A 115343-nucleotide genomic window follows, 5' to 3' on the forward strand; every position below is an offset into this window, starting at 1 on the left:
GGTGTTCAAGGGAACACAGGCGCTACTGGACCTCAGGGCGTTCAAGGGAACACGGGTGCTACCGGTGCCACTGGACCTCAAGGTGTTCAAGGGAACACAGGCGCTACTGGACCTCAGGGCGTTCAAGGGAACACGGGTGCTACCGGTGCCACTGGACCTCAAGGTGTTCAAGGGAACACAGGCGCTACTGGACCTCAGGGCGTTCAAGGGAACACGGGTGCTACTGGTGCCACTGGACCTCAAGGTGTTCAAGGGAACACGGGTGCTACTGGTGCCACTGGACCTCAGGGCGTTCAAGGGAACACAGGCGCTACCGGACCTCAGGGCGTTCAAGGGAACACAGGCGCTACTGGTGCCACTGGACCTCAAGGTGTTCAAGGGAACACGGGTGCTACTGGTGCCACTGGACCTCAGGGCGTTCAAGGGAACACGGGCGCTACTGGACCTCAGGGTGTTCAAGGGAACACAGGCGCTACTGGACCTCAAGGCGCTCAAGGGAACACAGGCGCTACTGGTGCCACTGGACCTCAGGGTGTTCAAGGGAACACAGGCGCTACTGGATCTCAAGGTGCTCAAGGGAACACAGGCGCTACCGGACCTCAGGGCGTTCAAGGGAACACGGGTGCTACCGGTACCACTGGACCTCAAGGTGTTCAAGGGAACACGGGCGCTACTGGTGCTACTGGACCTCAGGGTGTTCAAGGGAACACAGGCGCTACTGGTGCCACTGGACCTCAAGGTGCTCAAGGGAACACAGGCGCTACTGGTGCCACTGGACCTCAAGGTGCTCAAGGGAACACAGGCGCTACTGGACCTCAAGGTGCTCAAGGGAACACAGGCGCTACCGGTGCCACTGGCATAGGAGTTACCGGACCTACCGGACCTTCTGGTGGGCCTCCTGGACCTACCGGACCTCAAGGTGTTCAAGGTAACACAGGTGCTACTGGCGCTACTGGACCTCAGGGTGCTCAAGGGAACACAGGTGCTACTGGACCTCAAGGTGCTCAAGGGAACACAGGTGCTACTGGTGCTACTGGACCTCAAGGCGTTCAAGGGAACACAGGCGCTACTGGACCTCAAGGCGTTCAAGGGAACACAGGCGCTACTGGTGCCACTGGACCTCAAGGTGCTCAAGGGAACACAGGCGCTACTGGTGCCACTGGACCTCAAGGTGCTCAAGGGAACACAGGCGCTACCGGCGCCACTGGTATAGGAGCTACTGGACCTACCGGGCCTACTGGACCTAGCTTCCCTGTAGCAACAATTGTTGTAACAAACAACATTCAACAAACAGTACTACAATTTAATAACTTTATTTTCAGTACTGCAATTAACGTAAACAATATTATCTTTAATGGCACAGATACAGTTACAGTTATCAACGGTGGTATTTATGTAATTAGCGTATCTATTTCTACAACTGCGCCAGGATGCGCTCCTCTTGGAGTAGGCATTTCAATTAATGGAGCAGTCGCAACTGATAACTTCTCTTCAAATTTAATAGGCGACTCACTTTCATTTACTACAATCGAAACGTTAAGAGCTGGCGCAAACATTTCTGTCCAATCTACTCTTAACGAGATTACGATCCCTGCAACAGGTAACACTAACATTCGACTTACTGTATTTAGAATTGCTTAAATTTCACTATTTATTGTTTATGACAAATAAAAAAAGAGCGAGAAACTCGCTCTTTTTTTGTTATGTACAATAATTCATTACTACTCTAATTCAATTGAAACATTTTTTTGTGGTACAAATGTAGAAATTGCATGTTTATAAATAAGCTGTTGCTTACCTTCTGTTTCCAGTAGGACTGTAAAATTATCAAATCCTTTAATTAATCCACGAAGCTGGAAACCATTTAATAAGTACAGCGTAACAAACGTATTTTCTTTACGGAGTTGATTTAAAAACTGATCTTGAATATTGATTGATTGCTTCATGTCGAATCCTCCTCTTTTTCTCTACTTACTATTATTCGACTTTAGTTGTAACTTTCCTTCTATGTATCGTAAAATTTCTGACGTTTTTTCACCGCCGGTAACATCAAACCACGTGACATCCATCTTATTACGGAACCACGTTAATTGACGCTTTGCATAACGACGTGAATTCGTCTTTAATTGTGATACCGCTTCTTCTAAAGAGACACGATCCTCAAAATAATCATATATCTCTTTATACCCAATCGCTTGAATAGATTGACAATCTCGTATCCCTCTATTATACAATCCTTCTACTTCTTCTAATAACCCTTGGTCCATCATTATATCAACTCGTAAGTTAATGCGATCGTATAGCATTTCTCGATCCATTGTCAAGCCAATTAAGGAAACATCGTATAATAACTCGTTTTCTTGTTTTTCAAGTTGATCACTCATTTTTTCACCCGTCGTGTGGAAAATTTCTAACGCTCTAATGACACGACGTACATTATTTGCATGAATACGCTCAGCACTTTCTGAGTCTACTTCTTGTAATTTCTTATGTACATATTCCACACCACGTTCTAATGCTAACTTTTCCATTTGTTCTCGGTATATAGTATCGCCAGCATCATCCGTAAACTGATAATCGAATAAAACAGATTGAATATACAGACCAGTTCCACCAACGATAATTGGCAATTTACCACGCTCTGTAATCTCTCGAATATGCTTACGAACACGTTCTTGAAATTCGGCAACAGAAAATGATTCTTCCGGATTTTTTATATCGACCATATAATGCGGAATTCCATCCATCTCTTCTTTTGTCACCTTTGCAGTTCCAATATCCATCGTACGATAAATCTGCATGGAATCTCCACTTATAATTTCACCATTCAACGCTTCGGCAAGATCAATACTTAACTTCGTCTTTCCAACAGCAGTTGGTCCAATGATGACAGCAACTTTTTCACGTTGCACTTCTCCCATATCATTCAACTCTCTTTATGTAATGTACTCCATCTATTGATTATATCCAATCTTACCAATTTTAACGGCATGATTGCAAGTTCTTTCATTTCGGTACATGAAATTATAAATAAAAAAGAACATAGTTTGTCCAATTCCGCATATACATGATTAAAAATACCTTCGAGAGGATGAGTTGACTATGAAACAATCCACCATTAATTTTTCATCTTTAACAAAAGACCTTATTTTAGCTACTGCTACAAAAGAACAAAATTGTTCACAAGAAGAATTATATTTCGCCTTAAATTGTTTGCTACGTTCTTTTCATTCTACTCTCCAAGAAACAACATTACATCCAGAAAATAAAAATACAGAGTATATACAAAATCAATTTTGCAGTGCCTATAAAATTATTACAGGTAAAACTATTTATCCTTTTCAATAACCCATAAAAGGCGGTTGCTTACATACTTTCAAGCAACCGCCTTTTATATTAATACATATACACTATTTGATCACTTTCACTTTTACAGATTTGCGCCCCCAGCTATTGGCACTACCATCTGAACCGACTAATACATCAATACGATTTCCTTTAATCGCACCACCAGTATCTCCAGCAATCGCTTCTCCATATCCTTCTACCCATACTTTTGATCCAAGCGGAATTACTTTAGGATCAACAGCAATTACTTTCATATTCGGATTTGCTGTTAAATCATGCCCCATTGCAGTTAATACACGACCACCATACGTACCATTCTCACTTGGATGCGCTGTATACGCTGTCGCTTCTACTGTTATTTCACGTCCACCAGCAGGTGCACTTGTTTCAGTAGATTTCGTAACTTGTTTCGTAGTTGACTGCTGTTTTGCCACAGGTTTACTTGATTCTACATTTTTAACAGACTCTTTGCTCTTAACTACTTTATTATTTTTAACCGGCGTATTTACTCTTACTGGCGCCTCTTCTTGCGTTACAACTTCTTTCTTTTCAATTACAGGTGCCGTCCCTGTTAAAAATGGCATGTGAACATATCCCGTTTTTCCATTATAGTCAAATTGTAACCATTCATTTTGAACTTGATTTGTCGTTTCAATTACATCATCTTTATTCAGTTTACCAAGAATTTCAGATTCAGTATTCGCTCCAGCACGAACATTTAACGCGCCCGCCGTTACATAATATGTACTTTTTGTAAATTCAGCACTTACAAACGCTTCTTTACCATTTAATTTAATTTTTGCCCATCCGTTTTCTGTATTTATAACATCTAATTTATTTCCACTTAACATTTTACCTACAAGCTTTGACTCTACAGTTGGGTTTTCTCTAACATTTAATACGTCTGTTGTTACAATCGTTTCTGCTTTCGCAGAACCTGCAAAAATCCCAAGACCAAAAACTGCCGCCGTTGCTATACCTAATAATTTTTTCATGAATAGCCTCCATTTGCTTTGTTTTCGTATTTTCATTATAGCAACAGATTTTTAGGATTTTTAGAAATCACACAATTACAAACCATTCGTAATACACGATTAATGAGTTGTAACATAAATTTCCATATTAATGAATTCCATTTCTAATAGAATTCCCAGTAGTTTTCATATATTTTCCACATACTAGCCCAGAATTTTTTTCCAAAAAAAATTACAGTATTACTTTTTTGTTACAAAAAAACCATATTTCATTACATCTTTTACCAAAATTCATCATTCTCCAATTATTAATCTCCTTTTTTGCAATAAAAAAGAGCAGCTAATAAAAGCTACTCCTTTTTCATGTGTTATTTAACTTTCTTTTTCCAAATCCCCATCATAAGAGCTGAAATAACTGTACCTATGAATATCGAGAAAATATATAGCACCGGTTTATTTACTAATGCGATAACAAACAATCCACCATGCGGTGCTGGTAATGTAATTTGGAATAACATAGATAATGCACCCGCAATACTTGAACCAACAACACAACTTACTATTACTCGAATCGGATCTGCAGCTGCAAATGGAATCGCACCTTCTGTAATAAACGATGCTCCCATAATATAATTTGTTAAACCAGATTTACGCTCTGCTTCAGTAAATTTTGATTTAAAGAAAGTAGTTGCGAATGCAATCGCTAATGGTGGTACCATACCACCGGCCATAACAGCAGAGTGTACGCCAAAGTTCTGCGCTTCTATTGCAGCAATGCCAAATGTAAAAGCAGCTTTATTAATTGGACCACCCATATCAATTGCCATCATACCACCTAATATAAGACCTAGTAATATAGCATTTGTACCGTTCAAACCATTTAACCATCCTGTTAACATTTCATTCAATGCTACTACAGGCGGAATTACTACTTTTTGCATAACAACTCCTGTAATCAACAATCCAAAGACCGGATATAACAATACAGGTTTAATTCCTTCTAACTGTGCTGGTAATCCTGAAAACAATCTTTTCAATCCTAAAACAACATACCCAGCTAAGAAACCAGCAATTAATCCCCCTAAAAATCCAGCATTCGCATGTGCTGCTAAAAATCCACCGACAACACCAGGCATAAATCCTGGACGATCAGCAATAGAACTCGCAATAAATCCAGCTAAAATTGGTACGAGGAATAAAAACGCACCTGTTTTGCCTCCACCAATAGACATTAACAATTCAGCCAATGGTCCTTCTGCTTTTATGCCACCAATCCAAAATGCTAGTGCAATTAAAATTCCTCCACCAACAACGAATGGAAGCATATTACTTACGCCACTCATTAAGTGCTTATAAATTCCTAATCCTTTTTCTTTCTCTGTACTTTCTGTCTTCCCATCTTCCTTTATTCCTTTAAAGATTGGCGTATCTTGCTTTACAGCTCGATTAAGAAGCGCTTCCGTTTTTCTAATCCCATCAGCGACTGGCACTTGAATGACATGTTTCCCAGCAAAACGGTTCATTTCTACTTGTTTATCTGCCGCAACAATTATAGCCGTTGCGCGTTCAATGTCCTCTTTCGTTAAACCGTTTTTTACACCTGTTGATCCGTTCGTCTCAACTTTAATTGCTATACCTAGCTCTGCTGCTTTTGCTTTCAAGCTATCCGCTGCCATATAGGTGTGAGCGATTCCAGTTGGGCAAGCCGTAACTGCTAGTACGTATGGTTCATTTCCTTCTGGTTTTGCAACTTCAATGTCTTCTTCTTCTTTTTCATTCTCTTTTTCATCAAATAAACGAAGAAGTTCCTCTTCATCCTTTGCTTCTAACAATTGCTTACGAAATCCTTCATCCATTAATAATGTAGATAGGCGCGATAACGTTTCTAAATGAGTATTATTCGCCCCTTCGCTCGCAGCAATCATAAAGAATAAATGCGCTGGCTGTCCGTCAAGCGATTCATAGTTGATACCGCTTACACTTCTACCAAAACAAATCGCTGGTTGCTTAACAGCTTTTGTTTTCGCATGAGGTATTGCAATCCCTTCTCCTATTCCTGTCGTACTTTGTGATTCCCGCTTTAAAATAGCTTCTTTAAATTCAGCTTTACTATTTAAACGATTTGCTCCGTCTAATTTCTCAACTAATTCATCTATGACAGCTTCTTTATTTGAAGCTGTCAAGTTCATAATAACTGTATCCCTTTTTAATAGTTCTGTAATTTTCATATGTTACTTCCCCCTATCGCTTAGTTACAATTACTTGCGACAATAATTCTTCTACTTTTTCTTTTTCACATAAATCAGCTGAAAATGCTGTTGCACTCCCTGTTGCAACGCCATATTGAAATGCCTTTTCAATATCTTTTGTCTGTTCATATTTACCTACAAATCCTGCAACGAGAGAATCTCCGGCCCCAACCGAATTAATTACAACACCTTTTGGAACAGTTGCTTCATATATACCTTCTGCCGTAAATAATAACGCCCCATCTCCAGCCATTGATACGATAACATGCTCTACACCTTGTTCAACTAATTTTCTTCCAAACGGTAAAACATCTTCTACTGTTGAAATCTCTACTCCGAATAACTCACCAAGTTCATGATGATTAGGCTTTATTAAAAATGGTTTATTTTTAATTACATGCTGCAGCGCACTTCCACTTGCATCGACTACTACGCGAATACCTTTCTCAGCTCCGAGCGTTGCGATTGATTCATAAAAAGTAGTTGAGATAGACGCCGGTACACTTCCAGCTAGTACAACACAATCTCCCTGCCTCATACTTTCGATTTGTTTCATTAATTGTTCAAATTGTTCATTTGTCACATTAGGACCTTGCCCATTTAATTCTGTCTCTTCTTGCCCTTTTATTTTCACATTAATTCGGGAATCACCGTCTACTTGGACGAAGTTTGTTGTTACACCTTCCGCCTGTAATACATCTTTAATAAATCGACCGGTAAATCCACCAGTAAATCCAAGCGCTACATTTTCAACACCTAAACGATGAAGAACACGAGAAACGTTAATACCTTTCCCTCCAGGAAATTTCATATCTTTCTCTGCTCGATTTACTGCGCCTAAATCGAAGGAATTAACTTGTACTACATAATCAATAGATGGGTTTAAAGTAACTGTATAGATCATTGTTTATCAGCCTCAATTACATTGGTTTGTCTTTTATATTTTTCTAAATCAATTTCTAAATGGTTTGTAATAATATTCGCTTCTTCAACATTGGCAATTTTCGCAAACGCAACTTCTGAAAACTTACTTTCATCAATTAAGAAATATCCTTCGTTCGCAAATGTTAATGCCATTTGTTTTAAAAGTGCCTCTTCTGGATCTGGAGTTGTAAAACCAAGCTGTTCATGTACACCATTCGCTCCTAAGAAACATTTATCAAAACGGTACTTCTGCATACTTTCCTGTGCCATAGCACCAATTAAAGCTTTCGTCCTACTTTTCATCATTCCGCCTAGTAAATACGCACGAATATTATTTTCAACTAAAGCTTCAATATGCATAAGTCCATTCGTAACGACAGTAACATCTTTATTTATTAAAAATGGAATCATTTCAAATGTTGTACTTCCTGCATCTAAATAAATGCAATCACCTTGTTCAACAATGCTAGCCGCATAGTTAGCAATTTGTTGTTTTATTTGAATGTTTTTGGATGATTTTTCAACCATCGTTGGCTCTTGCCCTTTTCCTGTTAAAACAGCAGCACCACCATGCACTCTTTTTAATAACCTTTGCTTTTCCAATTGCGCTAAATCACGACGAATTGTTGATTCAGAGCTTTCTGTTCTTTCCACTAATTGCTGTAATTTAACAACCTTCTGCTCTTTTACAAGTTGCAATATCATTTGATGACGTTCAGGAGTTAACATTTTATTCACCTCTTCTTTGATTACAGTATAATGAAAACGATCACAAAAATCAACCATAAACATTCACAAATAACCAAAATCAGTCACAAACAGTTATAAACAATAAAAAAGAAACCCATTTGATTGTTATATCAAATGGGTTTCTTTTTTCGATTCACTTATAAAGAAGCTTTATATATACTTAAAACATCGTCTTTATTTAATTTTTTAAAGTTACCAAATTCACCATAAGCCATCGCTTTATCAGCCATTAAATCAATTTCATTTTCCCCAATACCGTAATCCGCTAACGTTACTGGTGCCTCAATTGAAGTCCAAAATTGACGTAACGCCTCAATTCCTTCTAACGCAATTTCTCGATCAGTCTTTTCATCTGTTTCTACATCGAATACGCGAATAGCGAACTGTTTAAAACGACTTACATTTTCATCTACAACACGCTTCATCCAGTTCGGGAATAAAATCGCAAGGCCACCCCCGTGTGGTATATCATGAACCGCAGAAACTGCATGTTCAATATTATGAGTCGCCCAATCTCCTTTTACTCCCATCGCTAAAATACCGTTTAACGCCATAGTACCGCAATATAAAATAGTTTCTCTATGCTCATAATTTTCTAAATCACTTAAAAGCTTAGGAGCAGTTTCAATTACTGTTTTTAAAACAGATTCACAATAACGATCTTGTAATTCTGTATTTGTTCCATGATGGAAGTATTGCTCTAATACGTGCGACATAATATCTACCATACCGTAAATTGTTTGATCCCTCGGCACAGACACAGTATGAACTGGATCTAAAATCGAAAACTGCGGGAAAGTAACTGGGCTACCCCAGCCATATTTTTCATTCGTTTCCCAGTTTGTAATGACAGAACCAGCATTCATTTCAGATCCTGTTGCCGCAAGCGTAAGTACCGTACCAAATGGTAACGCCTCACTAGCAAATGCTTTTTTCGTTACAATATCCCATACATCTCCATCATATTTGCTACCAGCAGCAATCGCCTTCGTACAGTCGATTACACTTCCTCCGCCAACCGCCAATATGAATTCGACGCCATTATCTTTACAGATTTGAATCCCTTTCTTTACAGTTGATACACGCGGATTCGGTTCAACACCTGTCAATTCAAATATTTCTGCATTTATATCTTTTAAAATAGAAATTACATCATCATAAATACCATTTCTTTTAATACTGCCTCCCCCGTATACGAGAAGAACCTTTTTACCGAACTGTGGAATTTCAGTTTTCAACTGTTCTAATTGACCTTTACCGAAAATAAGTTTCGTTGGATTACGAAATACAAAATTTTGCATATTTCTTTACCATCCCTTCTATATGAAAAGCAACTATACTTTTGTATACCATATTTTTTTCATTTCACAAAAATATTTGCCTAATAAAAAAATCCCAGCCTACAGGCTGAGATTTTTTTATTGGTAATAAGGTGAGATCATTAAGTAAACAATAACACCAGATAAACTTACATATAACCAAATTGGCATCGTCCAACGTACAATTTTACGATGACGTGTTAATTGATTTGTAAAACCAAATACAAGTGCAAACAATGCAAGTGGTACAATAATAGCTGCCAGGATAATATGTGTAATTAAAATAATGAAGTACACATATTTAATGAATCCTTCCCCACCAAAATGTGTTGCCGGCGCCAAGTAATGATACGATAAATAAGAAACACAAAATAGCAACGTCGTTGTAAATGCTGCGAGGATGAAACCACGGTGCATTTTCACATTCTTCTTAATAATAGAGTATAAAGCTGCTAATAAGAATACGAACGTAAAGCTATTAAAAATTGCATTTAACATTGGTAAAATTGTTACATCAAAATGTACTTCTCCTTCATAGCCAACAGGTCCAAAGAACAAAAATAAAATAATCGCATTTACAATTACAGAAAGCGTTATCACAATAGGAGCATAGCTTTTCTGATTAGTTGATTGATCCACCAAAATGGTCACTCCTCTTCCTTCAAATATGTATACGTAACCTCACTATTTTAACATATTATTCACAGTGTAAATGTGACAATAGTTTGACACAGTAAGACAAAGCAAAGAAAAAAATCCTTCTTAATAAAACTTCTTAAGAAGGATTTTATCGCTTTATTATTTAAATAGCAATGTAATTAGTTTTTGTTAAAAAACGTATTGCTATATGCTTGATAAATTTCAGATACTTGATATCCCATTAAAGAAATTGCTGTTAATGAAAAGAAACCAATCATAAGAAATCGAAACCACATATAAATCTCCTCCTTGTATTTAGCTTAAAAAGCAGTCGCTATATTACAAGTTGAGTGGCACTCTTCATCGTCACTTTCCTTTTTCTTTACAATTGCTGTTATAAATCGAATCATAAAGAAAATCACAAAAGGAAATTGTTCGTAATTTACCTTGGCATAGTTTGGCAACGGCTCGCGTTGCACATCGAACGGAGATGCGAAGGAATAGAACATACCCTGCTCTTCCATATATACAATTACAATTTTCATACAAAACATTATTCCTAGAAACGAAACAATATCTTGCCATTCTGTCGTATATAACAAGTTATACAGCTCTAATACGTACTCTTCCATCGTCATCCCCCCTTCCTTTTTTACCATTTTGCTCGCCTTCGTATAAAAAGTCAAGAAAAAAGCTTATATTCACTATGACAATAGTAATTACTTGTTTCTATGATTATATATGATTCTTTTATAGCAATGATTGGGTGTAACTCTCTTCTAAAACAAGAAATTAGAATCGAACAGATTCCTCATTCTTACTTTTAGGATTCAACAATGTACTATTTTTATTTCTATTAAAAATAAAATAAGAAATTATTATAAGAACAGTAACAAGCATTGTTAAAAGCGCTTGTGAACGTAAAGATTCAATTGCGAGCATGGCAACTAAAACTGCTATAATCGCAGCAATTGTAACATATGTTACATATGGAAAAAGCCACATTTTCACTTTCAAATTTTGTTGTTCCGCTTTCCCCATTTTTTTACGTATCTTGAAATGTGAAACTGCTATAACGAGATATACGAGTAACGCAATCCCGCCAGATGCATTCACTAAAAATAAAAATACTTTATCTGGAGATATGTAACTAAAAACAACTCCAATGTAAGCAAAGAAAGTTCCAAATAAAACCGCCCGAACTGGAACACCACTACTATTCAATTTCAAAAATGCCTTTGGCGCATCTCCTCTTTCTGCCATTGAAAAAAGCATTCTTGAGTTCGTATATAAACCCGAATTTAAACAAGAAAGTACAGCTGTTAAAACGATAAAATTCATAATTTGCGCTGCCGCTGGTATCCCTATATGTTCCAGTACCGCCACAAACGGGCTTTTTAGTATGTTCGCTGAATTCCACGGAAGGAGTGTAACAACTACAGCGATCGATCCAATGAAAAATACGAGAATACGCCAAATTACACTATTTGTTGCAGTTTTGACTGCCTTTACAGGTTCGGCAGACTCTCCAGCGGCTACTGCAACAATCTCTGATCCCATAAATGAAAATATAACGACGGTAATTCCAAGTAGCACCGAACTTATACCATTTGGCATAAATCCTCCTTGCCCTACTAAATTCGAAGTGCCAGGTGCTTCCGTTCCTGGTACAAATCCTAAAATAACAGCTAGTCCAAGACAAAGGAACAAAACAATACTTATTACTTTAATAAATGAAAACCAATATTCAAATTCTCCAAATGATTTCACCGAGAAAACATTCGTCAACGTTAATAAAATCGTTAATATTAAGCTTAATAACCAGAGTGGGATTTCTGGAATCCAGTATTGAATAATACCAGCACCTGCTGTAGCTTCTATTGCAATAACAATTACCCAGAAAAACCAATATAGCCACCCAATTGTATAACCTGCCCATGGACCAATTGCCTCTCTTGCATATGTTGCAAATGAACCACTTGTCGGATTAATAGCTGCCATTTCTCCTAGCATTCTCATAACAAAAATAACTAGAAGTCCTGCTAATGCATATGAAACGATAGAACCTGGTCCGGCTGAATGCACAACCGCACCACTTCCAACAAACAAACCAGCTCCTATTACGCCACCAATGGAAATCATTGTAATGTGGCGTATTTTGAGGTCTTTCTTGAGATTTTTATCCAACTCTTGTACATCCCCTTCCAAACTTAATTTTGAAATTTATGTAAGAGTATTATGCGAAAAATCTTGTCCTATACTTTAAAATATATCAAAATATTCTGAATTAAACAATCGTAATTCGACCTCCTCAAAAAATTATTTCATTAGGTTTAATAATTTCCCATAAACAATTGTTGAGAAAATTATAGTCACCTTACAAAAGGTTGAATTTTCAGATATTATGAAATAAACAAGATTATACATCTAGACAACTTTTTGTATAGGAGTGTTGATATGTTAAACAAGTTCAAATTTATTTGTTGTACTTTAGTAATTTTCTTACTGCTACCGCTAGCTCCCTTCCAAGCACAAGCTGCAAACAATTTAGGATCAAAATTACTCGTTGGATACTGGCATAACTTCGATAACGGTACTGGCATTATTAAATTAAGAGACGTTTCACCAAAATGGGATGTAATCAATGTATCTTTCGGTGAAACTGGTGGTGATCGTTCCACTGTTGAATTTTCTCCTGTGTATGGTACAGATGCAGAGTTTAAATCAGATATTTCTTATTTAAAAAGTAAAGGTAAGAAAATAGTTCTTTCAATAGGTGGACAAAATGGGGTCGTTTTACTTCCTGATAATGCCGCTAAGCAACGTTTTATTAATTCCATACAATCTCTAATTGATAAATACGGTTTTGATGGAATAGATATTGACCTTGAATCAGGAATTTACTTAAACGGTAATGACACTAATTTCAAAAATCCAACGACTCCTCAAATCGTAAATCTTATTTCAGCTATTCGGACAATCTCAGATCATTACGGTCCAAATTTTCTATTAAGCATGGCTCCTGAAACAGCTTATGTTCAAGGCGGTTATAGCGCATATGGAAGCATATGGGGTGCATATTTACCAATTATTTACGGAGTGAAAGACAAACTAACATACATTCATGTTCAACACTACAATGCTGGCAGCGGCATTGGAATGGACGGCAATAACTACAATCAAGGTACTGCAGACTACGAAGTCGCCATGGCAGATATGCTCTTACATGGTTTTCCTGTAGGTGGTAATACAAATAACATTTTCCCAGCTCTTCGTTCGGATCAAGTCATGATTGGACTTCCTTCAGCACCAGCGGCCGCTCCAAGTGGCGGATATATTTCTCCAACTGAAATGAAAAAAGCTTTAGATTATATCATTAAAGGAATTCCTTTCGGAGGAAAGTATAAACTTTCAAATCAGAGTGGCTACCCTGCATTCCGCGGCCTAATGTCTTGGTCTATTAATTGGGATGCAAAAAACAACTTTGAATTCTCTAATAACTATAGAACATATTTTGATGCGATTCCCTTGCAAAAATAATAAAAAACAACAATAGGTTAAATAACCTATTGTTGTTTTTTATTTATGTAAATTACTTTTTCACTTCTACATGATGAAAAGATTCTTTTCCATCTCTACATAACTATTTACAATACTTAAAAGGAATTTGCCACGAAACCATTTCGTTATATAAACTTTCCAATTCTTTATGCCATGTTTCTACCATAGAAATTCCTCTTTCTTTTTTAACACTTTAAATAAAAATCACATAACATTCTGTATTTATCTAATAAAAAAAGAGAACTTTCTCTGAAAGTCCTGTTACTACTCTAAAATAGTCTAGTTACTATTTTGCTTCAATACAAATACTGAAAGTTCAGGTACACTCCAAAATCTAACAGGCATTCGTGTTGTCCCAATACCACGATTTACGTATAAATGTAACGGCTTATTCTTCCCTTCTAATTCATACATACCTTCAACATGACTCTCAGCTAACTTTGTAGTAATTAATGGACCTATAAAAGGAATTTGAACTTGTCCTCCGTGACTATGGCCTGACATTTGAAAATCAACTGGGTAACGAGCTACTCTATCTACAACATCTGGCTCATGTACTAATAGCATATTGAAATCTTGTTGCTTTATATGTTTTAAAGTCGAGTCTATTTGCGGCTTACCTAATAAAAAATCATCCAAACCTGCTATTGTAATATACTTACCGTTTTCCGCTTTTATTTTCTGCACTTCATTTACTAACACAGAGAAACCAGATTCCTCCATATACTTTTTATAAAATAAACTACCTCCCCCGCCCCTATCATGATTCCCAAACACAGCATATTTCCCTAAAGGCGCATGTATTTTCTGTAAAATACTTTTCGCTTCTTCTCTTTCGGCTTTATACGATCCAAACTTATCTATTAAATCCCCTGTAAAAACTACTACATCTGGATGTAACGCATTCATCTTCTCCACCAAATTTTCTAGTTGTTTCAGTGTAAATTCTGGCCCTAAATGTACATCCGAGAATTGTAATATTTTCTTATTATTAAACTCTTTAGGAATTGTAGAAGCTTCTATTTCATTCCACGTAACTGTTACTAGTTTCCGTTCTATTTCTGTCGCATAGAAATAGAAACTTATTGAAATCATTACTATGCTTATGAAACTAATTATAAATATCTTGACGATTGATTTTTTTTGTTCTTTTTTCACATGATGCGTATGCATGTTCTCACCTCTAGAAGTACTTTAAAGCCTTATTGTTACATTAATGTGACAACACGAACAATGTTAGTTATATCCTATTCTATCTACATTCACTTTGACAAATTTATACAGAAGTCATACCATATTTTTATAATACATAGATTCTTAAAAATGTTACATCTATTCATTTCATCATCTTATTAAGGAGAGATTATTCATGTCTGTATTTACACCAGAAGAAATTCCGGAACTTGCTGCGAATTCCGGAAGAAAAAAAGCTCATTTATCATTACTCCCTATGTTAATTCTCGGTTTTTTTGGTGGTGCTTTCATAGCATTAGGGTATTTACTCGATATTCATGTTATTGGAACAATGCCAAAGTCTTGGGGATCATTTACTAGTTTTCTAGGTGCCGCTGTATTCCCTATCGGTCTTATACTCGTTATTCTTGCAGGCGGTGAGTTAGTAACTGGCAATATGATGACCGTTTCAATGGCGTGGCTTCACAAAAAAATCGACTTATTTCACTTCATTCGAAATTTAGTTATTGTTACGTTTAGCAACTTCATAGGTGCTATATTCGTTGCTTATTTTTTCGGTCATATCGTCGGATTAACAGAGGGTGCTTTTTTAGCGAAAACTGTTTCTATTGCGCAAGCTAAACTACAAGATACACCACTACAAGCTTTCATTTCTGCAATCGGATGTAATTGGCTCGTTTGTTTAGCTGTTTGGCTCAGTATGGGAAGTAAAGAATTTATCGGAAAGATTATCGGCATTTGGTTCCCAGTTATGACTTTTGTTGCGATTGGATTTCAACACGTTGTAGCCAATATGTTTGTTATCCCAGCTGCAATTTTTGCCAGTCGGTTAACTTGGAGTGAATACTTTCCAAACTTCATTTTTGTTTTCTTCGGAAACTTAGTAGGAGGTATGTTATTTGTAGCACTACCTTATTTCATATCTTATAATAAGAAACTGCCTTCCAATAAAGAGCAAACCGAATTAAAGAAAAAATCTGTATCCGCTTAAATTGAATGTCTGTACAGTGGCTCTAAAAAATATTACAAATTTCATTTTTTTTACGAATATATGTGCGTACACTTGTTCTCGAATGTTTTATACGTTATAATAACAACTTAAATAGCATTATTTACATATGAGGTGAAAAACATGAACAAAACAGAATTAATTAAAAACGTAGCACAAAATGCTGAGATTTCTCAAAAAGAAGCTACTGTAGTTGTACAAACTGTAGTAGAATCAATCACTAACACTTTAGCTGCTGGTGAGAAAGTACAACTTATCGGATTCGGTACATTCGAAGTTCGCGAAAGAGCTGCTCGTACAGGCCGTAACCCACAAACTGGTGAAGAAATGCAAATCGCAGCTTCTAAAGTACCTGCTTTCAAAGCTGGTAAAGAACTTAAAGAAGCTGTAAAATAATGAAAAAATAGCCACCTCGTTTACGAGATGGCTATTTTTTTCATTACATAATTAATAAAAATCTGACCATTATGCTGTTTCTTTTGTTCCTTTATGCAAATAAAACCTTTACTTTCAAAGAAAGGTTTTGCTGTAATACTCGCCTCTGTATATATCTCCCCATGCCCCAAGTTTACTGCTTCTTTTTCTAACTTCTGTAGTATGTAGGAAGCTATCCTTTTTCCTTGATAATCTTTATGTGTAAATAAACGATCTATGTAATGCTCATCATTATAATCCCCAAATCCCACTATCACACCGTTATAATCCGCTACATAACTAATATTCTTCTCTAAAGACTGTAACCAGCTTTCTCTCTCTAGTCGATCTGGTGCCCATGCCTGTAGCTGTAACACGTTATAATCTTTTGCATTAATTGTATGAACTGTTTCATAGAATAACTGTAATACTTGTTCTAAATCCTCTTGATGGAATGTTCTAATGATCATATCTTTTAACATATATGAACCTCCTTACTAAACTATCATTTAACTTTTCTACCATCTAGTATTCAACATTTCTGCTTTATTATATCTTTTTTCTTTCTATATAAACAAAAAACAATACTTATTTCAAAGTATTGTTTTTTTGTTTAAAAGCATATGCAATTCTCTATAGATTTTTATTTTTTAATTTCACTCTTTGCAGTCGTAATGCATTTAATACAACGGATACAGAACTAAATGCCATCGCGGCTCCAGCAACCCAAGGTGCTAAGAAACCGAACGCCGCAATCGGGATTCCTAAGCCGTTATAAGCTAGTGCCCAGAATAAATTTTGCTTAATATTTCTTATCGTCATCTTACTCATAAAGATTGCATCAGCAATACTATTTAAATCACCACGGATTAACGTAATATCTGCCGCTTCCATCGCTACATCCGTTCCTGTTCCAATTGCCATACCGATATCCGCCGTAGCCAGTGCAGGAGCATCATTTATTCCATCTCCAACCATTGCTACCTTCTTACCTTGCGCTTGCAGTTTTTTCACTTCTTCTGCTTTTCCTTCTGGTAATACTTCTGCAATTACGTGATCAATACCAACTTGCTTAGCGATTGCCTGAGCAGTTTGTGTATTATCTCCTGTAATCATAACAACGTCTAGACCCATTTTCTTAAGTCTTGCGATAGCTGCTTTTGAAGTATCTTTTACAGTATCTGCAACAGCCACTATACCAGCATATTCTTTATTGATCGCAATAAGCATTGCTGTTTTTCCTTCTCGTTCTAGCTCTTCCATCGATTTAGAAACTTCTTCAATATCAATATCGAATTTCTTCATTAATCGACGTGTACCAATTAATAATTGTTTTCCTTCTACGACTGATTCGATACCGAATCCTGGAATCGCTTCAAACGTTTCTGAACTTGGGATATCAATTTTCTTTTCTTTAATTCCTTCTACAATCGCTTCTGCAAGTGGATGTTCAGAATTTTTTTCTGCCGCACCTACTAAACGTAGTATTTCTTCTTTATGAAATCCATCTGCTACAATTACATCTGTTAAAACAGGCTTCCCGTTTGTCACAGTACCTGTTTTATCTAGAATAACTGTATCTAATCGGTGCGTTGCTTCTAAATGCTCTCCACCTTTAAATAAAATACCATACTCAGCTGATCTTCCTGATCCCGCCATAATAGATGTAGGTGTCGCAAGACCTAATGCACATGGACAAGCGATAACAAGTACGGCTATCATTTTCTCAAGTGCTCCGCCAAAATCACCAGGTGTAACAAATAGCATCCACACTGCAAATGTGATAATAGCAATCACAACTACAACGGGTACGAAAATACCTGAAATTTGATCAGCTACCCTTTGAATAGGAGCTTTTGAACCTTGCGCCTCTTCTACTACTTTAATAATTTGAGCTAATGCAGTATCTCTTCCTACCTTAGTTGCTTTCACTTTTAAAAATCCGTTTTTATTTATTGTAGAACCGATTACTACATCCCCAATTGTTTTATCAACTGGAATACTCTCACCTGTTAACATCGATTCATCTATTGCTGACTTTCCTTCTACAATTTCCCCATCTACCGGGATTTTTTCACCAGGTTTTACATAAATGATATCACCAGCTACCACTTCTTCGATTAAAATTTTTATTTCTGTTCCATCTCGTACAACAGTAGCGGTTTTCGCCTGTAATCCCATTAATTTTTTAATTGCTTCTGACGAGCGTCCCTTTGCTTTCGCCTCAAATAATTTACCTAAAATAATTAATGTAATAAGTACTGCACTCGTTTCAAAATACAAGTCTGTCATATGTTCCGAAGAACCAATCGACCTAATACTTAAATACACACTGTAAAAATACGCTGCAGACGTTCCAAGTGCAACGAGAACATCCATATTGGCACTTTTATTTCGTAACGCTTTATAAGCTCCAACATAAAACTGCCCACCAATGATAAACTGAACCGGAGTTGCAAGAGCTAGCTGCACCCAAGGGTTCATAAGCGTATCAGGTAAATAAATAAACGATGTAAATGAGAAATGACTTACCATTGCCCACAGTAACGGGAATGATAAAATAAACGAAATAATAAATTTCTTCTTTTGTCGCTCAATTTCTTGTAAGCGATGATCAATTGATCCATTTTGCTCATCTGATTTCACTTCCAATTTATAGCCTAATTTCGTAATTGCACTCTTCATTTCATTTACATGAATTTCATCAGGATTAAAATATACTGTAGCCGATTCCAAAGCGAAATTTACTGTCGCTCCGTTCACACCTTCTAATTTATTTAAGCGCTTTTCTACTCTATTCGCACATGCCGCGCATGTCATCCCTGAAACAGTAAACTCAGCTTTATCACTTACAATTCCATACCCTAGCGATTCAACTTTTTGCTTAAATTGTTGCGGATTTGTTTTTGGGGGATCATACATTATTTTTGTTTTTTCAAGTGCAAAATTTACATTTGCATCATGAACACCTTCTACTTTTTTCAAGCCTTTTTCAATTCTATTTGCACATGCCGCACATGTCATTCCTGATATTTGAAGATTGGCCTCTTTCTGTTCATTCATGTCTCTCACCTCTATATACCCTCATAAGGTATAATTATTAACAAAATAAATCGTACTTCCTATAAAGTACGATTTATTTCCATATCTAAAAATAATTATTGAACATCGTACCCTTGATCTTCAATTACAGCAACGATTTCTTTTAACGTTACAACTGATGAGTCGATCGTAACTTCAACAGTACCTTCTGCTAATTGAACTTTCACTTGCTCAACACCGTTTAGTTCTTTCACACTACTTTCAATAGAATTTACACAATGTCCACAAGACATACCTTCAACTTGTAATGTTAACTGTTCCATTTAAAATCCTCCTCTTGTTTCTTCATTGTTTGTTAACCACAATTACATTTTACCATACCCCCCTAAGGTAATCAATGGTTTTATATCATGATTTTTCAATTATTTTCTAAAAGTTTATTTTACACACACTTTTTCACACCAATACCTCGAAATCCTATATAAAAATAAACAAAAAAACAAGCCAGTGACATACTAGCTTGTTTTTACGCTTTTGAAAAACGTTCAAATACTGTCATTAATTCTTCAATTGCTTCGTCACCATTGCCATCTTTAATAGCACCTGAAACACAATGACTTGTATGGTTTTTTAATACACCCATTCCTACTTTTTTCATCGCTGCATTAATCGCTGAAATTTGCACTAAAATATCCACGCAATAACGATCATTTTCAATCATATTTTGAATACCGCGGACCTGTCCTTCAATTCTCTTTAATCTATTTATAATTTGTTCTTTTTCTTTTTCTGATCTATGTGTTACCGCTTCATGATCTTTATGATCCATATTATCACCTTCTTAAAGTTTCTCTTCATCCAATAAAACAATTGCTTTTACGAGTATACCAATTATAGCATTAAATATCTACGTATGATACCCCATATGAGTATATTTCTGCTCTATGCTTATTCTTAACAACTTATTAGCTTCTCAGACTCAATTATTATGATACCCTTGCCTTTTTTTCAAAAAACAATAATAAGCAGGGATTATCCATCCCCGCTTATTATTCATCCAAAAATATAAAAGTCTCAATTTTCACACGTGTAAGTTGAGACTTTTTTCTTCCTATATATAATTATTGCTGATCACATACTTTTGTTTCATTCACTACTGAAGTTCCTTCAACGGTTACCGTATGAAAACAGTCATTTACACGAACTGTCACGACATTATCTTGCCGATCAATGATATGATATTCATTAAAATTTTTATTCAGAGCACTGCGAATTTGTTCTCCTTCATAAATTGGAATGCCATGTGATAAAACCCAAATAAGCCCAGCGATAGCAAGAATAGTTTTCATACAATCTACCTCCTTGAGAATATAGTGAACTTTTAATCCATGCTTTTTCAGCTCTACTAATCATGAATGGAATGAATCAAGCCTTTTTGGAAATAAGTTCATTTCGTCTATTTTATGTTTATGCTAATTGTGACCGAATTGTGACAACTTTTTGTCTCTTTAGACGAAAAGTTGAAACAAAACGTTCAAAAAGGACAATTCTACTTGCACAAACAAAAGGCTATGGAGAATTTCCCATAGCCTTTTGTTTGTATTTTATTAGATATTCATTTCAATTTATACGTGACTAATAAATCTTAATCCTTTACTTAAAGAAGTCGGCACGACAGATGCATGATTCTCCCCTTCAGCTTCATAAAACGTAAATCGTAACTGATCGTGTTTTACTAGGTGAAGGCGCTCTGATAATTCATTTGCACCTATAACCATATGCTCTCGTTCTAGTGATCCGACTGTAAGGAACACTCCTGTTTCAAACTTAGCATTGTTTAATTCACTTATAAGGTTCTCTTCTTTTTCAAGTACGGATTGGTTATTCCACCAAATAGATGGGCTACTTATAAAATAATTTTGAAAGGTATTTAAGTTGGTAAATAGTATATGTAAAGCAAATAAGCCACCTAACGAATGCCCAAATAACGTTTGCTTTCCTTTATCAATCTCATAATTATTTTCAATTTGAGGTTTCAGTTCTTCTTCGATAAAAGTAAAGAAGTTATGCGCTCCTCCTGTTTTAGGCCACGGTTTACCGTCTGGTTTTAAAGGTGCATCTTTTGAAATTACACTAGGCGTAAAATCATAGCATCTTTCCTCACCTGAAAATGCCCCTTCAATTGGATAACCAATACCTACTATAATGGCTGGTGAAACACCTGTTTTTTCCGCTCTAACTGATTGTATTTTAACCGCTTCGTGGAATGTTTGAAAAAAGGCATTGCCATCTAATACGTATATAACAGGATATCCTGACTCTGGTGCTGGCTGCCTCGGCTTTGAAATATGAATTTGATATTCTTTACCGTCTAATTTTGAATACAGTTTCCACTGTTCTGTATTAGATGTAATAATCTGCTGTTTTTCAATAGTAGTATTCATCTTACATCCCCCCTTCTTAACTCGTTACATATATTTCTACTTTCTCTTCTTGAGATACAACGCTATCGTAACCGAAACAAACCGGAGACCCATTATACGGATCAATCATGACACGCGCATCAATATGAAATACTTCTTTTAACACTTCATTTGTAATGATTTCTTCTGGGCTACCAGTTGTAACGATTTCCCCTTCCTTCATCGCAATAATTTCATCTGAAAACCTTGCTGCATGGTTAATATCATGTAATACCATAACGACCGTACAATTATGTTCTTTATTTAACTTCTCCACAATTTGTAATACATCTAATTGATGAGACATATCGAGATATGTAGTTGGTTCATCTAGTAGTAACACTTCTGTCTCTTGTGCTAAAGCCATCGCTAGCCATACCTTTTGTCTTTGACCGCCTGATAAATTTGCAATTTGTCTCGTTCGAAATTCAGAAGTTTTCGTTATATCTAATGCCCAATCAATCATCTCTTTATCTTTTGAAGTTAACTTATTTACATTATTTCGATGTGGATAGCGTCCATAGGAAATTAATTCTTCCACTTTAAGTTCTCCTGGTGCAATTGGAGTTTGCGGGAGTAAAGCTAACTGCTTCGCAATTTCTTTCGTTGGAATCGTATTTAAATCCTGTCCTTGCAAATATACTTTACCGCTCTTTTGCTTTAAAATTCTTCCCATTGTTTTTAACAGTGTTGATTTACCGCACCCGTTTGGCCCTATAATTGTCGTTACTTTTCCTTCTTGTATTTCCACATTTAAATCGCGAAACACTGTAAGCTTTTCATAACTCGTTTCTAAATTTTTTGCACTTAAAATACTCACTTTTATTCCTCCTCTTACGCTTTCGCCTTATAAAGTAAATATAAGAAATACGGTACACCGACAATAGAAATAACGATCCCAACAGGTAACTCTACAGGGGTGAAAACTGTTTTTGCAATAAAGTCTGAAGCTATTACAAGGAACATTCCGATTACTCCACACGTAGGAATGATATGCTTATGTTGAATACCGACAAGTCTTTTTGCTATATGAGGTGCCATTAAACCAATGAAACCAATACTTCCTGAAACTGCAACACATGCACTGACAAGTCCGATACTACTTAGTAGTAAAATAGATTTCTCTCTTTCTACCGAAACACCTAAACTTGTAATACTCGTTTCTTCCAATTGAAATAAATCTAATAAATAAGCTTTCTTTTGTATAAGCGGAATTAATATGATAAGCCACGGCAACATAGCAATAATATACTTCCAGTTTGCATTATATATACTTCCTGACACCCAAACTGCAGCCATCTCGAAATCAGTTGACTTCATTTTGAGTGATAAATACATAGAAAATGCTCCAAATCCTGATCCAATTGCAATCCCTGTTAATAAAAGACGCTGCGAATCTAACTTACCGTTTTTCCAAGAAAACAGATAAATGATGATAGCTGCACCTAATCCGCCGACTAAACCAAACATTGGCATCATCATAATAGAAACCCAGTCTGTGCTCTTTAATTGTCCTTGAAAGAAAAACATAAAGATGACGATTGCTGTTCCTGCTCCGGCATTTACTCCTAAAATACCTGGGTCTGCCAATCCATTTCTCGTAATCCCTTGAATAACTGCACCTGCAACGCCTAGGCCTAATCCCACTAATCCAGCAATTACAATGCGCGGAAGACGAAACTCAAAAATAACTAAATCATGATCTGGTACTGGATCTATTCTAAAGAGTGTTTTAAATACATCTGTAATCGTAATATCAAACGTACCATTCGTTAAACTAATATAAATTGCACATAGTATTAAAAATATAATAATCCCCATTGTCATTCCAAAGCGCTGACTCGAACTTTTAAGCATGTCTCTCTCCTCCTCTTGTACGGATTAAATAAAGGAAGAAAGGAATTCCAATTAAGGAGGTAACGACTCCAATTGGTGTTTCAAATGGATAGTTTACAAATCTACTTAAAACATCACATAACGCTAAGAAAACTCCACCAATAACGCCTGCACATGGCAAAATCCACTTATAATCTACCCCAATTATAAAGCGAGTAATGTGCGGAATAATTAAACCTACAAAACCAACTTTCCCCACTAAAGCAACTGCCGTTCCTGTTAAGAAAATAACCGATAAAATAGCCATCGCTTTAACTAGTTTTGTACGCTGTCCTAGATTAATAGAAACTTCTTCTCCTAAAGAAAGAATAGTAATAGATTTTGATATTAACAGCGCTAAAACTATTCCAATTATCCCAAACGGTATCGTGATTTTAATGATATTAGGGTCCACTTGGTCTAACTTTGCATTAAACCAAAAACTAACATTTTGAGAAATTTGGAAATATGAAGCCATTGCAGCAGATACACTACTTAAAAATGTTCCAATAACTGTTCCGATAATTGCTAACCTAACTGGTGATAAGCCATTTTGAAGGAGCGAACCAAAACCAAAAACGATACCGGCTCCTAGTGCAGAACCAATCATTGAACATAAAACCATACCAATTGATGACATTCCTGGAAGAAAAATCATGCAAAGTGTAATAACAAAGGCTGCCCCATCCGTCACACCCATAATAGAAGGGGATGCAAGATAGTTTCTTGTCATCCCCTGCATAAGTGCTCCTGATATGGCTAGAAATGCTCCGACTAAAAGAGCTGCAACTACCCTTGGTAAACGTGAAGTAATAATAATATTATGATTTACATCGCTTGAATCAAAATGAAATAATGCGTTCCACACTGTTTCAGCATCAATACTTTTCGCCCCATACAAAATAGAAAGTATAACTGTAAATAAGATCAGTATGGGTGCTATACATAATATGGTTACTGGTACTGCATTTGTTTTCTGCATATCATTCAACGCACCTTACTTATTGTATTATTTAGATAAATTTTTTACTGCTTCTTTTAAGAATACTGTTTTACTCCAAGCTGTACCACCTTGTGCCATTGGGTCTACAACGTTTACAAATACTTTCTTTTCCTTCGCAGCATTCATACTTTGCCAAATTGGATTGCTTTCAATTTCTTCTAGCACTTTCGGATTTTTATTTTCACTTGCCTCATATTGTAAGAAAATATAATCTGGGTTAAGTTCAGCAAGTTTTTCAAATGAAATTTTCTCTTGTGCTTTTACAGCTTTAAGTTGTTCTGGAGCAGTTAGCCCAAGATCTTTATAAATGACAGGGTTGAAGTATACTCCTTCTGGATATAGGAATAATTCGTTTGCTCTTAGTCTAATGACAAGTACTTTTTTGTCTTTTAACTTATCTCCTAGTTTTGCTTTTGCTTTTTCAGCATCTGCATTGTAATCTTTAATAATTTTTTCTGCTTTATCTTTTTTACCAGTTAATTCTCCCATTAACTTTAAGTTATCTTCCCAATCTGTTGAAACATGTGATACCGGGAATGTCGGAGCTACTTTCGTAAACTTTTCAGCTGTTTCTGCTGGGAATTTCGTACTTGATGTAATAACGTCTGGCTTTAATTGTAGTAATGTTTCAAAATTTGGTTGCATTTTCTCACCAACAGATTTCGCACCCTCTAAATCTTTCTCAAGATACTTCGGTAATTTACCACCAACAGTAATGGCACCTACCGGCTTAATACCAAGTACCGCTGCATCTTCCATTGACTCTAAACTAGCTGTCGCAATTTTATCTACTTTTGCTGGTACTGTATATTCTTTACCTAAATATGTAATTTTTCTTTTTTCGTCTTTTTTCGTTTCCGTAGCTTTTGTCTGTTGCTTTTGTTCTCCTGAAGTTTTATCCGTACTATTGCATGCTGCTAGTCCTACACTTAAAACTGTAACCATCCCTAAAGTAAATAACTTCTTGTTCATCTTTATATAACTCCTCTCGAATTTTCAATAAAATTTAACTATATGAAACTTGTCTTACATATATATTTCATTAGATTAATAATTTTATCCAGAACTCATTCTCGTTCACTTCCCCTAAACTATGATTCTTTTACACCTCATCCATTGATAACCCTTTTCACTGATAATGATTATCGTTACTAAGTATATATTTAATATGAAATAATTTCAAGAATGATTTGAAAAATTTTAACAAACTGAATCAAAAAAGAAGTACCTCCTATTATCAGGGAGATACTTCTTTTTTTAGAAATTTATATGTAATTCAACTGGGCAATGGTCTGATCCCATTACTTCACTATTAATTTCCGCCTCTGTTATTTGGTTTTTCATTCTTTCGGAAACAACAAAATAATCTAAACGCCATCCAATATTTTTGGCTCTCGCCCCCATACGATACGACCACCACGAATATGCACCTTCCTGATCAGGATACAGATAACGATACGTATCAATAAATCCTTCTTCTAAGATACGTGTGAATTTCTCTCGTTCCTCATCAGAGAATCCAGGATTTTTGCGGTTACTTTTTGGATTTTTTAAATCGATTTCTTTATGAGCAACGTTTAAGTCCCCGCAAAAAACAACGGGTTTTTTTTCATCTAATCGTTTGATATACGCCCTGAAATCATCTTCCCATTTCATTCTGTAATCTAAACGCTCTAATCCTCGTTTTGAATTTGGTGTATATAACGTAATTATGTAAAAATCTTCGAACTCTAAAGTAATAACTCGTCCTTCTTGATCATGCTCTTCAATGCCTAAACCATATGTAACAGAAAGCGGTTCTTTTTTCGAAAAAATAGCCGTACCTGAATAACCTTTTTTCACAGCATAATTCCAGTATGTATAATATCCCTCTGGATTTAAATCAATTTGTCCATCTTGTAATTTAATCTCTTGTAGACAAAATATATCTGCATTGGATTCTTCGAGATATTCTAAAAATCCACCTTTTGCGATAACAGCTCGCAAGCCATTTACATTCCATGAAATTAACTTCACTTATAGCCCTCCTCTTGATGTTTATTTCCAAATTTCATGCTATCACAAAATAGAAAAACAATCATATTTTCACCTTTGTAATCTTGCTCTTACATTTGTGAGTACATACATACGCACTTTATTCAGGTTATACTAATTTCAGAGGTGATGTTCTTTGCACAATGAAGGGGTTACGTTAACAAATGAGCATTGGCGAGCAATTATTCATAATGATTCTTCCTATGATAGCAAATTCTTTTATGCTGTGAAATCAACCGGAATCTTTTGCAGGCCGTCATGCAAATCAAGAATACCGAATAGAAACAATGTACGAATTTTTCATCACGCAGAGCAAGCATTAAGTGAAAACTTTCGCCCATGCAAACGTTGTAAACCAAATGGGATAACTTTACCTAATGAAGAGTGGATCGAACAAATTAAAGATTATATCGAAAAACACTTTGACGAATTATTAACTCTCGACATACTTGCGGAAATGTGCCATGGTAGCCCATTTCATTTACAACGCACTTTCAAAAACATGACAGGAATAAGTCCAATAGAATATATACAGCAGTTCAGGATTGTTAAAGCGGCAGAACACCTATTACAAACAAATCAATCCATTAAAGAAATTAGTACTGCTGTCGGGATAGAAAATCCAGAGTATTTCGCAACTTTATTTAAAAAGAAAACCGGATTTACTCCTACTGAATATCGAAAAAAGAACGAAACGAAAGAGGGATACAATAATGAATTCCTATAAAAATAATTTTATATATTGGACGCTACTTACACATGAAAATTGGCAGTTTCATATTGGTGCAACTGAAAATGGATTATGTTTCATTGGATCCCAAGACGAAAACTTTGAAGAACTAAATATATGGGCTAGAAAAAAATTGCCACAACATATATTGACCTGTAATCCAGATTATCTGCAAACATATGCCAAAGAAATTATCGAGTATTTAGAAAATAAGCGAGGAACTTTTACATTCCCTATCGATGCTTACGGAACCGAATTTCAATTATCTGTTTGGAATACGGTACGTGAAATTCCTTACGGGAAGACATATTCCTATTCAGAAATTGCCGGCAGAATACAAAAACCTACAGCTGTGCGTGCTGTTGCTTCTGCCATTGCTGCCAACCCTCTTCTTATTACAATTCCTTGCCATCGTGTTATTGGAAAGAATGGTAAACTAACTGGTTTTAGAGGTGGATTAGAAATGAAGAAAGAGTTGCTTACATTAGAAAAGTCGCAGGTAGAATTCATATGACAGCAGAATATACTAACGCATTAACTTTAGCAGTTCCAACAGAATTTAGTTTCCAAGAAAATTTACGCTATCTATCACGTTCTAACAATGAATGTATGTTCCAAATTGAAGATAACAAAATTTATAAAGTTATTCCTGTTCACGATGTAAATCCTTTAGTTGAAATTAGTATGAATACGAATGGTAATATTCAAATACGTTTTTTAGAAGAATTATATACATCTGAAGAATCGGTTTGCGAAGCTGTAGCTACTTATGTGAAGGATTGGTTTGATTTAACTACTGATTTAGCTCCCTTTTATACATTAGCTAAACTTGATGTACTCCTTCAAGGACCAATTGAACAATATTATGGCCTTCGTACTTTAGGTATTCCAGACTTATTTGAAGCACTTTCCTGGGGAATTATCGGTCAGCAAATTAACCTCACATATGCTTATACGCTAAAAAGAAGATTAGTCGAGCAATTTGGTAATTATGTAGAATGGAATGATAGAAAACATTGGATATTCCCTTCTCCTGAAACGATTGCACATTTACACGTAGAGGAACTTAAAAAATTAAAAATGACGACTAGAAAATGTGAATATTTAATCGGTATTGCAAAGCTTATTACAGAAGGAAAACTATCAAAAGAATCTTTACTGCAAATACAAGATGTGAAACAAGCTGAAAAACAATTAACTGCTATACACGGTATAGGACCGTGGACTGCCAACTATGTTTTAATGCGTTGTTTACGATTTCCTTCCGCTTTTCCAATTGACGATGTTGGCTTGCACAATGCAATTAAATATATAACAGGTTCTGAAAGTAAACCGACTAAACAGGAAATAAAAGATTTTGCGGCAAATTGGACCAACTGGGAGTCTTACGCAACTTTTTATTTGTGGCGAGTATTATACTAAAAAACCAAGTAGCGCATCCGCACTACTTGGTTCTTTTTTAAGCTTGTTCCTCGAATCGTCTTGCGATTTCCACAATAACTTGAACAGCTTTTTCCATCGTATCCACCGAAACATATTCAAATTTACCGTGATAGTTTTCACCACCTGTGAAAATATTCGGCGTTGGTAATCCCATATACGATAATTGTGATCCATCTGTTCCACCACGAATCGGATGAATGTTTGGTTCGATATTTAAACTTTTCATCGCTTCATATGCAATATCAACAATTTCTCTTACTGGTTCGATTTTTTCAAGCATGTTATAGTATTGATCATTCATTTCTAAAACGACTGCATTTTGTCCATACTTCTCTTGCATTTGCTTCACAATATTTTCAACGTTATGTTTACGCGCCTCAAAATTTTCACGATCAAAATCTCGAATAATATAATACGCTTTACTTTGCTCAACATCACCATTTAATGAAAGTAAATGATAGAATCCTTCATAGCCTTCTGTATATTCTGGTGCCTCTTCTACTGGTAAGTGCCCATTAAACTCCATAGCAAGTTTAGTTGCGTTACACATTTTATTTTTCGCTGTTCCAGGATGTGTATTCGTTCCGTTAAACGTTAACTTAGCACCTGCAGCATTAAAGCTTTCATACTCTAAACCACCTAATGGACCTCCATCCATCGTATAAGCACATGATGCACCAAACGCTTCTACATCAAAATGCGCTGGCCCACGACCAATTTCTTCATCCGGCGTAAATGCTACTCTTATTTTCCCATGTTTAATTTGCGGATTATGTATTAAATAGTTCATTGCAACCATAATTTCAGTCAGACCAGCTTTATCATCTGCTCCTAGAAGTGTCGTACCATCCGTTGTAATAATCGTATGTCCTTTATATGATGGTAATTCTGGAAACTGTTCTGGCGTTAACACAACATTTAGCTCTTCATTTAACGTAATCGCATTGCCATCAAAATTTTCATGAATTTGTGGTTTTACGTTTTTACCTGTAAAGTCTGTTGCCGTATCTAAATGTGCTAAAAAGCCGATTACCGGCACGTCCTTATCCGTATTAGCAGGAAGTGTTGCCATTACATACCCATTATCATCCATTGTTACTTCTGTTAAGCCAATCTCTTTTAACTCTTCCACTAATAACTTACCAAACTCAATTTGTCCAGGTGTTGTTGGTACTGTATGACTTTCTTCATTTGATTGTGTATCAATCTTTACATATCTCGTAAATCTTTCAATAAGTTCTTGTTTCAAACTCATTCACTCCCTTTTATGTTTCTCGTTCTATTATAATCCTTAAAACGAAATATTTTAACTTTTTTGACCGCGAATATATATTTCATTTGTATTTTAGCAATTTTAAATAGCAGCTAAAAAGTCGTAATATTTGTACATCAAAACTCTTACATGTAATATACATAATTATACAATATAGGAGGTTTTAAAGATGAGGCTAACTCTCTTTCGCTATTTTCTTTTTTTCTTGGGATTAATTTTTTTCGGCCTTGGAAACGCCCTTGCAGTCAAAGTTAAATTTCTCGGTTTACACCCTTGGGAAGTTTTAAATATGGCTCTCTACCAAAGATTTGGATGGACCATTGGTACGTGGAGTGTCATATGTGGATTATGTCTCGTTCTCATTTCTTTATTAGTAGATCGAAAATATATAAATGTGGGCACATTTTTAAATGCACTACTTATCGGTCCCGTTATGGACTTTTTCTTACAATCAAACATTCTTCCAAACGCTAGTGATTATTTATGGATAAACTTACTCATTTTATTTGCTGGTATTGCAATTACAGGTATTGGGGGAGGGATGTATGTTGCGGCTGGGATTGGTGCTGGCCCTCGAGATGGATTCATGCTTACTATTTCCGACAAAACAGGGCTATCTATTAGCCGTGCTAGAATCATAGTAGAATGTGTTGTACTAGTTATTGGATTTATGCTAGGAGGTCCTGTTTTCATCGTAACTTTTCTTTACACCTTTATTCAAAGTCCAATCTTTCAGCAATCATTTAAGATGTTTCAAACCCTCTTACATACTTTACATAACAAAGAGAAAGTTAGTGAACATATTTAAAATACAACTTAATACAAAGTATTCACCCTATTTACGATTCTCACCGCAAATAGGGTGTTTCTTTTTTTATCTCACAATTTAAGAATACATACTATTTATTTACAATAAATGTATATATATCATCATAAATACAACCATTTACTCTAATAACATACTTCCCTGGTTTACTAAAACTAATTGTGTATTTATTTAACTGGATTGCTTCTTTATCTCCAGAAAGAATATCAATACTTCTACCACTCAATACATAAAATTCACTTTGATTCATCGTTACATCAATTGCATTGAAATTTCCTTCTTTCACCTGCTGGGTTTCCGCAGCGCTTACACTTGGTTCTAAAAACAGTAGTCCACTTAATCCAATCGTACCTGCTAAAGCTACTCCCGCAAACTTTTTAATCTTTTTCATTACAATGTCCTCCTTATAAATTTTGTGTAAAGGTGATTTCCCCCCCTTACACCACAAAGCCTATATGTAATGAAATGAAAAGTAAACGGGGACCGTAAGACAAAATTCTACATCTTCTTCTCCAATTGAATATAAATCCAACGTTTGGAGTTTTGTCACATTTAAAATTGTTTCCTTAAACCAACTTCCAATTATATTATTCAGAAATTGAATAATTACTTATTGATTTAAGATTCTAAAAATAGTTGATAAAAATGCTTTCTATAAAAAAAGTATATTTTATAATTACGAATTAAAACACACTCCATATATTCAGTTTTATTCTCCTATCCATAATTTTTCTACATTCAATAATTGTTCATCATTAAATTCCAGCTTATATATGTCAGGCTTTGATGTATGTATTAGAAATTCAAACCCGTATTGCTTATCAAAATAATTCATCATGAGTGTCATTACAAGCCCATGTGTGCCAATTACAATTTTTTGTCCTTGAAAATCCATTAATATTTCCTTTAACACTTTCACTACCCGTCTCTGACAATCCTTATATGACTCTCCTTCCATGAGTGCAAAGTCAGGATTAGAGAACATCTTCTTTACAAGCGGATACACCTCTTTATCTGATATAACTTGATCCCCACTGGAAAATATACACTCTTTAAGGTTTTCATATATTAATATTTCTTTTTCATAGAAATTGGCTGTTTTTTCTATCGTTAACACAGCCCTCGTATATGGACTTGAAATGAAAGTATCGATTCCCTCTGTTTTTAATATGTCTGTTACTCTATGAGCGTCTAAACTTCCCTTTTCAGTTAAACCACGTGTTCTTTCACTCCCTTCTAATTTTGATGATTCACCGTGCCTAACCATATAAATATATGTATTCATACTTCCTCCTTGAAAATATTCATTCGTTTTTTATAAATTTTGTTGTTTTGTTCGTGTAATCCATTCTCCTACTAAACTCTCGAATAGTTCAGGCTGTTCAATTTGCAAATTATGTCCCGCCATATCAAGCACCGCTAATGTTGCTCTTGGATAATCTTCAATAATTTCTATAATATCTCGATAACCTACCGATATATCTTGTCTTCCTGCTAATAAAAGAACGGGTTTCTCATATTTTTTTCGGTGAAACTCCATAGTAAGAGAATAATTTTTTTGCAACCTTTCAATAAATTCATAATTAGCAACATCTAACCCGGGCTTAATTTCTTCTTTAAATCGCTTATATGTATATTCATTTGCTACCACTGCTAACTCGCTAAATTCTTTTCTTTCGGTAGAAGTTAACGTATTTAAAAACTCCTTATCTTGTACAATTATCTGTTTATCCGGTAAACGTCTTTCTTTTTGCAGCGCAACAACCACAGGACATATTAATAATAATCCATTGACTCTCTCAAACATTTTTGAAAGTATCCCTCTAGCTAAATATCCGCCGAAAGACTCTCCTACTAGTAAAAAATCTTTCTTTGGAATGATTTCTTCAATAAATATAGTTAACACTTCTAATATATGATCTGAACTATTTATCCAATCTGGAGCGTTCGACTTTCCCATTCCAGGTAAATCAATATATATTCGTTGATAACCTTCATATTTTTGAAATACTGATTCCATACATTTCATCATTAACCTATGATCCGGCGCACAGCCATGTATGATAAGGACAGGTTTCCCCTCTCCAACAATTTCATAGTATACTTCTGCACCTTTCATTCGAAATAACATAAAAAGTCCTCCCTATTTAGTGAAAATACTATCCACTCTGTAAGAATACATGTTCTTATTTTATATCCTTTTGTAACATTTTTACAAATGTTAATTTTTAGATTAAAAATAAAAACCTTACTTAAAATAGCCTATAACAATCAAAAGATCAGCTCAAAAGAGGATTCTCATCATTTTATATGCAATTGTGCATCTCCACTTACAAATTACTAAAAAACCTTTACAATTCAAAGGATGACTAAATATACAATTTCCATTTAAAATCTTGATGAAGTACATATTATCAAACTCAATATTTTTCAATTTTAATAATTATTAAACTCTTCAATACTTTCCTTATAAACAAGATTTTTACAAGGAAATCTGATACAATTCTTAAATAATATTATTATGTATAGATATTACGAATATAGTGCATAATTAAAGAAGGTGATTTTATTGAAATTAAATAAAAATTTACAACTATGTATATTAATCGGAACATTAATATGCTATTCAATTTATTTTATATTTTTTTATCTGTTCCCTACTCATTTTTCAAATTCGGATGTACGCTTCGCTTCACTTATCGTTGAAGCCATTACATTTGTATCACTAATTTATTCTATATATTCTAAAAAAGTCAGTTCAAATCCATTTTGGGTATGTATCACAATAGCAATTGGGAGTTTTTTATTAGGAAAAATAGTATATACATATCAAGATAGCTTCTTCGAAATTCCAATACATCGTTTTACTATTTCTGATGTATTTTACATGTTTTTTCTACTCTTTTGTCTTATCGCTTTCAGTTATAAAATTTTAAAAGAATGCGATAAATGGGAAAAAGCGTTCTTTATTTGTGATATATGTATAGTACTTACTTCCATATTCACATTAGAGTGGTATTTATTTAATCAACCAAATTTAAATATATTCTCTCTTTCACTAGGAGATGTTTTCCTTTCATTTCTATATCCAATTGCAGATTTATTATTTCTCCTACTAGGCGTTAGTCTCTTTTTCCGTCCGACAATTTTTAATTCTAAACGGAAGATTTATATCTTTATTTTTGTATTAATAAGTTCTGCAACTTTTAACTATATTTATTTTTACTTAAATAACCATTTATCAACCGAAACGATAACATTATTACGTCTTTTATATAGAATACCTATATTGTTTATTGCAATAGCTGGATCTATTTCAGCAGATCGTAATAGCCATAAAAACTATTTCATTGTTAACCCTATAATAGGAAAAAAGGCTTTAGTTGTATTTCCCTATCTTGCTGTTGCAATACTAATCGGGTTTACATTAAAAGAACAAACAGCATCTTCAACTCTCATTACAGGAAATTGTATTACTTTCATTTTCGTACTCATTCGTCATTCTATTGTACGTATGCAAAACAATTCCCTAACAAAACGTTTACAGGCATTTAATGCGCAACTAGAAGAAAAAGTGACTTTACGGACTTCTGATTTAGTTCATAAATCAGAGGCTCTATCTCAAAAACAACAAAAGTTTAAATCGTTATATGAATATCACCCTGATCCTATTTTTACAATTGATTTACATGGCGTATTCTTAAATGTAAATCAAGCCGGAAGTATACTACTTGGAGCACCAACAGATGAGTTACTCGGTGAAACTTGTTTTTCGATTATTTTAGATGAAGACAAACATAAACTAACATCTGCATTAGAAAAAGTGAAACAACAAGAATCGGCATACTTACAACTAAGTTCTAAATATAAAGATGGCTTTACTTATTTTTTATACGTTACCATCGTCCCTATTATAATAGACGGACAAATTTCAGGAAGCTACATTATGGTAAAAGATATTACCGCACTAAAAAAGCAACAAGAAGAAATAAAATATTTAGCATTCCATGATACTGTAACGAAAATTGGGAACCGCGCCTTTTTCCATAAGAAACTAAAAAAATTTATAAAACATGCTAAAACGACAGAAAGCGAGTTTGCATTATTATATTTAGATTTAGATCGTTTTAAAGCAATCAACGATACACTTGGACATTCAGCAGGAGATCACATATTAGAAGAAGTAGCGAAGCGATTCCAATCATGTCTTCCCTCACATACTCATCTGTCAAGAATCGGTGGCGATGAATTTACAATCTTAATTGAAAACTATACTGACGAAGATTCCTTATTCGATTTATGCAACCAGTTATTTGAATGCATGGAAAAACCGTTTGTCATACATGAGCATACATTAACTTTATCACTTAGTATCGGCATCGCTATTTATCCACATTCCGGAATCGATACCGCTACACTTTTGAAAAACGCTAATGTTGCCATGTATGATGCGAAAGCAAAAAAACTTAACTCTGTCTCTATTTATGACGATGTAATCGCTAAAAAAATTGAAAGACGATTACGATTAGAAAAAGATTTACCAAACGCAATACAAAATGAAGAATTGTTCCTTTTGTATCAACCTCAAGTTGATAGTGAATCTAATAAAATTATCGGTGCAGAAGCTCTAATCAGGTGGAATCATCCTGAATTAGGCGTTATTTCTCCATACGAGTTTATTCCGATTGCAGAAGAAACACTACAAATTATTCCAATAGGAAAATGGACGTTACAGCAAGCTTGTGAGCAAATGAAACGTTGGCATACACTCGGATATTCTCATTTAAAAATTGGTGTAAACTTATCTGCTAAAGAATTTGAACAAGAAGATTTCGTAAAGTCTATTTCTTCTACATTAGCAACTACAGGCTTACCAGCAAGTTCTCTCGACCTTGAATTAACAGAGCGCATTGCAATGATGGATGAGCGAGAAACATTGATAAAGCTCCGCACACTAAAGGGTTTAGGAGTTCACATTTCAATCGACGACTTTGGTACAGGTTATTCTTCACTAGCGTATTTACCTTTATATCCAATAGATACGTTAAAAATCCCAAGAGAATTTATTACAATGTCTGAAACGTGTGAAGATGGAATGGAAATTATTAAAACGATTATCACATTAGCACATACATTAGAAATGTCTGTCATTGCTGAAGGTGTAGAAACGAAAGAACATGTGAATTTCCTTCAAAAAAATAAATGTCAGTTTATTCAAGGTTACTATTATAGTAAACCTATCCATACTCATGCATTTACTGAGCTATTAGAAAGTGGGATCCAACCATAATACATAGCTAATATGGATAAGTAATAATGAATTTGAACAACTATAGTAAAAAGGAAAGAAGATACCTTCTTTCCTTTTGTTTTTTTATTTAAATTTCTATTACTTCACCACTTCATTTATTATATCTATTAATTGATGAATCCCCTCATCATTTGTTTTCTTATATCCATTCATGTTTTGAATATATCTCTCCTTATTTGTATGCAACTTATTTACTGCATGTATGAATACATTCGTACTTATTCTGTCTTGGAGTAAAACTTCCGCATATCCTTGCCGAGAAAAATATTCAGCATTTAAAACTTGATCTCCCCTACTGGAACTGTTAGTTAACGGGATAAGCAACATCGGTTTCTTCAAAAATAGCAATTCAGAAATAGCAGTAGAACCCGCTCTAGAAACTACAACACTCGCCATATTTAGTATATGCGGCAACTCGTCCCCTATATACTCAAATTGCATATAACCTTCCATACCAATAGATGAATCTACCTTCCCTTTACCGCACATATGAACAATATTAAAATTCAGCAGTAATGTTTCCAAACTTTTCCTTACCATATCATTTATCCACTTAGCACCTTGACTCCCACCCATAATTAACAATACTGGTTTATCTTGCTGAAATTTACAATAGCTTCTTCCCCGCAATACGTTGCCCTTCTCAATTTCCTCCCTTACAATTGGTCCTACATAAACCTTCTTCTCATTACTTACATTTTCTCCTGTCTGAGGAAATGTTGTGCATAGTTTTGTAGTAAAAGGTAATGCTATTTTATTTGCTAATCCTAACGTACTATCTGGTTCACGTATTATTACGGGTACTTTATTCATCCACGCTCCTATTACTACAGGAACGGACACAAATCCTCCTGCCGAAAAAATAACATCTGGTTTTATTCGTTTCATCAATTTATAACTTTGTATGCAACCTTTTATTATTTTAAAAGGATCTTTAAAGTTTTCCCAATCCCAATATCTCCTAAGCTTTCCCGTTGAAATACTATTGTATTTCACATTTTGAACTAATAGTTTTTCAATTCCATTTTGAGATCCAATATACTCAACTCCCCATCCTTTTTTCATAAATTTAGGAATTAATACCATATTAATCATTACGTGTCCGGCTGTACCGCCCCCAGTAAAGAGAATCTTTTTATTCATAATTTATATCCACCTTTATCATTAAAAATCTTGTTTTATACTTATCTATTATTTATATAAACATTTAACTCAAATCCTATATCTTGCAAAAAATCTTTAATAAGATCATAAAAATCATTTCCATATTCACTACATTCATACTGAGCAAAGACTTGAATTACAGGCCTAGTTCCTGTACCTATTACTGGATTTTTCCTATCATCCTTTTTACCTTCCACATAGGCTCGACATTTATTTATCGCCTCATAGATACACAAAACATGCTCTTCCTCATCTTTCCAATCCAACGTATCAACAATTAAAAGAAATAGCGTATTTTGATTATCTATTGTTTTATAGCCATTCATATATTTCTTACACCCTTTTTATTTTTCATTGAATGCAGATTTCATTACACTTCGCATACTCGAGTACATCTTTTAATGATTGATGGAATTGAATTTTTGGGACCCAACCTAACCTTTTTATATCCTCTATTACTAAACTCTCATTTGATTCGCTCCCACTATGCTCTGCTTCTTTTATGGAAAAATTCAGCTGTGTTAATTCTTTGTATTGTTCTAGTACATCTAATAAAGACCGTTTTATCCCTGATCCAATATTATATTGTTTTCCATTTATTCCATCGCGTAATAACACATGATACGCTTTAACCGCATCACGTACATCTAAAAAATCCCTACTATCTTTCAAACTGTTTACTTCAATAATTGCTTCACTTTTATTCGACTCTATAGTTATCATTTTTTTTGCAAGAATAGAACAAATACCATTCGATACTCCTGGACCAATTAAATTTGAGGGCTTTGCAATGATAATATTTGAATTCATTAATTCACTCCACGCCTCTGCAATATTGACTTGCATCGTTTTACTTAAACTATATGGATTTGAAATTTTTATGTTGTTCATACTATCTGCTTGCAAAGCAGATCCTATAACCAATGTTCTACAGTGAGGTACTTCTTCCTTAATTGCTTCTAATAAATATAATGTCCCTATTACATTAACCTCTACATATTCAAGAGCAGCTGTCCAAGACTCTATGACCGAATTCCTTCCTGCTAAATGCAATACATAATCTGGCTTTATTTGTTTCATTACCTTCATTACTTCGCTCTTATTAGTTAAATCACAAATAATACCATTCCCAATTATTTCTCTATGTGCACGATTTTGAAACATAGGAATTACATGAAAGCCCTGTTCTAAAAAATATTGGCAAGCATGGCGTCCTGTGAAACCATTTGCACCAGTTATTAAAATACTCGCATTTTTTTTCATCGTAAAAACCCTCCTTTTAATAACATTTGTTTCACCTCGTGTTTTGCAAGTAAGTCTTGTTGAGAACTAAAACTCTTCACATCCACAAGCGGATAGCTAGCATAATATTCTTGCAGTCCTTCTATAGGAATAGTCGGTAGTACCACAAAATAATTTTGATCAAAACTTATACTTGTTTTACTCTCTACCTCAGATAAAAGCATTTCACTTAATTTTTCACCCGGTCTTATCCCTACTTCTTTTACCTTCACGTTTTCCTTTTTCGAATCTTCAATTAACACTTCCGCTAAATCTGTTATTTTACATGCCGGCATTTTCATAACAAAGATTTCCCCACCTCTACCTTGATATACGGCTTTAAATAACAATCCAACAGCATCTTCAATCGTTAAGAAAAATCTAGTCATATTTGCATCGGTAATCCCTACTTGTGAAGATTTTTTAATTTGTTTTTTAAAAAGTGGTACCACACTTCCGCTCGTCCCCAAAACATTTCCACCACGAACACAAATGAATTTTGTTTTCTCCGTTTGCATATTCGCATGCACCATTAACTTCTCACCAATTGCTTTTGTCATCCCATACGTATTTGATGGATCGGCTGCTTTATCCGTTGAAACATATATAACTTTCTCAACTTGCATCTGTATAGATGCTTCAATTACATTTTGTGTACCATGTATATTTGTTTTTATAGCTTCATAAGGATAATACTCACATACTGGAACATGTTTTAAAGCTGCAAGATGGAATACATAATGGACACCTTGGCATGCATAGGCTATTTGATCTTTATCACGAATATCTCCAATAATAAATTTTAACCTATCATCATTTATAAACTGTTGCTGCATTTCAAACTGAACCGTTTCATTTCTTGAAAAAACCCTAATTTCTTTCGGTGATTTTTCTAATAGTTGTTTTATAAGTTCATGTCCCCACGAACCTGTACCACCAGTAATTAAAATTATTTTATTCAGCATCTCTTTTCCTCCTACCAAACATTTCAATTAATATAGTATTTATAAAATTTATTGAATTATTTTCAATTGATTTAAATCATAATCGTCGTTTGTTACATTTAATTGACAAAATAAAAAAACAGAAACTATTAAAAATAGTTTCTGTTTTTCATTTCACCTCACAACAGTAAGATTTTTTATACTGTTTGCATAAGAAATAAATTCCTTGTAAAAAACACCGCTCATTTATTTCTTATACTCGTAATAAAATAAATAGAATGATTCTTAGCCAATAATCATGTATAAATTTATGAAAAAGGGAGGGAATGGAATGTACCAAAGCAATTCAAATCATACAGATAACAGACTTTCCAAAGCATTGCCTCTCTCCCTATTCGATGTGAAAAATGAATTGAAACAAAAAAGCAAGCTCGTTCATTCTGGCACGATGTATAAATTAACGAAAGAAGAGCAACTCATCATCAACAACATAAAAATACAAACAGAACAGCTAAATAAAAATAATGTGACAAGAACACGCGCATACTACCAATTTTACATTCAATATCCAGAAATACATTGGGCACTACTTGGGCATATGGTATCACGTAACGGCGGTTGGAATATGACTGATTTAAAGGGCGATTTATATACGAAAATTTTATCAGAGAAAGAGCAAATCACATTTTTTTCTTTTTTAGAAAGAGGGAATTGGCTTATTTTCCAAGATGTATATCCTCAATTTCTGCTTTATGAACAAAGTGTAAAAAGAGCACAAAGGCTATTTCACCTTCTCCCTCACCTAAATGTTTCTACATTTATGGAAACGATGTGGAACGATTTTTGGAAAACAGGTAACAAAAAAACATTAGCCATTGCAACTATTATTAATGAACAAAACTACTTAGAAAAAAGAGTGATTCAAAATATACAATTTAAAAAGACTGTACTTAATAGTATTGGATTTAAACTCTTTGATTTCTTTCAGTTTAATCATATCCTTTTCCCATTCTACGAAAATGATAAGAAACACAAAGTATTACTATTTGGTGATACAATGAAACATTTTACTTCCTTACACGAACGAATCTTAATTGGAAAAAGGTTGTATTCATTATTATTTCGAGACACACATGTTTTATCTCAAATAATAAGCTGGGCCCAGCACCATCCGCATACAGGATCAAGGAAAGATTACTGGCCTCATTTATTCTCAAGTGTAAATGAATCTTTTTCCCGTGAGTTTTATAAACGTCGAATAAAGAAATGCCAGTTGCGTACTGGCGCTTATCGTATATACAGTCCTGCACTCATCTATGCATGGCGAGATATGAAGCATGAAGAAGTTGACAGTGAAGATTGGTTTACGGACTGGCAAGTTATAAATTACTTAGTAGATAAGGAGGAAAATATAAATGGACAAATTACAGAAGACTACTGTAAAACACTCGAAAAAATTGAGTTGGCAATTCTTGCAAAGAAAAACGTCCTCCTTCGAGAAGAAGAATGATTTTCTAGCATTAGCAGTTACAATCTTACTCTCTTCTATTATCGGCACTTGCTTAGATGCTTTCTTTGTTGCAAAACAAATCTATTCCTTTCCCGTTAGACCATTCTCATCCATATTTTCAGTTAACATTGGCTTTACCTTGTTTGTACTACCGCTTTTAACAACGCTTTTCATACAAATTTCAAAAACATTATCTGCAGTTTCTAGAATTTTATTTATTGTTTCAATAGGTATTTGTGCTAGTATTTTTGAACAGATTGCTGAAAGATTAAGGTTGTTTGTACATAGTGCGAATTGGCGTCATAGTTACTCTTTGTTTGGATATATGTTATTTTTATTTTTCATATGGAAGTTCTATCAGTCAATTATTAATAAAAAAGGGCGCTAAAAGGCTAACAATCCTTTTAGTACCCTTTTTTTCACATACACATTATTATGCATATGACTCTGCTAACTCCATAATTTTATTACTAATAGTTTGTTCATTAATCTTTAAACATGTGGAAGCATGATTCATTAATACTTCATGACTCCCAACACATATACTTTCCTTAGCATGTATAAACATTGATAAATCGTTTGAATCATTACCAAATACTACAAATTCTCCCTCTTTTATACCTAATCGTTTTAAACCTTCCCATTTATCAATATGTGGCGGACTTATATCAATAATCCCCTCTTTTGCGTGCTCATATATTCTTATAGGAAGTTCTTCCAACGCATTTATGATTAATTCTTTTTTTATATTATCAGGAAATAAAACCACCTTTACTACTTCATCAATTTCATCAATATTCATATTAATAGCCAATTGATTAGGGTCTATGTTTTTGTAGATAGGGTGATTCTCGCTTCCTGTATAAGCATAATTCCACTGACTATCTATCAAATATGAAAGACTATACTTTTCTATAATTGAACGCATAGCACTTACTGCTTCAATGTCAAAACGTATAACTTCAACAATTTCTCCATCCTTTGCGACAAAGGCACCATTCCCACCAATCATTGAATAATGATGCATATGAGTTGGTAGAACAGGTAATAAATCTCTAATCGGTCTAGCAGATGCAAATATAATCTCATGTCCTTTACTATAACAAACGTCTAGCGCTTGAATGATCTGTCTAGTTACTGCGTTCCCTTTAAAACAAATAGTACCATCGATATCAAAAATAAATTTCATATACATCACTCCTTTCTTTTTAATGTAAATGAATTATTTTATAATAGACAGGACAGATGTCCCAAAAGGAGAAACATTATGCAAAAGATTGCGGATAATACTTTATTACTAAATTACCTAAACAATGAATACATAAAAAAACTGTTCCAACAATTCAATCATCCATTTGAGATTCACAGATATGCAGCAAAAGAAACTGTATTACAAGAAGGCGAGGCTATTGACGGCCTATACATTCAAATGTCAGGTCGTACAAAAATAACTTCAAGTGTAATTACAGGTAAAGCATTATTACTACGATTTTGTTCTGCAGTTTCTATCATGGGAGATATTGAATTAATTCAATCAGTAGACATACAATCTCATGTAACCTCCGAACAGCAGACTGATTTTCTTTTTATTGATAAAAATTATGTAACAAGTTACTTATTACATGATGTAGTCTTTCTTCAAGAACTAATTCATCACGTCACTTATAAACTACAAACCTGCACAACGGCTTCACGTATCAATTTACTAGCTTCTGTGGAGACACGCTTTGCTAGTTATTTATGTGCAGCTCGAAACCCATCTAATTTATTTGGACGAGAAATCCATACGAAAGATCATCATGAAATTGCCTCATTAATCGGGACAACTACCCGTCATCTTAATCGAGTTATCGAAAAATTAATAGCTAACAATATAATTCATAAAAATAATAAACAGATTGTTGTTGACGATTGGAAAGCTATTGAAGAACTTTCAAACGGGCTAAGATACGAATAAACAGTTAAATAATTATATACATCCTACCTATAATAAAGAGACCGTTGTAAAAACGGTCTCTCCTTAAGCATACTCTTCAGTTACTACTAATGGTGCCAGAGTTTGAAAACTTTTTGAACGTAAACGATAGGCAACGATTTTCTTCTTATATTGCTTGATTACATCAACATGTTCCTCATGGCTATACAGAGAAAATCTAATCTCTTTATTCCCTTTCTTCGTATTAATAACGATTGGTGTTCCTTCCCCGTGCGGTGGGAAATAATGTTTATCTAAAAATAAAGCCTCATTAAATTCATGAATAACTTGTAGTTTCATTTCTCCCTCTATATTTTTTCCATCTATCGATATAGAGGTATTCTCTTCTTCAAGTTTTTGATGCAATTCAAATCTACTAATAATTGATTCTACAACAGAAGTTGGCATACTAGAAACTAGTACTTTAAGAGCGCCAAAAATAAATAATGTAACTATAAACCATGTTGTCATTTTCATCATCTCCATTACATTTTAAAATATAAAATTCGTTCCATAAGGTATAAATATACTAATGAGTATTCCGGTTACAATCATCGTCACTGAACCGATCGTCGCCTCTTTCTCGCCTTCCTTCACGAGACGGCTCACACCAATAATATGTGATGCGCAGCCCATCCCCACTCCTTTTCCAATCGTACTTGTTATACGGAAAAACTTAAGTACTGTTGGTCCGATAATAGCACCTGTTATTCCTGCAACAACTACAAAACTAGAAGTCATAGATGGAATACCACCAATTTGATCCGCTAATGAAATGGCGATAGGCATCGTCGCTAATTGCGGCAGTGTTGTTAATATGAGTTCCTTATCTATATTTAACATTCCGCCTATCACTACATTCATACTCGTTAAAGCCACTATACCTACCGCTACGCCGATAAGTATCGACAAAAAGTTTTTCATAAGTATATTTCGCTCTTTAAATAAAGGTATCGCTAACGCTACAATTGCAGGACTCAATAAGCCGGAAAGAATGTCTCCCCCATTTGCTCTATACTCATGATGAGAAATACCCAAAATCAGAAATAAGCAAATCATACTTGCTGTAACTGTTAACACCGGTAACGTAAGTGGAAACGGAATTTTTTTATATAACTTTGTCGCCAATACATACATTACTACAGTAATAATAATTAAGACCATTTGCATCTTGCACCTTGTCGATTTTATTTTTTTGATGCTACTAATAATTGACTTATATACCCTGAAACAATCAATGTTACTATTGTGCTTGCAACTACTAAAAGGAATATAACACTCCCCTTACTGAAAAGAAAAGACCCATATTCCATCAGCCCTGTTGTCGAAGGAATTAGAAATAACGGTAAAAATATGATTAACTTTTCCGCACCTTCCTCAAACCACTTTAATGGTAAAATACGAGTAGCAAGGAGTAAAAACAGCATTAACATCCCTATTAAACTTCCTGGCATTGATAAATGGAATACTTCCTGAATCCACGTACCAACTAAGCTAAATACATATAGCACGCCTACTTGAAGTAAAAGCGTCACGTACTTCATTTCTTTCCCTCATTTCAATATGCATCACTATTATGAAATCTCGTTTAAGGTTTCCGCAAACCTCGTGATTCCCAGTTGAATTTGTTCGACATCTACTCTCCCAAAAGTAAAACGAATATATTCACTTTTAGTACCTAAAACACTTCCTGGGACAAACGCTACACCATTTCGTGTAGATTCACCTAGTAAATGATATTCATCAAACGTTCCTTGCACTTTGCACCATAAATGTATTCCACCCTCTGGAACAAAAAATTCAACCTGGTCCCCTAATATTTCTTTAAGCTTTCTAATTAACACATCTCTTCTGTCTTTCAATTGCTCACGAAGCATTGTAATATGTGCATGAAAATCTTCTGATTCTAAAAATTGATTTGCCACCCACTGCGTAAATACACTATGGCCAAAATCAACTTGCTGCTTCGCATCTGCTAAACGTTCTATTACACGCGTAGGGCCAATTACCCAGCCAATACGTAATCCTGATGCAACAATTTTTGATAATGAACTTATATAAAGAACATTCCCGTTTTGATCCATTGATTTTAATGTTGGATTCACTTCTCCATTAAATGAAGTTAAACTATACGGATCATCTTCTACAATCGGTATTCCAAATTCAGAAGACAGTTCTAAAATCTTTTTACGTCTCGCCAATGAAAGCACAGTTCCAGTTGGATTTTGATAATCTGGATTCAAAAATACCATACGAATACGATGCTTTTTATGCAAATCAATTAAATCATCTGGATTCATTCCATGCTGATCAACAGGTAAATGGAATATTTTTAAGCCAGCGGATTTAAACATCGGCAATGAGAAACAATACGAAGGGTCCTCAATTGCAATCGCATCGCCAGGTTTTAATAAGCATTGAACGATAAGATTAAGTGCCTGTTGTGCGCCCGATGTAATAAGGATAGAATTCGAATCCGCTTCAATTTGTTTATATTGCTGAACATGTGCTGCAATTGTTTTTCTCAACATTTCATTTCCAAGTGGATGGTCATAACCGAGGTTTTCCATAAATGTTTTCTCCGACAAAATCGTTCGGAATCTATCACTCGGAATTAATTCTGGTGACAATTCACCACTCGCTAAATTAATTAAGTCGTCTTTTTGTGTTTCCGTTCTAATTTGTTGAACGAGTGGTACATTAGGTAAGAACGATCCATCCTCAACGTACCTACCCCAGTTCGGTATTCGTTTATGTGAAACACCCCATATGTCTGTATTTACCCGTGTCCCGCTTCCTTTTTGACGTTCTACTACTCCAAGTGATTTTAATTCTTCATATGCAGCTACTATCGTACTTCGGTTCACCTGTAATTCTTTCGCTAACGTACGCTCAGAAGGTAACTTGCTGTCAGAAGGAAACTCACCTGAAGAAATACCCCTTTCAATATAATCCGCTATTTGTTTATATACAGGCGTCTTATCTGCACGATTTGGTTTCCATTCCACCTTGTTGCCCCTCTCAAAACGAAATATACTTGATTTCCTAATAACAGTATTGGCTGTAATAACAGTATTAATTAAGTGCATGATTTAAAAACATTTTTACAGTCATATTAAAGCTAGTCGGCTGTTCTAAATAAGGTAAATGCCCACTACTTTTCAACTCAATGAAAGTTGTATTTTTCAAATGTCGTTCAAACTCTCTTACATATTTCTCAGGGACAAAATCATCATTTTCCCCTCTTATAATTAAAGTAGGACATGAAATATTTGATAGAAACGGTCTTTGATCATAGTCCACTAATTCAGCAAATAACCTTTGAATATGCACCGAATTAATAGACTGTAAAGATTGATAAAATCCCCTGACAATTACTTCATTATCTGCTACTCCCATCGCCTTCAATAATGTATCCGCCCATGTTTTTCCGTTATCGTGCAAGCTAAGTAAATCATATACTTCAATTCGTTCTTTTCGATCTTCAGGCTCCAAATAGGGAAATGCATTTACAACAATTAAGCTAGAAGCAAAGCCTGGATATTGAATAGCAAAATCGATACCGACTCTAGCTCCTTTTGAAAGACCACACATAACTACTTTTTGTAGCTTTAAATAACTGCATAACTCATACAAAACATTTGCATATTCTTTAAAAGGAATTTCCAGCCCTTCAGATTTCCCATGCCCCGGTAAATCAAGAGAAATCACCGTCCAATTCTCTTTGAAATATTGCCTTTGATATAGCCAATTGTTTGCGTTCCCACCAAGACCGTGTAATAACAATATAACAGGGCCCGACCCTTCTATATTGTAAGAAATTTTCCGATTCTTATATTTAAAATACATATTCATCACCTTCAGCTATAACGTCACTTACTCTTATCTTTGAATGAATATATCCAAAATGGTTCCTTTTCTAACCACTCTACTGTTTCCGGGACACCTTCTTCATACTCTCTTTTTAGTTCCGTTACTTTCGTCGCAAATTGTGATGCATGTGCTTGCAATGCCTCTAACTTTTTGGGAACATATTCTTTCACTTCATTTTTAAAATGTGGAGGACCTATTTCCACTTCATGATTCTTCGAAAAAGCTACCGCATAAAATGTTGGCCTTTTATATTCCGGAATATTAGCCAACGCCTCGGCCACCGCTTCTCCTGTTGCATCGTGATCTGGGTGTACTGCATATCCTGGATAAAAAGAAATGACCAATGAAGGATTCACTTCTTCTACACATTTTTGTATTACACGTCTTAACTCTCCGGGAGTTTCAAATTCAAGGGTTTTATCACGATATCCCATCATACGTACATCTTTAATCCCTAAAATATTTGTAGCCCTCTTTAGTTCCTTCTCTCTTATAACATTTAATGATTCACGTGTTGCAAAAGGAGGATTTCCCATCGTTCTCCCCATTTCACCTAACGTTAAGCAAACATAAGTAAGAGGAACATTTCGCTGCGCATAAGCTAAAATTGTACCTGCCACGCAATATGACTCATCATCTGGATGCGGAAAAACAATTAAAACGTGGCGTTCATTTTTTATCAAAATCATACTCCTCCATCATATACAATATTAACTTTTTTCTTTCAAAACTATTAAATCACTACCGCATACCACGTTACCCCAACAAGTAGTACGAAAAGAAGAAGAATATAAATAGTTGATAAGTTTTTCACATTTCTCTTTGTAGACTTGCCGTAATTCTCCTCCACATTTCGTGCAACTAACACGGTCCCAAACAGGGATCCAATTACAATAATAACCACTAGTGAAATTGCAAAAATCATTGTATTTTCACCTCTCTAAAGACAATCTATTTTAATAAAGAACTTCCTCTTTAAAACTTTAATAACATACTACCTTTCTTCTCTTATCATAATAGATGTTTACAAAAAACGGACCAACCACTTTTGTGTTTTTTTGCTCATCCACTTTAAAAATAAAAAGCAACTGATCACTTTGGACTCAGTTGCTTTTCACACGATAAATTATTTTCTTTTTTTATTTGAAATTAATTCGATTTAAAAGTTTAGTCTTTTCATAATGAAACATCGATTGAGATAACTCGAAAGCTGTCCCGTTTACAAGACATACTGTATTTTCAATAAGAAGCGCCGGATCACCTTCCTTTAATTCTAACAGCTGCGCGTTTTCTTTATTTACTTTTTCACAACTAATAACTTTATCGGCAAAGCCAATATTTAATCGTAAATCTTCAATGAAATAACTGTATACAGAGCTTAATGCTATTTCTTTATTTAAATATGGAATAATATCCTTTTTGAAATAACTTACTTCAATAGAGAACGGTTTACCATCTACAATTCTTAAACGCTTCAAAAAATATATCCTAGTTCCAGCTTCGCATTGCATCCGCTTTGCTATATCTTCGTCCGCATCTATTACTTCAAGCTCTAACACTTTCGTTTCAATATTTTGCGAAACGAGATTTTTCGTTAATCCACGTAAACTTCCTAAATTAATGTAATCTGTTACAGAAGTTTCGCGTAAAAACATACCACTACCTTGCACTTGAAAAATATAACCTCTATTTACAAGCTGACTAATTACTTTACGTATCGTATTACGGCTTACTTCAAATCGATTCATCAACGCTTCTTCTGTAGGTAGTTTTTTCGTTTCATTAAAAAGCCCATCTCGAATGTTTTGCTCTAACACATCTGCAATTTGTTTATACTTTGCACTCATACACTTTCTCCTAAAATACTCTTTTATCTGTTATAACTCTTCTCCTCTCGTTTCGATCACATGTTTATACCAATGAAACGAAAGTTTTTTCTTACGTTTTAAGTTATCATTATGATCGACAAAAATAAAGCCGTATTGCTTTTTATATCCATTTAACCAACTTAATAAATCAATCACTGACCATGCATAATAACCTTTTAAATTGATTCCCTCTTCAATTGCACGCTTTATTACTTTTAAATGCTCTTCAATAAATTTAATTCTCGGAACATCTACAACTTCTCCTTCAATGATTGGATCTTCATCACCAAGTCCATTTTCCGTTACATACATCTTTATGTCACCGTAACGCTCTTTCAACATATGCAATCCATCTAAGAAACCTTCGGGAGATATTTCCCATCCCCATTTTGTATATGTTTTATCATCCATTTTTACTGTTTGATAAAAACCATCAAAAGAAGCATTACCTGGAGCAAGTGTTGAGTTTTCTCGAGAATGCTCATCGCTCTTTATATCCATATCGTATCTTTCTACTCGTATTGGTTGATAATAATTCAAGCCAATAAAATCATTCTTTTCGGCATTTTGTTTAATGATTTCTAATTCTTCAACCGTCCAATTAGGAGTCCACCCTTTTCCCTTTAATTGTTGAACAACATAAGGTGGATACTCACCTTTTAAAACTGGATCATAATACCAATACGTTTCATATTCATTCGCATGATTTGCTGCTAGTATATTTTCTTTTTCATCATCCACACTATAAGCAGGTAAGAAAACATGTGTAATCCCAATCTCCCCATATTGTTTCAGCTGCTTGTACACCGCAACTGTTTTCGCATGCGCATAAAATACATAATGAGTCGCTTGAAAATACTTTGGAACATCATTTTGTATTCCTGGTGGATGTGCACCTTTTAAGTAGCCTAATCCACAAAACATTACTGTTTCATTAAAAGTAATCCAATGTTTCACTCTATCACCAAATGCCTTAAAGCAAATTTCGGCATACTTTACAAAAGCATCTGCTGTTCGTTTATTCGTCCACCCACCATCCTTTTCTAACGGTAATGGTAGATCCCAATGATATAAAGTGACAAACGGTACAATTCCGTACTTTAAACATTCATCAATTAAATTGTTATAAAATTTAATGCCTTTTTCATTTACCTCTCCATCTCCAGTCGGCAATATTCTCGCCCAAGAAATCGAAAAACGATACGATTCCAATCCCATCTCAGCCATTAAACGAACATCTTCCTTATATCGATGATAATGATCAACCGCTACATCACCATTTGTTCCATTGTATGTTTTTCCAGGAATTTTTGAAAACTCATCCCAATTCGTAACACCTTTTCCATCCTCATCCCATGCACCTTCTACTTGATAAGAAGCTGAAGCAGCTCCGAATAAAAAATCATGTGGAAACTTCATAGTATATACCTCAATTTCATTAGAATAAATTAAATTCATTATTACATATAAAATTTATAGGTACAAATTTAAATGATCATTATATAATATGTTTCTGTTTTTCACTATAATTAAACAAAGCATTCACACCATATACAAAAAAGAACCTATGAAGGTCCTTTTCAAATTTTGCAACGCAGCACTATATTGAGTATCTTAAAGTTTATACTACTGATAAATGTTAACAAACTTATTCTTCAATAATGAATTGTGAAATTAACATTTCTAAATTTTCGACTTTCTTTTTCATTTCATTAGATTTCGTCGTTATTTCTTGAATCAATGTGGCTTGTGCTTGAATTGATTGTACCGTTCGATTCGTTTCTTGTGCGACTTGTGTTGCAGTTTCAGAAACTATTGATAAAGAGGCATTCACTTCTTCTGTCCCAGCAGACATTTCTTCTGTGGCAGCAGACACTTCTTGAATTTGGGACGTTATTCTATTAATATCTTGCATAATAGATGAAAATGCGAGTTCTGCCTTATATGCTGCTTCTTTACCACCACTAGCCTGTTGTTGACCTTTTTTCATTACATGAACTGTATCCTGTGTATCTTCATGTATAAAACGTAATAAATTATTTATATCATTTACAGACGTTTTAGATTTCTCAGCCAGACCTCTTACTTCAGCTGCAACTACTGCAAATCCTTTTCCATTTTCTCCGGCGCGTGCTGCCTCAATTGCAGCATTTAAGGCCAGTAAATTCGTTTGTTCTGCAATATTAGTAATAATATCTAGCGCTTCTTCAATTTGTTGTGTACGTGTAACAAGTCTATCAATGACCTTAGAAGTTTCTTCGACAACTTCATTCACACTATTCATTTGACGAATAGATTGTTTTATAACTTCACTACCAGAATTTGCTTGGTCTATTGTTGCAACAGCAACTTCAGCAACCATCGCTGAAGATTCAGCTACTGTTTGAACTCCAGTTGCAATTTCTTCCATCGCAGTTGAACTTTCTTGAATACTAGTCACTTGTCCATCTATTTCTTTATTTATTTCAGAAGTAGTTCGAACAACCTCGTTTGATATATGTGCTGCCGTTTTTGTCTCTTGTAACATATTTTCAGTTGAAATAATCACTTCTTTTGCTGTAACCTTCACCTGACCGACTAATTGTTGCAAGTTATCTAACATACTATTAAAGGATTGTACAATATGGCCTAATTCGTTCTCAGATTTATAAGAAGTTCGAATTGTTAAATCTCCAGCAGATACTCGTTCCATATCTTTTTGTAATAATAAAATTGGTTTTTTTATAACATTTTTTATTATAAAACCAATAAAAATAATTATTATGATTCCAAAAAATGAAATAATTACAAATGTTATTATTGTATTTTTCACACTATTGATATTCTCTTTTTGTAGTTGTTCAGCCGCGGTATTATTATATAAAATAAGTTCACGAATAGACTGAATTGTTTTTCCCATACTAGGCTCAATTTCTTTTAAATAATAGCTATACGCTTCTTCATTATTAGTCAGTCCCAAGTCCTGTGCTTTCTTCATTTGTATTCTTAAATCTTTGAATTGACTTTGAAATGCATTATACAAACCCTTTTCTTTATGAGAACTAATTCTAGTTTCAAATTGTTTTAATAACTCATCATTTTCTTTCCTAGTCTTATCCATTTCTGTTATTAGTTCTTTCATTCTTTTTTCATCTTTCGATATCATAATCTCCATAAAATTCATATTAACATGGTAAAAATTTGATTCTACAGTTCCTATCCATTCAATTGGTAATAGCCTTTCGTCATACATACTAGACGATGTATTTTCACCTTTTTGAAGCCCTAAAAACCCCAGAGAAGATAACATGATACAAGCCAAACTCGATATAATGACTAACACATTTAATTTCGTTCCAATTTTACTATTTTTAATAAAAGACAATAAATCCACCTCATCTGTATATTATACTTATATGTTTTATATTACAATAATAATCGACATTTATCGACATTTTTTCGTGTCGATTTTATAACCGCATTAAATTATTATATTAACTATATAAACCTATTCAAAGAACTTTGACTCTCATAATATTAAATACTAAAAAGTCTTATGGGAATTCCACAAGACTTTTAATAGCGTTACATTGTTTCTATGAAATTATGGTGAAAATTAAAGTGACTTATTAGTTCTTATAACTTCTTGATAGAGAATCGGTGACCACTTATCACTAACATAATCTTGGATCACCCAACCAACTCTTTTTGGATTCTCTTGTTTAATATATGCCGCAATTTCAGGATTTATATAAGAGGCATAATAATATGGGCTATTCCATGCTGTACCACCAGAAGACAAGCTTGTAAAATTAACATATAGATGATTTAAATCCTCACTATTGTTCATCGTTTCATTGATCGTATCTTTAATCGATTTTACTTTCACATCATAACTCACTTTATATTTATCTTGTACTGTTACATTTATATTTTGATTTACAGTTGTAGTAAACGTCTCATTATCTGGCCAATAAAAATTATTATATCCTCCAGATTCATTACTACCACTATATCTTTTTAGTAGTACAATTTTCCCTCGAGCATCTCCAAGTTTTATATTTCCTTCTGTTTTTAAAAAGATAGGATCAACAAAATAATTTTTTTCAAACGTATTACTAAATGAACCTTCTGCCCCTTTCATATCCTCATACTCTTTTTTTAAAGACATAATAATTGTTTCACTTGGGTTATCTTTTAAAAATTGTTTCGCTTCGTTTATGAATTCGTGCAGTGTTACATAAAGATATAATGGCCCATGATGAAGAACTATCGTATTATCATCTGTTAAACGGCCTCTTATATCAAAAATGCGAGCTCCATGATCCATTTGATAACGAAAATCATACTCTTGCGTCATTCCCCATACTTGCTTTATTGGATTTTGTAATTTGAACGTACCACTATCATGTGTTCCTGGAATTGAAATTCGTGCTAACGGGATGTTATCAGGTATAGGTTGCATCCATTTTGACCAATTTTCAAGTTCAATAACAGAGCTAGCTGCAACGACTTGCTTATCATGTAAAGTAAATACAGATGTGATAAATATCATACTACATATGAATAATTTCAAAATAAACTTCTTATTGCTCATTATTATTCCTCCTTTTTCTATTTTATATCAAACTTATTGAATATAATATAATCTGGTGAGTAAAAAATAAATAACATTTCATCAATATGAAATATTGCATAGAAGTAAAGTTAAAAAATCATTCACATATACTGAATTAGAAAAATTTAAAGGAACTTCATCTGAAGTTCCTTTCGTTTATTTTATATTCAATATATATGAACCATCTTTATTCTCATACTTATAAACATATAAATAATATTTACCTGGCTTTGCATTATAAGTTCCTTTAACTACATTCCCTTCATTTTCACCATGTGCTACATAGTTGTTTAAATCTGATTCAAGATGAAGTACCCATGTCATTCCAATGTTTTGTTCATTTAGTAGAGAAATATTAATATTTTCTGGTGAGTCAATTTGGAAAGTAAATACATCTACCTTATCACGATTATGTAGTGTTCCTTTCATTGGTGTATGAAAGTTAACTTTATTTGCCTGTCTACGTTCATTATTTGGTTCATTTTCTGTTACTTGTAACTCATTCCCACCGTTCGGTTCTCTTTGTTCATACCCTAAGTTTACTAGTATAGACTTCAAATCTGGTAAAACACCAATCTTATCTGCATATGGTAATTTCAAATCCGCATTGAATTTTACAATGATTTGCTTATCTGTTTCTTGTTCTATCCCTAATTTACTCTGCTGTTCTATAGAATCAGCATTTACAATATTGACCGTGTCCCCTATTCCTAAAAATATTGAAATAATTACAGCTGAAACAGATATTCTTTTAAATATATTCATTACATCACTCCTATTATTAATAATATTTAATCCTTATATTAGTCTATAATGATTTTTATATAACATATTCCCTTTCTACTAAATAGATTATAGTAATCAGCAATATGAACTTCAATGTATTTTCATATGCAATATTTCATATTCGGACTCTACACTGCATAAATAAGAAACTTATGATGATTATTTATTTTATACGTGCTAATATACTTATATTGAAATATTATGTATAGACATTCTGAACTACATTACTTAACAGTTTCACCTTATTTTTGCTAGGAGGATTTACAATGAAATTATTAAAAATAAAACATATAATCCCTATATCTGCAGCTGCAATTACATTCGTATGTCATCAAAGTACAGCTGAAGCATCTACCATTCATACAGTAAAAAAGAATGATACACTTTGGGGCATTAGTAAACAATACGGGGTTTCAATACAATCCATTAAACAGGCTAATAATAAAGGAAACGATCAAACCTTTATTGGTGAACAGTTAAATATTCCAGGGTCCACGAACTCAAATGAAATCATCGTTCGTCAAAATGCCAAACCCAAACCTGCGAACATTTCTAGACAAATTATTTATCAAGTACAACAGGGAGATTCATTAGAAACGATAGCAAAGCGTTACAATGTTACCGTTCAATCTATAAAACAAATTAACAATATAGCCGGAAACAAGCTTTATACAGGACAACATTTAAAAATTAACTCAAGCATTACAGAAAAAGAAAAAGACTTAATGGCACGCTTAGTTACCGCTGAAGCAGGTGGCGAATCCTATAAAGGTAAAGTAGCTGTAGCAAAAGTTATACTAAATCGTGTAAACGCAAAAGGTTTTCCAAATACAATAACAGGCGTTATTTATGAACCTATTAAATACGGATATGCCTTTACTCCTGTTACAGATGGAAGAATTAATCAGCCTGCAAGCCCAGAAGCAAAAATGGCAGTAGAAGAAGCTATCTCCACAAATGGCATACATTCTGATTGGCTTTATTTCTATAATCCAAAAACATCAACAGACAAATGGATTACGACACGTCAAACAGTAGCAGTAATTGGTAACCATGTGTTTGCTAAATAAGATTTGAAATCATTAACAGACCTCTTCACTTGAAAGGTCTGTTTTTTTATATGTTAGATTTTATTAATCATATGACATAGTGTTCATTTAAAACTATTTCTTCTTTCAAATAAAAACATTTGTATTTACCCCACCACTCGGAGAAATTAAAAAAGCATCAAGTTCAAAAACTCCCTCTTTATTAATAAAAGCTATTTCTTAACTTCATAAAATTGTTATACACTAGAAACATAAAAACAAACTATTCGTTAGCAGGTGAAAGAATATGTATGATGTTACAATTATCGGCGCTGGAGTAAGTAGCATTTTTATGGCTTATTCACTAGCTAAAAGTAACAAAAAGGTTTTAATTCTTGATAAAGGTAAAGCGCTAAATGATCGCCATTGTCCTTTATACGAAGGAAAAGTGTGTACTTGTACTACATGTGATAAATATTTCGGGTTTGGTGGTTTAGGAAAATCTGAAGGGAAATTTAATTATACAAACGGATTCGGCGGAGAACTTGAGAAAAAAGTCGGTAAAGAAGGCTTTATACAACTCATGGCTGAAGTAGATGAAATTCTATGTCAGTTCGGAGGGAGTTCTGTTTCAAAATACTCTACAGAAAATCCAACTCTCAATACGAGAGCTGAAGCGTGTGGTTTACAAATGCTAACAACAGAAGTAAGGCATCTTGGCACTACCCTTTCAAGTGAAATTTTTCAGCAGCTCTATGAATTTTTACTTACGAAAATAAATATCCAATTTCATATAGATGTACAACATATTATGAAACAGAAAGATTATTTTACAATAGAGACAAATGAAGGAATAGCTCAATCTAAGCAACTAGTATTTGCAACTGGGCGTTCCGGAGCGGATTGGTTAAAAGAAATGTGCACTTCTCTAAATATTTCTCAGGAACAAACTCGTGTAGATTTAGGGATTAGAGTAGAGATGAAAGAACACCAATTACGTTCTATATTAAAAGATACATTTGAGACAAAACTTTCTTATGAGCATGAACACTTCACAGCAACTACGTACTGTATGAATCCAAAAGGACGCATCATTAGAAAGTACGAAGAAGGTTTAGTTATGCCTGACGGTCAAAATTTTCGAGAGAAAGGAACTGGCACACCTAACTTAAATTTCACTTTATTTATCCCGCGCTATTTTTCAACTCTCAAAGAAGCAAATATATACGCAAGTTCAATTATTAAAAGCATTAACCAAGGACGAGATCGGATTGTTATACAGCGCTTAGAGGACTTACTAAATAAACAGCCTACAACAGCGAACGACATGAAACATAACCGTATACAGCCTACACTACAAGGAAGTTATGGAGATTTGAATACAGAAATTCCTCCATTATATATTGAAGGACTTAAAGAATTTTTATTACGCTTAGAACAATTTATCCAAGAACCGATCGATAAAGATACTTTATTATATGGAATTGACGGAAAGTTTTATGCTCCTACGATAAAAATCAATAACCATTTTGAAACAAGTGTACATGGACTATTTTTAGTTGGAGATTGTTCAGGCGTCACTCATTCATTATCTCAAGCTGCTGCAAGTGGGTTGTATGTTGGAAAATATTTATCTCATATTTAATTTCTTTCATTAAGATAGCAATCAAATATTTTAACTTCCATAACGCTTTATTTATGTACCTTATCTTTCCAACGCTAATGATTATCCCACCAAGAATCGGGATTTCACGAGATACATATTTAACATAACTATGTATGGTAAAACTATCGACATTCAATTCTAACAAATTGAATGTCAACAGTTTTAAAAGCCTCTATTCATTTCCCCTTTCATTTGTTCGATATTTTGTAACATCATCATAGTGTTTAATATGTTAGGATGTCTATAAGTATTTTTACTACAACTATGACTTTTTCTGTTCTATTTCAAAAAATAGATTTGCGCTTTAAAATTCCCCATTGTACGTATATGAATACTTTATATTATTACCTTTAGAAACCATTAAATGGTTCATTACACTCTAATAGTTATGAAAATATAATATATAACACAAGTTAAATAAATTATATAAAGAAGGTGTAAAAATGAAAAATAAAATTAATTTACAAATGCAAAATATAAGCTTTGTTTTAATAATTGCTTTAGCAGTATGGTTAAAAACATATCTTATTACAAGATTCAGTTTCGATTTAAAAATTGAGTCTTCTACACAAGAGCTTATTTTGTTTATTAGCCCTCTCGCTGCATCATTAGCTTTTGTCGGATTAGCATTATTTGCAACTGGGGAAAAACGAAATTATATAGCGCTATGTATTAATCTCTTACTAACAATCGTACTTGTTGGGAATGTAATGTTCTATGATTTTTATAGTGATTTCGTTACGTTACCAGTACTTGGACAAACATCAAACTTTGGCCAATTAGGCGGCAGTATTATAGAAATATTGAACTATAAAATTATACTCGCTTTCGTAGACATTATTTTCTTCTTTATTTTGTTAAAGAAGAAGGCACTCGTCTTCCAAACAGGACGTGTAACTCATCCGGCACGCTTGTTATATTTTCTCTTAACAATTGGTGTATTTTTTGCGAATCTACACCTTGCAGAAAAAGAACGACCTGAACTATTAACCAGATCATTCGACCGAGTCATGCTTGTTAAAAATTTAGGACTATACACTCATCAAGTATATGATTTAACACTACAAGTAAAAGCAGGATCACAAAAAGCACTTGCTGATAGTAGTAAATTACAAGAAACTGAAAACTACGTAAAGGCAAACCAAAGTGAGCCAAACCCTAACATGTTTGGTGCAGCAAAAGGAAAAAACGTAATTGTTGTCACTCTTGAATCCCTACAAACCTTTTTAATAGGCGCATCAGTTAACGGTCAAGAAATTACACCATTCTTGAATGAATTCATAAATGAAAGCTATTACTTCGATAACTTTTTCCACCAAACTGGGCAAGGAAAAACATCCGATTCTGAATTTCTAATCGATACGTCGCTGTATCCATTAAATCGAGGAGCTGTATTTTTCACGCACGGTAACAATGATTATACTGCGACTCCAGAAATTTTACGTCAGCAAGGTTATTTCACTTCTGTATTCCATGCGAATAACGCAACATTTTGGAATCGTAACATTATGTACTCTGCTCTCGGTTATGATCGTTACTATAATGAACTTGATTACAAAATTACGCCCGAAACAAATTTAAATTGGGGATTAAAAGATATCGAATACTTTGATCAATCAGTAGATATATTAAAAACTGTTGACCAACCCTTTTATGCTCGTTTCCTTACTTTAACGAACCATTATCCATTTACGTATGATGAAGATACAAAATTCATTGAACCATACAACTCTGGTAATGGCGTATTTGATCGTTATATCGTAACAGCACGTTACTTAGACGAATCAATTAAAAAATTTATTGAGCGTTTAAAGGCCGAGGGAATGTATGATGATTCTATTATTGTGTTGTACGGTGATCATTATGGCATTTCTGAAAAACATAATCGCGCAATGGCACAGTTTTTAGAAAAAGATCAAATAACAGAATTTGATACTTTAAATTTACAACGTACACCTTTATATATTCATATGCCTGGACAAACAGAAGGTCAAACGATTTCAAAGCCTACGGGACAAATCGATATGAAACCTACTATTCTAAACTTACTTGGGATTGATACTACGAAAGATATCCGTTTTGGTCATGATATGTTTTCAGATGAATATACCGGTTTTGTTGTTTTACGTGATGGTAGCTTTATTACAGAGAAGTATGCATACACAAACAACACTTTCTATGACCGCATAACAGGTAAAATTGTAGATTTACCAAAAAAAGAAGCACAAGCACTCATTAATCGTGCACAAAATGAATTACGAATGTCTGACAAAATTATTGAAGGCGATTTATTACGTTTCTCAGAAAGTAATAAAATTAAAACTGGCGAAGTACAAACTAAAATTAAAGAGACTGAAAAATAATCTAAATAGTAAAAGGGAGCAACTGTAATAAGTTGCTCCCTTTTACTATCGTATAACATATGATGCAATGTCATATAAAAACCTCGTATATGTTACTTTTATTCTACGCTTGTTTCTAAAGTTTCATCTGTATAGGTATGATCATCACCTATATTTAAAATCACTTCACATTGACGTAATCTCAATTCAAAGAGCATGATAGAATCATGATAAACTTCAGGTTGTGATTTCATCTTATGTAACATCTCTTGTTTTTCTTGTATTTCTAAATGAGTGTTTTCTACAGCTTGTTTCAAGGAGTTAAATGGATTCCTAAAGAATATGTTAATATCTCGCTCTTGCGTGTTTTCAAACAGCTCAAATTGCAAGAAAAATTTCTTCATAATAGAAGCCGTTACCTCGGTATAATCTTCATTTTCTACATACTGTTTGTATTTGTTATATAGCATACCTTTGTTTTTAGGAAGAACTCCAAATAATTTACCGGCACTTTTCAGTAAAAATTGTGCTGGCGTAAAGCGACGTAAAATATTTACTTCATCCATTTGTATTCTAGTCGTCATTCTGTCAGTATCTCTGCGCCAGTCATCAAGCACTTTAAAATCACATTCTAACTGTATTCGATTTTCTCCAAATAAAGAATTAAGTCCTTCACTAAGTTCTTCTAGGTACGATTGACTTTGAAGGAGCTCATTATTAGAAATCGCAATCCAATTTTGCATAGAAAGAGCAAAATTAGGTAATACAGTTTGTTCTAAATATTTATGTACTCTTTCATTCATCGCTTTATTTAGTTCCGTATCAATGTGCCCGAAATCGCTTTCTTCACTAATTAAATCCGAACAACTCTGTAATATCTTCGGAATATTTTCAGTAAGTTCATTCGTAATTTCCATTTTCATTGTGCGATATGATTTTGTAATGAAATGAATTTTTTCCTTCTCAAAAGTAGTAAGATTATTAATGCTACCATTTAGTTTCACTAGCATATCTTCATTCCAATGAATAGAATCCACTAATTTGTTTTCTTTCTCAACGCGTTTATCCAATAGATATTTAATTGTTTTTCGAATGAAAAACAATAGCTTTTCCGTACGTTCTGCATCGACATTTTTATGATTAAAGTTAAAATGAATAAACTCAGTTAAATCATTTAATTGTTGACTACTTGTATATAACGAAGAGTAAGGGAAAATTCTCGCATGCGGGAAATATGTGTTTATTCTCGCTTGCGTATCATGTAATACTCTTTTCACTTCTGCATCACTGTAAATGTTATCGATTTTATTTAATAAGAAATGAATTTGTAAATTTGGTGTATGTTCTTGAATGCTTAATAGAATATCACGTTCTTTGTCAGTAAAAGGTGAATCCGCATTCAATACGAATAGTAATTCGTCTGCAGAATTCAAATATTCGAATACTTCATCTCTAGTATCGTTATTCCTATTAAATCCAGGTGTAACTACAAATGTAAGTTTATTTTCACTTAAAAATCTGCATGGTAATTTAAATTCAACACATGCTCTATCTCTATATGTTTGATGGTGCTGAGACATCATATTATGGTAATCCGAGACATCTTCAGTTGTTGTAATTGCTAAGTCTGTTATGGCGTTAATTTCTGTATGCGCATCATTTTTTAAAACTACTACATTTGAAATTGTTTTTTCTAATATATTTTCTCCTATTATAGAGTTAATAAATGTAGTTTTTCCGTTTCCTGAAGTTCCCGTTACTAAAATGCGATTTGTGCTTAAATCTGCGAGCTCGCCAACTAACCATCTAAATCGGTGACCCATTTCTATATTATGCTTTTGTGCCCACTCTGTAATAGATTCAAAAAGATGCAAACTATACTCTAAGCCGTTCACATGATTAATAGAATATAACAACAGGTTTTCAGCATGTTTTATCTTTGCTGAATCTATTTCGGAAGGGAAAATCTCATCCCATGCCAATACAGCTGCAGATGGAAATACAGCATAAGATGGATTGACAACCTTTAACCAATTTGTTAACAAGTTTGGAATGATATCGTGCAATTGTTTAAGGATATATTGACCTTGAATTAATTCAAAGTACGTTCCTTCGTAAAGAGAAGAAATTTTGTCCCATATATCGGACGAATGTATTTCAATATGTAAGAAAAATTCATTTATTGTGTTAAGCCATGATAAGTAATTTTGTTCGTTTTTATAACTATTCCAAAGTGATGAAACCATTTGCGTAAATTGTACTTGATCTACATTATTTAACGTAACTAATACTTCATAAAAATAATCTGGTGAAATATGTTTAGTAAATCTTTTATCGATATATCCTTTTAAAACCTCAAACCACGGATAAGATTCTGTTCGAATTAACTCATTCACAGCAAGCTCTACTGCACTATCAAAATCTTGCTGCTCCTCATAAAAGGAACGGGCAATTTTTGTGACATTTGGATAATCCGGATTTAAAGAAACTGCTTCTTTAATAACAGCGAAAGCAGAGTCAAAATTATTTTGCTCTATGTAAAGAGAAAGTAATTGTAATCTAATCTCCGTCATCAATATTATATTATCAGTAGTAATGGAAGTATAAACATTTTCAGCAACTGGTAATTGATTAAGCTCGAAATAAGCATCGGCAATATTTTTTTGTGCCCATGGTGCTAATTCATTACTAACTTTCTCCCATTTAAAAATAGCTGCTTCAAAATCTTGATGGTGATAATAAAATTCACCTTGTGCAAAACGAATGTAAGATCCATCAGAAATCTCATTTCTTTCTTCGTTTACATAAACTTCTCCAAGTACATCAATAGGTGGTTTTGTTTCATTCTCCATTAGGAATGTTTCATAATACATCTTTTTTATTAATTGTTTTTCTACTCTCATCTTTTCCCCCACTATATCTTGAAAATACATTTTTAAGATATGTCAATACTTTTTGTATGTATGCTTTTTATCTTAACAAAGAATATCTTTTGGAAAATTTCATTTTCCTTTCATTTTTCAAGTTAGATTGAATTTTTATGAGAAAAGTTTCAGTTTTTTTTCATTTTCCTTTCAGTTGTGAAACAGCATTAAATGTTCCTAATAACCTAATAACACTATAATCTCCCGCATTATATTATCAGGAAAAGTCTATATAAACCATATTATAAAAACAATTTATAACGAATATATATGCAATATTTCCTTCCCTAATAAATAAAAGAAGCATTATCATATATTTCTCACATTGTTTTCCTTTGAAATATTTCAGTAGTTACGTAATTTAATTCCATTAACCTATATAAATAACTAGTCCAAAAAAAATCTATATGCATATCATGTTATAGTAAAGAATTCAGGAAATCCTAAAAGGAGGCATTTTCATGTTTGAAGATAAATCTAAAATAAACTACCCATATGAATTTACTGAAACTACAACAATCCCGCTAAAAAATCCCATCAATAAAACTTTCAAAAACGGCTCTGGTACACATACTTTCCCAATTAAAAAACACTATAAAGAACAGGTGTTATATACGGAAAAAATTAATAATAATAAAAATAAATAACCTTATAGACTCTTATAACAATTAATCAAATAAGAATCTATATTAGACCTTGCATAGTTATTATATAAATCTTTCTTATACAACCCACGTATTTTTAAAAAGTGCTGATATACGGCGCTTTTTTATACATAGATAATGGAAGAACAAAAAAGGTATGGATATTTTCCATACCTTTTTTGTTCTTTACTATTTATAAATAAAGTACTTCCATGTTTACTTTACCTAATAGCACTTTAATGGACCTTCTAGAAGAAATAAAAGCTAGTTTAATAAAAAATAAGTTTCTTAGCTAATGCTCCTACCAGCAGAATTTTACTGGTTGGAGTCATTGGCTTGAATTTATATAATACCTTGAATATTTTACGTCTATTTTCTCTTAAGGGATATTTATTCAGGTTACTTATTAGATTATCAATTATATCCCTTCCGATCCCTAATTTTTATAGACATTATTGCTCTATTATATATATTTTAAAATTTACCAAACGCAGTTTCAAAGCAACTTAGTTTTCATAAAATATTTTTTGTTTCCGCTGGAACGAATAGGCTTTAATCTCATCTGTATCTAAATTTTCATGAAATAAATGAATAGCTATAATTTGTCTACAATCGTAGGTATGATAATAATATGTTACGGACTCCATACACATTACGCTTGTATAAATGGTATTATCTAATGCACCTTCTTCTGTTATTACTCCGCCTTTAGGAACCTCGCAATTTGATAAAATATGAAATAGGGCCGATACTCCCTCTTCTTCACTATCTATACCTTGAATGTTTTGTTTGCCATATGCCGCCCGCACAAACCTTGATGGCGGGGTGAAATCCCCTGGAAGTCCCATTGAACCTGAGCCCTGACCAAAAGCACTTAATGGCAAGTTACTCCACTCAGTTGGCACGAATGGCTGCGATTTAAGGCCTATATATTGTCTTAAATTTTGCAAATGCCAATTAAACTCCGGACTATTCGTCATCACTCCTAGTGGGTTGTCATACATTTTTAATCCTTCATTTGTCGGCTCCAGTACAATACAATCTCCCCATTTATCCGCTAAAATCCAATGTAATGGTGGCGTAAGTCCTAAATCCGGCAATGGTATATCCAAAAAGGTAAGGCTATCCACAGATTTCTTTAACTCTTTGACAGAATTGAATTGTGTCAGACTCCAAGTCACAAAATCAAACGGAGCCAAATTCGTTTTGTTGTCATCTATGTTTTGACTATAAGAAGCGAATCCTGGAAAATAGAGTGTTGCACATGTCATACCTGCTTCATTTACTCCGTCCGCCATAATGACCCTTCCGTGATGATTAATCCCCATTCCGACCGTAGCATGTTTCGTATTAATAATTTCACCAGTTATATTATTCCACTGATAATGTCGAGGAATCACTATTACTTCTTGATTCAAATCTAATGTGAAGTCCATCGTTCTTGCAAAAAGATGCTGACCGTTTTTTGTCTGTAATGTCAAACTAGTACACATAAAGAACACCCCGTTTTATGGTTTTATCTACACTTTACATAATTCTGATAAATCTGTAAATTGAAAACCTCTTTCCTTACAAAAAAATTGAGAAGGCACATATAAAGTACAAATAGGTTGAGGTTATCTCTAGTTTATAAATGAATTTTTAAAATGTAGTTGCAAAAGAATTATATTAAAAAGGAGCGACTTGTTATAATCTGTACCCTCTCTACTACGCTGATATTTCCAAAACAACTTTTGCACCGTGCAGCTTTTCCGAATTACTTAAGTAAAGGTTTCCACCGTGTTGCTTTGCAAAGCTTTTAGCAATGTATAACCCCATTCCATGATGATCTTTGGAGTTTCTACTTTTATCTCCTCTATAAAACTGCTCTGTAGCTGAATGCATTTCCTCTTCTGTAAACCCTCTTCCCGAGTCCTCTACAATAAATTGCAGTTTTTCACTAATCATTTCCACTGAGAACATCAAGTCACCCTTTGTTGGAGAATATTCAATTGCATTCATCATTATATTCATAATTGCTCTTTTCAAAGCGGTCTCGTCAATAGGAATAAAATTTGGTATGTCCTGAACATTTTCAATTAGATTTAACTGTTTGCCTAAAACACAAATTGCACTTTCTTCTATAATATTACGAATAAAGTCGCGGAGATCTGTTTGCTTGAATTGAAGTGAAGCGCCTTCCTCACATTTCGTAATATCGAGCAAAGATTTCATATATATTTCCATCTCATCAATACTTTTCAAAATATGCTCATTACATTTCTTCTGATTTGAATCTAGCATTGATTCATTTAATAGCTCTGCATTCCCTCTCAATATCGTTAATGGCGTTTTAATGTCATGTGCCAAAGCAGCAATCTGCTCTCTTCTATTTGTTTCCATATTCCACTGTGTACGTAACGAATGATTTAATTCATCTTTCATTTTTACTAAAGAAGTTAATACTTCATTCACTTCTTTTATTTTAGATTGTTCCACTTGAAAATCTAAATCTTCCTTTTGAATTTTATCTGTTACATTTCTCAAAATCAGCATTTCCTTTGAAAATGTTTTACCAAAAGAGCGAGATAGAAATATCACTTCGGCAACAAATAATAGAATAAAAAGAACAATTTCACAAACTTCCGGACTTGGTAAATACTTCTTCAAAAAAGGATTTTTAAAAGTAGCATGTAACGTATATAGAATGACACAAATATCTTTATCACGTTCTATAACTGCATAGTAGTACTTACTATCACCTTTTTCATCCTTATGTATGTTATTCCATATTTGTCCCGCATAATCTTTATTAATACTCCCTTGAATAACGTTTCCAGAAAAATCATACACAACATATTTATATTGCTTTAAAATTTGATCATCGTCCTGCTCCGCTTTAACTATAGCATCTCTTTGCGACTCAATCTGCTTTTCATAATAATTTGCTGGCAAGATTACCTCTGCGTTAACTCCAACTTGGAATAGAATCATAAAAAAAGTAACTAATGCAATCGTCCCTATTGAAAATGCAAAAATATACTGTATTAAAATCTTACTAAGATTGACTTGCTTTTTCACTTTCTCCATTTATAACCAATTCCCCATACTGTTTCTATTGGATTCATGTTATGCTTACATAATTTTTGACGGATATTTTTAATATGTTCCACAATTACTTGGTTATCACTTTCTCCCTCATAACCAAAAACATTTTCGTAAATCTTTTCTCTTGAAAATACTTGTCCATGATTCAAAGCTAAATATTCGCAAATTCCATACTCACTTTTCGTAAATGCGATAGATGTATCGTCATGCCATATTTCTTTACATGACAGATGAAATGTAAGACCTGACAGGAAAAATGCATTTTGCTTTTCTCTATGCTCACGCCTTACATGTGCGGATACCCTCGCACGCAGTTCTCCAATTCCAAAAGGTTTTGTAATATAGTCATCTCCACCGAGACTAAGCCCTGTGATCAGATCCTTCTCCATTGTTTTGGCTGTTAGAAATACAATTGGACTATCAACCAAACTCCGTATTTCCTTACAAAGTGTAAAACCATCTATTTCTGGCATCATGACATCTAATAGAATTAAATCATAATGACAAAATTTCTCCTTTGGTATAGTAAGAGGATTACTAACGGCAGTTACCTCATGGCCTTCTTTCTCTAAAGCACTTTTTATAATATAAAGGATGCCTTCTTCATCATCAATTGCTAATATTCTTGCCATATAGAATCCCTCCTCTCACTTCCATTATAATACAAATGCACTTACATTTCTTTACGGCCTTCATAAAAGGAAAACCATACAAGGGAAATAACAAATGCAATGATTGTGAAACAAACGCAAATCACTGCTCCAATTTTCCCCTCTACTTGTAAGACATGAATAGAAGCGGGACTCAATTTGTGCTCCAAAAAATAATTGCATAATCTCACACTCCACGCACATGGCGTGTATTTCCAAATCACATCTCCCATCCCTGTAAGCATTAAAGCTACCAGCAAGCTTTCTATAATTCCAATCCCAATGGACGCACCTTTACTAAAGCGAAAATTTAAGAACAGATGCCATATATACATAAAGATTTGACAACCAAAAAGAATGAAGGAAATTTCAACATACAAAGCAAATGGAAAGTTATTTTGTCCTAACAGAGAATGAAATCCTGCCGCAAACCCAACGACTGCCAACATAGTTGAACAAAACCCACATATTAAAATTAAACATACTTTACTAATAAATGCTTTACGCCTTCCGTATTCCGTTGATAAAAGTTCTTTAAAATTCCCTGCCACAGCCTCCTGTTCCACAACAGAAGAACATACAATGCTAATTAGCAACGGAAAAGATATCGATAATACTTGAATATATCCTGAAACCTTATTTATAGAATCAACTTTTGAAATGGAATAATAACTTAAAAAAAGAGCAATACCGATGATTGGCATCGCTATATGTATCCAGAAAAAAATCGTATGTTTCATTTTTATAAAATCAGCTCTTACTATCCTCGACAAAACCGCCATATTATTTTGCCTCCTGCTTTTCAAACCATTTTGCCGTCATATAAGTAAACAAAAAGAACAACACGACAGAAATTGCCACGCCTGGCAAAATTACATCGTAGGAAAGGAGTTCTGGTTTGAACGTTACACTTCCGGTTTCTGCATATAGACCATTTGGTAGTATTTTCAAAATAGGAATCATAAGTCTACTTGGATATGTGTATGGACTAATCATCCAAATATTTTTTGTTGCCAATACAACTCCAAAAATTCCATTTGCCCCTACATTCAACAGAAGCGTCGGAAATAGACCTATTTTGTTACCTAAAAACAAGCAGAGTGGAATTTGCCACATAAAAGTAACGATTAAAAGAACGCTTCCTAATAGCGCATTTACTGTAGGAATGATTCGGAAGTTCTCCTTATTTAATAGTAAACTAGATAACTGGATTCCACAGAAAAAAAGTATGCATGAAAAGCTCAAAATCCCTAAAATTAGTAATACTTTAGAAATCCATACTCGTTTTAATGAAACTGGTAACGATAAGATAGAACGATTATTCATTTTCTTATCTTTCTCCGCAAGAAGTACACAACTTAAAGAAATCATTCCTGGAAGCATCGTAATGTACCACCAATTGTAACTAGATAATTGAAAATAATCCGCCGATAATAAAAAAGCAATTAGTATTGTGGCAAATGGAACTAGCCATATAAGTTTGTTCAAAAAAGTATGTTTAATTTTAATTTTTTCAGATGCAATATATAAATTCATTTCTTATGCCTCCCTTCTATACTTTCCAGCCACTTGTACAAATAAATCTTCCAGGTCATCATCCTTATTCAGTTTCCCCTGATACCCCAATACACCGCCTGAGATAATCCCAACATGATCTGCAATTTGACTTACTTCGCTTAAAATATGACTGGATAAAATGACAGTAATTCCTTTTGTGGGAAAGGAAAGGATTAATTTTCTTAATTCCTGAATCCCAAAAGGATCTAGTCCATTCATCGGTTCATCTAATATTAAAAACTTCGGATGATTCAGCAATGCAATCGCAATTCCCAATCGTTGCTTCATCCCCATAGAGAATTCCCTCGCTTTTTTCCTATCTGTATTCTCTAGCTCCACAACATGCAATACTTCATCAATCCTTGATTTAGGTAATCCTAAAACAGTCGTACGAACCAACAGATTTTCTCTTGCTGTTAAATTTTCATAAAGTGGCGGAGACTCAATTAAAGCACCAATAGAATGTAAATCTTGCCGCGTCCATTTATGACCATCAAAATAAATCTCACCAGAAGTAGGTATAAGCATACCTGTTATCATTTTTAAAGTTGTCGATTTTCCTGCCCCATTAGGACCTAACAATCCATAAATTGCATATTTCGGTACAGAAAGCGAAATATTTTGTACTACACTTTGCTTTCTAAATGTTTTGCAAAGATTTTTTGTTTCTAACATCATCTCAGTCATTCTAAACTTCCTCCTCGTATATTGTAATTCTAGAGTAAACGACAATTATAAGGATTCTATAAGGAAAATGAAAAAACATAGAGAGATAGGAAATGTTTTTCAAATGCTATATGTATGAAACTATGTATTCACATAATTTTTCTATACTTGGCTAGGATTAAGAATTTTTTTAAAGCTCTTAAACTAAATGCAAACAAAAAAAGAAGCGATTTATTTCATCGCTTCTTTTTTATTAAACCATATCCAAAATGACAGTATCCCTACATAACCCTCTTAAACATCTTCTCCAACTCATAAGTAGAATGATGCACAAGAATCGGTCTTCCATGCGGGCATGTATACGGGTTTGTTGTTGTACGTAGTTCTTCCAGTAAAGCAAATATTTGATCGTTCGTTAAATATTGATTTGCTTTAATGGACGCTTTACAGCTCATCATGATGGCTGCTTCCTCACGCAGTTTTTTAATATCAACTTTTTTTAGTTTAACGACTTGTTCCATCATTTCATCGATAATTTCTGTTTCTTGTCCTTTTGGGAACCAAGTTGGATGCGAGCGGACGATAAAGGATTGATGACCGAATTGCTCTAAGAACAGTCCAACTTTTTTCAGTTCTTCTAGTTGCTCTTCGACACGTAAAAATTCAGTAAGAGATAAATCGATACGGTATGGTACAAGTAATTCTTGTACTTCTTGCGCTACTCTTCCTACTTTATCCCGGAAGTATTCATAATTAATACGTTCCTGCGCGGCATGTTGGTCAATCATATATAAGCCTTTATCATTTTGAGCGAAAATATATGTTCCATGCATTTGTCCAATTGGATAAAGTGGTGGTAAGTCATTACCGTTCATTTCAATCTCTTCAATTCCCTGAACTTCTTCTTCCAATTCTTCTAATTCAAAGTCTTCATCGTTACTGTTCCACGATTTCTCTTCTCGAACTGGTTCTTCCATTATCGGTTTAGTAGATGGCTGCCAACTTTGTTCTTCTCTTACTAGCGACTGTGGTGGTTGCCATTCTTGCTTTGGCGGTTGCCACAGTTGTGCTGGCTGTTTCACAGCCAGTGGTTCTTCTCGTTTTTCATTCATGCCTGTCGGTAAAACGATGTCCGGCATAGATGGTTCTTTCGGCTTCGCATGCTCAAACTGGAATTGTTCTTGCACACTTTCATCTTTTTCTTTTTTCTTCGTTGTTACACCTGCATCTGGAATGAGCTGTATTTTTTTGAATGCCGATTGCAATGTTTCTTCGATAAGCTTTAGTAATTCTTGTTCTTTACTAAAACGAACTTCTAATTTCGCTGGATGTACGTTAACGTCAACAAGCATTGGATCCATTTCAATAGATAAGAAGCCGATTGGATATCGTCCGACTGGCAATAATGTATGGTATCCTTGCTGAATGGCTTTCATTAATACGAAATTTCGAACGTAACGGCCATTTACGATCGTTGACATATAATTTCGAGATGCTCTCGTTACTTCTGGTAATGTTACATAACCTTTAATTGTGAAATCTAAAGATTCAGCTTCAATTGGAATAAGCTTCTTCGCAACTTGAATACTGTAAATTGATGCAAGTACTTGTCTTACATCACCATTTCCTGATGTGTGAAGCAATTTCTTTTCATTATGAAACAGCTTTAACGATACTTCTGGGTGTGACATTGCGATACGATACACGATATCTGTAATATTCCCAAGCTCTGTATGAATGGTTTTCATATATTTAAGTCGCGCTGGTGTATTAAAGAATAAGTTTTGTACTGTAATATCTGTTCCTTTTCTGCTCGCTGTTTTCTCCTGCTTTATAATGTCTCCACCTTTAATCATAAGGTGTGTACCAGGCGCATCACCTGTGCTAGTGATTAATTCTAATTCACTAACTGAGGCAATACTCGGCAATGCCTCACCGCGAAAACCGAGTGTTCTGATGCGAAACAGATCGTTTTCATCTTTAATTTTGCTCGTCGCATGTCGTTCAAAAGCGACGATACAATCTTCTTCTGCAATGCCATCCCCATTATCAATGATGCGAATTTTTGATAAACCAGCTTCTTCTAAGTGGATTTCAATAGATGTACTATTCGCATCGATAGAATTTTCCACAAGTTCTTTTACGACTGAGGCAGGGCGCTCTACTACTTCCCCTGCCGCAATTAAGTTAGAGAGTTGATCATCGAGTTTGCGAATTTTCCCCATCTACTTACTCATCCTTTCTTTAACTTTTTCTGCAAGCGATACAGTTCGTTCATCGCCTCTAAAGGTGTCATATCAAGTAAATCAATCTTTTTAATTTGCGCAAGTACTGCCGTTTCTTTTGCATCTAGAACTGACTTCTCTTGTTTTTTTGAAGACTGTTCTCCACCAAAGAATGATAATTGCGATTCTTCCTCAGTCTCTACTTTCGTCTCTTGTATTTCTGCTGGTTCTTCTTTTACAACAGCTGGTTCTGGAGCCACTTCTTGTACTTTCACTTCTGTACGCTTTGGAATAATAATTTCTTCTTGTCCTTCTAGTTGCGCTAACACTTCTTTCGCACGAGCGATTAAGCTATCTGGAAGCTCCGCAAGTTGCGCAACGTGAATTCCGTAACTTTTATCAGCTGCTCCATCTTGAATTTTATGAAGGAATACTACTTTTCCGTTCTCTTCAATAGCTGAAACGTGTACATTCTTCAATTGTCCTAAACTTTCTTCTAGCACCGTCAATTCATGATAATGCGTAGAGAATAACGTTTTCGCACCAATTTGGTCATGAATATGTTCAATGATTGCTTGTGCAAGTGCCATACCATCATACGTAGATGTACCGCGTCCAATTTCATCGAATAAAATTAAACTTCTTTCTGATGCATTTGCAATTGCATTTTTCGCTTCTAACATTTCGACCATAAATGTACTTTGACCCGAAATTAAATCGTCCGCTGCACCAATTCTCGTAAAGATTTGATCGAATACAGGTAATACCGCTTCTGTTGCTGGTACGAAACAACCAATCTGTGACATAACAGTTACAAGTGCTAATTGTCTCATATACGTACTTTTACCAGACATGTTCGGTCCTGTAATTAAAAAGACATCCATCTTCTCCGGCATAATACAATCATTCGGTACATACAATTTCCCGTTCAATACTTTTTCAACGACAGGATGACGACCATCTTTAATAAAGATTTCGCGCTTAGTTGTTAAAACAGGTTTTACAAACTGTTCTTCTTCACTAACTGTCGCAAAACTTTGCAGTACGTCTAGTTCACTAATTACTTTCGCTAAATGCTGTAATTTCGGAATGAATACTTTGACTTCTTCGCGAAGCGCTGTAAATAAATCGTATTCTAATTGTACAATTTTCTCTTCTGCTTCTAAGATTAATGTTTCTTTTTCTTTTAATTCATCTGTTATGAAACGTTCAGCATTAGCAAGGGTTTGTTTACGCTCATAGCGGCCTTCTGGAAGTGATGCAAGATTCGCCTTCGTCACTTCAATGTAGTAGCCGAAAATACGGTTGTACCCGATTTTTAACGATTTAACTCCTGTAATATCACGCTCTCGTTTTTCAAGCTCAGCGATCCACGTTTTCCCGTTTTTACTAACGTAACGATATTGATCAAGCTTGTCATTATAACCGTCTTTAATAATATCTCCATCTTTAATAGAAAGCGGTGGGTTTTCTTGAATACTTCTTCCTAGCAATTCAGTTAAGCTCTCACATGGATCCGCACCTTGAATTAACCTTGCTGCATAAGCATTATCTAACAGACTAATCGCTTCTAAAATAGCCGGTACTTGAAGTAAGGATCGTCTTAACTGTAATAAGTCCCGTGCATTCACATTACCAAATGCAACTTTCCCAGCTAAACGTTCTAAATCATATACTTCTTTTAATTTTTCTTTTAAATCTTCACGTAAGAAGTAATCATTTACAAATGTTTCAACCATTTCTAAACGCTCTTCTACTTTTTCTTTTTGGATCAGTGGACGTTCCATCCACTGTTTTAACATACGACCACCCATAGCTGTTTTCGTTTTATCTAATAGCCATAATAATGATCCTGTTTTTTCTTTCGTTCGAAGTGTTTCTGTCAGCTCTAAATTTCGCTTTGAATGCACATCAATTTTCATAAATTGATTCGTATAATAAATTTCCACTGGTTGCAAATGGTCTAACGAACGTTTTTGCGTTCTTATCACATAGTTAAATAAGCGTCCAACTGCTTTAATTAACTTTGCTTGCGAAACGTTTTTCACAAGATGTTCTAACCCTTCCGGAATCGTTGTTGCATCTTCATACGAAATCGTCATTTTTAATGTTGCAGTTAATTTATTTAATTCATCTTTTGAAAATGTAGAATCTACAACAATTTCTTTTGAACCAGTTGCATACACTTCTAATAAAATATCTTCTACTGAACCTGTTAACAACGTTACTGTATTTTGTCCAGTCGTTAAATCATTACAAGCTAAAGCATACGATCCATCTTCAAAATGTGTTAATGCTGCTAAGAAGTTATTTTCTTTCTCATCAATAGTACGCCCTTCCATCATCGTTCCTGGCGTAATTAGTTGTACGACTTCACGGCGCACTACACCTTTAGCTGTTTTTGGATCTTCCACTTGCTCACAAACAGCTACTTTATATCCTTTTTCAACAAGTTGTTCAATATAATTTTTAGCTGCATGATGCGGTACACCGCACATCGGTATACGATCACTACTGCCACCATCTCGGCTCGTTAATGTAATTTCAAGTTCATGAGCTGCTTTAACCGCATCTTCAAAGAACATTTCATAAAAATCACCTAATCGGAAAAATAAAAAGGCATCTTGATAGTCTGCCTTAACCTTTAAATATTGCTGTATCATAGGGGTATATTGCGTCATACTTTTCCTCCATAATTCTTACATAGTAATCAATTTTCATATATGTCACACTTCACGGACATCCATATCTCCTATTTCAGGAGTCTTTCCTCATTATAGCACATTTCATAAGGAATCATGTTCATTCAAGCATCACTTATGTAAAGTAAAAAGCTAGGAAGAACTTCTCCCTAGCTTTCTATTACTCTTCTTCTGCATCGACGATAAAGTTCGGATCTAATTCTTCAAACTCATCATCATCGACTTGGAAATCCTCGTCTGATTCTACGCAACCTTCAGGATTTACACTTACACAAATTTTCGTTTCCCCAACTACTTCTGTTACAAATTCACGTTCTACAGTTACAACAATTTTATTACCATTTGGTGATACAAGAGCTTCTAAACAATTTGGTGGCTGAATGACACGAGCAATAATTTCTAAATCATCACCAGAAAAGTTTTTATCACGATACCCAATGCTCACTTCATCAGTGTAGTTCACACGTTCTGTTACAACTTCTGTCTTTGTATTACCATCAAATGAATACCAAGTGTTCACATCATAGAAACCTTCAATTTCCACATGCTTTCCATTCTTTCTTGCTTCGTACGAGTGGTTAATTACCCAGCACCCTAAAATACTTGTCGGCTCATTATTCGATTCACATGTATGCGTTGACTTTGTATACTTACGTCCTTTTCCAACCACTGCTTTTGTAATAATCTCTCTAAATTCGGACATTCGTAACCCTCCTCAATCACTATTCACTTAATCATATGCGTGACAATAGCGGAATGTGTCATTCTTTTTTCGAGAAGAACTTACGTTTAACCCACTAAAAAAAGAGATGTCAATTCGACATCTCTTTAACAACCACAATTTCCTTTTTTACTTTCTACCGCTGCGCCCGTTTCACCCTTCAATACATCGCCATTAGTTGAAATTAATATTTCATCTGTTACGTTGTTAGAAATCGTACTTGCAACTAGCTGTAGTAAGTCATTTACATATGTTTGTGAAGATTTAAATTCTTGCACAACTGGGATACTATCCAACTTATCTTGCAATGCATCAATGTCAGCTTCTACTTTTTTCAAAGCTTCCCATTTCCCATAATGCTGCAAGTTTACTGCTTGTTTTTGCAGTGCTTTAATTTCATCAATTGCGCGCTTTACATTTTCATTTTTATGAATTTGCGCCTCTGCTTTCTTAAAGAAATCAACTTCTTCTGTTCCAGAAATCATTTTTGCTAATTCTTTCGCTTGTTCAACAATTTCATCTTTCGAATATGCTTTCATCTATTATTCCACCTCAATCGGCTCTTCAACTAATTCCCCGTTAAGAGACCAAGTTTTTGCTTCCGTTACTTTTACTTTCACAAGCTGACCAATTAAAGATTTTGAAGCGACGAAGTTTACAAGTTTATTCGTGCGAGTATAACCTGCGAGTACTTCTGGATTATTTTTACTTTCCCCATCAACTAACACTTCTACAATTTGACCTTTGTAACGATTATTCTTTTCAATTGCCAACGTATTTACTAGTGTATTTAAGCGTTGAAGACGTTCTTTTTTCACTTCCATCGGTACATTATCTTTCATTTTTGCAGCTGGTGTACCTTCGCGCGGAGAATAAATAAAGGTAAAGGCAGTATCAAATCCTACTTCACGATATAACGACATCGTTTCTTCAAATTGCTCATCTGTTTCATTTGGGAAACCAACGATAATATCAGTTGTGAATACTGCATTTGGAATTGCTTCTTTAATTTTTCTTACAAGTTCTAAATAATGCTCACGTGAATATTTACGCGCCATAATTTTTAACATCTCTGTGCTTCCAGATTGAACCGGTAAATGAATATGTTCTACTAAGTTTCCAGCTTTTCCAAGCACTTCAATTAAGTGATCATCGAAATCACGTGGATGGCTCGTTGTAAAACGAATACGGGCAATATCAACTTTACGGAGTTCGTCCATTAAATCGCCAAGTCCGTATTCAAAATCTTCAAAGTCTTTACCATATGCATTTACGTTCTGGCCAAGTAATGTAATTTCTTTATAACCATTCGCAGCTAAATGACGAATTTCTTGGATAATGTCTTCTGGACGTCTGCTTCGCTCTTTTCCACGTGTATACGGCACGATACAATATGTACAGAACTTATCACAGCCATACATAATATTTACCCAAGCTTTAATATCACCACGGCGTACTTTCGGAAGGTTTTCAATTACATCCCCTTCTTTTGACCAAACTTCAACTACCGTCTCCTTCGAGAACATTGCATCTTTTAGAATATACGGCAATCTATGAATATTATGCGTTCCAAACACCATATCTACATGCTGATTTTTTTGCATAATTTTATTTACAACAGATTCTTCTTGAGACATACAACCACATACACCAATTAAAAGGTCCGGATTTCTTCTTTTTAATGACTTTAAATGACCTAGTTCACCGAACACTTTATTTTCAGCATTTTCACGAATTGCACAAGTATTTAATAAAACTACATCTGCATCTTCAGTTGAAAAGGTTGGCTCATATCCAAGTGCGGTGAAAATACCCGCCATTACTTCCGTATCATGCTCATTCATTTGACAACCATATGTACGAATATAGAACTTTCTTCCAGTACCAAAATTGCGAAATTCTTCAGGTAAGCCAAAATCCCGTTCAATTTTAACTTCTTCTTTCCCTCGTTTTTTCGCGTCTTTTAAGGAAGGTGGTTGGTATACACTTTCAAAGTATTTACTATAATCTTTCTCTTTTTTTTTCGTAGAGGAATTTGTTTGTTGACTTGCTAATCGTTGTTGTTCGTTCATCGGTAATCTCCTTTCACCCTTAACTATACACACTCTATAGTCCATTTTAATGCGCTTTGACTCACCTCAAAAATGGTTAGATAGCTTGAGAGATAACTTGTCCTTTGAAACTTGAGTAATCAATCTAATCATTCATAAGAATGAAGTCTTCCCCACACAAATAGACATTCCCTTTTCATACTTCTTTTTGTCCTATCCAAAAGCATATTGCTTTATCCCTATAAACATTACCATAGTATGAAGCGTTGCGCCAATTTTAACAAGAAAGAGGCTCTGTCTGATCTTACATTTCATCAGCAATGAACTCGCCATTTTCATACAACGATTTATATATTATTTTACCATTCTGAATTTTCTAAGTAAATAAGACTACCCTATATTTTTTACTCATAAAAAAAGGTTACCAAATGGCAACCTTCTCTTCTTATATTACATAAATTCAGCAACAAGTTCATCAAACATTTTCTGATCCATATTTAAATCAGCTTGCACTAAAGGCTTCTCACTATAGCCTTTTACAAGTTCTTGATATGAAGGTTGCGCTGTATTTTGATATATTAAACCTGTTACTAATCCGTTATTTTCCATTAACGTTTGCATAGCCATCATGCGATTAGACGGATCATATCCCTCTACTGTACTTAGTTTTGTTAAATTCTCTTTAAACCAATCGTAAGTATTTACTTTATTGTAAGTAACACATGGACTGTATACGTTAATTAATGAAAATCCTTTATGGTTAATACCAGCTTCAATAATTTGTGTTAATTCTTTTAAATCACTTGAAAAGCTTTGCGCCACAAATGTCGCACCAGCTGTTAAAGCCATTTCCATAACATTTAGTGACGGTTCAATTGAACCTTGTGGTGTGCTTTTCGTTTTAAATCCAGCTTCACTGCGCGGTGAAGTTTGCCCTTTTGTTAATCCGTAAATTTGGTTATCCATTACGATATACGTAATGTCGATGTTACGACGAATAGAATGGATTGTATGTCCCATACCAATCGCAAATCCATCACCGTCACCACCTGATGCGATAACTGTTAAATCACGATTTGCCATTTTCACACCTTGTGCAATTGGAAGGGCACGACCATGAATACTATGCACACCATATGAATTAATATAACCTGAAATACGACCTGAACAGCCGATACCGGAGATAACAGCAAGTTCATCTGGATTTAAACCAACGTTAGCTGCCGCACGTTGAATTGCAGCTTGCACCGAGAAGTCTCCGCAACCTGGGCACCAGTTTGGTTTTACGCTGTTACGAAAGTCCTTAAATGTTGCCATTTAATACAACCCCTTTTTTGCATTCGTTGTAAATCTCTTTCGGCAAGAATGGGTTCCCATCATATTTTAAAAGACTAGAAATTTTCTCACCGTTACCAAGATTCATTTTCATAATGTTAGCAAGCTGACCTGTTGCGTTGTTTTCTACCACTACAACACGCTTCGCATTTTTCACAAGTGGATCGATTTCAGCTGTTGGGAACGGGTGAATTAAACGTACATGAGCATGGTTTACTTTCATACCCTCTTGTTCTAAGCGCTCCATTGCCTCTTCGATTGCACCACGAGTTGAGTTAAACCCAACAAGCAATACGTCCGCTTCTTCATGCTTAACATTTTTATAGACAGGGGTATTAAACTTCAAGTTCTCCATTTTACGGAAACGTTTGTCCATTTGATTTTTACGGTTTATTGCTGATTCAGATGGTTTACCAGTTTCATCATGTTCTACACCTGTAACATGGTGAACACCATTTTTCATACCAGGTAAAACACGTGGTGAAACGCCATCTTCTGTTACTTCATAACGCTTGAAGTATGCTTTATTTTCACGTTCTGGTAATTCCGCTTCTAAATCAAGCTTACCGCGACGGATTTCCACTTTATCTAACGTAAGCGGTTCTACCGTTTGTTTTCCTAAAGAAAGCTGTAAATCTGTTAAGAAAATAACAGGAACTTGATATTCTTCAGCTAGGTTAAATGCTTCTACAATATCATAGAAAGCTTCTTCAACTGTACTTGGCGCCATTACGATTTTTGGAATCTCACCGTGCGTACCGTAAATCATCGCCATTAAATCAGACTGCTCTTGTTTCGTTGGTAATCCTGTACTTGGACCACCACGTTGTGTATCAACAATTACTAATGGTGTTTCTGTAATACCTGCTAAACCAATCGCTTCCATCATTAAAGATAGACCCGGACCAGCAGATGCAGTTAATGTACGAACACCAGCATAATTTGCACCGATTGCCATTGTACAAGCTGCGATTTCATCCTCAGTTTGGATTACTGTCCCGCCAACTTTTGGCAATTTTTTAATTAAGTATTCCATAATTTCAGATGCAGGTGTAATTGGATATGCAGACATAAAGCGAGCACCACCAGCTACCGCACCAAATGCGATTGCATCGTTTCCAATCATAAACATGCGTTTCTTACCATCAGCTTTTTCAAGCTGCATCATGTTTACTTTCTCACCTAGCAATTCTTTCATATATTGAGAGCCGCGCTTAATTGCGTCCATATTCTTTTGAACAACTTGCTCTCCTTTACGACCAAAGATTTCTTCAACAACATCTAAATAAGCTGTTTCATCTAATCCTAATACCGCACTTGATGCCCCAACAGCAACCATGTTTTTCATTAATGATGTGCCTAATTCTGAAGCAATATCTGTAAACGGTATCACATATAGATTTACATCTGTATTATCAGGTATTGTTGGATTAAACTTCGCATCCGCAACTACAATTCCACCTGGACGTAGTTCGTGGAAGTTAAAATCAATTGTTTCTTGATCAAAAGCAATTAGAATATCTAAATCATCTGAGATCGCGCGTACTTCTGTTGTACTTACGCGAATTTTATTATTTGTATGGCCGCCTTTAATACGTGATGAGAAGTGGCGGTAACCGTATAGGTAATATCCTAATCGGTTTAATGCAATACAGAAGATTTCTCCTGTACTTTCAATTCCTTCACCTTGTTGGCCTCCAACTTTCCATGAAAGTTGACTAATCATCTCCTACACCCCTTTTGGCTGCATTCATTGTAGTGTATTTTTTTACAGTAATAGTTTAGCATTTTTTATACAAATAAACTACAACGGACGCAAATTATGCCTCTTCTGATTTCCCTGAATCTTTAGTATAAAGCTATTTTGTTTTTCATTCTAGTATTAGGTCTTAAAAAAAGCAATAATATCAAATGAATTAATTCTAATTTTTCTGGATTTTTAAAACAAAAATCTTAAAAGCTTATATGTTCAACAAAATTATCATATAAAAATCGCTCTACAGTAGATGCAGCATAGTGTTTACAAAGCTCATTAATTACATTTTCATATTCTCCATACGCTGATACATTTACAACTGTTTCTAATATCCCATCAAAATCCGAACCAAATCCTATATTGTTCTCTCCACCTAATGAACAAATATATTCGATATGTTTTACTATATCTGCTATATTTGCTTGTTTTTCACTTATTAGAAACTGTGGTACGAAAGTAACACCGATCATGCTATTTCGCTTTATAAGAGCTCTAAGTTGTTCATCGTTTAAATTACGTGGGTGCTGACAAAGTTTCGTACAATTTGAATGGGAGGCAATAGGATTTTTTGCAATTTCTATCACATCCCAAAAGCTTCTTTCATTCAGATGCGACACATCAGTCCATACATGTAACGTATTAAGTTCTTGTACAACATGTTTACCAAAGGTCGTTAAACCCGCCCCACGCGTCTCTAGCGCACCATCAGCTAATAAATTGGCATAATTCCATGTTAGTCCAAAAGAACGTACTCCTAGACGATAAAACAACCGTAATTTCATTGCATCTTTTCCAATTGCTTCGCATCCTTCTAGTGTTAATATCGCTCCAATCTCGTCCTGTTTTAACATGTTAATATCATCTTTTGTCTGAATAAACTTTACACCCGGTAATGATAAAATTTCATTATAAAAAATATCTACCATTTGTAATGCCACTTCAAATCGTTTTTCATATAGCACCGTTTCTGGCACATATATAGCAAAACATTGTATACTTCCTTTTCTTTTCTTTAACTGTTCAAATGTAATATGTAATTGCGGATCGTTTTTAAAATCCTTTTTCCCCTGTGCACTCCATAACTGAAAGAGTACATCACAATGAGCATCAAAAATTTTCATTTCCATTCCTCCATTATAAAAACAACCTGTTTGCATACTGCAAACAGGTTGTTTAAACTTAACGAGGTTCTACAATTAATTTTATTGCTGTACGCTCTTCCCCATCAATCATAATATCTGTGAAAGCTGGGATACAAATCAGGTCCAAACCACTAGGCGCTACAAATCCTCTTGCAATTGCTACTGCCTTTACCGCTTGGTTCAATGCACCTGCACCAATGGCTTGAATTTCTGCTGTTCCGCGTTCGCGAATAACACCTGCAAGTGCACCAGCTACAGAATTAGGGACCGACGTTGCTTTAACTTTTAATATTTCCATTCCGCGTTTCCTCCTCGTTTCTATAAAAAGTATTAGCAATTATTTCACTTTAACTTATATTCACGAGGAATGACGCGTATTCCTGCTAAATTTCTGTAATTTTTCTAAAAAATTAAAAAATAATAACTTTTCTAAATCTTATCCAGAAATTACTCAAAAAATGGCTGATCATCATTAATTAAGATACGCTGGATTTTCTTAGCTTTTCCTGTATTAGGATCCACATCAACTAGCACTGCACTTAATTGTGTTCTACCACTTGTCACTTCAAATCGTACTGGTAAGTTCGTTAAAAACTTCTTCAATACTGCTTCTCGATCCATACCTAAAATCCCATCGTAAGGCCCTGTCATACCAACATCTGTGATATATGCGGTTCCGCTTGGTAAAATACGATTATCTGCTGTAGGAACATGTGTATGTGTACCCACTACTGCTGTAGCACGACCATCTACATACCAACCTAACGCTTGTTTTTCACTTGTAGTTTCCGCATGAAAATCAATAAAGATAATATTCGTACGTTTTTTTGCAATGTTAATTAATTCATCCACTTTACGGAATGGACAATCAATTGGAGGAAGGAATGTACGTCCTTGTAAGTTAATAACTGCAACTTCTGTTCCATTGCAGTTCACAAAGATAAGTCCTTTTCCTGGAGTTCCTTCTGGGAAGTTAGCTGGTCTTGCAAGATATTTTGCGTCATCAATAAATTCAAATACTTCACGGTTATCCCAAGCGTGGTTTCCAAGTGTAACCGCTTGTGCCCCGCATTCTAAAAAGTTTCGATATATTTTTTCCGTAATTCCACGTCCACCTGCTGCATTTTCTCCATTAATAATGGTTACTGTAGGTGTATATTTCTTCTTTAATGCCGGTACGTATTGTTGAATCATACCTCTACCAGGAGATCCTACTACATCTCCAACAAATAATATTCTCATATGTCTTACCCTTCCTATGTACTACATTTTTTATTACTATAGCTTCAAGTGATTTCCTTACAATATATTTATTATAAGTTTGTTTCACTTGTATACTAATTCCCTTTATTTTAACCAATTCCAACACAAAAAAATAAAGTGGTGTTTCACCACTTTATTTTGCGTATTCCACTGCACGTGTTTCACGAATAACAGTTACTTTAATATGTCCTGGGTAATCCAGTTCATTCTCAATACGTTTTCGAATATCACGAGCTAAACGATGAGCTTCTAAATCATCAATTGTATCTGGTTTTACCAGAATACGAACTTCTCGTCCTGCTTGAATTGCGAAAGATTTTTCTACGCCTTCATAAGACTCTGAAATCTCTTCCAACTTTTCAAGACGACGAATATAGTTCTCAAGTGTTTCACTACGAGCTCCAGGTCTTGCAGCTGATAATGCATCTGCTGCTGCAACTAAAACTGCAATGATAGAAGTTGGTTCTGTGTCCCCATGGTGAGATGCAATACTGTTTATAACTACAGGATGCTCTTTATACTTCGTTGCGAGTTCGACACCAATTTCAACGTGGCTACCTTCTACTTCATGATCAATTGCTTTACCGATATCATGTAATAGACCAGCACGTCTTGCTAGTTTTTCATCCTCACCAAGCTCCGCTGCCATAAGTCCAGTTAAATATGCAACTTCCATAGAGTGTTTTAAGACGTTTTGTCCGTAACTTGTACGGTATTTTAAACGACCTAAAATCTTAATTAAATCTGGATGTAATCCGTGAACACCCACTTCAAACGTTGTTTGCTCTCCGACTTCGCGAATATACTCGTCCACTTCACGTCTTGATTTTTCGACCATCTCTTCAATACGCGCTGGGTGAATACGTCCGTCCTGTACTAGTTTATCAAGAGCGATACGAGCTGTTTCACGACGAATTGGGTCGAATCCAGAAAGGATAACCGCTTCTGGTGTATCATCGATAATTAGGTCAATACCTGTTAACGTTTCTAACGTACGAATATTTCGACCTTCACGTCCGATAATACGTCCCTTCATTTCGTCATTTGGAAGATTTACAACCGAAACGGTTGTTTCAGCAACATGATCAGCTGCACATCTTTGCATTGCAAGAGATAAAATCTCTTTCGCTTTCTTATCCGCTTCTTCTTTCGCACGAACTTCACTTTCTTTTACCATTACGGCAATTTCATGAGAAACTTCACTTTCTACTTTACCAAGAATAATTGCTTTCGCTTGTTCGCGTGTCAGATTGGAAATGCGCTCTAATTCTGTTTGTTGCTTTTGAACTAACTCTCCCACTTTGCTTTCCAACTCTTCAATCTGTTGTTGTCTCGCTACAAGAGAATCCTCTTTCTTTTCTAACTGTTGCTCGCGTTTATCGAGCGTTTCGTCTTTACGATCAAGGTTCTCTTCTTTTTGCATTAAACGATTTTCTTGTTTTTGTAATTCGCTTCTACGGTCACGAATTTCTAATTCAGCTTCTGTACGAAGTGTATGAATTTCATCCTTTGCTTCTAAAAGCGCTTCTTTCTTAAGTGCTTCAGCCTCACGATTCGCTTCGTCTAGAATACGTTTCGCTTCGTTAGCTGCACCATTAATCTTCGCTTCAGCAATAGACTTTCGAACAAAAAAGCCAACAACTGCACCGACTGTTGCAAGCAAAATGGAGATGAGTATCCAAACTGTACTACTCATGATTTCACCTCCCCTTGCTATGAATGAAAAAAGACTGTCGGCATGTACATTGAATACCAACATACAGCAAAGACCGTCGTCCCGCTTTTTTAAGGGACTTTCTTCATTTCACAATTAAAATGTCATATTATTATTTCGGCAAGATTTAAGTCTTACTCCGAATATTACTTCTCTTCTTGAGAAGAGTGTTTCGTATATAAGAAAAAATATACATTCTCATTGTATCTATCGCAATTTTCATTGTCAAGCGTTGTCTACTTTTACTTTCTTTACCTTCAGCTCTAATTCATATATGAATTTAAAAAGAAGACAGCATATTATCCTGGAAAACCTTAGTAAATTCCAGTTTATGCATACAAAACATGCATATATCCCTCTTTATACATAGCCTTTTAGGCAGATTAAATATTTTATCTCCAACGATATACAACGCTTTCATAATGATTAAAAAATAAAAGACACGGAACCGTGTCTTTTATTTTTTAATCTTGAAGATTTGAATCTTCCGTGTCTTCAGCACCAGAGTCTTCACCAATTCCGTGATGGTCACGAACAAAGAAGGCAATTTCCTCTCTTAAATCCGTATTCTCTTTTAAGAATTGCTTCGAATTTTCACGACCTTGACCTAAACGCTCTTCATTATAAGAGTACCAAGCACCACTCTTTTGAACGATATCAAGTTCAGAAGCCATATCTAAGATTTCACCTTCTCTTGAAATACCTTCTCCGTACATAATATCAACTTCAGCAACACGGAATGGTGGTGCCACTTTATTTTTAACTACTTTTACTTTTGTTTTATTACCAACGATGTCGTTACCTTGCTTTAATTGCTCCGCACGACGCACTTCAAGACGAACTGTTGAATAGAATTTCAACGCACGACCACCTGGAGTTGTTTCTGGCACTATCTATAGATTTTCCATCTCTATAGTCCGGACTATCTCTTCATCTCTTTACAGAGAGCCTTGCACTTCCAGCAGTAGCCTATCATCTGCCGTACCCTACTCAGTTAACTAAAAGTCCTTTTCGGTAGTCTCTACACCTTCCCCATATAAATATGAAGCTTGGCACGGTATTACCCTAAATAATGGTGGGCTTCACCGTTAGCAACTATATAAATAGTTACACCCTTAGGCAATAAGGTTCACAAGGTTTTTTAACATGCTATCACTAGCAAGGGAAACCCATGGTAAACTCCTTAATCTTTTGTGCGACTTTTTCTTTATTTACTAACTCTTCTTCATGTATAACAAGATATTTATAGCAGCTCTCTTCCATAAATAAAAGTTTTCTTTTATCTCGTTCTTTTATTTTTTTGAGTGAGTGTGCCCATTTCCCATGGACATCTAAACAATATTTTCTACCTAAGTAGAAATCAATAGACCACTTATCGATTCTTTTTTGCTTAATGAACGCCAGATCTAAGCTTAATAATATCTGTTCAACCTGTTGTTCCAGTAAAGTATCATAATTTTTCTTTCTGACCTTTACATTAAGCTCTTTTCTCCTTTTAGCAACACATGTATCGGATACGCCATACTTAACGGCAATTTCAACATGTGATAAATATGGATTTTTTAACTCTTGTTCAACTTCTGCGGTTTTAGGTAAATAAATCTTCCTATGTCTGGTTCTTTTAATTCCGAGTAACTTTAGTATTTCACCTACTCGCCTTTCATCAAGATTAATTTCTTTACCTATATCTTTTAATTTTCTCTCCGCATGTGTCGCGATAAAATCCACTTGCCATTGTTCTATGTTTCGATAAGTTCTATTTCCAATTGTCACTGCCACCTTAATCTCTCCTTATAAGAAATCCCTTATAAAGACTTAAATGAAGAAGACAAATAAAGATTCAAGTACTACGCTCTGATTAAGCAACTTGTGGTTGATTTCCGAACATAACCCCAACTTTTTCACGAATTTGGTTAATAAAGATTGCGATTGTTTTTGATTTATTGATTGCACCTGACAGCTTACGAAGTGCTTGAGACATTAAACGAGCTTGTAGACCTACGTGTGAGTCACCCATGTCTCCTTCAATCTCAGCTTTCGGTACAAGAGCTGCTACAGAGTCAATTACGATAATATCAACCGCGCCACTTCGTACAAGTGCTTCTGCGATTTCTAGTCCTTGCTCCCCTGTATCAGGTTGTGATAATAGTAATTCATCTATGTTAACGCCTAATTTTTGTGCATATACAGGATCCATTGCATGCTCCGCATCAATAAACGCTGCTTGTCCACCTTGACGCTGTACTTCAGCGATTGCGTGTAATGAAACTGTTGTTTTACCTGAACTTTCTGGTCCATAAATTTCGATAATACGGCCACGTGGGTATCCGCCTACCCCTAGTGCTACATCAAGTGCTAAAGAACCACTTGAAATTGTAGAAATTCTACGCTCCGCTTGTTCTCCTAATTTCATAATTGAACCTTTACCGAATTGCTTCTCTATTTGTTTTAACGCCATATCTAACGCCGCTTGACGATCACTCATTCAAAATTCCTCCTTAACTGAATTGCTAATCTTATTATACCTATTTTCAATTCAATTTGCCAACAAAAATCGAACATTTATTCGATTTTTTTATTTTCCATTAAATAAAACTGAGTTTAACCATAAAAAAAGCTAGAAGAAACTTATATCTCTTCTAGCTTTTTATATAAATGATAAAATCCATATTTCACCGAACGTTCCCTAATTTGTTGACGACTTCCACTTAAATTAAGAGGAAAGACTACAGTTGGTTCATCCTTCATCGCCAATCCAACGAATACTGTTCCCGGCTCTTTATGTTCTGAAGCATCCGGTCCTGCTACCCCAGTGAAACTAATTCCGATATCCGCTTTTAATAAGCCCTTAACATTTTCAGCAAGATAACGAGCACATTCTTTACTAACTGCACCATCAGTAGACAACACTTCCGCAGTTACATGTAAAACATGTTGCTTCACATCATTATGATAACAAATGACACCGCCTTTAAATACTGAAGACACACCAGCACTTTCTGTTACTTGATTGCCGAAGAGACCACCGGTTAAACTTTCTGCACACGCTAAAGTTAATCCTTTTTTCTTCAATAACTCTATCGCCTTATCATGCAGAAACTCTTGATCATACCCGTAGAAAAATTCTCCTACTCTTTCTAAAATCAAATCTTCCATATGCTGAATGAGTTTCGCCGCTTCATCAGCATTTTGATGTTTGGCAGTTAAACGTAGTGTCACTTCTCCATCATTCGCAAGGGGGGCGATTGTCGGGTTCATTTGTCCATCAATTAAATCTTGAACTTTCACTTCTAATTGTGATTCCCCAATCCCGAAAAAGCGAAGCACACGAGAATAAATGTTTTCTCCTGTTGTAAAGTTACGTAAAAAAGGCTCTACATAACTTATATACATCGGCTTCATCTCTTTCGGTGGTCCTGGTAATAAAATATAAACTTTCTCGTTCTTATTTAGCCCCATACCAGGTGCCATGCCGTGATCATTCGCAAATACAGTTGCTCCATTCAAAACGAGCGCTTGCTTTTTATTATTCTCTGTGAACTCGCGACCTGTACGCTTAAAGTACTCGCTTATCGATGCTAATGCCTTTTCATCATACACAAGCTCTTCACCCAAACTAGAAGATATCGTTTCTTTCGTCAAATCATCTTTTGTCGGGCCTAATCCACCTGTGAAAATAAGTATATCAGCACGTTCTTCTGCAACTTCAATCGCCTGCTGTAATCGCTTGTTATTATCTCCAACTACAGTATGGTAGTACACATTAATTCCGATTGAAGCTAACTTTTCAGATAAAAACTGGGCATTTGTATTTGCAATTTGTCCAAGTAATAATTCAGTTCCAACCGCAATAATTTCAGCATTCATCCTAATTCCCCCATAAACTTCTATTTTGAGTTTACAAAAGCAGCTCTATTTTTCCAGAAATAATCCCACCCTGAAATAACAGTAAAGATTAATGCAATCCATATGAAAATATCAGCAACTGGGATATGGATTAAATTTAAAGGTACATCGTGTAATAAATACGCCGCAATTGCAATAATTTGTGTCCACGTCTTAATTTTCCCTAACTGATTTGCTGCCACTACTTCTCCTGTTCCAGCAAGTACAAGGCGTAAACCAGTTACTGCAAACTCACGGCTGATAATCACAATAACGATCCAAGCAGGTACGTATTGCATCTCAACTAATGTAATAAGTGCTGCTGAAACAAGTAATTTATCAGCTAACGGGTCAAGAAACTTCCCTAAATTCGTTACAAGATTATACTTTCTTGCGTAATGTCCATCAATCCAATCTGTAGCCGAAGCAACAATAAAGATAAGTGCTCCTACTAAATGTTGAATTGGCAAATCAACATCACCAATTGTGTATGAACCCCAATCAAAGGGCGCTAACATAATTACCATAAAAATTGGAATTAAGAAGATTCTAGATATTGTAATTTTATTTGGTAAATTCACAGCTATTCCTCCATCGTATCAAAAACATTTGTTCATTGAAAAAAGTCATCGAAGCGATGACTGTTATTGTGCAGGTTGCTCTATCCCTTGGTTTTTTATCACCAATCTTTGGTGAAGTTCTTTTTCTGGATCCAATGGGAAAGCGACCACTTGGCCATTCAGTTTAACTTCAACATTCGTTGCATTTCCAATATTAAGTCGCACTTCTTTTACTGTTGATACATCATGTTTTTCTATTTGGCCCTCTTGTACTGTAGTGTTTAAAATTACTTTACCAGTATCATCTTTAACATCTACATAACTCGCACCTTTACCCGATATTTCCAGTTCTAATGTTTTATTATTATGAATTTCCAAAGTAGATACTTTACCAGCTGTTCCAACTACTTTCACTTCTTCTTTTCCAGTTGGTTGTGCTGGTTGTTCCTCTTTCTTTGGCTCTTCTTTCTTTGGTTCCTCTTTTTTCGGCTCTTCCGCTTTCACTTCATCTTTCTTCGTATCTAACGGAGAGTTTTCCGCTTTTTTAACTTCAATTTTCTCACTTTGAGCATTCGGAACTTTCTCATCACCTTTTCCAGTTAACGCTTGGAAAACAAACCAAATCACCACTCCAAATGCAATTACTAATAGCGCAACTAAAACTTTCGGCATATGATCTGCAATTGGCCATGATGAAGATTTTTGCATTGTTTCTTGTGTTTTTTGTCCTGTTGATACTTGTGGAACGTCGCGTTTTTCAGATTGTGGTATCGTACTCTGATATTCTACAAGCAGTTCCTCTCCATTTAACCCAACCGCATCTGCGTATTGTTTAATGAATGCACGCGCATAAAAAGCTCCTGGCAATACATCATAATTGCCTTCCTCAATCGCTACTAAATGGCGTTTTTGAATTTTTGTAATCTCATGCAGCTGATCCATAGACAAGCCCTTCATTCCTCTTGCTTCTTTCAGCTTTTGTCCTAATTCTGTCACTACTAACACCTCAATATTTCTTTAAAAGTCAAACATAGAGAAATTATTTTGCGTACCTTGCTCAATTTCATCTACTAAATTATATTGAATTTCTTCATCATAATCGTTACGCAACTCGATAATATAATCAAAATCATCCAATGTGTATTCTGACTGACTCACAAATACGTCAGGATGTTCCACAACTTTCGTTGCAGGTAATCTCATAATTTCACGAACAAGCTGCCAATGTCTTTCGTTAGCACGCTTTGTTGACACGATTCCATCTAAGATAAAAATATTGTCGTCGCTATACTCATCTTCAATCAATTGACTACGAACAGTTTGCTTAATAAGAGTAGATGATACAAATAACCATCTTTTATTTGCACAAACACTTGCGGCAACTATGGATTCTGTTTTTCCGACACGAGGCATTCCTCGTATCCCGATTAGTTTATGACCTTCTTTTTTCATTATTTCAGCCATAAAGTCTACAAGTAACCCTAATTCATCACGTACAAATCGAAATGTCTTCTTATCATCTGCATCTCGTTGTATGTACCTACCATGTCTAACCGCTAGCTTATCTCTTAGCTTTGGCGGACGATATTTCGTTACCGTTATGTTATCCATCGTATTTAAAATTGATTCAAGTCTAGAGATTTGCTCTTGATTATCACACATAAGGAGTAATCCACGGCGTGCATTATCTACACCATTAATTGTGACAATATTAATGCCGAGCATACCGATTAACGAAGAAACGTCACCAAGCAAGCCAGGTCGGTTTTTATGTATTTCATATTCAAAATACCATTCAATCATCCAAGATCACTCCCCTTGCTTACTTTACACCTACGTACTATATTATATGATTTCACCTTAATAGGGAAGCTAAATGTATAATCTATCCCGCGTTATTATTATACAAAAAAAATAGAGAGGAGATTCTCCTCTCTATTTTTTACTTATGCTGTACAAACTTCACCATTAAGTTTGCGATTGTATGTTGCTCTTGTTCATCAGCGACTTTCCAAAGCTCAGACAATAATTTCTCTTGGTCGTTGCGCGCTTCTACTTCATTTGCTAAATAATCTCCAACACGAAATGCCATATCTGATACAGCACCACCATCAAGACCTTTTCCTGATGCCTGTTCTAAACGTTCTCCTAAAAAGCTCTTCCATTGATCAAAATTATCTAAAACTGACATATTTAAGCACCTCACTACTTAGTAATAGAATCATGCTTAATTTGTACAGTTTTTTATTTTTTATGTAAGAATTTTTTATTTTTTATGTAAGAATTTTTTAGCAATGCCAACCGCCATTCACTCCGATAATTTGTCCCGTTATGTAAGATGCACCTGGTGACACGAGAAATGACACTGTTTTCGCTACTTCTTCTGGTAATCCTAATCGTCCTAACGGAATCTCTTCAGCAATTTCATTCTTATCCTCTTCTGAAAATACGTTTAACATTTCCGTTTCAATTGCACCTGGTGCTACCGCGTTCACTCTTACTCCACTTAATGAAACTTCTTTTGCTAATGCTTTCACATATGAATTTTGTGCACCTTTTACCATCGAGTAAAGCACTTCACATGATGCACCAATTTGTCCCCATATAGACGAAACAAGTACAATATTACCGCTTCTCCGCTGAATCATTGATGGCAGTGCCATTGATAATAGTTTATAGATGCTCTTCACTTGAAGTTCTACCATATAATTTAATTCATCGTTCGTTACATCTGTTACGAGCCCAAAGATACTCTTCCCAGCTGCATATACGATAACATCAAGAGGATGTTCAATTTGTTTCCACAATTGCTCTGCTCCATCACTAGAAGCTAAATCCGCTTGAACAGGAATCACTTCCCCCCACTCTTTCTGTAGCTCATTCACTTGCCCTTCACCGTTATTATAATGAACATATACTGTATATCCGTCTTGAATTAATTGTTTTGAAATAGCAGAGCCAATCCCTCCGCTTCCTCCAGTTACTAATGCATACTTTTTCATATAATTCCTCTCTTATCTCAACAAAATCTTTTTCCTACAAATAAAGTGAAACTTTAATCAGTGGGTGGATGAACATCCCCCACTGATTATTAGTTGAACCAATCGGGCTTTTACGGGCAGTTGATCCCCCCCACCTACTTCTGTGCTTTCACTGAATTTTTAAGTGGGGGTCTTACTGCCCGTTAATGCGGGGTAAATAATACCCTCATCTTACAATTTATCAATGATAAGATGAGGGTATTATTATGAAACCTTTTATTTTTTCGGTAAAACTTGACAAACACTCATTCTTTCTTCTGATAATAATAATTTGGCTACTTCTTGTAAATCTTGAACAGTTAGACTTTCTAACACAGTCAATGCCTCAAACAGACTAGATTCATTAAACGCATATCGTGTAAATTGATTTGCAATATATTCCGGCGAATTCAACGATCGTAAAAAGCCACCTATTTTCTTTTTCTTTACTCGTTCTAATGCCACCTCATCTAATTGATCATAATTTGTATTTAGTAAAATGCTTTTCAAACGCTCTTCCAACTCATCAGGTTGCTTCGTATCGCCGCCAACCATTGCAAAACCGAAGTTATTCTCTTCCGTATAATCATACGAGAACGAATCATCAATAAGACCTTCATTATATAAAGATTCGTAATGGACGGAGCTTTTCCCAAATAAATAATCTAAAAGTAACGTAAGCGCAATTTCTTGTTTTAAAAGAGCTTTCCCTTTTTCTTTTAAATTTGTCGCTTTAATACCAACTAAACATTTCGGTGTTTGTACAGGCATGGAAATAATTTTCTTCTTTTCATTTACCTCATCTGGTTCTTCCTCAAATGAACGTACAATTTCTGGCTGGTTTTTATAATCTTTTTTCGCTTGATTTTCACGTACTAAATCCATTGTTTTCTCTGGATCAATTGCCCCCACAACGAACAATAACATATTGCTCGGATGATAAAATGTTTCATAACATTCATATAATAAGTCTTTCGTAATTTTACTAATAGACTCGATTGTCCCTGCAATATCAATTTTAATTGGGTGCTTTACAAACAAGCTATCAATTAATCCAAAGTATAAGCGCCAATCTGGATTATCTTGATACATTTGAATTTCTTGCCCAATAATCCCCTTCTCTTTTTCAACTGTTTTTTCAGAGAAGTAAGGCTCTTGTACGAAGTTTAACAATGTATTTAAATTTTGTTCTACATTTGATGTACATGAAAACAGGTAAGCTGTTCTTGTGAAAGATGTGAAGGCATTTGCTGATGCTCCTTGTTTACTAAACAATTGGAAAGCATCGTGATCTTCTTTTTCAAATAATTTATGCTCAAGAAAATGAGCAATTCCATCAGGTACACGAACCATTTCTTCTTTACCTAGTGGCACGAATGTATTATCCACAGAACCATATTTTGTCGTAAACGTTGCAAATGTTTTATTAAATCCTTGCTTCGGTAAAATATATACATCTAATCCATTAGGAAGTTTTTCATAATAGAGTGTCTCTTTTAATTGCTCATAAACAATTTTCTCCATTTATTCTCCCTCCGTTCCATGTAAAAAGTAAATTGTATCTAGTTCAATATTTTTAGCAACTTTCACAATCTCTTCTTTCGTCACACTTTCAATACCTGAAAGCCATTCTTCAACCGGACGCGTACGGTCTGAAATAATACCATGATACAGCATTTCCACAAATCCGCGCGGTGTATCAATCGCCTCTAATATTTGATTTTGAATAACACTTTTCGTTTGATGCATCTCTTCTTCTGAAAAATCACCATTTTGCATCGCCAACATTTGTTCTTTAATAATCTCAACAGCTTTTTCATAATTTTTCGCTTCGATTCCTGACATGACAAACAATAAACCTTTATGACTTTCAAAGCGGGATGCTGCATAGTACGCTAAACTATTTTTTTCACGAACATTAACGAATAACTTTGAATGAGAAAATCCTCCAAACAGTCCATTGAACAATTGCAGCGCAAAATAATCTTCGTCCTTATACGTAATAAACGTACGATAACCGATGTGTAATTTACTTTGTTTTAATTCTTGTTTTTCAACAACTTCTTTTTCTTCATTATTTCTCTTATGAAGAAGTACATTTCTCTCTCTCACAGGACGTGCTGAAATAGAAAAATACTTACTTACAAGATCAACTGCGTTTTCTGAAATATCACCAATAATGTATAGATCCATTTCATCTTCCGCTAACACTTTTTGATAATATTGATACAAACTTTCATTTGTAATAGATGCAACACTCTCTTTTTTTCCATTTGCACTTAATCGATACGGTTCTACTTTGCACATTTCTTCAATTAAACGCTCGTTTGCATAGCGCATTTTATCATCATACGTAGCTTCAATTCGTTGCAAGAGCGCTCTCTTTTCACTTTCTACAATAGAAGGTAGAAAACTATTTCCCTCTGTTGCTGGATGTAAAACTATATCCGATAACATAGAAAGTGCTTTTTCAAATAACGGTGGTGCATCATGTAAATATACTTCATTTGCAATGTCTACATAAATAGAGATGATATGGTCTTCTCCTTTTTTACTTACATCTACTGCCAAAGAAGATCCGTATAATTCTTCTAAATATTGACGAAGACGAATTACAGAAGGAAGCTTTTCTGTCGCACTTTGCAATACGTATGGCAATAGGGCGCGCTCTGTCACCGTCTCCTCATTTAAAGGTGCTTTAAAACGAAATACAAAAGTATTTGTTTTATATTTATCAGTCGGAATAATATGTACTCGTAAACCACCTAACTCATGTAACTGTTGTTCCATTAGTTTCATTTATAGCCCTCCTTTACGTATATAGGAATATTCCTCTTCAATATACAGTTTTTAGAAATGAAAAATCAACTTTTCTTCCTCACTATACTTACATCAGGCTCTTTCTAAAAACTTTTATATGTAAGGAACATAGTAAAATTCCGTATTACATATATTCTATGTAAAAAAGCCCGCACTAATGTGCGAGCTTTTTTATACTTATCGTTTTCCTTTTTCATACGGCGTTCCTAACGCTTTCGGAGCTTCAGAACGACCTACAAAACCAACAAGTGCTAATATTGTGAATACATATGGTAATATCGTTAATAAAACACTTGGGATTTGATCTAATACAGGAATTGTTCCACCTGTTACACTAAGAGATTGCGCAAAACCAAAGAATAGAGCTGCACCTAGTGCGCCTAGTGGATTCCACTTTCCAAAAATCATAGCAGCTAAAGCTAAGAAACCTTGTCCTGTAATCGTTGCCCCTGAGAAGTTATTAGAAATTGACATTGCAAAAATCGCTCCACCAATTCCAGCAAACACTCCTGATATACAGACTCCAATATAGCGCATTTTATATACGTTAATCCCCATCGTATCCGCTGCCATTGGGTGTTCACCAACAGCACGTAGACGAAGACCAAACGGTGTTTTATAAATAACATACCAAACAACGAATGCTAAAATAATGGCAATATACGACGTTATCGGTACGTTCGAGAAAAATATTTTCCCTAAAACCGGAATATCCGAAAGGCCTGGAATATCAATCTTTTCAATACGATACTGAATAAAGTCAGTCTGTCCTTTATCAAAAATCTTCTTAATTGCAAATACTGTTAAACCAAGAGATAAAAAGTTAATTGCTACACCACTCACAACTTGATCCGCTCGGAATGTAATAGAGGCTACCGCATGAAGTAATGCAAATAATCCACTACCAATTGCCGCAAATAATAACGCAATCCATGGAGTCATCGTTCCCCAAGTATCACCCATTAATAAATTTGTAACTACTCCAATAAATGCACCAAATAGCATTAGTCCTTCTAATCCGATATTTACAACACCCGATCGTTCACTAAATACACCACCTAATGCTGTGAAAATTATAGGTGCTGATGTATATAACGTACCCGTCACAAGAATGGCTAATATATCTAAAAAGCTCATTTATTTCCCCTCCTTGCTCATGCGTGTAAGCGCCCATCTTAACACATAACTACATGCAACAAAGAAGATGATACATGCAATAATTACATTAATAAGCTCTGATGGTACATCTGCCTCAAAGTTCATTTGAGGGGAAGCACTTTTCAAACCACCAAATAATAAAGCTGAAAGGATTATACCAAACGGATTATTCCCTCCAAGTAATGCTACAGCAATCCCGTCAAATCCTACTCCTGTAAACGAAGACATCGCTGTCATACTCTGGAATGTTCCTAATCCTTCCATCGCTCCACCAATCCCCGCAAATGCACCAGCAATTGTCATGGAGAATACTACATTACGAGAAACTTTCATACCTGCATATTGAGAAGCATGCTGATTAAATCCTACCGACTTTAATTCGTAACCTAAAGTTGTTCTATCTAATAAGAACCACATTAAAATAGCGATTAAAATTGCTACAATAATTCCCCAGTGTAGACGTGAACCATCAGTAATAGAAGCAAGCCAGTCTGAAGATAGTGACGCACTCTCTTTAATATCATACGTTTTGTCATTACCCGCATGTAAGAAACGCTTAATAATGTCATATGTTACATACAACGCAATATAGTTCATCATAATGGTTACAATAACTTCATTCACTTGAAACTTCCCTTTTAAATATCCCGGAATGAAGCCCCAAATTCCGCCTACCAATGCTGCAAATAAAATAGATAATGGAATATGAAGGAAAGCCGGTAGTGAGACTGCATAACCGAACCAAACCGCCGCAAGCCAACCAACTAACAATTGACCCTCTACCCCGATATTAAATAAACCTGTACGAAATGCAAACGCCACCGATAAACCAGCAAGAATAAGCGGTATCATTGTACGAAGCGTTTCACCAATCGCACTTGCGCTACCGAACATACCTGTCCAAAGTGCACTATAACCAACAATTGGGTCATAGCCACTAACTAGCATTACAATTGCTCCTACAAGTAAGCCGAAAATAACGGATAGTACTGGGACTAAAATATTTATCGTTCGCTCTGTTAAAAGTTTTTTAGCCATTTGTACCCACCTGCTCCTTCTTTGTTCCTCCAGCCATTAACAATCCAAGCTGTTGTTCATTCGTTTCTTTCGCATCAACTATTGCTACAATTTTCCCTTCATAAATAACAGCAACTCGATCGCTAACATTTAAGATTTCATCTAACTCTAGTGATAAAAGTAATACACCTTTTCCTTTATCCCTTTGCTCTATTAATCTCTTATGAATAAATTCAATTGCTCCTACATCTAAACCACGTGTTGGCTGTGCCGCGATTAATAAATCTGGATCACGGTCTACTTCACGTGCAATAATTGCTTTTTGCTGATTCCCCCCAGATAGAGCGCGTGCTAACGTTTGCTCACTAGGTGTACGTACATCAAACTGTTCAATAAGAGCCTTTGCTTTTTCTGTAATTTTGCTGAAATTTAAAATCCCTTTCTTTGAAAACGGATTTTTATAGTACGTTTGCAGAACTATATTATCTCTAACAGAAAAATCAAGAACGAGTCCGTGTTTATGACGATCTTCTGGAATATGACCAATTCCCTCTTCTGTTATTCTTCTAACAGGCCAATTTGTTATTTCTTTTCCTCTAATTGCAATAGAACCTGACTCAACTTTTCGTAAACCAGTAATTGCTTCTATTAATTCACTTTGTCCGTTTCCATCAATTCCTGCAATCCCAACAATTTCCCCCGCACGAACAGTTAAGTCAAGGCCTTTTACAGCAGGTAGTTGACGTGCATCGTGAACAACAAGGTTTGCAATTGAAAGTACCTCTTCTTTTGGCTTCGCGTCTATTTTTTCTGTTTTAAAATTCACTTGACGTCCGACCATTAATTCTGCAAGTTTATTTTCATCCGTATTTGCAACGTCAACCGTTCCAATCCCTTTTCCTTTACGAATAATCGTACAACGATCGCAAACTTCCATAATTTCTTTCAACTTATGTGTAATAAGAACAATAGATTTTCCTTCTTGCACAAGCTTTTTCATAATTTGAATTAGCTCATGAATTTCTTGTGGTGTTAACACAGCTGTCGGTTCATCAAATATTAAAATTTCTGCACCGCGGTAAAGAGTTTTCAAAATCTCAACACGCTGTTGCATACCAACTGAAATATCCTGTATTTTCGCATATGGATCTACAGCTAAGCCGTATTGTTCAGACAGTTTTTGAATTTCTTTCGCAGCTTCCTCAACAGCAATTTTCCCTTTTTTCTTCGGTTCATTTCCGAGAATAATATTCTCTGTAACTGTAAAATTATGAACAAGCATAAAGTGCTGATGAACCATTCCAATACCAAGGTCATTTGCCACATTCGGATTGGTAATGTTTACAGACTTTCCTTTAATTTTAATTTCACCTTGTTCTGGTTGGTACAAACCAAATAGTACATTCATCAATGTGGATTTCCCTGCACCATTTTCTCCAAGTAAAGCATGTATCTCACCCTGCTTTACTTGCAGCGTAATATCATCATTCGCTACAATGCCTGGGAATACTTTCGTAATATTATTCATTTCAATTACGTATTCCATTGTGTTCCTCCTTTTAACAGGGAACATTCCCCTATTACACTATTAACTTATTAAGCAATTCGGAAGTTTTATACATACAAAGGTTAGTTCTATGAACTAACCTTTGCTATTTCTCTATTTATTTTTTTAGAGAAGCTTCATATTCTTTATACTCTTTATCTGTAGCCGGTACTTTAATTTCACCGTCTGTAATTTTCTTTTCAAATTCTTCTACTTTTGTTAAAATTTCAGGGTTAACTTTTTTCACGTTATCAGTTGTTTTTGAAATACCAATACCGTCATCTTTTAAGCCAAACGCTTCAATTTTTCCACCTTTTAACTTTCCATCTTTTGCTTCTTTAGCTACTTTTTCTACAGCTACATCAACGCGTTTTATCATTGAAGTTAATGTTACATTTTCAGGCATACCTTCTTGATGTTGGTCACGGTCAACACCGATTACCCAAACATTTTCACCTTTTTTCTTACGATTTTTCGCTTCAGTGAACACACCGTTACCTGTACCACCAGCAGCATGATAAATTACATCTACACCTTGACCGTACATTGCTGAAGCAAGAACTGTACCTTTTTCAGGTTTATCAAATGCTTCTGCATATTCAGATACGATTTCAATGTTTGGATTTACTGCCTTTGCACCAGCTTTAAATCCATTTTCAAATTTACTAATTAAATCACTCTTCATTCCACCAACAAATCCTACTTTATTCGATTTTGTTGACATAGCTGCTACCGCACCTACAAGGAATGATCCTTCATGATCTTTAAATGTAATGCTTGTTACGTTCGGTGCATCTACAACCGTATCAACAATTGCGAATTGCTGTTTTGGAGATTCTTTTGCTACTTCTTTAATTGCACCTTCTAATTTATAACCAATTCCGAAAGATAAATCATACTTATCTTTTGAAAATTTCTTTAAGTTTGGAATATAATCTGCTTCTTTTTCAGACTGTAGGTAACGATAATTTGTCTTTTCTTTTAATCCATTATCTTTACCAAACTTTTTTAATCCTTCCCAAGAAGATTGGTTGAATGATTTGTCATCAACGCCCCCAACATCCGTAACCATACCAACCTTAAACTCTTTATCCCCTTTTTTGTCACTACTCGCTTTATCCGAGTTACCACATGCACCTAAAACCGCACTTGCTGCTAATGTTAATGATAATAAAAGACCTGTTTTTTTCTTCATACTAGAAACCCCTCCTGAAATGATTTGTCTATTTTTTTATACGCTGCTGTCCCTAACTTCTTGCTGTCACCTCCCTAAAAAGGAACTTACCTACATACGTTTTCTTAGTACGTGGAAGCTAAACTTATCAGCTCTAAAGTAATTGATAGAATATAAGATCGGCTCATCATTTTGATCATAGTGCATTTGTTTCAATACTAGCAGTGCTGTTTCTGGCTCACATTCTAAAATCGGTGAGATTTTCGGATGATAGCCAATTGGCTCGATATGAGCAACCGCATATGTTATGCGCTTATGCGTGTTATTATGTATCACCGTTAGTAACGATTCTTCATTGTATCCCGATAAATCCGGCAATATTTCTTTTGCAAGTTTATCGATACAATATACAACAGGTTCCCCATCTGCTGTACGTACACGCTCAATCATCACTGCATTAAAACCATCTTCACTATTAAACTTCTCTTTTTCTTCTTCTGTTAAACTTGTTGTAGATGATGATAAAAAGATAGTTCCTGGTGTTTTCCCCACACTAGAAATCATATCTGTAATACTAGAAAGTTGTTCAATCCCTGAAGAAAATAACGGCTTGGCATTTACAAATGTTCCTACACCATGTCTACGAATGACAACATTTTCTTCTTCTAAAATACGCAGCGCTTCCCTTAAAGTCGCTCTACTTACGCCAAGTTCTTTCGCTAAATCAAACTCTGATGGTAGCTTCTGTCTTTCTTTGTAAGCTCCATCTTTAATTTTTTCTTTGATGTGATCAATCACCCGTAAATATAGGTGACGACTATCGGATTTTACTGACATAAGACTCCCCCGCATTTCAATTATTCGACCTCTGATGTAAGACTTCTTTTCTCTTTTTTCAACTTACAACATAATAAAATCACTAAATACTAAAAATAAGCATAATTGTCGAATAAATATTAATAATTTTTTAAGATGAAATTTTCACTCTTTACTGCATAAAAAAAACTTTGCACCATAAACATTCCTCATTTCGAGAAAAAGTTCGGCACAAAGATCTCTTACATCCTTTGTTACACACTTTTCCCCTCATAGTCCAGCAATTCATGGTTGCCGGGTAGAAACTTATGGACCTTATCTCCAAGATTATATGAGGCAGTGATTCTTTTCGAAGTAATCTTACCACTTGCTCCCATACGTGTCAACAAAATTTAACATTTTTCTACATTAAATATCGAACATTTATTAAAAACATAATCAAAGTATTCGTATTCTAAAGAATCTCTTTATATGTAAGCCCTTTCTTTATTGCTGAATATAGTATATAACAAAACTAGCATATAAAAAAGCCTAATTGTAAAAAACAATTAGGCTTTTTTTATGAACTTTTTTCTTGTACATCATTAATGAGTACTTCTCGTGGTTTACTACCTTCATACGGACCTACTACACCATTCATTTCCATTGCATCAATTAAACGGGCAGCTCGCGTATAACCTACTCTAAACCTACGTTGCAACATAGAAACAGATGCTGTTTGCATTTCCACTACGAGCTGAACTGCTTCATCATATAATTCATCTTCTACTTCCTGCTTCGTATCAGGAACATCTTGTGGAATCATATCTTCTTGATATTGCGCTTTTTGCTGACCAATAACATACTCTACAACTCTCTCAACTTCATCATCGGATAAAAATGCACCTTGTACACGTACTGGCTTCGATGCACCAATTGGTATAAACAGCATATCTCCACGACCTAGCAGTTTCTCTGCACCACCACCGTCAAGAATTGTACGAGAGTCCGTTTGAGAAGATACAGCGAATGCAATACGTGATGGAATATTCGCTTTAATAACTCCCGTAATAACATCAACCGATGGACGCTGCGTCGCAATAATTAAATGAATACCAGCCGCACGAGCCATTTGTGCTAAACGCATAATCGCATCCTCTACATCTGATGAAGCAACCATCATTAAATCAGCTAACTCGTCCACTATTACTACAATATAAGGTAATTCCGGTTGTTTCGCTTCTGATTGACTATTATGTTCTTTAATATGATCATTATATCCTTCAATGTTACGCGTGCCACTATGAGCAAATAACTCATAACGTCGTTCCATTTCACTCACGACTTTTTTCAAAGCTTGTGATGCTTTTTTCGGATCAGTTACAACTGGTGTTAATAAATGCGGAACACCGTTATATACATTTAACTCTACCATTTTCGGATCAATCATCATTAATTTTACTTCATGTGGTTTTGCACGCATTAAAATACTAACAATAATACCATTAATACATACACTTTTCCCGCTACCTGTCGCACCAGCTACTAGTAAATGGGGCATTTTATTTAAACGCGCTAATACAGCTTCACCTGTAATATCTCGTCCAAGACCAATTAACAACTTCTCTTCCGGATGATTATTAGCCTTAGAATCAAGAACTTCTCTAAGCGTTACCATAGAAACTTCTGAGTTCGGAACTTCAATCCCTACAGCTGATTTCCCGGGAATAGGTGCTTCAATACGAATGTCTTTCGCAGCTAAAGCAAGTGCTAAATCATCACTTAAACTAACGATTTTGCTTACCTTTACTCCCATATCAGGATATACTTCATATTTTGTAACTGCAGGACCTCTATGTACTTTTGTTACTTTCGCTTTCACTCCAAAACTTTGAAATGTACGTTCTAATTTACGAGCATTCTCATAAATTTCTGCATTTTCATTTGTAACTTGCTTATTCTTAGGAAATTTCAATATATCAATTGCAGGAAGCTTATAATCTTTATTTTCTACATTTGAAAATTGCATTGGCGGGGCACTTGTTTCCGCCTCTAAAGATTCTACAATCTTTTCTCCACGCTTTTTCTTAGATTCTTCAACAGGCGGAGCCTCTTCAATAGACGGTGAAGTTATTAACTCTGCTTCCTGTTCTTCGCCAATTCGTTTATCCTCTTGTTCATTTACTGGATAATTCTCAGTGAAATTCGAAATAATGGGAGGATCAATTGAAATTTCTTCCATCGGCTCAACAATTTCTTCTTGTTCCACAACACGTTCGCGCCTCGTACTTCTTGTTGTTTTTTTCTTTTCTGTTTGTTGAGCTGTCCTTTTGGATCTCCAATCTTTATAATCCCCTTGCATTACTTCAAATTGACTTCTAAGGATTCTTCCTACAGGGGCAAGCACTTCCCCAATATGCTTATTTGTTATACAAAGTATGCCGAGAATAACTAAAATAATACCAATGATATAAGCTCCTACTTCGTCAAATAAGAAGTAACACGTCGCGAACATAAGCGCACCAAACATGCCACCACCTAAATGAACGCTATCTGGACCCTTTTTCATTTCAAGAAAGAAGTTATCTTTCGTACTCACGATAACAGAAGTATTTTGCACTGCTCCATCTTTCGTAAGAAGGTTAAATAATGTAATATGACTAAACATTAATATCGCCAATACTATTAAATAAAAACCAATTAACCGTTTATTTAATAGGTTTGGCCATCCGCGTTTGATAACAAACGAAACCGATAAAGCTATTACACCTAACACACCAATTATGTACCACTCACCAAAGAAGAAGCGAAAAAATAACACAAACGATTTCCCTACAACGCCTAGCTGTAAAATCGTAATGATTGAAAGTGCAAAAAGAGTTAAACCGACGATTTCATAATACAAAGTTGGCTTTATCGTGCGTCTTGCTTTTGCCTTCGTCCCTCTTTGCTTTTGTTTTGCCATTTCTTCACCTCGTGTTCTACATGTAAGTAGGGCTTCCTTAAAAAAGCTCTACTTATATGTCTGTTTTCTCTATTTTTCAGGTCTTATATCTTCTATTTTTACACTTCTTGTAAATTGTTAAATAAACAGAAGAAAGCAGCCCTCTCATGGCTGCTCAACCGTCTTGTTTTTTATATTATACCATAGCTTCTAAACAAAATCCTTCTTTTTGCTAAAAGGTTATTTTCTGGCCGGGCTCAAACTCTAAGTAGTGTAGCGGATCCGTACTTAACACACGTACAATAGAATAACACCCATGTTCTTCTTCAGAAACCATTAATTCAACACCGTTTATATTTACAACTTTTTGGCTTTCACATTGCGAATAATCAGTTGGATATACAAGTTGCTCTGGCATAATTGTGTATAAAATCATTGTAACATTTTCCCTTCTGCACTATCATCCATGCGAGCATCTATTAATTCATTCAGCTTTCGAATCGCATTCCCAATACCACCGACATCATCTATGAGACCATATTTTACTGCATCGCCACCAATTACATTCGTCCCAATATCTCGCGTCAAATTCCCTTTCGCAAACATAAGTTCTTTAAAACGATCTTCGGTTACTTTCGAATGCTTCGTCACAAATCGAATGACTCTTTCTTGCATTTTATCTAAATACTCAAATGTTTGCGGCACACCTATAACAAGACCTGTTAGACGAATGGGATGAATTGTCATCGTCGCAGTTTCCGCAATAAATGAATAATCCGTAGAGACGGCGATTGGTACACCGATAGAATGCCCTCCGCCCAGAACAAGTGATACCGTTGGCTTTGAAAGCGAAGCTACCATCTCAGAAATTGCTAATCCTGCTTCAACGTCACCTCCGACCGTGTTTAATATTAAAAGCAAACCTTCAATTTTCGGATTTTGTTCTATCGCAACAATTTGCGGAATAATATGCTCATATTTTGTTGTTTTATTTTGCGGCGGCAACTGAACATGACCTTCCACCTGCCCAATGATTGTTAAACAATGAATACTCGATTCATTCATTTGTGGTACATTCGTTTGCCCTAGCTGTTGAATTTTTTCCACTATCGAGGCTTCTTTCCCAGTTTCTTTCGGCTCAGCCTCTTTCCCTTCATTTGTATAACGATCACGTTCTGTCATATCGCATCCCCTTTCACTCGTATATAACTATTATTTCTTAAGTTATAAATTTCATTCGATAGAGTTTAAAAAGAAAAAAAGATCACCCGTAAAGGTGATCTTTTTTATACTTCCATAATAATCGGTAAAATCATAGGTTTTCTCTTTGTCTCTTCGTACAAGAACTGCCCTAATAATTCACGAATATTTTGTTTTAACATAGACCATTCAATTGAATACTCTTTAATCGATTGCTCAACAATCATACGTACAATCTCTGTAGAGCGGTCAATTAACGCTTCTGATTCACGAACATACACAAAACCACGTGAAATGATTTCTGGACCAGAGATAATTTTCTTTTCATCTTTACCAAGTGTTACAACAACTACTAATATTCCATCTTGAGATAACATTTTTCTATCTCGAAGAACGATATTACCAACGTCACCTACACCTAATCCATCAATTAACACATTACCAGCTTGTACTTTGCCAACTAAGTTTGCGTCATCGTCACCAAAAGCAATCACATCACCTTTTTCTACGATAAAGATATTCTCTCTTGCAATACCTACATCTTCAGCTAAATATGCATGTGCTTTTTGCATACGGAACTCACCATGTACGGGTACAAAATATTTCGGTTTCATTAAATTTAACATTAACTTTAATTCTTCTTGGCTACCGTGACCTGAAACGTGAACTTTTCTTTCACCGTAATAAATAACATCAGCTCCAGCTCTAAATAACAAGTCAATAATTTTCGATACAGATATTTCATTACCTGGAATTGGAGAAGCCGCAATAATAACCGTATCACCTTTACGAATTGAAATTTGTTTATGAGCTTGCTTCGCCATTCTAGAAAGGGCTGCCATCGGTTCACCTTGGCTACCTGTCGTTAAAATAGCTACCTTTTTCTCTGGGAAATTGTCTACTTCTTGTAGTGAAATAACCATACCTTCTGGAACATCTAAATAACCAAGACGTCTTGCGATATCTACTACTTTCACCATACTACGTCCTACAACCGCCACTTTTCGTCCTGTTTCAGCAGCTGCATCAAATACTTGTTGAATACGATGTACATTCGATGCAAATGAAGCAACGATAATACGTCCTTCTGCGCCGTAGAACACTTTAGAAATTTCTACACCAACTTCTTTTTCAGAACCTGTATAGCCTGGACGCTCAGCATTTGTACTATCAGATAATAAGCACAGTACGCCTTCATTTCCGATTTGTGCCATTTTTCCAAGGTCTGCTCCACTATTTCCAATTGGAGTTTGATCGAATTTAAAGTCTCCCGTATATACGATAGCACCTTTTGATGTATGGAAACAAACACCAACAGAATCTGGAATACTATGTGTCGTTCCAAAGAATGACACCGTTGTAGTATTAAACTCTACTGTTGAATTTGAATCGATTGTTTTTAAGTCTACACGGCCTAACATACCCGCTTCGCCAAGTTTTTCTTGTATAAGTCCTACTGTTAATTTCGTTGCATACACAGGAATTGATAATTTACGAAGTACGTAAACAATTCCACCAATATGATCTTCATGACCGTGAGTAATAAATAAACCTTTTACTCGCTCTTGGTTTTCCACTAAATATGTAATATCCGGAATAACGATATCAATTCCAAACATTTCATCTCCCGGGAACATTAACCCTGCATCTACAATAAAGATTTCAGAATCAATTTCAACACAGTACATGTTTTTCCCGATTTCACCTACTCCACCAAGAGCAAATACTTTAACAGACTCATTCTCTTTTCTCTTCATGTTGTTGCCTGGTTTAAAAATCTTTCAAACACTGATTTCACTAAAATTGCAGAGACACCAGGGGAAACTCTACAACCACCATATATTCACCGTCCAAGACGAATGTCCTTACCGTTATGCGATATCATGTCCTTGTTTATTTTTTAAACCAGGTTTCACCTCTCTTTCATTATATAAATCAAATATCTTATTCGATATGATATGAAAATGTAATCAAATTATAATTTTTACCAATTTTGCTAAGCATACCCGTACTAAGCTACTTAGCCATATTATACCTGATACAAGAAATAGAACACAAGTTAAATCGTGCGAAAGAAGAAGTAAAAGAACGGAATTACAACAAAAATATCGAACGTATTTCCTTTATATTTACTCCGATTTTATACTCCATATTATTTTGAAGAAATAGCCATACATACGCTAAATTAATTTCATAATATGGATTTTCAAGACTTATTTTTCTAGAATCGAACAAAAACACTTATAAAATGAAGCTTTTTTATGAATCACGTCACATTTGAGACAATCCCTCTACAAAACAGAATCGATAGTTTATTACGTTTATACAAATGTTTATCCTATAATAACTATGATTTTTTGATTCATTTAAAGGTGTACGATTATTTTCTTATACATGTTGCAACACATAATGAAGAAGCGGTTAAACAAGTGGCATAATATGATCTTATAAGAACACATGTAGGTGAGAAACGAGAGGCAAAGATTTTTATAACATAAAAAAATAACCTAGTTCTACACTAGGTCATTTTTTATTAACGAGGGATAGATTGCATAACAGATTGTAACGTTACTCTTTCTTCTTCTGTTAATGGAAGAAGTGGTAAACGTACAGAACCTACATCTAATCCAACCATTTGTAACGCTGTTTTTACTGGCGTTGGGCTTGGCGCCATAAATAATGAATCCGTTACTCTTACAAGTAATTGATGTAATTTTTGCGCCTTTTTAAATTCTCCTGCTTGGAATGCTGCAATCATTTCTTGCATTTCATTTCCAATCACATGAGATGCTACAGAAACGATACCTTTCGCTCCAACTGCCATAGCTGGTAACGTTAAACCATCATCACCGCTGTATACTGCAAAGTCGTCCGCTGTTTTTTCAATGATTTCTGTCATTGTTAGCACATCGCCGCCTGCATCTTTAATCGCAACAATGTTTTCTATTTCTGATAAACGAACAACTGTATCAACGGAGATTTGTACAATAGATCGTCCTGGAACGTTATATAGCATAACCGGAAGCGGCGTGCTTTCAGCAATTGCTTTAAAGTGCTGATACATTCCTTCTTGACTCGGTTTGTTATAATACGGTGCTACTAGCATTACTGCATCAACACCAACCTCTGTTGCCTTTTTAGTTAAGTCAATAGAAGCATGCGTATTATTACTACCTGTTCCAGCGATTACGGGCACCCTTTTATCGACAACAGATACGACATGGCGATATAACGCTACTTTTTCTTCTGAAGTTAATGTAGGAGATTCTCCTGTCGTTCCTCCTACCACGATTGCTGTTGTACCGTTATCTATTAAATAATTTACCAATTTCGTTGTCTTCGCAAAATCGATATTTCCGTTTTTATCAAACGGAGTTACCATCGCGGTTGCAATTGTCCCAAAATCTATCATGGTCTCACTCCTTATTGTTCCAGTTGCTTTTCTTTTGAAAGCTCAAACGCACTATGTAATGCATTTACAGCCTCCACTAAATCAGTTTCTTTTACAAGAACCCAAATTGTCGTATGGCTATCTGCCGATTGCAGAATTTGAATACCTTTTTCCGCTAAAGCTGTAACGATTTTCGCAGTAACCCCTGGGTATCCTGCCATTCCAGCTCCTACAATAGATACTTTTGCACAATGCTCTGTCACAATTGGCTCATATCCAAGGTTTTTTAATAATTCAACTGCACGACTTGATACACTATCACTCACCGTATAAGCTACCCCAGTAGGTGAAATGTTAATTAAATCGACACTGATTCCTTCATTCGCCATTTCTTTAAACACATGCTGTTGTAAATCATATGCTGTTTCTTTTGCCAGCACTTTAATTTGCGTCACATTTGATACATGAGCGATACCTGTAACAGGACGTTCTTCTACATCACGGCCTTTTGTCGCACCGTCCGATGCTGAAATAAGCGTACCTTCACTATCAGAATACGTAGAACGTACACGAAGTGGTACTTTTGCATGCATCGCAATTTCAACTGCACGTGGATGCACGACTTTTGCACCTTGATATGCCATGTTACAAATTTCATTGTATGTTACCGTTTGAAGATGACGTGCATCTTTTACAATGCGAGGATCCGCAGTCATAACACCTTCTACATCTGTAAAGATATCAATAAATTCAGCATGAAGCGCAACACCTAATGCAGAAGCTGAAGTATCGCTACCTCCGCGTCCAAGTGTTGTCGTATCACCTTTTTTCGTTTGTCCTTGGAATCCTGTAACGACGATTACATCTAGATTTTCTAGCTCTTCATGTATACGATCGCAGTTCATTTCAATAATCTTAGCATTTGTAAAATCATCATTTGTTACAAAACCAGCTTGTGCACCATTTAATGCTGCTGCTTTTATACCGTTCTCATTTAACATGTTAGAGAAGACGATTGCTGAGATTAATTCTCCGCATGATAATAATAAATCTTGCTCACGATTAGAAATGCGAGATTCCTCTTGATTTACAAGACTTAACAAAGTATCAGTTGCATATGGTTCACCTTTACGGCCCATAGCAGATACGACAGTAACTACTTTATAACCCGCATCTAGCGATTTTTTTATATGATGAAGCGCATGCTTACGTCCATTTTCATCACGTACGGATGTGCCACCAAATTTTTGAACAATAATTTTCATATTTTGCACCTTCTCTTAGCCGTTTACACTAATTGTAATTTTACTAAGCGCTCTGCAATTTGAACAGAATTCCATGCAGCGCCTTTTAATAAGTTATCAGATACGACCCAAAGATGGAATCCTTTATCGTTATTTAAATCTTTACGGATTCTTCCAACGAATACTTCGTTTTTACCTACTGCAGTAGCTGGCATTGGATATAACTGCTCTTCTGGGTTATCTTGCAGAACGATACCTTCCGCATTTGCAAGTAAGCTCTTTAATTCTTCTACTGTTACGCCTTCTTTTTCCACTTCGATGTAAACAGACTCAGAGTGACCTGATACAACCGGTAAACGTACACATGTTGCCGCTACTTCTAATTCAGGCATATGCATAATTTTTTTCGTTTCATTAATCATTTTCATTTCTTCAAACGTAAATCCATTATCTTGGAATTTATCAATCTGTGGAATCGCGTTGAAAGCAATTTGGAAATGTTTCTTATCACCTGATACAGGTAAAACATTCGCCTTTACTTCTTCACCATTTAAAATTGCTTGTGATTGTTCATGAAGTTCTTCAATCGCTGCCGCACCAGCACCTGATACAGCTTGATATGTGGAAACGATTACTCGTTTTAAACCATATTGCTGACGAACTGGCTCAAGAGCTACTACCATTTGAATTGTAGAACAGTTTGGATTTGCAATAATACCATTATGTTCTTTTAAGTCGTTTTCATTTACTTCAGGTACAACAAGTGGCACGTTTTCTGTCATACGGAATGCACTTGTATTATCAACAACAATCGCACCGCGTTTTGCTGCTTCTGGCGCTAATTGTTTTGATACAGATCCACCAGCACTAAATAGTGCGATATCTACTCCTTCAAAACTTTCAGGAGTTGCCTCTTGAACTGTAAATTCTTCGCCTTTAAATACAAGTTTCTTACCTGCAGATCGTTTAGATGAAAGTAACGTTAACTTCCCGATTGGAAATTCTCGTTTCTCTAAAGTATTTAACATTTGTTCACCAACTGCGCCGGTTGCTCCAACTACAGCGACATGAAAAGTTTTTTGCTTTTCCATCACTATGCCCCTTTCTAGATACCAATCCTTCTATAACTTAGAATCAGAAGGAGTATACAATACCCCTTCTAATCTTAATAACGTTAATTTTATCATATTCTACAGTAAGAATGATGGTTTCATCAAAAATTGTCCGTTTTTTTTCGTTTTTTAATTCATATATCTGAATTTTTCTACGACAACCGGTTGCAATTGCTTCCCTTGCAGCGCTTCTAATACTGTATCTTCAAGCAGCTCCATACGAGCTACCATCGAGTTCGGTTTTTTCTCTGGTGCATCTTGACCGAATGGGACGAAGTAGATGTTTTTTGTAGCCATTAGGCGCATGAGGTTGACGCCAACAGGGTGATGACAATATAAATATTTCTTTTTTCTTCTATTATATAATCATTTCACAAGCTGTAAATTTATTTTGTCTACCATTGACCATTCAATAGAATATATCGAAAGATTAAGATTGGAATATAAATAAAAGGAGAATTTTATATGTCTTTAGATAAGTATAAAAATATGTCTGATGAAGAGTTTAAGCAATTGTCTACTGAAGAATTTCAAAATTATATTAGATTAAAGCAAGAAGATTTTTCAAGACATTATAGGAAAATAAATGAAATTACTGTAGATGTGATGTTAAGGCCTCAGGAAGCAATAGAAATTGCTAAACATTATCATAAGAAAAATAAATTAGATGGAGTAGTTAATGAAGATATCAACCATCTTTTCTTTGATGAGGCTTATACATTTAAAATTGAGAAAGAAAATAGAAACAACGATGATATAAGACCAGCTTGGAGAATATTAGTGGATTTACCAAAAAAACCTTTTCTTATGGAGGACTATACACTAATTGTGTCTGATAGGGATAAAAAAGTAATGGGTATGCTCGATCCAAATGGGCATCCAGTATTTAAAGGCAATGAATTTACAGATGAAGATATCGAATATATTATGAGCGATGAGGATTCTAAAGATTAATTATGGAAGAAAAATTTTTATATCTCTATTTTTTATATAATGATACATTTATTAACATCAAATAGGAGGAACATTCCTTGAAAGTTGTACGCTCTATATTTAAAGGCTTTCGTTTAATAGGTTTAATTGTAAAGCCAGTACTTAAAGCATTATCTAAAAGTAAATTTTAAAACTCATAAAAATTAAGATCCCCTTCTGCATATGAGTGCATCAGGGGATCTTTTTCAATTTATTCTATTCGTTCTACAGACAGTACTCATAGATAAATAAGAAACGGTGTATATTTACCCTAACATTTATAAAGATGAAAATCAATATATAATTATCTACATATAAAACCAGATAATAATTTTTATTCATAAAACTATTCTTTTGAAAAATATCATTATAATTTAAAATATTAACATCAATTTATTACTTTCCCCTTAGTGTTTTACCTCTACGTTATACTACATTCCCTATTGAGAACTATAACAAACACATATATTATAAAATACATTTTTTTGAGGAAACTTTAACCATTTATTGTTATAATTATATCCGCAATATTTTCCCAGGAGAGTTCATATAAAGAACAATAGGATAATGGACATACATATTAGGCACTCCCCTTCTTTAATACGTTCATAGAAATATAGAAAGGGTTTATACGATGGGACAATTTCAAAGTAATTTTCAATCGGCACAACAAATCGCTACGCAGATGAGAGCAGCGTCGGATACCATCCAAAGTGCAACAAATCGCTCTATAAAAAAGGCGACGCGTACTACGCTTTCTGTTAATTCAAAAGCACAAGAAGCGAACCAACAATTTTTAGATTTGACGAAACAATTTTCTGCCGCCTTTCAACAAGCGGTCGATAATATTCATTCGGTAGCCAAAGAGTTTGAGAGAATGGATCACGAACTTCACAACATTTTTCGCTAATGTGACCATCTTTGTAAAGATAGAATTCTAGGAGGAAAAAGATGGATCGAGATATCGAAAACCAAATTAAACAGTTAAATCAAAAGTTACGAAATGTATTTGAAGAGCAGGACCGAAATCAATTCGCGATTCAAACTCAGGAACAAGTGGAAGCAGATTTTTTTGAATGGAGAGGTCGAAACCGTCGTTTGTTTGATCGAATTTTAGGAACTTGGCACGGCGATAGAGAATTATCTCATTTTTTTATGAATATGCGTCAAGAAGCACAACACATCGAACGAAAACTTACATTCGAATTGGAAAACCAAAAAGAAACATTGCTTAAAGAAAGACGGGACCTTAGTGATTTAGAAGACGACCTATCCTACCAGCAACAACAATTAGCAAGGGAGGCTTAATGCATGAGTTTAAATATGTATTTGGGAGAAGTACAAAGCCAAACTCAAAGCATGAACGCTGTATGTACCGCTACCATTCAAGGTATGGAACAAGCTATTCAGTCGATTGACGCTTTTGCAATTGATACTGTTCTACAAGGACAAACATATAGCAGTGCAAAATCATTTTTTGTACAAACTTTTCGTCCTTTAGCACAAGGAATCATTTATTTATGTGAAGAATTAATTCGTCAGAATGATGCTTTTCCAAGTCAATTTCAATCAAAGGTAGCTTCAACTGATGTTATCGAACAAGAAATAAGAGAACAAATACAGGAAATCAATCAATCGATTGCAAGTATAGAAGCGGTAGATGTAGCTATGCCAATGCCTGGAATAGATGCAATTGTTGCAGTCTTAGTTGCGATGAGAAAAAAACTTGAAGAAAAACTAGAGCATTTATATGAGTTTAATTATACTTCTAGTAGTAATTATGATACTGCACTCCAACTAGCCGCTAACATTGCGACGGGTTTAGCGGAAGTCCAAAGTGGAAAAGGTTTTAGTCCCGTAAGTGGTACATTTAGTACACAGGGATTGAATATGGACTGGACGACTTCCATTCAAAAAATGACAGAAGCTAAGGCACGCGAAGCGGACAATTTTGTAAATAACAATTTATCAGATGATAATATCGAAGAAGGTACAATGTATGATACCCCCCCCGAAAAATCTATGCTTCGAAAAGTTTGGGACGGTATATACGTTGGTTCTGGGCAAGTTATCGGAGGGATTGTAGAAGGATTCAATTCACTAGATGATACAGTAACAAAAGAAAATATTAAGTATGCTATAGGCCATCCCCTAGAGACAGCATCTACTGCCTATAATACTTTTTCTGATTCATTTGTGAATGATTTTTGGCATGGTGATGCAGAAAGTCGTGCAAAATGGGGAACAAGTACTTTTATGGAAGTTGGGATAGGATGGATTGGGGATAAAGGGATAGGCAGAGTAGGGAAAATAACTACACTCAGTGAAGGCGCGAATCTAGCAAAATTTTCAGAAGGTATCTCTTCCCTTTCGAATCAAATACCATTGAAAGACCAATTTGCTTTTGCTGGTGGAACTACTTTAAAATCCAATATTACAGGCGATACTTTTACACAAGCTAAAGATACTTTTTTATTCTTCGATAAATTCAAATCACACCCTAATTCTGTTTTCTTGAATAATAAAGCTGTTGAACATCTCTTTCATGGAAACTTTAATAGAAATAGAGAACCTGGTGGGTACCATCATGAGAGTATGATGGGAGGCGGAAAAATAAAACCTGGAACTGAGTCACCACCTAATCGTTTTGGTGTATATACTGCTGAAATCGAAGTTAATGGGGTTCTAAAGGGATCACCATCCACCTTTTTCCCAAAACATTGGGATAGAACTCAAGTAATGGAAGCCATTCATGAGGCTTTTAATAATAAAAGACATCGACATGGCAATGTATATTCTGGTAAGACTTCTGAGGGAATGGAAATTAGATTTGTTCTTATTAATGATAAAATTATAACTGTTTATCCAAAGTACTAAAGATGGTGAGGTACCAAAAATGAAATATGATTATAAAATAACAAAATATGAAGATGTAGATTCTTTAAAAATAGAATTACCTAAAGAAATAGAAATTGTAGCCACATTTTTAGAAGATGATATCCAAGGGATTCCCATTAAATGGTGGTTACAACAAATCGATGAAGTATTAAACAACATAAAAGAATATAATGAATTCCAAGGTAATTTATGTGCAGTTCAAGTGAAAAAAGAAGAAACTCTACTAGTCGATTTATATTCTAACCATGACCCCAATATATGTAAAATAGAAACAACTGAACTTAGAGATTTAATTGAGATATGGGGAGAAGCACAAAAAAATGTATAAAAATAACAATTTAAAAATTAATTTTTATAAAAACATTTAAATTAAGACTCTTCTTAAGCGTGGGCTAGATAGCTCACGCCTTTTATTTTGGGTGACTATAACATTTATTTTTTAAATTTATAATCATGTTATTTGTTAGGGACAAACTTTAGAGGATGGAAAAATGGTAAAAGTAAAAAGCCTACATATTCGGATGATCCGCAAGAAATTCGAAATAAGTTGGTTGGAAAGGAATTCAAATCATTCGATGAATTTAGAGCTGAGTTTTGGAAAACAGTTGCTGATTCGAGCTACGCAAACGAATTTAATCGCATGAACAGGATGAGGATGCTGGAAGGTAAAGCACCTTATACTCCCGGATCAGAGCAGTATGGAGCACATAAAGTGTATGTCTTACACCACAAGCAACCTATTCATCAAGGGGGCGATGTCTATAACCTTGATAACTTAATTATTGTATCTCCTAAGACTCACCAAACCACCTTAGACCCTGCTTATCATTTTGGAAAAAAAGGGTTATAAATTTATAAGGGGTAGATAACATGAACAGTAAAATGACTAAAGATGAGCTTATTAAACTTGTAGAACAAATATGTGATCCTAAATTACCAGATGAGTTGGGTAGTAAGTATATTGATATCTTAAAGGCGAATGTGCCTCACCCAGCTCCGAGTGACTTGATTTTTTGGATTTTAGAGACTTAACTCCAGAAGAAATAGTAGAGATTGCTTTGAACTACAAAGAAAAAGAAGAGAAATAAAATATTAAAGGACAAGCTGCCCACCTAAAAATGGGCGGCTTTCTTCATTATCTAAATCTAAGCCAACTTACATAAAAATCACTAGCCGTAATATAGTACTTATGCCCCTTCGAATTATAAACACGATACTGTGGATACCCATTGACATTTACCTTTGCGTCGATTGTAAATCCAAATCCTACGTCAACTGTACCAGCAACATCTTTATCCTGCCAAGAAGGAGCATCATAAAAACGTAGATTGTTAACTTTCGAAACAACTCGCTTCCCTACAATAGAGGAATCTACTGTACTTTTCTTGTTAAACTTCACATAAGATGGATCGTTCTTAATCCATTGTTCTCCACTAAGATTTAACCAACCATCCTTTTCAGCCCATACAGCATAATATAAATCATTAGCATCAATTTATTACTTTCCCATTTGTATTTCACCTCTACGTTATACTACATTACCTATTGAGAACTATAACAAACACACATGTTGTAAAACACATTTTCAGGAAAAGTTAACCGTTTATTGTTATAATTATATCTGCAATATTTTCCCAAAGGAGTTCCTATAAAGAACAATAGGATATGGAAGAAAAATTCTGTAGGGACCAAGAAAAAATCCTAATAAGAATGAAATTATTGGGGGACATTCTTCTGGAATAAATAATAATCATCA

The 115343-nt window shown here is 34.8% G+C and carries 103 protein-coding genes, 8 pseudogenes and 1 riboswitch (1 of these 112 running past the window's edge); of the genes and pseudogenes, 25 read left to right on the top strand and 86 right to left on the bottom strand.

Annotated features, from left to right (window positions below; all coding sequences use genetic code 11):
- A partial coding sequence (locus AC3WTA_RS06015; protein WP_492332845.1) for a Gly-Xaa-Xaa repeat protein occupies positions 1 to 1641 on the top strand: 1641 nt, incomplete at its 5' end.
- 80 nt (positions 1642 to 1721) lie between these two features.
- Here the strand turns inward: AC3WTA_RS06015 and hfq are convergent.
- Together hfq and miaA are read right to left on the bottom strand one after the other, a co-directional pair.
- Positions 1722 to 1946, bottom strand: coding sequence for an RNA chaperone Hfq (gene hfq, locus AC3WTA_RS06020; RefSeq protein WP_000813896.1), 225 nt, complete (start codon positions 1944 to 1946; stop codon positions 1722 to 1724).
- A gap of 21 nt (positions 1947 to 1967) precedes the next feature.
- Positions 1968 to 2921: a tRNA (adenosine(37)-N6)-dimethylallyltransferase MiaA gene (gene miaA, locus AC3WTA_RS06025; protein WP_492332846.1), complete on the bottom strand. Its 954-nt coding sequence runs from the start codon at positions 2919 to 2921 to the stop codon at positions 1968 to 1970.
- Positions 2922 to 3102: 181 nt separating this feature from the next.
- Here miaA and AC3WTA_RS06030 point away from each other — a divergent pair, with 181 nt between their 5' ends.
- Positions 3103 to 3348, top strand: coding sequence for a hypothetical protein (locus AC3WTA_RS06030; RefSeq protein ID WP_000814419.1), 246 nt, complete (start codon positions 3103 to 3105; stop codon positions 3346 to 3348).
- Positions 3349 to 3410: 62 nt separating this feature from the next.
- Here AC3WTA_RS06030 and entD read toward each other — a convergent pair whose 3' ends face one another.
- The 8 genes from entD to gabP form a co-directional block, all read right to left on the bottom strand.
- A complete protein-coding gene (gene entD / locus AC3WTA_RS06035; protein WP_000734617.1) occupies positions 3411 to 4343 on the bottom strand; it encodes a cell wall-binding protein EntD in 933 nt (310 codons plus the stop codon).
- Positions 4344 to 4690: 347 nt separating this feature from the next.
- Entirely contained in the window at positions 4691 to 6550 is a 1860-nt protein-coding gene (locus tag AC3WTA_RS06040; RefSeq protein WP_000704621.1) for a PTS fructose transporter subunit IIABC, read from the bottom strand.
- A gap of 13 nt (positions 6551 to 6563) precedes the next feature.
- Positions 6564 to 7475: a 1-phosphofructokinase gene (pfkB, locus tag AC3WTA_RS06045; protein ID WP_000640836.1), complete on the bottom strand. Its 912-nt coding sequence runs from the start codon at positions 7473 to 7475 to the stop codon at positions 6564 to 6566.
- Positions 7472 to 8224, bottom strand: coding sequence for a DeoR/GlpR family DNA-binding transcription regulator (locus tag AC3WTA_RS06050; RefSeq protein ID WP_000957284.1), 753 nt, complete (start codon positions 8222 to 8224; stop codon positions 7472 to 7474). Before AC3WTA_RS06050 ends, pfkB begins: the two co-directional genes overlap by 4 nt.
- 158 nt (positions 8225 to 8382) lie before the next feature.
- The gene (locus AC3WTA_RS06055; protein WP_070169036.1) at positions 8383 to 9546 is read right to left on the bottom strand and encodes an iron-containing alcohol dehydrogenase; all 1164 of its coding nucleotides are present in this window, start codon (positions 9544 to 9546) and stop codon (positions 8383 to 8385) included.
- A gap of 117 nt (positions 9547 to 9663) precedes the next feature.
- Complete coding sequence (locus tag AC3WTA_RS06060; RefSeq protein WP_000228316.1) at positions 9664 to 10206, bottom strand: DUF420 domain-containing protein; 543 nt, start codon at positions 10204 to 10206, stop codon at positions 9664 to 9666.
- Positions 10207 to 10523: 317 nt separating this feature from the next.
- The gene (locus tag AC3WTA_RS06065) at positions 10524 to 10862 is read right to left on the bottom strand and encodes a hypothetical protein (protein WP_116480666.1); all 339 of its coding nucleotides are present in this window, start codon (positions 10860 to 10862) and stop codon (positions 10524 to 10526) included.
- Between the two features lie 133 nt (positions 10863 to 10995).
- On the bottom strand, positions 10996 to 12390 hold the full coding sequence (gabP, locus tag AC3WTA_RS06070; RefSeq protein ID WP_000360102.1) for a GABA permease: 1395 nt from the start codon (positions 12388 to 12390) through the stop codon (positions 10996 to 10998).
- A gap of 270 nt (positions 12391 to 12660) precedes the next feature.
- Between gabP and AC3WTA_RS06075 the strand changes: the two genes are divergently transcribed.
- The gene (locus AC3WTA_RS06075) at positions 12661 to 13743 is read left to right on the top strand and encodes a chitinase (protein ID WP_002096363.1); all 1083 of its coding nucleotides are present in this window, start codon (positions 12661 to 12663) and stop codon (positions 13741 to 13743) included.
- Positions 13744 to 14043: 300 nt separating this feature from the next.
- Here AC3WTA_RS06075 and AC3WTA_RS06080 read toward each other — a convergent pair whose 3' ends face one another.
- Positions 14044 to 14937: a metallophosphoesterase gene (locus tag AC3WTA_RS06080; RefSeq protein ID WP_000556878.1), complete on the bottom strand. Its 894-nt coding sequence runs from the start codon at positions 14935 to 14937 to the stop codon at positions 14044 to 14046.
- 196 nt (positions 14938 to 15133) lie between these two features.
- Between AC3WTA_RS06080 and AC3WTA_RS06085 the strand changes: the two genes are divergently transcribed.
- On the top strand, positions 15134 to 15949 hold the full coding sequence (locus AC3WTA_RS06085) for a formate/nitrite transporter family protein (RefSeq protein ID WP_070169037.1): 816 nt from the start codon (positions 15134 to 15136) through the stop codon (positions 15947 to 15949).
- Positions 15950 to 16090: 141 nt separating this feature from the next.
- On the top strand, positions 16091 to 16363 hold the full coding sequence (locus AC3WTA_RS06090; protein WP_001043904.1) for an HU family DNA-binding protein: 273 nt from the start codon (positions 16091 to 16093) through the stop codon (positions 16361 to 16363).
- 20 nt (positions 16364 to 16383) lie between these two features.
- Here AC3WTA_RS06090 and AC3WTA_RS06095 read toward each other — a convergent pair whose 3' ends face one another.
- The 11 genes from AC3WTA_RS06095 to AC3WTA_RS06145 form a co-directional block, all read right to left on the bottom strand.
- Positions 16384 to 16863 carry a GNAT family N-acetyltransferase gene (locus AC3WTA_RS06095; RefSeq protein ID WP_070169038.1) on the bottom strand — a complete coding sequence of 160 codons (480 nt, stop codon included), beginning with the start codon at positions 16861 to 16863 and terminating at the stop codon, positions 16384 to 16386.
- 151 nt (positions 16864 to 17014) lie between these two features.
- Positions 17015 to 19444 carry a heavy metal translocating P-type ATPase gene (locus tag AC3WTA_RS06100; protein ID WP_492332847.1) on the bottom strand — a complete coding sequence of 810 codons (2430 nt, stop codon included), beginning with the start codon at positions 19442 to 19444 and terminating at the stop codon, positions 17015 to 17017.
- Positions 19445 to 19539: 95 nt separating this feature from the next.
- Entirely contained in the window at positions 19540 to 19746 is a 207-nt protein-coding gene (gene copZ, locus AC3WTA_RS06105) for a copper chaperone CopZ (protein ID WP_070169040.1), read from the bottom strand.
- Positions 19747 to 19949: 203 nt separating this feature from the next.
- Positions 19950 to 20252: a metal-sensing transcriptional repressor gene (locus AC3WTA_RS06110; RefSeq protein WP_000349635.1), complete on the bottom strand. Its 303-nt coding sequence runs from the start codon at positions 20250 to 20252 to the stop codon at positions 19950 to 19952.
- 292 nt (positions 20253 to 20544) lie between these two features.
- A complete protein-coding gene (locus tag AC3WTA_RS06115) occupies positions 20545 to 20772 on the bottom strand; it encodes a hypothetical protein (protein ID WP_070169041.1) in 228 nt (75 codons plus the stop codon).
- A 276-nt stretch (positions 20773 to 21048) separates the two neighbouring features.
- Positions 21049 to 21867 carry an alpha/beta hydrolase gene (locus AC3WTA_RS06120; RefSeq protein ID WP_070169042.1) on the bottom strand — a complete coding sequence of 273 codons (819 nt, stop codon included), beginning with the start codon at positions 21865 to 21867 and terminating at the stop codon, positions 21049 to 21051.
- 16 nt (positions 21868 to 21883) lie between these two features.
- Positions 21884 to 22705, bottom strand: a complete 822-nt coding sequence (locus tag AC3WTA_RS06125) for an ABC transporter ATP-binding protein (protein ID WP_000025778.1) — start codon at positions 22703 to 22705, stop codon at positions 21884 to 21886.
- 14 nt (positions 22706 to 22719) lie between these two features.
- Positions 22720 to 23742 (bottom strand): FecCD family ABC transporter permease, encoded by a 1023-nt coding sequence (locus tag AC3WTA_RS06130; protein ID WP_016135196.1) that lies wholly within the window; start codon positions 23740 to 23742, stop codon positions 22720 to 22722.
- Positions 23735 to 24742 (bottom strand): FecCD family ABC transporter permease, encoded by a 1008-nt coding sequence (locus tag AC3WTA_RS06135; protein ID WP_001173055.1) that lies wholly within the window; start codon positions 24740 to 24742, stop codon positions 23735 to 23737. The genes AC3WTA_RS06130 and AC3WTA_RS06135 overlap by 8 nt, the downstream gene beginning before the upstream one ends.
- 27 nt (positions 24743 to 24769) lie before the next feature.
- The gene (locus AC3WTA_RS06140; protein WP_048545878.1) at positions 24770 to 25735 is read right to left on the bottom strand and encodes an iron-hydroxamate ABC transporter substrate-binding protein; all 966 of its coding nucleotides are present in this window, start codon (positions 25733 to 25735) and stop codon (positions 24770 to 24772) included.
- A 285-nt stretch (positions 25736 to 26020) separates the two neighbouring features.
- A complete protein-coding gene (locus tag AC3WTA_RS06145; RefSeq protein WP_070169043.1) occupies positions 26021 to 26779 on the bottom strand; it encodes an exodeoxyribonuclease III in 759 nt (252 codons plus the stop codon).
- A gap of 154 nt (positions 26780 to 26933) precedes the next feature.
- On the opposite strand from AC3WTA_RS06145, the gene AC3WTA_RS06150 reads away from it, so the two are divergent.
- Genes AC3WTA_RS06150 through AC3WTA_RS06160 form a run of 3 tightly spaced genes read left to right on the top strand, consistent with a single transcriptional unit; the run spans position 26934 to position 28949 of the window.
- Positions 26934 to 27524 carry a bifunctional transcriptional activator/DNA repair enzyme AdaA gene (locus AC3WTA_RS06150; RefSeq protein ID WP_070169044.1) on the top strand — a complete coding sequence of 197 codons (591 nt, stop codon included), beginning with the start codon at positions 26934 to 26936 and terminating at the stop codon, positions 27522 to 27524.
- Entirely contained in the window at positions 27511 to 28041 is a 531-nt protein-coding gene (locus AC3WTA_RS06155; protein WP_001089824.1) for a methylated-DNA--[protein]-cysteine S-methyltransferase, read from the top strand. The genes AC3WTA_RS06150 and AC3WTA_RS06155 overlap by 14 nt, the downstream gene beginning before the upstream one ends.
- Positions 28038 to 28949, top strand: a complete 912-nt coding sequence (locus AC3WTA_RS06160) for a DNA-3-methyladenine glycosylase family protein (protein ID WP_000123540.1) — start codon at positions 28038 to 28040, stop codon at positions 28947 to 28949. The genes AC3WTA_RS06155 and AC3WTA_RS06160 overlap by 4 nt, the downstream gene beginning before the upstream one ends.
- A 37-nt stretch (positions 28950 to 28986) precedes the next feature.
- Here AC3WTA_RS06160 and pepT read toward each other — a convergent pair whose 3' ends face one another.
- On the bottom strand, positions 28987 to 30219 hold the full coding sequence (gene pepT, locus AC3WTA_RS06165) for a peptidase T (protein ID WP_000807017.1): 1233 nt from the start codon (positions 30217 to 30219) through the stop codon (positions 28987 to 28989).
- A 193-nt stretch (positions 30220 to 30412) separates the two neighbouring features.
- Here pepT and AC3WTA_RS06170 point away from each other — a divergent pair, with 193 nt between their 5' ends.
- Positions 30413 to 31051: a YczE/YyaS/YitT family protein gene (locus AC3WTA_RS06170; RefSeq protein ID WP_001241270.1), complete on the top strand. Its 639-nt coding sequence runs from the start codon at positions 30413 to 30415 to the stop codon at positions 31049 to 31051.
- Between the two features lie 91 nt (positions 31052 to 31142).
- On the opposite strand, the gene AC3WTA_RS06175 is transcribed toward AC3WTA_RS06170, so the two are convergent.
- The 3 genes from AC3WTA_RS06175 to AC3WTA_RS06185 all read right to left on the bottom strand — a co-directional run bounded on the left by AC3WTA_RS06175 (position 31143) and on the right by AC3WTA_RS06185 (position 33200).
- A complete protein-coding gene (locus AC3WTA_RS06175) occupies positions 31143 to 31460 on the bottom strand; it encodes a hypothetical protein (RefSeq protein ID WP_000721342.1) in 318 nt (105 codons plus the stop codon).
- 318 nt (positions 31461 to 31778) lie between these two features.
- Positions 31779 to 32354: a histidine phosphatase family protein gene (locus AC3WTA_RS06180; protein WP_001099573.1), complete on the bottom strand. Its 576-nt coding sequence runs from the start codon at positions 32352 to 32354 to the stop codon at positions 31779 to 31781.
- A gap of 30 nt (positions 32355 to 32384) precedes the next feature.
- On the bottom strand, positions 32385 to 33200 hold the full coding sequence (locus AC3WTA_RS06185) for an alpha/beta fold hydrolase (protein WP_000898924.1): 816 nt from the start codon (positions 33198 to 33200) through the stop codon (positions 32385 to 32387).
- A gap of 438 nt (positions 33201 to 33638) precedes the next feature.
- On the opposite strand from AC3WTA_RS06185, the gene AC3WTA_RS06190 reads away from it, so the two are divergent.
- Positions 33639 to 36359, top strand: a complete 2721-nt coding sequence (locus tag AC3WTA_RS06190) for a sensor domain-containing phosphodiesterase (protein ID WP_117616466.1) — start codon at positions 33639 to 33641, stop codon at positions 36357 to 36359.
- Between the two features lie 99 nt (positions 36360 to 36458).
- Here AC3WTA_RS06190 and murG read toward each other — a convergent pair whose 3' ends face one another.
- The 4 genes from murG to AC3WTA_RS06210 are packed head-to-tail and all read right to left on the bottom strand — an operon-like array spanning position 36459 to position 39790.
- Complete coding sequence (gene murG / locus AC3WTA_RS06195) at positions 36459 to 37523, bottom strand: undecaprenyldiphospho-muramoylpentapeptide beta-N-acetylglucosaminyltransferase (protein WP_001035082.1); 1065 nt, start codon at positions 37521 to 37523, stop codon at positions 36459 to 36461.
- Positions 37524 to 37564: 41 nt separating this feature from the next.
- The gene (locus AC3WTA_RS06200; protein ID WP_078183245.1) at positions 37565 to 37870 is read right to left on the bottom strand and encodes a DUF6572 domain-containing protein; all 306 of its coding nucleotides are present in this window, start codon (positions 37868 to 37870) and stop codon (positions 37565 to 37567) included.
- Positions 37871 to 37895: 25 nt separating this feature from the next.
- Complete coding sequence (locus AC3WTA_RS06205) at positions 37896 to 38807, bottom strand: SDR family oxidoreductase (protein WP_000739074.1); 912 nt, start codon at positions 38805 to 38807, stop codon at positions 37896 to 37898.
- On the bottom strand, positions 38804 to 39790 hold the full coding sequence (locus tag AC3WTA_RS06210) for a UDP-N-acetylglucosamine 4,6-dehydratase family protein (RefSeq protein WP_000932598.1): 987 nt from the start codon (positions 39788 to 39790) through the stop codon (positions 38804 to 38806). The genes AC3WTA_RS06205 and AC3WTA_RS06210 overlap by 4 nt, the downstream gene beginning before the upstream one ends.
- Positions 39791 to 40100: 310 nt before the next feature.
- Between AC3WTA_RS06210 and AC3WTA_RS06215 the strand changes: the two genes are divergently transcribed.
- Together AC3WTA_RS06215 and AC3WTA_RS06220 are read left to right on the top strand one after the other, a co-directional pair.
- A complete protein-coding gene (locus tag AC3WTA_RS06215) occupies positions 40101 to 41279 on the top strand; it encodes a DUF2515 domain-containing protein (protein WP_000284920.1) in 1179 nt (392 codons plus the stop codon).
- Positions 41242 to 41667 carry a CBO0543 family protein gene (locus AC3WTA_RS06220; RefSeq protein ID WP_078183244.1) on the top strand — a complete coding sequence of 142 codons (426 nt, stop codon included), beginning with the start codon at positions 41242 to 41244 and terminating at the stop codon, positions 41665 to 41667. The genes AC3WTA_RS06215 and AC3WTA_RS06220 overlap by 38 nt, the downstream gene beginning before the upstream one ends.
- A gap of 45 nt (positions 41668 to 41712) precedes the next feature.
- Here AC3WTA_RS06220 and AC3WTA_RS06225 read toward each other — a convergent pair whose 3' ends face one another.
- Positions 41713 to 42468, bottom strand: coding sequence for an HAD-IIB family hydrolase (locus AC3WTA_RS06225; protein ID WP_000668603.1), 756 nt, complete (start codon positions 42466 to 42468; stop codon positions 41713 to 41715).
- Between the two features lie 78 nt (positions 42469 to 42546).
- Between AC3WTA_RS06225 and AC3WTA_RS06230 the strand changes: the two genes are divergently transcribed.
- Positions 42547 to 43236 carry a Crp/Fnr family transcriptional regulator gene (locus tag AC3WTA_RS06230; protein ID WP_001169113.1) on the top strand — a complete coding sequence of 230 codons (690 nt, stop codon included), beginning with the start codon at positions 42547 to 42549 and terminating at the stop codon, positions 43234 to 43236.
- Between the two features lie 63 nt (positions 43237 to 43299).
- On the opposite strand, the gene AC3WTA_RS06235 is transcribed toward AC3WTA_RS06230, so the two are convergent.
- The 12 genes and pseudogenes from AC3WTA_RS06235 to AC3WTA_RS06290 form a co-directional block, all read right to left on the bottom strand.
- Positions 43300 to 43725: a YfmQ family protein gene (locus AC3WTA_RS06235; RefSeq protein ID WP_078183243.1), complete on the bottom strand. Its 426-nt coding sequence runs from the start codon at positions 43723 to 43725 to the stop codon at positions 43300 to 43302.
- A 21-nt stretch (positions 43726 to 43746) separates the two neighbouring features.
- Complete coding sequence (locus AC3WTA_RS06240) at positions 43747 to 44418, bottom strand: LrgB family protein (RefSeq protein ID WP_492332848.1); 672 nt, start codon at positions 44416 to 44418, stop codon at positions 43747 to 43749.
- A gap of 23 nt (positions 44419 to 44441) precedes the next feature.
- Positions 44442 to 44798 carry a CidA/LrgA family holin-like protein gene (locus AC3WTA_RS06245; RefSeq protein WP_000878487.1) on the bottom strand — a complete coding sequence of 119 codons (357 nt, stop codon included), beginning with the start codon at positions 44796 to 44798 and terminating at the stop codon, positions 44442 to 44444.
- A gap of 30 nt (positions 44799 to 44828) precedes the next feature.
- On the bottom strand, positions 44829 to 46262 hold the full coding sequence (gene pdxR, locus AC3WTA_RS06250; protein ID WP_078183242.1) for a MocR-like pyridoxine biosynthesis transcription factor PdxR: 1434 nt from the start codon (positions 46260 to 46262) through the stop codon (positions 44829 to 44831).
- Between the two features lie 67 nt (positions 46263 to 46329).
- Positions 46330 to 47103, bottom strand: a complete 774-nt coding sequence (locus tag AC3WTA_RS06255; RefSeq protein WP_000273706.1) for an alpha/beta fold hydrolase — start codon at positions 47101 to 47103, stop codon at positions 46330 to 46332.
- 23 nt (positions 47104 to 47126) lie between these two features.
- A complete protein-coding gene (bshB2, locus tag AC3WTA_RS06260; RefSeq protein WP_033657741.1) occupies positions 47127 to 47807 on the bottom strand; it encodes a bacillithiol biosynthesis deacetylase BshB2 in 681 nt (226 codons plus the stop codon).
- A 53-nt stretch (positions 47808 to 47860) separates the two neighbouring features.
- Complete coding sequence (locus AC3WTA_RS06265) at positions 47861 to 48052, bottom strand: hypothetical protein (RefSeq protein ID WP_000575326.1); 192 nt, start codon at positions 48050 to 48052, stop codon at positions 47861 to 47863.
- Between the two features lie 214 nt (positions 48053 to 48266).
- Complete coding sequence (locus tag AC3WTA_RS06270) at positions 48267 to 48974, bottom strand: GntR family transcriptional regulator (protein WP_001274906.1); 708 nt, start codon at positions 48972 to 48974, stop codon at positions 48267 to 48269.
- A 30-nt stretch (positions 48975 to 49004) separates the two neighbouring features.
- Positions 49005 to 50414 carry a glycoside hydrolase family 1 protein gene (locus AC3WTA_RS06275; protein ID WP_070169052.1) on the bottom strand — a complete coding sequence of 470 codons (1410 nt, stop codon included), beginning with the start codon at positions 50412 to 50414 and terminating at the stop codon, positions 49005 to 49007.
- A gap of 229 nt (positions 50415 to 50643) precedes the next feature.
- Entirely contained in the window at positions 50644 to 52359 is a 1716-nt protein-coding gene (locus AC3WTA_RS06280) for a methyl-accepting chemotaxis protein (RefSeq protein ID WP_000008153.1), read from the bottom strand.
- Positions 52360 to 52590: 231 nt separating this feature from the next.
- Positions 52591 to 53571, bottom strand: a complete 981-nt coding sequence (locus AC3WTA_RS06285; protein ID WP_000066273.1) for a phosphatidylinositol-specific phospholipase C — start codon at positions 53569 to 53571, stop codon at positions 52591 to 52593.
- Positions 53572 to 53748: 177 nt separating this feature from the next.
- Positions 53749 to 54189: pseudogene (locus tag AC3WTA_RS06290) on the bottom strand (PPC domain-containing protein); the annotation flags it as partial.
- A 455-nt stretch (positions 54190 to 54644) separates the two neighbouring features.
- Here AC3WTA_RS06290 and AC3WTA_RS06295 point away from each other — a divergent pair.
- The 3 genes from AC3WTA_RS06295 to AC3WTA_RS06305 all read left to right on the top strand — a co-directional run bounded on the left by AC3WTA_RS06295 (position 54645) and on the right by AC3WTA_RS06305 (position 59435).
- Positions 54645 to 55448: a cell wall hydrolase gene (locus AC3WTA_RS06295; protein WP_000770996.1), complete on the top strand. Its 804-nt coding sequence runs from the start codon at positions 54645 to 54647 to the stop codon at positions 55446 to 55448.
- 265 nt (positions 55449 to 55713) lie between these two features.
- Positions 55714 to 57051: an NAD(P)/FAD-dependent oxidoreductase gene (locus tag AC3WTA_RS06300; protein ID WP_492332849.1), complete on the top strand. Its 1338-nt coding sequence runs from the start codon at positions 55714 to 55716 to the stop codon at positions 57049 to 57051.
- Positions 57052 to 57515: 464 nt separating this feature from the next.
- Positions 57516 to 59435 carry an LTA synthase family protein gene (locus AC3WTA_RS06305; protein ID WP_000791057.1) on the top strand — a complete coding sequence of 640 codons (1920 nt, stop codon included), beginning with the start codon at positions 57516 to 57518 and terminating at the stop codon, positions 59433 to 59435.
- A 98-nt stretch (positions 59436 to 59533) separates the two neighbouring features.
- Here AC3WTA_RS06305 and AC3WTA_RS06310 read toward each other — a convergent pair whose 3' ends face one another.
- On the bottom strand, positions 59534 to 62317 hold the full coding sequence (locus AC3WTA_RS06310; RefSeq protein ID WP_492332850.1) for a dynamin family protein: 2784 nt from the start codon (positions 62315 to 62317) through the stop codon (positions 59534 to 59536).
- Positions 62318 to 62799: 482 nt separating this feature from the next.
- On the opposite strand from AC3WTA_RS06310, the gene AC3WTA_RS06315 reads away from it, so the two are divergent.
- The gene (locus AC3WTA_RS06315; RefSeq protein WP_000461129.1) at positions 62800 to 62985 is read left to right on the top strand and encodes a hypothetical protein; all 186 of its coding nucleotides are present in this window, start codon (positions 62800 to 62802) and stop codon (positions 62983 to 62985) included.
- A 503-nt stretch (positions 62986 to 63488) separates the two neighbouring features.
- Here the strand turns inward: AC3WTA_RS06315 and AC3WTA_RS06320 are convergent.
- The 41 genes and pseudogenes from AC3WTA_RS06320 to spoVFB form a co-directional block, all read right to left on the bottom strand.
- A complete protein-coding gene (locus AC3WTA_RS06320; protein WP_000337609.1) occupies positions 63489 to 64475 on the bottom strand; it encodes a choloylglycine hydrolase family protein in 987 nt (328 codons plus the stop codon).
- A gap of 214 nt (positions 64476 to 64689) precedes the next feature.
- Positions 64690 to 66051, bottom strand: coding sequence for a sensor histidine kinase (locus tag AC3WTA_RS06325; protein ID WP_000416690.1), 1362 nt, complete (start codon positions 66049 to 66051; stop codon positions 64690 to 64692).
- The gene (locus AC3WTA_RS06330; protein WP_492332851.1) at positions 66039 to 66701 is read right to left on the bottom strand and encodes a response regulator transcription factor; all 663 of its coding nucleotides are present in this window, start codon (positions 66699 to 66701) and stop codon (positions 66039 to 66041) included. Before AC3WTA_RS06330 ends, AC3WTA_RS06325 begins: the two co-directional genes overlap by 13 nt.
- A gap of 41 nt (positions 66702 to 66742) precedes the next feature.
- Positions 66743 to 67501: a lantibiotic immunity ABC transporter MutG family permease subunit gene (locus AC3WTA_RS06335; RefSeq protein ID WP_492332852.1), complete on the bottom strand. Its 759-nt coding sequence runs from the start codon at positions 67499 to 67501 to the stop codon at positions 66743 to 66745.
- Between the two features lies 1 nt (position 67502).
- Complete coding sequence (locus tag AC3WTA_RS06340) at positions 67503 to 68255, bottom strand: lantibiotic immunity ABC transporter MutE/EpiE family permease subunit (protein ID WP_001055395.1); 753 nt, start codon at positions 68253 to 68255, stop codon at positions 67503 to 67505.
- 3 nt (positions 68256 to 68258) lie between these two features.
- Positions 68259 to 68963, bottom strand: a complete 705-nt coding sequence (locus AC3WTA_RS06345; protein WP_000138158.1) for a lantibiotic protection ABC transporter ATP-binding protein — start codon at positions 68961 to 68963, stop codon at positions 68259 to 68261.
- A gap of 260 nt (positions 68964 to 69223) precedes the next feature.
- On the bottom strand, positions 69224 to 71167 hold the full coding sequence (gene mutL / locus AC3WTA_RS06350) for a DNA mismatch repair endonuclease MutL (protein ID WP_000516489.1): 1944 nt from the start codon (positions 71165 to 71167) through the stop codon (positions 69224 to 69226).
- An 8-nt stretch (positions 71168 to 71175) separates the two neighbouring features.
- On the bottom strand, positions 71176 to 73848 hold the full coding sequence (gene mutS / locus AC3WTA_RS06355; protein WP_000195997.1) for a DNA mismatch repair protein MutS: 2673 nt from the start codon (positions 73846 to 73848) through the stop codon (positions 71176 to 71178).
- Between the two features lie 181 nt (positions 73849 to 74029).
- On the bottom strand, positions 74030 to 74572 hold the full coding sequence (cotE, locus tag AC3WTA_RS06360) for an outer spore coat protein CotE (RefSeq protein ID WP_001288802.1): 543 nt from the start codon (positions 74570 to 74572) through the stop codon (positions 74030 to 74032).
- A gap of 125 nt (positions 74573 to 74697) precedes the next feature.
- Positions 74698 to 75129 carry a YlbF/YmcA family competence regulator gene (locus AC3WTA_RS06365; RefSeq protein WP_000649391.1) on the bottom strand — a complete coding sequence of 144 codons (432 nt, stop codon included), beginning with the start codon at positions 75127 to 75129 and terminating at the stop codon, positions 74698 to 74700.
- Between the two features lie 3 nt (positions 75130 to 75132).
- The gene (gene miaB, locus AC3WTA_RS06370) at positions 75133 to 76662 is read right to left on the bottom strand and encodes a tRNA (N6-isopentenyl adenosine(37)-C2)-methylthiotransferase MiaB (RefSeq protein WP_001005397.1); all 1530 of its coding nucleotides are present in this window, start codon (positions 76660 to 76662) and stop codon (positions 75133 to 75135) included.
- Between the two features lie 429 nt (positions 76663 to 77091).
- Entirely contained in the window at positions 77092 to 77958 is an 867-nt protein-coding gene (locus AC3WTA_RS06375) for a 2-oxoacid:ferredoxin oxidoreductase subunit beta (protein WP_000190158.1), read from the bottom strand.
- Positions 77945 to 79702, bottom strand: a complete 1758-nt coding sequence (locus AC3WTA_RS06380; protein WP_000625416.1) for a 2-oxoacid:acceptor oxidoreductase subunit alpha — start codon at positions 79700 to 79702, stop codon at positions 77945 to 77947. The genes AC3WTA_RS06375 and AC3WTA_RS06380 overlap by 14 nt, the downstream gene beginning before the upstream one ends.
- A 227-nt stretch (positions 79703 to 79929) precedes the next feature.
- Positions 79930 to 80853, bottom strand: coding sequence for a dipeptidase (locus AC3WTA_RS06385; RefSeq protein WP_000688020.1), 924 nt, complete (start codon positions 80851 to 80853; stop codon positions 79930 to 79932).
- 58 nt (positions 80854 to 80911) lie between these two features.
- The gene (spoVS, locus tag AC3WTA_RS06390; RefSeq protein WP_000404341.1) at positions 80912 to 81172 is read right to left on the bottom strand and encodes a stage V sporulation protein SpoVS; all 261 of its coding nucleotides are present in this window, start codon (positions 81170 to 81172) and stop codon (positions 80912 to 80914) included.
- A 149-nt stretch (positions 81173 to 81321) separates the two neighbouring features.
- Positions 81322 to 82116, bottom strand: a complete 795-nt coding sequence (locus AC3WTA_RS06395) for a TIGR00282 family metallophosphoesterase (RefSeq protein ID WP_001221093.1) — start codon at positions 82114 to 82116, stop codon at positions 81322 to 81324.
- Between the two features lie 154 nt (positions 82117 to 82270).
- The gene (rny, locus tag AC3WTA_RS06400; protein ID WP_000099774.1) at positions 82271 to 83833 is read right to left on the bottom strand and encodes a ribonuclease Y; all 1563 of its coding nucleotides are present in this window, start codon (positions 83831 to 83833) and stop codon (positions 82271 to 82273) included.
- Positions 83834 to 84315: 482 nt separating this feature from the next.
- Positions 84316 to 84738, bottom strand: a pseudogene (locus AC3WTA_RS06405) (recombinase RecA family protein); the annotation flags it as partial.
- Between the two features lie 268 nt (positions 84739 to 85006).
- A complete protein-coding gene (locus AC3WTA_RS06410; RefSeq protein WP_000301530.1) occupies positions 85007 to 85630 on the bottom strand; it encodes a PDDEXK family nuclease in 624 nt (207 codons plus the stop codon).
- 97 nt (positions 85631 to 85727) lie between these two features.
- A pseudogene (gene recA, locus AC3WTA_RS06415) lies at positions 85728 to 86336 on the bottom strand (recombinase RecA); the annotation flags it as partial.
- Between the two features lie 143 nt (positions 86337 to 86479).
- Positions 86480 to 87718: a competence/damage-inducible protein CinA gene (cinA, locus tag AC3WTA_RS06420; RefSeq protein WP_000990706.1), complete on the bottom strand. Its 1239-nt coding sequence runs from the start codon at positions 87716 to 87718 to the stop codon at positions 86480 to 86482.
- A 20-nt stretch (positions 87719 to 87738) separates the two neighbouring features.
- Positions 87739 to 88317 carry a CDP-diacylglycerol--glycerol-3-phosphate 3-phosphatidyltransferase gene (pgsA, locus tag AC3WTA_RS06425; protein ID WP_001052975.1) on the bottom strand — a complete coding sequence of 193 codons (579 nt, stop codon included), beginning with the start codon at positions 88315 to 88317 and terminating at the stop codon, positions 87739 to 87741.
- Positions 88318 to 88380: 63 nt separating this feature from the next.
- Positions 88381 to 89292 carry a helix-turn-helix domain-containing protein gene (locus AC3WTA_RS06430; protein WP_000137478.1) on the bottom strand — a complete coding sequence of 304 codons (912 nt, stop codon included), beginning with the start codon at positions 89290 to 89292 and terminating at the stop codon, positions 88381 to 88383.
- A 21-nt stretch (positions 89293 to 89313) separates the two neighbouring features.
- Positions 89314 to 90099 carry a DUF3388 domain-containing protein gene (locus tag AC3WTA_RS06435; RefSeq protein ID WP_000574107.1) on the bottom strand — a complete coding sequence of 262 codons (786 nt, stop codon included), beginning with the start codon at positions 90097 to 90099 and terminating at the stop codon, positions 89314 to 89316.
- A gap of 139 nt (positions 90100 to 90238) precedes the next feature.
- Positions 90239 to 90487, bottom strand: a complete 249-nt coding sequence (locus AC3WTA_RS06440; protein ID WP_000114455.1) for a DUF3243 domain-containing protein — start codon at positions 90485 to 90487, stop codon at positions 90239 to 90241.
- Positions 90488 to 90584: 97 nt separating this feature from the next.
- Complete coding sequence (gene ymfI, locus AC3WTA_RS06445) at positions 90585 to 91298, bottom strand: elongation factor P 5-aminopentanone reductase (protein ID WP_000759595.1); 714 nt, start codon at positions 91296 to 91298, stop codon at positions 90585 to 90587.
- Positions 91299 to 91553: 255 nt separating this feature from the next.
- A complete protein-coding gene (gene yfmH / locus AC3WTA_RS06450; RefSeq protein ID WP_000411958.1) occupies positions 91554 to 92840 on the bottom strand; it encodes an EF-P 5-aminopentanol modification-associated protein YfmH in 1287 nt (428 codons plus the stop codon).
- Positions 92841 to 94115 carry an EF-P 5-aminopentanol modification-associated protein YfmF gene (yfmF, locus tag AC3WTA_RS06455; RefSeq protein WP_000772421.1) on the bottom strand — a complete coding sequence of 425 codons (1275 nt, stop codon included), beginning with the start codon at positions 94113 to 94115 and terminating at the stop codon, positions 92841 to 92843.
- Between the two features lie 198 nt (positions 94116 to 94313).
- Entirely contained in the window at positions 94314 to 95273 is a 960-nt protein-coding gene (locus tag AC3WTA_RS06460; RefSeq protein ID WP_000008857.1) for an ABC transporter permease, read from the bottom strand.
- Positions 95274 to 96332, bottom strand: coding sequence for an ABC transporter permease (locus tag AC3WTA_RS06465; RefSeq protein WP_001085254.1), 1059 nt, complete (start codon positions 96330 to 96332; stop codon positions 95274 to 95276).
- Positions 96325 to 97857 (bottom strand): ABC transporter ATP-binding protein, encoded by a 1533-nt coding sequence (locus AC3WTA_RS06470; RefSeq protein ID WP_000456927.1) that lies wholly within the window; start codon positions 97855 to 97857, stop codon positions 96325 to 96327. The genes AC3WTA_RS06465 and AC3WTA_RS06470 overlap by 8 nt, the downstream gene beginning before the upstream one ends.
- A gap of 118 nt (positions 97858 to 97975) precedes the next feature.
- The gene (locus AC3WTA_RS06475) at positions 97976 to 99052 is read right to left on the bottom strand and encodes a BMP family lipoprotein (protein WP_000730596.1); all 1077 of its coding nucleotides are present in this window, start codon (positions 99050 to 99052) and stop codon (positions 97976 to 97978) included.
- Positions 99053 to 99142: 90 nt separating this feature from the next.
- Positions 99143 to 99868: a GntR family transcriptional regulator gene (locus tag AC3WTA_RS06480; protein WP_000114176.1), complete on the bottom strand. Its 726-nt coding sequence runs from the start codon at positions 99866 to 99868 to the stop codon at positions 99143 to 99145.
- Between the two features lie 232 nt (positions 99869 to 100100).
- Positions 100101 to 100202: riboswitch (purine riboswitch) on the bottom strand.
- Positions 100203 to 100406: 204 nt separating this feature from the next.
- Positions 100407 to 102791 carry a DNA translocase FtsK gene (locus tag AC3WTA_RS06485; protein WP_492332853.1) on the bottom strand — a complete coding sequence of 795 codons (2385 nt, stop codon included), beginning with the start codon at positions 102789 to 102791 and terminating at the stop codon, positions 100407 to 100409.
- A gap of 211 nt (positions 102792 to 103002) precedes the next feature.
- Positions 103003 to 103206 (bottom strand): YlzJ-like family protein, encoded by a 204-nt coding sequence (locus AC3WTA_RS06490; protein ID WP_000605035.1) that lies wholly within the window; start codon positions 103204 to 103206, stop codon positions 103003 to 103005.
- Positions 103203 to 103952: a translocation-enhancing protein TepA gene (gene tepA, locus AC3WTA_RS06495; RefSeq protein ID WP_000139827.1), complete on the bottom strand. Its 750-nt coding sequence runs from the start codon at positions 103950 to 103952 to the stop codon at positions 103203 to 103205. Before tepA ends, AC3WTA_RS06490 begins: the two co-directional genes overlap by 4 nt.
- Positions 103953 to 104056: 104 nt before the next feature.
- Positions 104057 to 105727, bottom strand: a complete 1671-nt coding sequence (locus AC3WTA_RS06500) for a ribonuclease J (protein WP_000823079.1) — start codon at positions 105725 to 105727, stop codon at positions 104057 to 104059.
- A gap of 776 nt (positions 105728 to 106503) precedes the next feature.
- Positions 106504 to 107382: a 4-hydroxy-tetrahydrodipicolinate synthase gene (gene dapA / locus AC3WTA_RS06505; protein ID WP_000564777.1), complete on the bottom strand. Its 879-nt coding sequence runs from the start codon at positions 107380 to 107382 to the stop codon at positions 106504 to 106506.
- A gap of 11 nt (positions 107383 to 107393) precedes the next feature.
- The gene (gene dapG / locus AC3WTA_RS06510) at positions 107394 to 108626 is read right to left on the bottom strand and encodes an aspartate kinase (RefSeq protein WP_000692477.1); all 1233 of its coding nucleotides are present in this window, start codon (positions 108624 to 108626) and stop codon (positions 107394 to 107396) included.
- 23 nt (positions 108627 to 108649) lie between these two features.
- On the bottom strand, positions 108650 to 109696 hold the full coding sequence (gene asd / locus AC3WTA_RS06515) for an aspartate-semialdehyde dehydrogenase (protein WP_000414856.1): 1047 nt from the start codon (positions 109694 to 109696) through the stop codon (positions 108650 to 108652).
- Positions 109697 to 109846: 150 nt separating this feature from the next.
- Positions 109847 to 110035, bottom strand: a pseudogene (gene spoVFB / locus AC3WTA_RS06520) (dipicolinate synthase subunit B); the annotation flags it as partial.
- Between the two features lie 147 nt (positions 110036 to 110182).
- On the opposite strand from spoVFB, the gene AC3WTA_RS06525 reads away from it, so the two are divergent.
- The 7 genes and pseudogenes from AC3WTA_RS06525 (at position 110183) to AC3WTA_RS06555 (ending at position 114675) form a co-directional block, all read left to right on the top strand.
- Positions 110183 to 110671: a hypothetical protein gene (locus AC3WTA_RS06525; protein WP_000050867.1), complete on the top strand. Its 489-nt coding sequence runs from the start codon at positions 110183 to 110185 to the stop codon at positions 110669 to 110671.
- A 652-nt stretch (positions 110672 to 111323) separates the two neighbouring features.
- Complete coding sequence (locus AC3WTA_RS06530) at positions 111324 to 111599, top strand: TIGR04197 family type VII secretion effector (RefSeq protein WP_000529643.1); 276 nt, start codon at positions 111324 to 111326, stop codon at positions 111597 to 111599.
- Positions 111600 to 111640: 41 nt separating this feature from the next.
- Positions 111641 to 111997, top strand: a complete 357-nt coding sequence (locus AC3WTA_RS06535) for a DUF3958 family protein (protein ID WP_000373348.1) — start codon at positions 111641 to 111643, stop codon at positions 111995 to 111997.
- A 3-nt stretch (positions 111998 to 112000) separates the two neighbouring features.
- Positions 112001 to 113566, top strand: coding sequence for an EndoU domain-containing protein (locus AC3WTA_RS06540; protein ID WP_000056131.1), 1566 nt, complete (start codon positions 112001 to 112003; stop codon positions 113564 to 113566).
- Positions 113567 to 113585: 19 nt separating this feature from the next.
- Entirely contained in the window at positions 113586 to 113915 is a 330-nt protein-coding gene (locus tag AC3WTA_RS06545; RefSeq protein ID WP_000872945.1) for a hypothetical protein, read from the top strand.
- A 165-nt stretch (positions 113916 to 114080) separates the two neighbouring features.
- Positions 114081 to 114437, top strand: a pseudogene (locus AC3WTA_RS06550) (pyocin-S2/colicin E7-DNase domain-containing protein); the annotation flags it as partial.
- 20 nt (positions 114438 to 114457) lie between these two features.
- Positions 114458 to 114675 (top strand): annotated as a pseudogene (locus AC3WTA_RS06555) (bacteriocin immunity protein).
- 47 nt (positions 114676 to 114722) lie between these two features.
- Here AC3WTA_RS06555 and AC3WTA_RS06560 read toward each other — a convergent pair.
- A pseudogene (locus tag AC3WTA_RS06560) lies at positions 114723 to 115061 on the bottom strand (N-acetylmuramoyl-L-alanine amidase); the annotation flags it as partial.
- A gap of 238 nt (positions 115062 to 115299) precedes the next feature.
- Between AC3WTA_RS06560 and AC3WTA_RS06565 the strand changes: the two are divergent.
- Positions 115300 to 115343, top strand: a pseudogene (locus AC3WTA_RS06565) (EndoU domain-containing protein) (its annotated part continues 319 nt past the right edge of the window); the annotation flags it as partial.

This window comes from Bacillus sp. EB106-07-01-XG149 (assembly GCF_058791555.1).

Coding starts and splice junctions, on each gene's coding strand:
- AC3WTA_RS06140 (WP_048545878.1), bottom strand. CDS start 25,735: ATGAACAAGAAGTTATTTACTTTAGGGATGGTTACAGTTTTAAGTGTA.
- AC3WTA_RS06345 (WP_000138158.1), bottom strand. CDS start 68,963: ATGACTGAGATGATGTTAGAAACAAAAAATCTTTGCAAAACATTTAGA.
- AC3WTA_RS06110 (WP_000349635.1), bottom strand. CDS start 20,252: ATGGATCATAAAGATCATGAAGCGGTAACACATAGATCAGAAAAAGAA.
- AC3WTA_RS06500 (WP_000823079.1), bottom strand. CDS start 105,727: ATGAAGAGAAAAGAGAATGAGTCTGTTAAAGTATTTGCTCTTGGTGGA.
- dapG (WP_000692477.1), bottom strand. CDS start 108,626: ATGAAAATTATTGTTCAAAAATTTGGTGGCACATCCGTACGTGATGAA.
- AC3WTA_RS06180 (WP_001099573.1), bottom strand. CDS start 32,354: ATGAATACATATATTTATATGGTTAGGCACGGTGAATCATCAAAATTA.
- AC3WTA_RS06030 (WP_000814419.1), top strand. CDS start 3,103: ATGAAACAATCCACCATTAATTTTTCATCTTTAACAAAAGACCTTATT.
- AC3WTA_RS06440 (WP_000114455.1), bottom strand. CDS start 90,487: ATGTCAGTTTTAGATAATTTTGATCAATGGAAGAGCTTTTTAGGAGAA.
- AC3WTA_RS06240 (WP_492332848.1), bottom strand. CDS start 44,418: ATGGTCTTAATTATTATTACTGTAGTAATGTATGTATTGGCGACAAAG.
- AC3WTA_RS06305 (WP_000791057.1), top strand. CDS start 57,516: ATGAAAAATAAAATTAATTTACAAATGCAAAATATAAGCTTTGTTTTA.
- AC3WTA_RS06475 (WP_000730596.1), bottom strand. CDS start 99,052: ATGAAGAAAAAAACAGGTCTTTTATTATCATTAACATTAGCAGCAAGT.
- cinA (WP_000990706.1), bottom strand. CDS start 87,718: ATGAATGCTGAAATTATTGCGGTTGGAACTGAATTATTACTTGGACAA.
- mutL (WP_000516489.1), bottom strand. CDS start 71,167: ATGGGGAAAATTCGCAAACTCGATGATCAACTCTCTAACTTAATTGCG.
- pfkB (WP_000640836.1), bottom strand. CDS start 7,475: ATGATCTATACAGTTACTTTAAACCCATCTATTGATTATGTAGTACAA.
- yfmF (WP_000772421.1), bottom strand. CDS start 94,115: ATGAAACTAATGGAACAACAGTTACATGAGTTAGGTGGTTTACGAGTA.
- AC3WTA_RS06485 (WP_492332853.1), bottom strand. CDS start 102,791: ATGGCAAAACAAAAGCAAAGAGGGACGAAGGCAAAAGCAAGACGCACG.
- AC3WTA_RS06365 (WP_000649391.1), bottom strand. CDS start 75,129: ATGAAAGCATATTCGAAAGATGAAATTGTTGAACAAGCGAAAGAATTA.
- AC3WTA_RS06205 (WP_000739074.1), bottom strand. CDS start 38,807: ATGAAAAAAAATGCGAGTATTTTAATAACTGGTGCAAATGGTTTCACA.
- AC3WTA_RS06480 (WP_000114176.1), bottom strand. CDS start 99,868: ATGTCAGTAAAATCCGATAGTCGTCACCTATATTTACGGGTGATTGAT.
- AC3WTA_RS06230 (WP_001169113.1), top strand. CDS start 42,547: ATGCAAAAGATTGCGGATAATACTTTATTACTAAATTACCTAAACAAT.
- AC3WTA_RS06160 (WP_000123540.1), top strand. CDS start 28,038: ATGACAGCAGAATATACTAACGCATTAACTTTAGCAGTTCCAACAGAA.
- AC3WTA_RS06085 (WP_070169037.1), top strand. CDS start 15,134: ATGTCTGTATTTACACCAGAAGAAATTCCGGAACTTGCTGCGAATTCC.
- entD (WP_000734617.1), bottom strand. CDS start 4,343: ATGAAAAAATTATTAGGTATAGCAACGGCGGCAGTTTTTGGTCTTGGG.
- AC3WTA_RS06325 (WP_000416690.1), bottom strand. CDS start 66,051: ATGGAGAAAGTGAAAAAGCAAGTCAATCTTAGTAAGATTTTAATACAG.
- asd (WP_000414856.1), bottom strand. CDS start 109,696: ATGGAAAAGCAAAAAACTTTTCATGTCGCTGTAGTTGGAGCAACCGGC.
- dapA (WP_000564777.1), bottom strand. CDS start 107,382: ATGATAGATTTTGGGACAATTGCAACCGCGATGGTAACTCCGTTTGAT.
- AC3WTA_RS06315 (WP_000461129.1), top strand. CDS start 62,800: ATGTTTGAAGATAAATCTAAAATAAACTACCCATATGAATTTACTGAA.
- AC3WTA_RS06175 (WP_000721342.1), bottom strand. CDS start 31,460: ATGAAAAAGATTAAAAAGTTTGCGGGAGTAGCTTTAGCAGGTACGATT.
- AC3WTA_RS06090 (WP_001043904.1), top strand. CDS start 16,091: ATGAACAAAACAGAATTAATTAAAAACGTAGCACAAAATGCTGAGATT.
- AC3WTA_RS06225 (WP_000668603.1), bottom strand. CDS start 42,468: ATGAAATTTATTTTTGATATCGATGGTACTATTTGTTTTAAAGGGAAC.
- AC3WTA_RS06075 (WP_002096363.1), top strand. CDS start 12,661: ATGTTAAACAAGTTCAAATTTATTTGTTGTACTTTAGTAATTTTCTTA.
- AC3WTA_RS06120 (WP_070169042.1), bottom strand. CDS start 21,867: ATGAATACTACTATTGAAAAACAGCAGATTATTACATCTAATACAGAA.
- AC3WTA_RS06050 (WP_000957284.1), bottom strand. CDS start 8,224: ATGTTAACTCCTGAACGTCATCAAATGATATTGCAACTTGTAAAAGAG.
- AC3WTA_RS06535 (WP_000373348.1), top strand. CDS start 111,641: ATGGATCGAGATATCGAAAACCAAATTAAACAGTTAAATCAAAAGTTA.
- AC3WTA_RS06380 (WP_000625416.1), bottom strand. CDS start 79,702: ATGATTAGTCAACTTTCATGGAAAGTTGGAGGCCAACAAGGTGAAGGA.
- AC3WTA_RS06135 (WP_001173055.1), bottom strand. CDS start 24,742: ATGCAGAAAACAAATGCAGTACCAGTAACCATATTATGTATAGCACCC.
- AC3WTA_RS06130 (WP_016135196.1), bottom strand. CDS start 23,742: ATGCTTAAAAGTTCGAGTCAGCGCTTTGGAATGACAATGGGGATTATT.
- AC3WTA_RS06115 (WP_070169041.1), bottom strand. CDS start 20,772: ATGAAAACTATTCTTGCTATCGCTGGGCTTATTTGGGTTTTATCACAT.
- yfmH (WP_000411958.1), bottom strand. CDS start 92,840: ATGGAGAAAATTGTTTATGAGCAATTAAAAGAGACACTCTATTATGAA.
- AC3WTA_RS06395 (WP_001221093.1), bottom strand. CDS start 82,116: ATGAGAATATTATTTGTTGGAGATGTAGTAGGATCTCCTGGTAGAGGT.
- AC3WTA_RS06185 (WP_000898924.1), bottom strand. CDS start 33,200: ATGTTATTTCGAATGAAAGGTGCAGAAGTATACTATGAAATTGTTGGA.
- AC3WTA_RS06210 (WP_000932598.1), bottom strand. CDS start 39,790: ATGCTGAATAAAATAATTTTAATTACTGGTGGTACAGGTTCGTGGGGA.
- AC3WTA_RS06100 (WP_492332847.1), bottom strand. CDS start 19,444: ATGAATGAACAGAAAGAGGCCAATCTTCAAATATCAGGAATGACATGT.
- murG (WP_001035082.1), bottom strand. CDS start 37,523: ATGAATAAAAAGATTCTCTTTACTGGGGGCGGTACAGCCGGACACGTA.
- rny (WP_000099774.1), bottom strand. CDS start 83,833: ATGAGTAGTACAGTTTGGATACTCATCTCCATTTTGCTTGCAACAGTC.
- tepA (WP_000139827.1), bottom strand. CDS start 103,952: ATGACAGAACGTGATCGTTATACAAATGAAGGGAAAGAGGCTGAGCCG.
- AC3WTA_RS06540 (WP_000056131.1), top strand. CDS start 112,001: ATGAGTTTAAATATGTATTTGGGAGAAGTACAAAGCCAAACTCAAAGC.
- AC3WTA_RS06040 (WP_000704621.1), bottom strand. CDS start 6,550: ATGAAAATTACAGAACTATTAAAAAGGGATACAGTTATTATGAACTTG.
- AC3WTA_RS06155 (WP_001089824.1), top strand. CDS start 27,511: ATGAATTCCTATAAAAATAATTTTATATATTGGACGCTACTTACACAT.
- miaA (WP_492332846.1), bottom strand. CDS start 2,921: ATGGGAGAAGTGCAACGTGAAAAAGTTGCTGTCATCATTGGACCAACT.
- AC3WTA_RS06055 (WP_070169036.1), bottom strand. CDS start 9,546: ATGCAAAATTTTGTATTTCGTAATCCAACGAAACTTATTTTCGGTAAA.
- hfq (WP_000813896.1), bottom strand. CDS start 1,946: ATGAAGCAATCAATCAATATTCAAGATCAGTTTTTAAATCAACTCCGT.
- AC3WTA_RS06235 (WP_078183243.1), bottom strand. CDS start 43,725: ATGACAACATGGTTTATAGTTACATTATTTATTTTTGGCGCTCTTAAA.
- copZ (WP_070169040.1), bottom strand. CDS start 19,746: ATGGAACAGTTAACATTACAAGTTGAAGGTATGTCTTGTGGACATTGT.
- AC3WTA_RS06275 (WP_070169052.1), bottom strand. CDS start 50,414: ATGAAGTTTCCACATGATTTTTTATTCGGAGCTGCTTCAGCTTCTTAT.
- AC3WTA_RS06530 (WP_000529643.1), top strand. CDS start 111,324: ATGGGACAATTTCAAAGTAATTTTCAATCGGCACAACAAATCGCTACG.
- AC3WTA_RS06385 (WP_000688020.1), bottom strand. CDS start 80,853: ATGAAAATTTTTGATGCTCATTGTGATGTACTCTTTCAGTTATGGAGT.
- AC3WTA_RS06265 (WP_000575326.1), bottom strand. CDS start 48,052: ATGATTTTTGCAATTTCACTAGTGGTTATTATTGTAATTGGATCCCTG.
- AC3WTA_RS06200 (WP_078183245.1), bottom strand. CDS start 37,870: ATGAATGGCTATAAAACAATAGATAATCAAAATACGCTATTTCTTTTA.
- AC3WTA_RS06285 (WP_000066273.1), bottom strand. CDS start 53,571: ATGAGCAATAAGAAGTTTATTTTGAAATTATTCATATGTAGTATGATA.
- AC3WTA_RS06310 (WP_492332850.1), bottom strand. CDS start 62,317: ATGAGAGTAGAAAAACAATTAATAAAAAAGATGTATTATGAAACATTC.
- AC3WTA_RS06340 (WP_001055395.1), bottom strand. CDS start 68,255: ATGAATTTATATATTGCATCTGAAAAAATTAAAATTAAACATACTTTT.
- AC3WTA_RS06335 (WP_492332852.1), bottom strand. CDS start 67,501: ATGGCGGTTTTGTCGAGGATAGTAAGAGCTGATTTTATAAAAATGAAA.
- AC3WTA_RS06375 (WP_000190158.1), bottom strand. CDS start 77,958: ATGGCAACATTTAAGGACTTTCGTAACAGCGTAAAACCAAACTGGTGC.
- AC3WTA_RS06215 (WP_000284920.1), top strand. CDS start 40,101: ATGTACCAAAGCAATTCAAATCATACAGATAACAGACTTTCCAAAGCA.
- spoVS (WP_000404341.1), bottom strand. CDS start 81,172: ATGGAAATATTAAAAGTTAAAGCAACGTCGGTCCCTAATTCTGTAGCT.
- AC3WTA_RS06330 (WP_492332851.1), bottom strand. CDS start 66,701: ATGGCAAGAATATTAGCAATTGATGATGAAGAAGGCATCCTTTATATT.
- AC3WTA_RS06300 (WP_492332849.1), top strand. CDS start 55,714: ATGTATGATGTTACAATTATCGGCGCTGGAGTAAGTAGCATTTTTATG.
- AC3WTA_RS06245 (WP_000878487.1), bottom strand. CDS start 44,798: ATGAAGTACGTGACGCTTTTACTTCAAGTAGGCGTGCTATATGTATTT.
- cotE (WP_001288802.1), bottom strand. CDS start 74,572: ATGTCCGAATTTAGAGAGATTATTACAAAAGCAGTGGTTGGAAAAGGA.
- mutS (WP_000195997.1), bottom strand. CDS start 73,848: ATGACGCAATATACCCCTATGATACAGCAATATTTAAAGGTTAAGGCA.
- AC3WTA_RS06255 (WP_000273706.1), bottom strand. CDS start 47,103: ATGTATTTTAAATATAAGAATCGGAAAATTTCTTACAATATAGAAGGG.
- AC3WTA_RS06470 (WP_000456927.1), bottom strand. CDS start 97,857: ATGGAATACGTAATTGAAATGAATAATATTACGAAAGTATTCCCAGGC.
- AC3WTA_RS06435 (WP_000574107.1), bottom strand. CDS start 90,099: ATGATTGAATGGTATTTTGAATATGAAATACATAAAAACCGACCTGGC.
- AC3WTA_RS06545 (WP_000872945.1), top strand. CDS start 113,586: ATGAAATATGATTATAAAATAACAAAATATGAAGATGTAGATTCTTTA.
- AC3WTA_RS06170 (WP_001241270.1), top strand. CDS start 30,413: ATGAGGCTAACTCTCTTTCGCTATTTTCTTTTTTTCTTGGGATTAATT.
- AC3WTA_RS06270 (WP_001274906.1), bottom strand. CDS start 48,974: ATGAGTGCAAAGTATAAACAAATTGCAGATGTGTTAGAGCAAAACATT.
- AC3WTA_RS06320 (WP_000337609.1), bottom strand. CDS start 64,475: ATGTGTACTAGTTTGACATTACAGACAAAAAACGGTCAGCATCTTTTT.
- AC3WTA_RS06525 (WP_000050867.1), top strand. CDS start 110,183: ATGTCTTTAGATAAGTATAAAAATATGTCTGATGAAGAGTTTAAGCAA.
- AC3WTA_RS06295 (WP_000770996.1), top strand. CDS start 54,645: ATGAAATTATTAAAAATAAAACATATAATCCCTATATCTGCAGCTGCA.
- AC3WTA_RS06490 (WP_000605035.1), bottom strand. CDS start 103,206: ATGATTTTATACACAATTATGCCAGAGCAACTTGTATATCCAACTGAT.
- ymfI (WP_000759595.1), bottom strand. CDS start 91,298: ATGAAAAAGTATGCATTAGTAACTGGAGGAAGCGGAGGGATTGGCTCT.
- AC3WTA_RS06460 (WP_000008857.1), bottom strand. CDS start 95,273: ATGAGCTTTTTAGATATATTAGCCATTCTTGTGACGGGTACGTTATAT.
- AC3WTA_RS06065 (WP_116480666.1), bottom strand. CDS start 10,862: ATGGTAAAAAAGGAAGGGGGGATGACGATGGAAGAGTACGTATTAGAG.
- AC3WTA_RS06465 (WP_001085254.1), bottom strand. CDS start 96,332: ATGGCTAAAAAACTTTTAACAGAGCGAACGATAAATATTTTAGTCCCA.
- AC3WTA_RS06080 (WP_000556878.1), bottom strand. CDS start 14,937: ATGCATACGCATCATGTGAAAAAAGAACAAAAAAAATCAATCGTCAAG.
- AC3WTA_RS06095 (WP_070169038.1), bottom strand. CDS start 16,863: ATGTTAAAAGATATGATCATTAGAACATTCCATCAAGAGGATTTAGAA.
- miaB (WP_001005397.1), bottom strand. CDS start 76,662: ATGAACGAACAACAACGATTAGCAAGTCAACAAACAAATTCCTCTACG.